The following is a 98,127-nucleotide window of genomic DNA, read 5'->3' as shown; positions in this document are numbered from 1 at the left end:
CCAACCGACGACGACCACCACGACCCAGCCCGCCTCCACGTCCACACCCCGCCCGGCGATCACCATCCCGGGACTGCCCCCGATCCCGATCGGTCCGCGCAACTGAGCACCCCGCGCGATAACGGGCTCTCCGGGACGTTCGATGGAATCGCCTCGGCGATAACGGCTATCACGCAGTCGTTGTCTGCCGGCGGTGCCGTGAAGGTGCTCATCAGCGGTACTGCGGGCAGCGGGAAGACGTCCGTGCTGACGCGCGTTCGCGAGGCGTTGAGCAAGGCCGGCTCGCCAGCCGTCAACCACGTCCCGGAAACGGTGTCCGGTGGGAACATTGGCCCCTTCGTCATCGACGATGCCGACTCCCTGACGGATCGACAGCTCGATACCCTGCGCGCAGTGGTGGAGAACGACCCGGCGGCGGTCGTCGTGGTGGCCGCCACACCCCGGCGCAACTCCGCGCTGCGTGCCCTTTTTCAGGCCTTGGAACGCGAATCACCCTCGATCACTCTGGATCCCGTCAACGCGGGCGATATCGCCCGGCTCGTGCCGCGCTCAGCTGCACTCGCCGATGAGATTGCCGCCGCCTCCGGAGGTGTGCTGGCACTGACGGCGGCAGCCATCGATCATCTGGGCGATCCGTATCCACTTGAGTCGGCGCTGCGCGCGATCGATTCTCGCATTGACGAAACGTTGCGCCGCCTGTCACAGTCGGCCCAATCCGTCGTGCTGCTCATGTCGTTGGATTCCGGCATCGGGGCCTCCGATATTGCTGCGGCACTGGCACTCTCCGATGCAGAGGACCTGGTCGACGAGGCCTTGGCGAGCGGGCTGGTTCCCGGGCCCGGTCATGTCGCGTTCGCAGCAAGGGTGCACGGTTGCGCCGCCCGCCTACTCGGAGCCGCACGACATCTCGACCTTGAACGCTCGCTGCTGCGCACGCAACTCGAGATTGGTTCGGTATCCACCGATTTGGCTTTGGCACTGGTTGCACACGGGCTGCGCGATCGGAACATCGCCGCGCTGCTATCGGATTGGGCAACAACCGAGTCCGACCCCTTGAGCGCAGCCGACCTATACCGCGCCGCCTTGGCCGCGGGTGCCGAACCGGGCCCGCTGCGGGTACCTCTAGCCGAATCCCTAGCTCGCACTGGCGATCTGGCAGCGGCCGCCGCTCAGGCCGATGAAGTGCTCACCAGCACGGACTCCGGGCAGCGGGCCGCGGCCGTGCGCATCGCCGCGGCTATCGCATGCCATAACGGAGACTCCGGTCAGGCCGCCGCGCTGTACAACTGGTTGGGCACGGATATGGATGGCTTGACGGCCCTGACCGCGGCACCGGTGTTCGTCGGTGCGGGGCAGCTGGTGAGCGCACGAAAGTCCTTGGAAGACAATGCGACTGCCCCGCCCACGACGTCGGCCACCGCGATGCGCAATGCGGCTCTGGGCGTCATCGCATCCGTTGAGGGACGCAGCCAGGAGGCGTTGTCCTTGCTGGGGCAGGCCGTCACTCAACAGCCGTCCACGTCAGCCTTTACCCCGGATAGCACCGCCGCCCTGGCGGCGCTGACCATGCTGCACAGCGGCGACACCACGCGGGCTCGCAGCATTCTCACCGATGCCATCCGCACCGATCGACCTCATGACGTATTCGGAGTACGGCATCGGCTGCTCGTGGCCTGGATCGCCATGTTGTCCGGTGATCTGGCCGGCGCCACTCAATGGCTGCCCGGAGCGGAGGCGGAGCTGTCTCGCCGGGACCGCCTATTCGCCGAGTCACTGCGCACCGGTATCGCCCGACGCCATGGCGATACCGGTCCACTGCGCCAGCATTGGCAGGCCTCCATGGACGCGTTGTCGGCGTATTCCATCGACGTGTACACATTGCTCCCGGTCGGTGAGCTCTGGGTGGCCGCGGCCCGACTGCGCACCCTGGATGCCATGGCGCATCACGTGCACCGCGCCTTCGCGGTTCTGGCGCAGCTCGGCGATCCGATCGCCTGGTCTGCGCCCCTGCGGTGGGCAGGGGTACACGCCGCGATTTTGACCAATTCGCCGGAGAACCTCGCCCCGCATGGGCAGGCGCTGGCCGCGGCTGCCGGATCCAGCCCCTACGCACGCGCCCTGGCGACCGCCGGGCGTACGTGGCTGCGGGTGCTCGCCAACCAGGTGGACGGCGCCGAGGTGGACAGCGCCGCGCGGATGCTGACCGATACCGGATTGGGGTGGGACGCCACCCGCCTGGCCAGTCAGGCGGCACTGCACGCCAACGACCCGAAGGTGGCCGCCGCCATGCTCGCGCTGGCTCGCGATCTGCGGACCCCGTCCGCGGCGACTGACGGCCCCGATGGAAATTCCCCGCCGACGTCGGCGGCACATTCCCCGGCCTCCACTCGCCTCTCCGATCGTGAGCGTGAGGTCGCTGAGCTGCTGCTGCGCGGGCTTCCTTATCGCGATATCGGTGCGCAGCTGTTCATTTCGGCTAAGACCGTCGAGCATCACGTCGCGCGCATTCGCCGTCGCCTCGGCGCCGAATCGCGATCGGACATGTTCTCGATGTTGCGGGCAATCTTGGCCCCATAAGTGCGAGAAAGTTCACCCACAGGTCGGGTTAGGTAAGCCTGACTAGGACTTTCGACCCTGTCAATGCGACGATGACCTGGCATCGGACACAAGTTACTCACCAGTAACATTACACTTATTACTGACGGGTAACTTATCGGGACCGGGAGGTCAGTACCGTGAGTACAGCGACAATCACGCTGGGCACCATCGGCGTCATTTTCAGCCTGGTTGCCTGGGGGTCGTTCTTCGGCGGCGTCGTGAAAATGATTCGCGTCGTTCTCTCGGGCCAGCCCGACCGGACTCGTTGGCGTCCGATCGTCCCGCGTGTCAAGACCGTCATCGTCGAGGTGGTCGCGCACACCAGGATGAACAAGTTCCGCACCGTGGGCTGGGCCCACTGGCTGGTCATGGTCGGATTCCTGGGCGGCTTCCCGCTGTACTTCGAGTCCTACGGACAGACCTTCAACCCCGAGTTCCACTGGCCGATCATCGGCGACACATTCCTGTGGCACCTGTGGGACGAGATCCTGGGTATCGGCACCGTCATTGGCATCGTGACCCTGATCATCATTCGGCAGCTCAACCACCCGCGGAAACCGGAACGACTGTCGCGCTTCGGTGGCTCCAATTTCTTCGCCGCATACACGATCGAGATGATCGTGCTGGTCGAGGGCCTGGGCATGGTGCTGGTCAAGTCCGGCAAGATCTCGACCTTCGGCGGCGGGCACCCGTCATCGGACTTCTTCACCATGAACGTCGCGCAGCTGCTGCCCGCGAGCCCGTTGATGGTCTCCATCTTCGCGTTCATCAAGATGGTCTCCGGCGGCCTGTTCCTGCTCCTGGTCGGTCGCAAGCTGGTCTGGGGTGTGGCATGGCACCGCTTCGCGGCCTTCTTCAACATCTACTTCAAGCGCAACGCCGACGGCTCGGTGGCGCTGGGTGCGGCCAAGCCGATGATGTCTGGCGGCAAGGTGCTGGAGATGGAAAGCGCCGACCCCGACGTCGACGCGTTCGGCGCCGGCAAGGTCGAAGACTTCAGCTGGAAGGACCTGCTGGACATCACGACCTGTACCGAGTGCGGTCGCTGCCAGAGCCAGTGCCCCGCCTGGAATACCGGTAAGCCGCTGTCCCCCAAGCTGCTCATCACCTCGCTGCGTGACCACACGTACGCCAAGGCGCCCTACCTGCTGGCCGGTGAGGACAAGTCCAAGCTGAGCGAGGCCGAGATCGCCGAGGGCGAGCGTGCCTTGGTGGGTGCCGACGGAGCTGTTATTGACCACGAGGTGCTGTGGAGCTGCACCACCTGCGGTGCGTGCGTCGAGCAGTGTCCCGTCGATATCGAGCACGTCGACCACATCATCGACATGCGCCGCTACCAGGTGCTCATCGAGTCGGAGTTCCCCGGCGAGCTCGCGGGTCTGTTCAAGAACCTGGAGAACAAGGGCAACCCCTGGGGGCAGAACGCCAAGGACCGCCTCAACTGGATTGAAGAAGTCGACTTCGACGTCCCGGTGTTCGGCCAGGACGTCGACAGCTTCGCCGATTTCGAGTACCTGTTCTGGGTCGGTTGCGCCGGCGCCTACGAAGATCGGGCGAAGAAGACCACGAAGGCCGTCGCCGAGCTGCTGGCCCTGGCTGGGACGAAGTTCCTGGTGCTGGGCGCCGACGAGACGTGCACGGGTGACTCCGCACGCCGCGCGGGCAACGAGTTCCTGTTCCAGCAGTTGGCCATGCAGAACATCGAGCTGCTCAATTCGGTGTTCGAGGGTGTCGAGCAGAAGCAGCGCAAGATCGTGGTGACCTGTGCGCACTGCTTCAACGCGCTCGGCAATGAGTACCCGCAGGTCGGTGGCGACTACCAGGTGGTGCACCACACTCAGCTGCTGAACCGGCTCGTACGCGACAAGAAGCTGGTCCCCGTTGCCCCGGTGTCACAAGACGTCACCTACCACGACCCGTGCTACCTGGGCCGCCACAACAAGGTGTACACCGCGCCGCGTGAGCTGATCGGCGCTTCCGGTGCCGCACTCACCGAAATGCCAAGGCATGGCGAGCGTTCCATGTGCTGTGGCGCCGGTGGCGCCCGCATGTGGATGGAAGAGCAGCTGGGCAAGCGCATCAACATCGACCGCGTCGACGAGGCCCTGGCCACGCCGGCATCCAAGATCGCGACGGGCTGCCCGTTCTGCCGTGTGATGCTCACCGACGGTGTGACCGCACGCGACGATTCCGCCGCCGTGGAGGTCGTCGACGTCGCACAGCTGCTACTCGAGTCCGTCGGCCGCACCGAGGACGTCCGGAAAGCATTGCCCGCCAAGGGAACTGCCGCAGCAGCGGCAGCCGAGCGAGCTGCCACCAAGGTCGCCGAGCCCGAGCCCGCACCAGCCGAGGAAGAAGCGCCGGCCGCAGCCAAGGTCGAGGCGGCCGCAGCCGAAACCAGCGCCGCGGAGGTTAAGCCCGTCTCCGGCCTGGGCATGGCCACCGGAGCCAAGCGACCGGGCGCCAAGAAGGCTTCAGCGACACCCGCCGAGGCCGCACCCGCCGCCGAAGCGACCACCGCAGCGCCGGTGAAGGGCCTGGGCATGGCAACGGGAGCCAAGCGTCCCGGCGCCAAAAAGGCCGCCCCCGAAACCAGCACCGCCGAGGCAACCACCGCAGCTCCTGCGGCCGCACCGCCGGTCAAGGGTCTGGGTATGGCGGCCGGGGCAAAGCGTCCCGGCGCCAAGAGCGCAGCACCTGCGGCCGCTCCCCCGACTCCGGCGTCCGAACCGGCGTCCGAGGCGCCGGCGGCAGCTGCTGCCCCGGTGCCGCCCGTCAAGGGTCTGGGGATGGCGGCCGGGGCAAAGCGTCCCGGCGCCAAGAAGGCCGCCCCCGAAACCAGCACGGCAGCTCCGGCAGCCGAGACTCCTGCGGCACCCGCCACCCCGGCGGTGGAGGCACCCGCGGCTCCTGCCGCTCCGGAACCCCCGGTCAAGGGCCTGGGCATCGCCGCCGGCGCACGACGTCCCGGCGCCAAGAAGGATGCTCCCGCCGCCGCTGCTGCTCCCGTTGCGGAAGCAACTCCGGAACCGGCACAGCCCGCCGCCGCACCGGAGCCCGTGGAACCGGCCGCACTCGCACCGAAGGACGAGACCTCTGCGGTGCCGGAGCCACCGGTAAAGGGCCTGGGTATGGCCCCGGGAGCACGCCGCCCCGGCCGCCGAAATTAGATATTGGCTGGACAGCAATGCCACCATTGAGACCGTGAGTACCGATAACTTGCCGACTGACGTGCCCCCGCGCGTGCCCGGCCTCTCGCCGCGCCAGCATCAACGGGTCTTTGCGCAGTCCACCAAGCTGCAAGACGTCCTGTACGAAATCAGGGGTCCGGTACATGCGCAGGCCGCCCGGCTGGAGGCGGAGGGGCACCGCATCCTCAAGCTCAATATCGGCAACCCGGCGCCCTTCGGTTTCGAGGCGCCCGATGTCATCATGCGCGACATCATCCAGGCGCTGCCCTACGCGCAGGGCTACTCCGACTCCAAGGGCATCCTGCCCGCGCGGCGTGCGGTGGTCACCCGCTACGAGTTGGTCGACGGGTTCCCGTACCTGGATGTGGACGACGTCTTCCTGGGCAACGGGGTATCCGAGCTGATCACCATGACCACCCAGGCGCTGCTCGACAACGGCGACCAGGTGCTCATCCCGGCACCCGACTACCCGCTGTGGACGGCCGCGACCTCGCTGGCCGGCGGCACCGCAGTGCACTACCTGTGCGATGAGACCAACGGCTGGATGCCGGATATCGAGGATCTCGAATCCAAGATCACCGAGCGCACCAAGGCCCTCGTCATCATCAACCCGAACAACCCGACCGGCGCGGTGTACACCCGCGAGATCCTCACGAAGATGGTCGAACTGGCGCGCAAGCATCAGCTGCTGCTGCTGGCCGACGAGATCTACGACAAGATCCTCTACGACGATGCCGAGCACATCAGCGTCGCATCGTTGGCGCCGGATCTGTTGTGTTTCACCTTCAATGGTCTGTCCAAGGCGTATCGGGTAGCCGGCTACCGTTCGGCATGGCTGGCCATCACCGGCCCCAAGGACCACGCGGCCAGCCTGCTGGAAGGCGTCAACCTGCTGGCCAACATGCGACTGTGCCCCAATGTGCCTGCCCAGCACGCGATTCAGGTTGCCCTGGGCGGACATCAGAGCATCGACGACCTGGTACTCCCCGGCGGTCGCCTCCTGGAGCAGCGGGATGTGGCCTGGACGAAGCTCAACGAGATTCCGGGTGTCTCCTGCGTCAAGCCCAGGGGCGCGCTCTATGCGTTCCCACGCCTGGATCCTGAAGTGCACCACATCCACGATGACGACCAGCTTGTCCTGGATCTGCTGCTCAACGAGAAGATCCTGTTGACGCAGGGCACCGGGTTCAATTGGCCTGAGCCGGATCATCTTCGAATCGTCACGTTGCCGTGGGCCCGCGACCTTGCCGTAGCCATCGAGCGGCTGGGTAACTTCCTGGCAAGCTACCGCCAGTAGGCGCCCTCCGCCGACACTCCGGTTTTTGACGCGTTTCGCGAGTGCGTCGCGCAAATCACGGCGTGTCGGCGCAGATCGAGTCAGGTGTGGGTCAGCTCTTCCACGCGCTTGCCCAGGCAGAACACCCGCCATCCGGCGTTGACCCACTTGGCGGCGTCTAGGCAATTACGCCCGTCCACAATGACTTTGGTGCGCACCACCTTGGCCAGCTCGTCGGGGTCGTAGTCGACGAACTCCTGCCACTCGGTGAGCAGCAGCACCGCGTCGGCGCGGTCGGCGGCTTCCAGCACCGAGGTGGCGTAGTTGAGCGTCGGGAACAGCCGGCGCGAGTTATCCAGCGCCTTCGGGTCATACACGTTGACGGCGGCTCCGTTGAGCTGCAGCAGCCCGGCGACGTTCAGCGCCGGTGAGTCACGAACATCATCGGACTCCGGCTTGAACGCCGCGCCCAACACCGCGATGTTGGCGCCAAGCAGCGATCCACCGCACGCCTTGGTGGCAAGCTCCACCATCCGGGTGCGCCGCCGCATGTTGATGCTGTCCACCTCGCGCAGGAAGGTCAGGGCGTGGCTGGCTCCCAGCTCGCCCGCGCGCGCCATGAATGCCCGAATGTCCTTGGGCAGGCATCCCCCGCCGAATCCCAGGCCCGCATTGAGGAATCGCCGACCGATGCGCGGGTCGTAGCCCAGGGCGTCGGCCAGGGTGGTCACGTCGGCACCCACCGCCTCGCATACCTCGGAGATGGCGTTGATGAACGAGATCTTGGTGGCCAGGAAGGCATTGGCCGAAACCTTGACCAACTCAGCGGTTTCCAGGTCGGTCACCAGGAAGGGCACTTCCTCGTCGAGGATCGGCCCATACAGCTCGCGGACCAGCTTCTCGGTGCGGTCGGAGTCGCGCTGCACACCCAGCACGATGCGGTCCGGGTGCAGGGTGTCCTTGACGGCATAGCCCTCGCGCAGGAACTCGGGGTTCCAGGCCACCTCGACATCCACGCCGTCGGCCGCGAATCCTGCTGCCCGCTGGCTCAGTTCGCGTGCGGTTCCGACCGGAACGGTCGACTTACCGATGATCACCGCTGACCGGGACAGCAGCGGAACCAGAGTGTCGATCACCGAGTGGACGTAGCACAGGTCCGCCCCGTACTCACCCTTCTTCTGGGGCGTTCCCACACCCAGGAAGTGCACGTCGGCGAATTCGGCGGCCTCGGCGTAGCTCGTGGTGAAGCGCAACCGCCCGGCGGCGATGTTGCTCTGCAAGATCTTTCGCAGGCCCGGCTCGTAGAACGGGATGTCACCACCGGAAAGCTTGGCGACCTTCCCCGGGTCGATATCGACGCCCAGCACCTCGTGACCAAGCTCGGCCATGCACGCAGCATGGGTGGCTCCGAGGTAACCGGTTCCGAATACAGTGCATCTCATACTGCCTATATAGGCCGCCAGGGTTAGCAACCTGGATACGCCGCCCCATCGGTGTCCTAACGCAGGGTGTACGGCGGGCGGAGCCCCGTTTTTCTTGCCACAAGGAGCTCAATCACGCTGGTGAATAAGGGATTAACGCCCGCCAAACGACCAGGGGAAACCCGAGTTGGAGCCGCCGCCGGATCCACCGCCGTACGAGCCGCCGCCGTGAGAGCCGCTGTTGCCGCCCCAGCCACCGTGGGAGCCGCCGCTGTCGGAGCCACCCCGGGAGCCACCGCTGTCGCCCCAGCCGCCGCGCGAGGATCCGCCGTCGGAGCCACCCCGGGAGCCACCGCTGTCGCCCCAGCCGCCGCGCGAGGATCCGCCGTCGGAACCTCGAGAGCCCCCACTGTCGCCCCAACCGCCGCGGCCGCTGTCCGAATCCCTGTCAGAGCCACCGCGTGATCCGCCACGCGAACCGCCATCGGAATTACCGCCGCCGATGGGTGGCAAGCCAGGAATCGAAATGAGGGGCGGTTGCGTGTACTCCGGGCGACTGCGCGGCCACCACGGATTCTCCTGGCGCCTCGGCTGTTCCCACGACGGCGGGAACAACGGAATCGGGACGGGTACGACGGCCGGCGCGGGTGCCACCTGTGCGGGCTCCTCGGGGGCAGGAGCCGGCGCGGCCGGCGGTGCGGGCGCCTCCGGCGCGGGTGCCGGTGCCTGCGGAGCCGCCTGGACCGGTGCGGGGGCCTGCTTGGGCGGCGCGACGTTGTGCTGCGGCGCCGGGGCCACCACCTGCTGCACGGGGGCCGGGGCCACTATGGGCGCCGGTACCTCTGCCGCGGGTGCGGGCGAAGCTTGTTTGGGCGCCTCAGCGGGCAGCGGGTTCTGTATCGGGTTCTGTACGACGGCGCGATCCGGCGAGGACGTACCTTGGTCCACCGTGGAACGCACCGTCACCGTCAGGGAGACGGCAAGGGCTATTGAGCAGATGCCAAAAACCAGTAGCAGCGGCGCACCAACCAATAAGAACGGCTTGCGTTCCGCGGGTTGGTCGTCGAAGTCCCTGTATTCGCTCAGCTCGGTCTTTGCTTCCTCGGTGCTCTCGGTAACGGCGCCTGGGTGCGCGAAACCTGTTCCCGTGGGCCCTTCCAGCGAGTAGGCCTGCCCCAGCAGCGCGGTGCTGGCCTCGAAATCGGGTTCCTGTGCCGACGCCAGCGCGGCACCACGGGCCAATGCCAGCTCGGGCTGGTCCGGGGAATTCACCGGCAGCGAGATGGCCTCGCCCAGCGGATCGGCCAGGTCCGAGACGTCGGTGCCCAGGCCCAGCAAGAACACGCCGTCAGGGGCGTTCTCTTTGCCTTTGAGCGGGTTGACGAGGTTGGCCAGCACACCCGAGGTCACGCCGTTGATAAGCGCCTCGCTGGCCAGACCGACGATCGATCCGTCTGCGGAATCGACCACCGCGAGCGTCGCGTTTTCCGGTTCGATGACCAGCAGCGCCGACTTTTCGTATCCGGTGACGCTACTGGCGGCCTTGGCGAGCGCACCACCGGCATGTAGGGCCGAGAAGAATTCGACGCCGTCGATCCCCCGGCTGGCCAGCGAGTCGCGCAGCACCGCAGCCTCGGCGTGGTCGCTCCACACCACACCGGTGGACACAAGATTGTGGCCCCCGTCGAGCATGCCGTCGCGGGTACCGACGATGGCGGCAAGCACCTGATCGGAGGCGGTGCCTTCGCCATCGGAGACGATGATGGTGTCGGTGTCGACGATCCTGCCGTCCGCACCTGCGCCCTCGACCAGTACCAGCCGGGCAGTCGTCGGTGTCATCGAGACACCAAGTACGACGTCCACGTCAGATCCTCCGCTACATATCGACACGGTCACACGAACAAACGCGCCAAGGCCGTCAAAAAGTTCGAGTCATTGCCGATTATGTATCGGGCCGGCGCGCTACCGCGTTACCCCGGCTAGGGGTTGATGAAGTTCTGGTAGGAGCGCGACGGGGTTGGACCGCGCTGCCCCTGGTACTTCGACCCTACCCCGGCGCTTCCATATGGGTGCTCGGCCGGAGAAGTCAGTCGGAGCAGACACAGCTGCCCGATCTTCATCCCCGGCCACAACGTGATGGGCAGGTTGGCGACGTTCGAAAGCTCCAGCGTGATGTGCCCGGAGAAACCCGGGTCGATGAATCCCGCGGTGGAGTGGGTCAGCAGGCCCAGGCGACCCAATGAGGACTTTCCTTCCAGCCGTCCGGCCAAGTCGTCGGGCAGGGAGCAGATCTCCAGCGTGGATCCCAGCACGAACTCGCCGGGATGCAGCACAAACGGTTCGCCCTCGCCCGGCTCAACCAGGCTGGTCAGCTCGTCTTGACGCTGTTTGGGGTCGATATGCGTGTAGCGGGTGTTGTTGAACACCCGGAACAGGCTGTCGAGCCGAACGTCGATGCTGGATGGCTGGATGAGGGCGGCGTCGAAGGGTTCGATGCCGAGGCGCCCGGCGTCAAGCTCGGCGCGGATATCGCGATCGGACAACAGCACGCGACGAGCCTACCGAGGGGTTGCTTACGCGACGAGGTTCGGGCGGGGCGCCTACCGCCTGATGGCGATGACGGCTCCCGGCCGCAGCCAGCCGATGAGTCGAACGAGCGCGGCATCGTCGAGTGTCACGCATCCGGCCGAGGGGCCGCCGTCGGTCCCGTGCACGAAGAACGCCGAGCCCGCGCGGGGTGTGTGCGAGCTGTTGACGCCCATCACGATGGCCCGTGAATAGCCGTTGAGCTCCTCGCTCAGGGATGTGTCGAAGGAGCACGCGGATTCCGCGCAGCGCTGGTGGGTGTTGTAGTTCGGGCTGGCGGGATCACCGTCCCACCAATCGTCGCCGTCGACCTGCAAGTAGTCCAGGCCATGCGCGACGGATGGTTCGGTGCCGAATGCCCAGTCGAGGGTGAAGACTCCCGTCGGGGTCGCCGGATTGTCGTCGCTGGCGGTGTCGGTGAATCCGGCCGAGCCGATGTCGGAAGGAAGGTTGCGCTCAACGGGTTCCCAGGAATCACCGGTCCGCTGCCATGTCTCGATGACCGCCTTGGTGCCGCCTGTCCCCTGCACTGCGACGACTTGGGTTGCCGTCCCGACAGAGTCTGCGAACCACGGCGGGGCTGGTCGTGATGCGGCGGCCGGAAACACCGCGGCCGGGGCGCTCTCGGCCCGAACCCCGCAGGCCGCGGCGAGAAGCACAACGCCTAGCGACAGCAGACGGATCGGGGACATGCATCCATGGTGACGGGTGAACCTGGAAATCGCTTGTTAGTAACTAACCCTTAATAGCAATCACGGCGCCCGGACGCAGCCAGCCGATCAGTTTGACCAGTGTGCCGTCGTCGAGGGATACGCAGCCCGCGGTGGGGGTGCCGTCGGTGGTGTGCACGAAGAAGGCAGAGCCGCCACCGGGGACTCTGTCCTTGTTCACACCCATGGCGATGGCGTGTTTGTACTGCGGGATCTGCAGGTTCTCGCTCTCGGCGGTGTTGAAGGGGCACTGAGCCTTGGCGCACTGTTGGTGGGTGTTGTAGGTGGGGCTACTGCTGTCGCCGTCCCACCAGTCGTTGGGCCCGATCTGCAGATAGCGCAACCCGCTCGGCGGGGGCGGCGCCGTGCCGAACGCGAAATCCAGGGAGTACACCCCGTTGGGGGTGGCCGCCGCCCCTTCTCGGGCCTTGTCGATGAATCCCGCGGATCCGACGTGTGCGGGGATTCCGGTGGATGCGGCCTGCCACTCGTTGCCGCTGCGCTGGAACACGTCGATCTTGGCGTTGGAGCCGCCCGCACCGTTGACCGCCAGCACCTGGGTCGCGTTTCCGACGGACTGGGCGAACCAGGGCACGAAGGGGTCTGCGGCGGCGGGTGTGCAGACAAGCACGGTGGCCAGGGCGAGTACGGCCGCGCACGGCAGCGTCAGAAGACGGAACACGGTTCCATGGTGGCCGATGTTGTTCTCGAATCCTTCAAGGTTGGGACACAGTTATGCCACGGACCGATCGGTATATTTCGGCCATGGACGCTGAGCTCGAAGATTGGAAAGCCGCCGGGCATTACTTCGACTATCTGGGATTCGATATTTTCTATCGGATCGAGGGCAGCGGGCCTCCCTTGCTGCTCGTTCACGGGTATCCCTTCAATTCGTGGGATTGGGCCCTCATCTGGCCCACGCTGGTGGAGCGGTTCACCGTCATCGCACCGGACATGATCGGTATGGGGTTTTCCGACAAGCCCGTCCAGTACGGGTACTCGGTGCTCGACCACGCCGATATGCATGAGGCGCTGCTGTCATATCTGGGCATCGAGCGGTTTCACCTGCTCACCCATGATCTGGGGAATTCCGTGGGCCAGGAGATGTTGGCGCGCTTCGAATTCGAGCAACAGTCGCGCGGCCGGGTGCCCATCGATTCGGTGACCTGGCTCAACGGTGGACTGTTCATCGAGGCCTACCGGCCCCGCATCGCGCAGACGTTGATGTCACGAACCCCCTTGGGCGACTTGGTAAGCCGGTTCCAGGGCACGCCGGTTACGCGCCGGATCATGGACGCCGCCGTGAGCGAGATGTTCGGCCCCGACACCAAGCCCTCGGCGCGGCTGCTGTCGCTTTTCCAGCAGGTGCTGGAGTACAACGACGGCGCCCGCGTCACTCATCAGGTGGGCCGTTTCATCAACGACCGCTACGACAACCGGAGCCGGTGGGTGCGGGCCATGCGCGAAACCGCCGTGCCGATGCGCATGATCGACGGGCCGATTGATCCGAACTCCGGATTGCACATGGCCGAGCGCTATCTCGAGGTCATTCACGACCCCGATGTGGTGCTACTCGACGACAACATCGGCCACTGGCCACAGATCGAGGCGCCCGAGGAGGTGCTCACGCACTTCCTCGAGCACATCGACAGGGTTACGACTTAGGCGGTGCCGTGTCCAGGTACGTCGAGAAGGTCGCGTAGTTGCAGTCGGCCTCGCCGGTGCCTGTGACGCTCTGACACACGACCTTGTCGTTCAGGTAGATGCGCACCGTCACCGCGGAGTCGGGGTCGGCGGTAGAAGTCCAGTTGGCCTTGACCTCAGCGTGGTTGGGGGTCTTGGCACCGCGGGACAGATCGCCGACGGTCGCGTCGACCTTCCACGGCAGGGTGACGCCATCGGCGGGCTGCATCTCGGTGCCGTCCCAGTACTGCACGTTCGCCGTGGAGACGGTGGTCGAGACAACCTCGTAGGTCACCGTCTTGTCATCTGCGTGCGCCGCCGCCGGGAAGCCGAGCGCGCAGGCGGAGGCCGTGGCAGACGCGATGAATAGTTGGCGGACGGTCATGAAAACACCTCGGTATGTCAGGGCGGCTTATAGATCGTTAGGCAGGCTACAGGGATTCTCTGGGCGTCTGCTGAGGCCGTGGCCGACACCACTTCTGCCCAAATACTTGAGCAAACCCCGATCCGCCCGGACTATGGGGTGATGAGCAGCGTGGGGGGCGCCGACCTGGAAGACCCGGTCGGCGATGACAGCACAAGGCCGGGTTGGGACACCGCGACACGTGTGGCTTTTCGGTATGGGACCTGCTATTTCGGCACGTTCGGGCTCGTCGTGGTGGTCGGTCTTATCCCCGTCCTCCTGAAGGGCGTCGGCATCGACGGGCCATGGTCGGTTATCCAGGGAATGTTCCACGCGGTCCGCACTCCCATCGCATGGATTGGCGAACATCTGCTGGGCCTGAGCGTCCAGAGCACCCAGGTGGGCAGTGACAGCGCATTCCAGTGGACGGCGCTGTTGTGCATCGCCGTCCTGGCCGCCGCCGGGACGGCCATCTGGACGGTGTTGGACCGGGGTCGCCGAAGCTACGACCGTCTCCAGGCCTGGGTGTGGTTGATTCTGCGGCTGGTGCTCGCCGCGGCCATGTTCTATTTCGGGATGGCGAAGGTGATCCCGACGCAGATGCCCTTCGTGCTGAACCGGCTGGTCGAGCCGTTCGGGAATTTCAGTCCCGCGGGCGTGCTGTGGGCGCAGGTAGGGGTGTCGCCGGCGTATCAGATCCTGCTCGGTGTGGCCGAAGTCTTCGGGGGCCTGCTCCTGCTGCTGCCACGCACCGCGGCGGCCGGGGCGCTGGTGTGTGTCGTGGACCTGACGCAGGTCTTCCTGCTCAACATGACGTACGACATCCGTCTCAAGACTGTCTCTTCCCAGTTGTTGCTGCTGAGCCTGTTCCTGCTGGCGCCCTACGCACGACGGTTGTTGACGGCGTTCTTCACCGATCGTACGGTGCCCGCGGCCAACACGACCCAGCTGTTCACGCGCCCACGAGCCAACCGGATCGCGCTCGTCGCGCAGGTGGGTGTGGGTGTGGCGTTGCTCGTCGCGTTCAGCGCGCAGGGCTGGCAGCAGTTCACCAGGCCGACCCCCAATCTGTACGGCATCTGGCAGGTGGAGACCTTCTCCGCCGAGGGCTATTCGCGAGACCCGTTGTTGACCGACAAAATCCGTTGGCGCAGAGTCATATTCGATAGGCCGTTCCACGTCTCCGCACCGGTGATGGTGACGGTGCAGCGCATGGACGATTCGTTCGAGGTGTACGGGGGCACCATCGACCCACGGAAACACTTCATCGATCTGAGCCATCGGATCGAGCTGGGCACATACAAAGAGACCCCGATACGGATCAGGCTCACGTATTGGTGGCCCGGGCAACCCGATCAGATGATCGTCGACGGCGACGACTATGCGGGACACCAGATCCACCTGCGCGTCACCAGGATGAACCCCGCCTCCTTCCCGCTGGTGGAGCGCGGCTTCAACTGGGTCCAGGAGGACCCCTACAACCGGTGATCTGCTGTGAATCAGCTGGGGATCGTGCACCAACGGCCGACTGCTCATAGCGTATGAACCGTGAGTCGTGGCCGCCGTGCGCTGATCCTGATCGTGCTCGCGGTGATTGGCATCGCGGCGACGGTGCTGTCCGTGCACACGTTCCGCCGGCACGGGGAATCCGGTCCGGCCATCGCCGGGTTGGCCTCGACTCCCCCGCTGGGCTGGAATTCGTGGAATGCGTTCGGCTGCAATATCGATGAGCGGCGCATCGAGCAGACCGCGGACGCCATGGTGTCGTCTGGGATGCGCGATGCGGGGTATCGGTATGTGGTCATCGACGATTGCTGGTTCGACCCGCAGCGTGATGCGTCGGGCGAGCTACGCGCGAACCCCGCCCGTTTCCCGAGTGGCATGAAGGCGGTGGCCGACTTCGTGCACGCTCGCGGTTTGTTGTTCGGCATCTATGCCAGCCCCGGTGAGGCCACCTGCGCGCAGAACGGCGGCTCCTATCCCGGCCACACCGGCAGTCGCGGGCATGAGACGCAGGATGCGCAGACCTTCGCACGCTGGGGTGTGGACTACCTCAAATACGACTGGTGCGGACCACCGGCCGACGTCGATGAGCTGGTCGACAGTTTCACCACCATGCGAGATGCGTTGCGCGCCACCGGACGGCCCATCGTCTACAGCATCAACCCGAATAGCGGCACGGTGGTTCCGCCCGACCAGTACGACAGATTCAACGGTGTCGCCAGCATGACCCGGGTAAGTCAGGATCTGGTGCCGGCGTGGGATGCGATCGACGCCTACGACACCAGCCTCGGCGTTGTCGACGCGTTGACCAATGCCGCGCGGCCAGAGTTCCGTTGCACCGCGCGGACGGGTTTCTTCTGCGATTACGACATGCTCGTTGCCGGTGCGCCGCAGCTGGCCGGCGTCAATCTGCCCCCACTGGATGAGGCCGAGTCGCGATCGCAACTTGCCCTATGGGCGGAGTGGGGGTCGCCCATGATCGCGGGCAACGACCTGGCCCACATGCCCGAGGTGATTCGCGCGCTTCTGATCAATCGGGATCTGCTTGCGATTGACCAGGATTCGCTGCGCGCGCCCGCAACCCCCTTGGCGGGCAGTGACGGAACCATTTGGACCCGACCATTGGCCGACGGATCGACGGCGATCGTGATCGTCAACCGGGACGATGTCGCACAGCCTTTCCGTGCGGCGTTCAGCGCGCTCGGGCTGCCTAAGACACGGCAGTTCGACGTCCTCGACGTGTTCTCCGGGCAACGGTCCGTACAGAAGCTGACGTACCGGATCGGCCTCGCGGCGCATGACGCCGCGCTGCTGCGGGTGCGGGCGATCGACAATCAGCATTAGTTCCACACATCCAACTTTCACCAAACCACAGACGCCCGACGCGCAGACTCAACAAGATGGCACTGTGAGCGAGTCAGTGTCGGTAATCGATGCCCATATCCACCAGTGGAATCCATTCACCACACCACGTAAGGCATCCGGCCCGGCCAAGGCCGCGCGACGAGCACCGTTCCTGCGCCCGGTGCTCCCGCGCGTTCTCCCCAGCGCGACCCGCGAGTTCATCGGCGATCCGCAGTATCTGCTGAGCCCGTATCTGCCCGCCGACTATCTCGCCGACGGGGGCCCGGGACACGTGACGACGATCGTTCACGTCGAGGCCGGCTGGCACGGCAAGGGGCCAATGGGCCCGGTCGGGGAGACACAATGGCTCAGTTCCCTGCCGTTTGGCCAGGGCGGGGCCCCCGCCCTCGGCGCCATCGTGGCCTACGCCGATCCCTCCACGCCGGAGATCGCGAACGTGCTCGACGCCCACCTGCGCGCGAGTCCGCTCGTGCGGGGCATCAGGTGCATGGGCGCGCATAGCGATGACCCCGGCGTGATGAACTGGGCCCCGCAAGCGCATTGGCTCGCCCAGCCTGCGTTTCTGCGTGGTTTCTCCGCCGTCGCCGAACGCGATCTCAGCTTCGAGATCTGGGTCTATGCGCACCAGCTTCCGGACGCATTGACGTTGGCCCGCGAGTATCCCGGCACCACCTTCGTTCTCGACCACTACGCGACGCCCGTCGGGGTGCTCGGCCCACGCGGAAAGCACACGGGCAGCACCGAATCCGAACGCCGCGAGATCCTGCAGCAGTGGCACGACGATATTTCGGCGTTGGCGGAGCTTCCCAACGTCGTCGCAAAACACTCCGGTCTCGGCATGCCGATCCTGGGCGCCGGGCCCATGCCACGGGAGCAACTACGCGACGGCGTCGCACCACTCATCACTCACCTGGATCAGGCATTCGGCCCGGATCGAACCTTCTGGTCGTCGAATTTCCCCATCGACAAACCCAACGTATCGCTGGCGGACAGCATTTGGATTCTTCGCGAGGTTCTCGGTACCCGCTTCGACGAGCAGCGCGTCCTGCGCGAGAACGCACGCCGCGTGTATCGGGTGGCCGACTGACGGGTCGACGGGCACGGTGGAATACTCGCCGCATAACCGGACGCTACGAAAGACGGAGACAGCGGCAGTGGCGTTGACCGAACTGGTGGAGTTGCCAGGTGGGTCATTTCCCATGGGCTGCAATATTTTCTATCCCGAGGAGATGCCGGAGCGTGTCCTTTCGGTGGGGGCCTTCGCTATCGAACGGCACCCGGTCACCAATGCGCAGTTCGCGGAATTTGTCGCACAGACCGGCTATGTGACCGTTGCCGAACGAGCCCCCGACCCGGCCCTGTACCCCGGAGCCGCGCCGGAGGATCTGGTGCCCGGCGCCATGACGTTCCGAGCGACGACCGGGCCGGTGAACCTCCACGACTGGCAGCAGTGGTGGGACTGGGTTCCGGGCGCGTACTGGCGGCGGCCCTTCGGGCCGGAAAGCTCCATCGACGGCTCCGCCGACCATCCGGTGGTGCAGGTCGCGTACACCGATGCCGCGGCCTACGCCCGTTGGGCGGGCAGACGGCTGCCCACCGAGGCCGAATGGGAGTACGCCGCCCGCGGCGGCACCGACACCGTCTACACCTGGGGCGACGAGGTGGCGCCCGACGGACAACTGATGGCCAACACCTGGCAAGGCAGATTTCCCTACCTCAACGATGGCGCTCTCGGATGGCACGGCACGTCCCCGGTCGGCACCTTTCCGCCCAACGGGTTTGGCCTTCAGGACATGATCGGCAATGTGTGGGAATGGACATCCACACGATTCAGATCGAGCGCAGAAACTCCGAAGTCGTGCTGCAGCCCTTCGGATAATCCCGATCCGTCGGTGATCCATACGCTCAAGGGCGGCTCGCATCTGTGCGCACCCGAATACTGCCACCGTTATCGGCCGGCCGCGCGTTCACCGCAGTCACAAGACAGCGCGACCACCCATATCGGATTTCGGTGTGTGGTCGATCGGCCACAGTAGCCCGCGTACGCGCCACCGGTGCCAATCGCCGCTTTAGCCTGTACGGTCGCCCTAACCACCGCATTCGCAGCTCGACACGACAAGCGAGCCGGCGGCTCACGATGTTAGATGTGGCATCAGCGACTGCTGCCGCAACGACTTCATCGATTACATACCCGTCGTATTGACTTGTGGAAGGCAACTGTATGAAACGCGAGGTTCGGGCCCAGCTCGATGTGGACATCATCGCAGCGTCGACGTTGGAGTTTCAGATCGCTGTGGCGCCAGTGTCGGGTGCCCAGGTGACGGAAAGCCTGTCATGGGTGTTGAACGGGGAGCCACTCGAGGCACTGGAGGTCGCCGGCGAACACGGCAACCGCATCCACCGGCTTGAGGTCGGCGAGGGCAATCTCAAGGTCTCTTATGCGGCAACGATTCTCGGGCAAGCCGATGAGGTGCCTGTTGAGGCCGCCGACATGTCCACCTATCTGCGACCCAGCCGCTACGCGGAGGCCGACAAGTTCTATGGTTTCGCGGCAACCGAGTTCGGGGAGCACACCGAACCTCAGGCGCTGCTCGAGAACGTCTCATCGTGGGTCGGCACACGTTTGCGGTACTCGCCGGGTTCCAGTGACCCCATCGACGGTGCCGTCGATACCCTGTTGGCCGGCGCGGGCGTCTGCCGTGACTATGCGCACCTGGTGGTGGCACTACTACGGGCCGTGAAGGTGCCGGCCCGCCTTGTCGCGGTCTACGCGCCGGGGTGTGACCCTATGGATTTCCACGCAGTTGCCGAAGCGATCGTCGACGGCCACTGGCGAGTGGTGGATGCCACGTGCCTGGCACCACGACAAACCATGGTCCGTATTACGACCGGGCGCGATGCCGCAGACACCGCATTCCTCGACAACCACGGCGGACAGATCGTGCTGAACGAATCGACTGTCAACGCTGTGGTCGACGGTGAATTACCCGAGGACCCCGTCGATCAACTTGTCTCCATGCGGTGACACCTCGAGGTCCCGCACCCCGGGGTGTCAGGAGTGCCCGGTCAATTTGTCCTTGACCGCGTCCATGCCTTCCTTGAGCTTGTCCGCTGCATCAGTCAGCTTCTGCTTGACCGACGCGATCCCTGATCGAGCTGGCCCTCGGCCTTCAGGTCCTCGTCACCGGCCGCAGCTCCGACTGCTTCTTTGGCACGGCCCTTGAGATCTTCGGCGGCGTTCTTTGCGTCGTCAGTAATTCCCATGTGCTTCAAAACTTTCTGTATTCCACCCGAGACAGGCGCGAGCCGAAGGTTCATCGCATTGATCGCCGTCCAACCTTGATCTTGGTGAGAAACACTGAAGGACGTGATGAATTGCGTCACGATGATTCGCGAGCTGTCGCCGTCGACATCAGCGAATCCTGTGCGCCTTACGTTGCCGACTGGCCCAGGGTCACCTGGACGGTCCGCGAGGTGCCCGACGGGTCCTCGTAGGTGAGCGCCATGGTGTCCCCGGGGGCCTTGGCGTGCACCGCGGCCACCAGCGCGTCGGGGCCGTCGATGACCTGGTTGTCCACCTTCGTGATGACGGCGCCCTTGGGCAGCCCCGCAGTCGCTGCCGCGCTGCCACTGACGACTCCTGCGACCACCGCACCGGGCGCGTCCTTGCTGGAGGCGAGTTGAACGCCCAGCGACGCATGCCGCACGGTTCCGGTCGAAACCAGTTCGTCCGCAATGCGCTTGGCCTGATCCACCGGAATCGCGAAGCCCAGGCCGATCGATCCGGCCTGTCCGCCGCCGCCCTGGGAGTCCTGGCCGCCGGATAGCGAGGCGATCGCCGAGTTCACGCCGATGAGGTTGCCGTTCATATCCACCAGTGCGCCTCCGGAGTTGCCGGGGTTGATGGCCGCGTCGGTTTGGATGGCGCTCATCACCGAATGCTGGCCACTCTGCTCATCGCCGGTGGCAACCGGTCGATTCAGCGCGCTGACGATGCCGGTGGTCACGGTGCCCTGCAGGCCCAGCGGCGAGCCGATCGCGACGACGTTCTGTCCGACTTTCAGGTCTTTCGACGAGCCGATGCTGATCGGGGTGAGGTCCGAGACGCCCTGGGCGCGAACCACCGCGATGTCATCGTCGGGGTCGGCGCCGACAACGGTGAATGGCACCGTGCGGCCGTCGGCCAGGGTCACGGTTGCCTTGACTCCGTCACCGCCCCGGGCAGAAGGCCTGACGCCGCGACCGTCGGAGTCGTCCGAGTCCCGGCCGTCGCGCCCGTCCCGGTAGCCGCCGGGCTGCTGTTCTCCGGGCAGGACGCCGAACGGCAGGTTGCCAAACTGACCGCCATACGGGCCGTCGGGTGCGGTTACGGGAGGCGAAGGTTGGGCGCTGCGAGCGGCGGAGGCCACCACGTGGTTGTTGGTCAGGATCAAACCGTCGGCGCTCAGGACGATGCCGGACCCCGACTCCTGCTGGCGGCCACTTTGGATCTGCAGTTGCACCACGCTGGGCAGCACCTTGGCCGAGACCTCTTCCACCGAGCCGGCCGGCGCGACGGCGGCTGGTTTTCCCAGAGTTGAACCCGTTGCCGGGGAGGGCTTTCCGATAGGAGCGACGCTCGACGCCTGCCCGGCGGCCGGGTGCGCGGACTGGTTCACCACGGCGAACGCGGTGGTGGCGCTGGCGACAACAGCCACCGCAACGCCACCGAAAGCCAGCCCGGCGACACGTAGGCGTTTCCGGGGCACCGGATTGGGCGCCAATGCGGCGCGGTCCGGGAACGTTTCGCCGTAGGCGTAGCGCGTCCGGGTCGCCGCGGACGGACCATGCACCAGCCGGTAGCCGTGCGGTGTCGTCGGGAAATCTTCTGTGTACGGCGGATGCCCGGACCGATCGTTCATTACTGTTCCTTCTTCCTCAACATGCATCAGGGCACACGCCGCAGTTGATGCGCACTGTTACAGTGCCTGGGCCCGCTGAGGCGACGCTGAGAATTTCCTCTCTGCAGCCCAAGACTTTTCAGGAGGCAGTGGGAGCGGACGGCGGTTGCGGTCCCGCATCCACCACCGGAAGTGGCGCCGTCGCCGGTTCGGACGGGTGCGCGGCACGGTCACGCCGAACGAGCGCAAAGGTGTTGATGGGCCACCAGAACCAGCGGCCCAGTGCCGCGGCGATCGCGGGTGTCATGAATGCCCGCACGATCAGGGTGTCGACGATCAGGCCGATACCGATGGTCATGCCGAGCTGACCGACCACCCGCAGATCGCTCACGATCATCGACATCATGGTGAACGCGAAGACCAAACCGGCTGCGGTGACGACGCGGCCCGTGGCTCCCATGCCGCGGATCATGCCGGTGTTCAGCCCCGCGTGGATTTCCTCCTTGAGCCGCGAGACCACCAGCAGGTTGTAGTCCGACCCCACCGCCAGCAGGATCACCATCGACAGCGGGATCACGATCCACTGCACGCCCAGCCCCAGGATGTCCTGCCACAACAGCACCGACAGACCACACGCGGTGCCCAGGGACGCGGCCACGGTGCCGACGATCACCAGGGCGGCCACCACGCTGCGGGTGATCAGCACCATGATCGCGAAGATCAGGATCATCGACGCGATGATCGCGATGGCCAGGTCGACGGTCACGCCGTCCTGCATATCGGCGTACATCGATGCGGTGCCGGCGATGGAAACCTTCGCATTGGCTAGCGGGGTGCCCTTGACCGCATCGGCGACAACGCCTTTGAGGTCCCGGACGTGCTCGATGCCTTCGACGGATGCCGGGTCGCCCTGGTGGGTGATGATGAATCGGACTGCCTTGCCGTCGGGCGATACGAACATCTTGAGTCCACGTTTGAAGTCCGGGTTGGCGAATACGTCGGGCGGTAGATAGAAGAAGTCATCGTTCTTGGCTTGGTCGAAGTACAGGCCAATCTCGGTGGCGCCCTTCGCAAGTTCCTGTTGCTGCGCCTGGGTACCGGCCATGACGCTGTGGGTGGCGACCATGAAGTCGCGCATCCGGCCCATCGAATCGATGGTTGTCCTGAGCACCGGAAGCATCTGGGGCATCAGCTGATCCATGCGATCCATGTCGGTGGTGAGGCCCTGCATCTGCTCGGTGAGATTGTCGATGCCGTCCAAGGTGTCGAAGATCGACCGCAGCGACTGGCAGATCGGGATGTCGTAGCAATGCGGCTCCCAGTACAGATAGTTGCGCAGCGGCCGGTAGAAATCGTCGAAGTTGGACAGGTTGTCGCGCATGTCCTCGGTGACCTTCACCAAATCGTGGGTCCGGCCGACCATGCTGTGCGTGGTCGCGGTGAGGTCCTGCATGATCGAGTACATCCGTTCCATGCTGGCCACGGTTTTGCTCAATTCGTCGGCCTGCTCCAGCATCTGTGCCGAGTTGTCGTTGTTGAACTTCGCCGTCTGCAGCGTGCCCGCGTTCTGCGCGCCCATGAGGAACGGGATGGAGCTGTGTTCAATCGGCGCTCCCAGCGGACGGGTAATCGTCTGCACCCGTTCGATACCGCGCATGTGGACGATGCCCTTGGCCACCCTGTCGATGACCAGCATATCGGCGGGGGTGCGCAGGTCGTGGTCGGCCTCCAGCATCAACAGTTCCGGGTTCATGCGGGCTTGGGAGAAGTGCCTGTCCGCGACCCCCATCGCCAGGTTGGCCGGCATATCGGCGGGCGTGAACTTCTGGTCGTTGTACTGCGGCACATAGGTCAGCAAGCTGACGAAACCGATGATCGCAATCAAACTGGTCATCACGATGATGGGAATGGGCCAGCGCACCACCGAGGTACCGACCTTGCGCCAACCGGTGGTGGAGAGCTTGCCTTTGGGTTCCAGCAGCCCGAACTTCGACGCCACGGTCAGGATGGCGGGCGCCAGCGTCAGTGCTGCGGCCACGATCACCAGAACCGAGATCGCACACGGCAAGGCCATGCTCTGGAAGTAGGGCAGCGTCGTCATCGTCAGGCACATGCACGCGCCGACGATGGTCAGGCCGGAGCCCAAAATGACGTGCGAGACACCGTGATAGGCCACGTAATACGCGTCTTCCCGGCTCAGGCCCTTCGATCTTTCCTCGTGATAGCGGCCGAACAGGAAGATCACATAATCCGTGCCGGCGGCCAGCGCCAGCATCGTCACCATGCTCACCGCATACGGGGTCAGGCCGATGATGTTCAGATAACCAGCAGTGGCCGTAACACCCTGTGCGGCAAATAATTCCAGGCCAATAATGACCATCGATATGAGCATCGTGACGATGGAGCGATAGATGAACAGGATCATCACGATGATCACGCCCACCGACACCAATTCCATGGTCGCCATGCTTTGGTGACCGGCGACCTGAGTGTCGGCATTGAGCACGGTGGTGCCTGCGACATGTGCCTTGATGCCCGGCGGCGCAGGCACGGAGTCCACCATCTGGCGCACCGCGGCCACCGACTCATGACTGGCACTTGTGCCCTGCGATCCGTTGAGGAAAATCTGCACATAGGCGGCTTTGCCGTCCACACTCTGTGAACCTGCCGCGGTCAGCGGATCGCTCCAGAAGTCCTGGACGTTCTGCACGTGCTCGTGATCGGCCTTGAGTTTGGCGACGATGTCGTCGTAGTACTTGTGCGCGGTATCGCCCAGCTTGTCGTCGCCTTCCAGGACGACCATGGCCGACGAGTCCGAATCGTACTGCTGAAACACCTTGCCGATGTTCAGCATGCCTTGGTAGGACTGCGAATTCTGCGGACTCAGCGGCACCGAACGAGAGGCCGCTACCTCATCAAGCGAAGGCATCATCGCGCCTAGGACGACCGCTAGAGCCACCCAGAACAGGATGATGGGCAACGAGAGAATCCGGATCAGGTGACCCAGGAATGGCCTGTGCGGCTGTGCGTGCAAGTTGCTCATACGGATTTCACCAAGCAGTAGATGAACGGTTTGACTTTGTCTGCGCTGGAACGGTTGTCACGCACTTGCCCGTCCACGGTGACGCGACACCCCAGAGCGGTGACGTTACGGTCGCCCTGGGCGACGATGTTGGCCGACATCGACGGCAGCGTCGTCACAATCGTGAACGACCAAGGGAGCGGGGCATTCTCGATGAGATGGGGTTGACCGTTCTCATCCAGGTAGTTCAGGTTCGCGGTGCCGCCCGAACCGACGACCTCGTAGGTGATGTGCTTGGGGTTGAAGTTCGCGGTGATGCCCGAGCCCTCACCCGGCTTCGGTGGACGAGGGGTCGCGGAACTGCGAATCTGCGCAATCGCGTATCCACCGATCCCGACGACGACCACCAGGAGCAACGGAATCCAGAACCGCTTCAACAGTCGGTACACCGCGCGCATCCCTTCTGCTTCTGCCCGCCCAGGGGCGCAGGTGCTTTCCGATGAGGCGACCGACGACACCGTGTTGCGTACCGCCGGTCTATTACGGCAGAGACCGTACCACGGTAATAGACCGGCGGTTCACTATGTGACGGCTTGCCGAGCACTAAAATCGGGCCATGACCTTCCGGCGCGCACGCAGTGAGGAGCAGCGCGAGATCCGCCGGCAAGCCATCCTGGAGACCGCGTCGTCCATGCTCAGCGACATGCCGGTCAGCCAGATCAGCCTCAATGAACTCAGCCGCCGCACCGGCCTGGCAAAGTCGGCGATGGTGCGCTACTTCGAGTCTCGCGAGGCCGTGCTGCTGGAACTTCTCGACGCGTCACTACGGTGCTGGGTGGCCGAAATTGTGGCGGAGCTCTCTCACGACACGCGCTCGGGCTCAGCTCAGGAACGTGCCGATCAGTTGGCCGCCCTGCTCAGTCGGTCGCTGCGGGAGCACGCCGTGCTGTGCGATCTGATGACCGCTCAGCCAGGGGTGTTGGAGTACAACGTCTCGCCGGAGACGCTGTTGCGTTTCCGGCGCTCCACCCACGACACCATTGCCCAGTACACCGACGCCATTCGGGGCTACATTCCTGAGCTCGGCGAGGACGCCCAAAGCGTGTCCCTTTCCACCGTGGTGACCAGCGCCGCGCTGTGGATGTACGCCCAGCCGTCGGCCAGCGCGATCGCCGCCAGCGAGGCCGAACCCGAACTGTCGGACATCTCTTTGAACTTCGATTCGGATCTGGAAATCATGCTGTCCCGGCTCATCACCGGCGCCCTGGTCAAGCGCCCATCCTGATCTCAGCCCGTATCGCCGGTACCAAACCGGTGACGGCGCGGACCGGGACGCGGTCCCACATGTAAGCTCACACGCCGAGGGGTCCTACTAGCGCTACTGGACGGACCGGCCTCCGCCGATGTAGTTCAATGGCAGAACATCAGCTTCCCAAGCTGAATACGCGGGTTCGATTCCCGTCATCGGCTCCAGTTTGACCAGGGCATATTGGCCCGACAACGTCCCGACGACGGGGCCAATACCCCGCCCGTACCCCGAACTTGTGACGTCACGACCCGTCCGTTGGGCCGACAACGATATCCCCAGGCGTTTCGTCCGCGCCAACCTCTACTTCCTGCGCCTCCGCGTGATGGAAAATGTCGGTATGGCTTGCTCACGCGGTGCAGCGGAGCCCTCTGATCCCACTCGGCGGCGACTGTGGGCGGATTCAGCGGGCTTCTGCGGTAACCCTGATTGTCTTACTCGACTGGTCGTTGAGGATCCAGACGGTCAAGACGTGCATTTCGCGGAGGCAGCTCACATCATCGCGGCGAGCGAGACCGGCCCACGGGGTGAAAGCGCCGCCTCAGCTGAGGAACGCGGGGCTTGGAATAACCTGCTGCTGCTCTGCGCCAATTGCCATACGCTCGTAGATAAGTCGGCGGCGGCCTACCCCGTGGATCTACTGCTTGAGTGGAAGCGCTCCCGTATCGAGAAGACGGAGCAAGCACTCGGTATAGCGTCATTCGCCACTCGTGAGGAAGCGCGGACATCGATACAAGGATTGTTGGTGCAGAACCGCGTAATCCATGAGGACTTTGGGCCCGACAACGATTATTCGATAAACCCAGAGGCCGAAGAAGCCGCCGTTTGGCGGCGATCAGTCATTGAGACGGTGATCCCAAACCACCGACGAATCCTGCGAGTCGCCGACGGCAACCGAGATCTGCTGTTGGAAAATGAGATTCGGACAATCGAGCGATACCGCTCGCATGTCGGCGATCTAGAAGCACGACATGTGCACAACCGACGAGGGCTCGTGAGCCGCCGCTACCCGACGGAAATGGACAACCTCTTTGAATAGTTCAGCACAATGGATCTCCGAACAGTTGAACAAGCGCGACTTCGTCACCTCGATCGAGGTGGACGGCAACCGATTGAGCATTGTTCGGGATTCGCGTCCGACGGCGTCTGTCGGAGTGCTCTCAGTGCGCGATGTCACGGCCGCCGATGTGCTCCCACTTGTCGAGGGGGTTCAGAGTGTCGACTTCGTGCTCAACAAGCCGAAAACGGGACGTTTCATGGGTGACGCGCTCGAACTGTTGGAGCTCAAAAATGTCGGATGGGGCGGCCTTGGTGATGCGATTCGCGCGCTCCGCGACTTCGACCGTTTGGGTGACTACCAAGAGCGCGAACTCACGTTCGTCATGCGCGGCCTGCGTCAACACGGGCGAGTTACTTCGCTGACCCTACTTGACGATCATCGGATCGCCGTTGTCCGCCAGGGCCTGCCTGACCGTGTCGTCTTCGTCGGATCGATGTACCAACCCACCGCCGAAACTGTCCGCGACGCGATCGACCGCTACGGTGATTTCGACCTGTTTGCGGCGACGAACCCTAATAGTGATCCCACCGCCGAAGCGATTGAAGTCGCGGCCGACGCGGGGATACAGATGTTGAAGTGGCGCGAGACTCTGGCCGCACTGTACCGATGATTCTGGAACCTCTTTCACGGATTATTTCGATCCTCGATCAGCACCAAGGGGTTGAGGTGTACGTGTTCGGCTCTGCGTTGACGCGAGAAGATCCTGCAGACCTCGACATTCTTGTTATTTACCAAGACCGAGAAGGGCTTCGCCGATTTCTAGACCACGCCGATCGCCAGTCCGGCGCACTCCCAATCGACGTGACCGCCATGACTTCCGGTGAGCTGGCAGGCTCCGGCTTTCTCGTCCGTTCGAAGGCAGTAAAAATTCGCGAATTAAGGCCGATGTGAGCGCTCTGATTAGCCGTGCAGCGGGATCACGTTGTCGCCGCGGTACTTCGGCGTAGCGGCCAGGGCGCCGAGAGCGGCCATTTCGTCGTCGTGGTCGGCCTTGGCGCCATCTGGCGGTATCAGCAATAGCCTCCTGGACAGGATTCTGAGCGAAGAAGATTCGCGCGGGGTTGGGAATTCCGCCACGCATGACGGTCCGCCGGAAGCTGATTTCGGCCTGAGGTCCGAGCAGCACCGCGCGATTCGCCAGATTCAATGCCTCGTGCAGATCAGTTTTCTGCGTAAACATATGCACACCAGCGATTTCCAGCGAGACATCATGGACTCGTAGGCCCAGTTCCTTACTCACAGAAAGAAGTGCGCCTCGCGGGCTGCTTAAATCTCGCGTTCGATCCGAAGAACCTGCGTGCTGCGTGCCAGCCATGCAATGACCACAAGGCCAGGACTGAGGACCGTTGATCGCCTACCGGTGCTCGTTCGGTGAGTGCTGACGATCGCCAAGGGCCTTGCGCGAGAGCTGATTCGGCTAGGGAGCTGGAGCTGAGCGCGATCTATGTTGCCGGCTGCTTGCTGGTCTTTCTTGAGGTAGGGGCTTAGGTCGTCTGTTTTAGTGACTTATGGCCATCGCATTGGTTGGGGCCTGTCGCTTTCAATCTCATTCAGCAACGCGCGTGTGCGCACGAATTGAGCTGATTCGTGGTTCTTCTCAGGGATGATTTTGGAGGACCGCTGGTGGCTGGCTACTTCACTCGCCCGTACCGGGGACTGTCGGCTGAACAGTGGCGCTCTAAGCGTCGACAGCGTTTCCTGGAAGTTGGGCTCGAGGCGATGGCCAGTTCGGGCGGTAGGGCAACGGTTGCCTCGATCACCGCTACCGCAGGGTGCAGCGCCCGATACTTCTACCAGTGTTTCGAAGGGGTAGAGAGCTTTCTCGTAGAGATCTTCGATTGGATTGTCGAAGAATGCAGCAAGGCGGCTGTTGTCGCGATCGAAATATCGTCAGGCGAACCGTATTCCCACGTCAAGGCCATCGTCATCGGCGTAGTAGATGCACTGACTGTAGACCCTTGTAAGGCGCGTTTTTTGCTCGATCCGGCGATCGGTGGCTCGCGGTTAGCGTCGCTGCGTGGACAGCTGACCGGTGATGTGGCCTTCATGCTGCGTCAGATACTGGAAGAGAACACGAGCCACCACGACACCAGGCTCTTGGCCGTACAAGCTGAGGGCCTAGTTGCAGGCGTGACTGGCCTGATACGGGTGTGGCTTGATGGTCAGTTATCGCTTACGCGTGAGGAACTGGCCCAGCAGTGCGGCCGCTACATCGATGAAGCGCTGTGAATCCTAGCCTCAGGCAAAGCGCAGCAGAGACCAGCGGCTCTGCGTCGCTGAGCGCATACCTGACAGATTGCTGCGCACGGCGGGCAACCAGATGCGAGGACGCGCCGGTGGTTGAGGATGCGTCAGTGACACAAGCACGGATCCTGCTGGCCTCGCTCTATGAGCCCGTCGGCGAGGTCTCAGAGTCAATCACCAAAGCTGAGGATCTGGCACGCTGTAGATTCGGCATCGATGAGATTTGAGGATGTCTGCTTCTCTAATGAGGATCGGTACTCGATTGGCACAGAGACCGATTCGGGGTGGTACTACGTGTCCATACCGGTGAGCAACGGATTTGTTGACTACGAAGAGCACTACGCAATTGACACCGAACAGTACAAGCTGTTCTTGGCCAACACGTCCGCCGCGATCTCGTTCGTCGAAGCGTGTCGAAAGCACGAATACGACGATCTGTTGATCCAGAAACCAGGCACCAATCGTGGTACACCGGTCTGAGCGGGCACAGAACTAGTCATACCCGTGTGGCGTGCGTCAAGACGCCTGCGCGGGTCGCGTGAATACGTTCATAGGTCGGCAATTCGCAAGTCAGATCCGCCGCCGTCAGATCCCGCCAAGCAATGAGCCACGGACGTGATGCGGAACAAATCTGGTTCGTAACCCGCAGTGCCAAGCGCTCACTGGCGCTGCGCCGGCAACCGCATCCCGGCCCAGCCGCGTCCGGTCCCCCAAATATGGTGCAGTCCAATGAGGGCCGCGTCCAGCCCCATGGTGAAGATGAGGTCGTGCGCGCGCGTTTGTCGCTCACGCACGGAACTGGCGAATGCCTCATAGACTCGGCCCATCTGCGGCGCGTTGGCCGGGTCATACGGCGCGTACACGTCGCTCGGGCCTGGGGAGTCCACCGCGGCCCCGAAGATGAAGGTCTCGAGGATGCTCATCGAGGCGATGATGCTCTCCTCCGGCCAGCCCGCGGCGGCGAAGCCCGCGGTAACCCGTTGGTACATCACGGATGTGAGCGGCGCCTGCGCCAGTGGAACCTCCACGATCAGCGGCAACAGTTCCGGCCGCCGGCGCAGCTGATCGAGGTAACTCCACGCCCACCGAGACAACGCCTCACGCAGCGGGACCGTACCGAAGCCGGAGACATCCAGACCTGCGGTAAATCGCTCTTGCACTGCCGCAAGCAATCCGGCCCGTGACGGGACGTGGTTGTACAGCGCGGCGATAGTCACTTCCAGCCGGGCCGCGACAGCCCGCATAGTCAGTTTGCGCAACCCGGAGGCGCGCAGCTCGGCGAGTGCCGCGTCGACAATCCGGTCACGGCTGAGCACCCCGACAGAAGGCCGGCCCCGCCCGCGGCTCGCGGTGTCGCGGTCCCTCTGCATCGTGATTCATCCGTTCGTCAGTGGCCCATGCCTATACACAAAATTAACTATCTGCCCGCTGGCGACAGCCAATTTACCGAGGTAACAGCTTCAGAAAATAAAAATCTTTCTCTTCGGCTAGTCGATCGGTGCGGCAAAGTTCCTAGCATTGTGACTCACGCCACCATCGGGGATTACGTACACCACGGTGTAGTCCTGCCCGTTCCGGCGTCAATTCGAGAGGACGTTCCGTGACCGAATTTGTCGTACCCACCACCGCCCGCAGCGGACCGGCCATCGAGCGCGACGTGGTGGTCATTGGTGCCGGAATCTCCGGCCTGATGGCCGCCCGCCGGCTCGTTCAGGCCGGACACACCGCGGCAGTCCTCGAAGCACGGGACCGGGTTGGCGGGCGTACGTGGTCGCGGACCATCGACGGCGAGTTCTTCGAGATCGGCGGCCAGTGGATCTCGTCAGACCAGGATGCGCTCAAAGACCTGCTCGCGGAGCTCGGCAAATCGACGTTCTCCCGGTACCGCAGGGGCAACTCGGTCTACATCGGCCAAGACGGTGAACGACGTGAGTTCACAGGCGATTTCCCCGTCCCCGACGCGACCCTGCAGCAGGTGAATCAGCTGGTCCACACGCTGGACGCGCTGGCAGCCGAGATCGACCCCGCGGCCCCGTGGGAGCATCCGCACGCCGCCGAGCTCGACAGCATCTCATTTGCAACCTGGCTGGCATCGAACAGCGACGATGAAGAGGCCCGTCGAATCGTCGGGCACTACATCGCGGCCGGCATGTTCACGAAGCAGTCCCACTCATTCTCTGTGTTGCAGGCCATGCTGATGGTCTCCTCCGCGGGGAAATTCGAGCACCTCATCGACGAGGGCATCCTGCTCGACGAGCGCGTGGTCGGCGGCATGCAATCGGTATCCGAGCAGATCGCCGACGAACTCGGCCCCGACGTGGTGCACCTGTCGGCCCCGGTTCGGCAGGTGAGCTGGTCCGACTCCGGTGAAGGGATGCCGTCCGCCGTCACTGCGGTCAGCGACCGGATGACCGTGCGGGCGCGGTTCGCGGTGCTGGCAATACCGCCGAACCTCTACAACACCATCAACTACCAGCCGCCGCTACCTCGCATCCAGCAGGTCAGCCACCAGCACCAGTCCATGGGGCTGGTGATCAAGGCCCAAGCCGTCTACGAGACGCCCTTCTGGCGCGAAAACGGGCTCTCCGGCACCGGTTTCGCTTCCCATGAACGCATCTGCGAGGTCTACGACAACACCGTCGCCGATCACCCGCACGGCACCCTGGTCGGCTTCGTGGCAGGTGCGAAGGCCGAAGAGACCTGGGCACTGCCCGACGACGAGCGCCAGGCCGTCATTCTGGAGTCGTTCGCCGCATACTTCGGGAAAGAGGCCGAACGGCCGCTCGCCGTCTACCTCTCCGATTGGGGCACAGAGGAATTCACCCGCGGCGCATACGGGGCCAGCTGGAGCCTCGGTGGCCTCAGCCGCTGGGGGCACCTACAGAACCGGCCGGTCGGCCCCATCTTCTTCGCAAGCTCCGACATCCAGGGCGTCGGCTACATGCACGTCGACGGTGGCGTGCGGATCGGCACCGATACCGCGGGCCGGATCGATGCTGCGCTGCTCGCTCCCTCGAACAGCTAGACCCAAAGCGCGCGAGTGTGTGCAAGGCTCGAGAAATACCCGAAAATCCCATCCCGGCAAGGAGAATCCCATGACTGAATACGCCGTGACCGATCCCGCCACCGGCGAGGTCGCAGCCATCTACCCCACCGCGACCGACGCCGAGCTGGACGCGGCCCTGACTGCCGCGGCCGCAAGTAGTCGCACCTGGTCCGCGCACACCACCGTCGCCGACCGGGCTGCCCGGATGCGCCGCGTGGCCGAGCTGCACACCGAGAAACGGGAAATGCTCGCCGACATCATCGTGCGGGAGATGGGCAAGCCCCGCGACGAGGCACTGGGCGAGATCGACTTCTGCGCCGCGATCTACGAGTACTACGCCGACAACGCGGAGAAGTTCATTGCCGACGAGAGCATCGAGCTCCTCGCGGGCCAGGGCACAGCGGTGATCAAGCGTCTCCCGATCGGGGTGCTGCTGGGCATCATGCCGTGGAACTTCCCCTACTACCAGGTGGCCCGGTTCGCCGCTCCGAACCTATTGGTGGGCAACACCATTCTGCTCAAGCATGCCCCCCAGTGTCCGGAGTCCGCAGAGGCACTGGCGCTGTTGTTCGCCGAGGCAGGCTTACCGTCCGGCACGTACCTGAACATTCGCGCCACCAACGAGCAGGTCGCCAACCTGATCGCAGACCCCCGTGTCGCCGGGGTTTCCTTCACGGGCTCTGAGCGTGCCGGTGCCGCGGTCGCCGAGATCGCCGGCCGGAACCTGAAGAAGTGCGTACTGGAACTGGGCGGCTCGGATCCATTCTTGGTGCTCTCATCCGACGACCTGGACGCCACCGTCGCGGCCGCAGCCGCGGCCAGGTTGGACAACACCGGGCAGGCCTGCAACGCCGCCAAACGATTCATCGTCGTGGACGGACTGTACGACGCGTTCGTGGAGAAGTTCACCGCCACACTGCTCGCCGCTGCCGACGGGATCGCTCCGCTCAGCTCGGCGCGCGCCGCAGCGACTTTGGAGTCGCAAGTCGCTGCCGCCAAGGCCGGCGGGGCCACCGTCACCGCTGCCGGCGAGCGCCGCGGCGCCTTCCATCCGCCGGCGGTCATCACCGGCCTCACCGCCGATAACCCGGCCTACCACCAGGAGCTGTTCGGCCCGGTCGCGTCGATATACCGCGCGAGCAACGAGGATGAGGCCGTCGCCATCGCCAACGACACCCCTTTTGGTCTCGGCTCCTATGTCTTCACCACGGACCCCGAACAGGCGCAGCGGGTGGCGAACCGTATCGAGGCCGGAATGGTGTTCGTGAACGGAGTGGGTGCCGACGGTGCCGAGCTGCCCTTCGGCGGCATCAAGCGCTCCGGCTTCGGCCGCGAGCTGGGCCGGTTCGGCATGGAGGAATTCGTCAACAAGAAGCTCATCCGCACCCTGTGAGCCAGAGTAGCGACGCCTCGCGTGTCGGCGGCAAAGGCCTGGCAGGCGGGCAGATCGGCACATTCTCGGGTGCGGTGCTGGGGATATCGTCTGTCGCCCCCGGCTACACCCTGACGGCGAGCGTTGGGCTGCTCGTGGCCGCGGTGGGATTGAAGATGCCGGCCATCCTGATCGCCGGTTTTGTGCCGATGTTCCTCACCGCATACGCCTACCGCGAACTCAACTCGAAGAACCCCGATGCCGGGGCATCGTTCACGTGGTCCAGCCGCGCGTTCGGGCCCTACGTCGGGTGGATGACCGGCTGGGGACAGGTGGTCGCCTGCATCATCGTGCTGTCGAATTTGGCGGCGGTGGCGGTGCAGTTCTTCTACTTGTTCATCGCGCAGATCTCACACCAGCCTACGATCGCGGACCTGCCCTCGAACAAACTCGTGAACGTCGCCACGACGTTGGCAATCATGTTGGTAGCGACATACATTGCGTGCCGGGGTATCACCACCGGTGAGCGCGTCCAGTACGCGCTCGTGGGCTTTCAGATGCTGATGCTGTTCGGCTTCGCGGGGGCCGCTCTGTGGAAGGTCGGGACCGGTGCGGCGCCTGGCCACCTCTCCTTCGATATCGATTGGCTCAATCCATTCACCGGGTTGAGCATCGGCGCCTTCGTGGTCGGTGTGACCGGTTCGGTGTTCGCGTTCTGGGGGTGGGATACCTGCCTGACCCTTGGTGAGGAGAGCAAGGACCCGGACCGGGTGCCCGGGCGTGCGGGCCTGCTGTCCGTGATCTCGATCCTGCTGACGTACTTGTTGGTTGCGGTGGCACTGACCATGTACGCCGGAGTGGGCACGACGGGTCTTGGCCTGGGCAACCCGGCGAACGAAGAGAACATCTTTGGCACCCTTGCCAACCCGGTGTTGGGGGCTTTCTTCGGTCCGTTCCTTTCCCTGGCGGTGCTGGCCTCTTCGGTTGCGGGCTTGCAGACCACCTTCCTGCCCCTTGCCCGGGTGATGCTCGCGATGGGCGTCTACGGCGCCGTCCCCCGGAAGTTCGCGGAGATCAGCCCCCGATACCTGGTACCCCGCTTTTCCACCATCATGTCCAGCACGGTGACGGCGGTGTTCTACACCGTGGTGACGGTGTTGTCCGAGCACACTCTTACCGACACCATCGCCGCGCTCGGCATCATGATCTGTTGGTACTACGGCATCACGGCGTTTGCCTGCATCTGGGAGTTCCGGCGCTCGCTCTTCGTCAGCCTCCGCAACGTGGTGTTCCGGTTCCTCTGCCCGCTACTCGGCGGTGTGATGCTCATCGGCATTTTCGTGATCTCGGTACGCGAATCGATGGACCCCGCGAATGGCAGCGGTTCGTCAATCTGCGGCATTGGCCTGGTCTTCTTCCTCGGCTTCGGCATTCTCGTGCTAGGTGCGGTGCTGATGCTCATCCAACGGGTAACGGCCCCAAGGTTCTTCACCGAGAACACCTTGCACCCGCGAGCAAGGAAGGTGCCCGCCCAGACGCTCGAATCCGGACGCCCTAAGCCCGTCAGGGACCTGGTGTAATCACCAAACCGTATGGTGTTCTTGGTATGTCAGAACTGCTTCATCAAACTGACCGAGCGATTGGCCTCCGTGAACCCCAACCCCTCATAAAGGGACACGGCACCCGTAGGGCTGTCCGCGTCCACCTCGAGGATGGCCCGCGCAAACCCTTCGTTTTTGTAGGCGCGCATGGCGTGCGTCAACAACGCCTGCGCAAGTTTGCGCCCGCGCCAGTCACGGCGAACACCTAGCAAGTGGATGAATCCGAACGAACCGTCGTTGGCCTCCCACTCCTCCTCGTTGACATCACTGAGGAGATAGGCGACGACGGTGTCCTGTCCCGCGGCATCGCGCGCAACGGCGACGTACGAGAGATCGGCGCGGAAGGTACCGAGCCTGTGGTCCGATTCCCAGTCTTCACGAGTTTCCGGCTGGCTACCCCAGTGGTCACGGAACGCCTCGTTGTGCGCGTCTCGGGTCGGTTCGGACCACTCAGGTCCATAGGTCTCGATCCGCACGCCGGGGGAAAGGCCGATCTCCGGGATGGGTTGACCGAGATCGCGCACCAGCTCATGCCACCACCTCACCGATTCAAACCCGTTGCGGTGGAACAAATCGGTCGTCCAGACAGCGTGCTCCTCCGCGAAACCGGCGAGCCATCCGGGCAGGCATTCATCCGATTCCGCGAGATGCTGTAGACCCCGCTGCTCCTGCCAGTGGAGCACGCTGGTCCCGATTCCTTCACCACGGCGATCGGGATGCACGGTGCCGTCGAGCGTCACCCATACGACGGTTTCGTTGCTGGACTTCACCGTTGCCGAACCGAATGCCACGGCCCGCCCCGACGGGTCGAGCGCCATCACCGAGTCGAGTTCCGGATCAAAGTCCTCGTCATCGAATTCTTCTTCGAGCTCGTCCATCATGACCAGACTCGTGGGGTGGTCAACGGCGCCTGCTGCTCGCCAGAGCTCGAAGAGGGCGGGTATGTCCTTCTTGGTTGCCCGGCGCCACGTCAAATCGGTGCCAGCCGAGGGTATTTCCACCACTACAGGGGGGTCGACTCGTTCGCTCAGCCGGACCAGGGCAGCTTGCACCTCGGGGGACGCCATAGGTCCAACCTATTTCCCACCCCAAAAAAACCGCAACGGATTAACGGCTACAACTACGCATGACCAGCCTTCGCGGGCTTCGCCAGCGCACTGGGCTTCTTCGCACCGATGTCGCCGAAGGCCTTCTTGACGGCCCCGCCCAACCCACTCATCAGGTTCGGTTGCTTGGTGGTCGTGAACGTACTCGGGTCGGGTTTCGACGCCAGCGCCGGGGGAGACGCCAGTACCGACGTCTGCTGCTTCGGTTTTGCATTCGGCTGAACCGCAGGGGTTTTCACCGGAGACACGGCCGACTTCACGTCAGGTTTTGCGGCCACCGCTGGCGTGATCGGGATCGGCTTGGTCAGCGCGTCACGGATCGGCGCGATCGATTCGGAGACCGTGGTCGAGACCGCTTGTCCCGCCGCCTGCACGGCCTTCCCGACATTCCCTGTGGCGCCCAGTGTCGTCAGGAAGGCGTTGGGCACTCGGGTGACAATCAGTGTGAGCTGTTCTGTGGCATGGAAAGCCACCGCCCAAAAGACCGCCGTCACGCGCACGGCGGCTGCCTCCAATGGCGTATGTACCGCCGGAAACGGCTCCGGGCCCGTGGGGTTGTTCAACGCGGCGAACAGATCGGAACGCGCCTGCCCGAGCACTCCGGGCAGGCTGCCGGGTTGCGTCAGCGCCGCCTCACCGATTTGCACCAGACCCACCGCGATCACCTCGGTGCCGAATTCGGTACGCGGCACCACTTGATCCAGGTCGGTGCGGATAAGCCCGGTCCACACGTCGTTGGCCGCCCCGCTCACCGTCGCGCCGCCCGCACCGAGCGCCTGCACCACGGGCTGCCCCGCCTGCAGCTGGGTCAGGAAGGTACCTGGTGCCTGCAACAGCGCCGCCGGCACCTGCACGGCACCCTGCACGACAAACGGGCAGATCAACGAACAATTCTGCGCCTGGTTGGCCAAGAACTGCGTGATCAGCGCACCAGGGGCAGGCTGCACCGCCGCCGCCAGGCCGACGTCCAGCCGCGCGCCGCGCTCGGGCACGCCGGGCGGAGCGTTCACTCCGACAGAAGTGGCCAGTACCGCTGTCGCACATGCCGCCGCGATGAGCCTCACGCACTAACCACGAACCAACCCTCCCTTGGGTTCGATCGCGGCGAAAACCGGTTAGGCCCCGGCTTCCTCCGGCACATCGTGGCGCACCACGCGAACCTTGCCGCGCGGCAAGCTGGCCACGTATCCGTGGTACTTGCCATAGATCTCCCACGCCGTGTCGAAGTCGTGATGCGGCACGTCGATCACGTGCTCGTCGGAGAACTCCATGTGCAAATCGCCTTTGTCGTTCCACCTGGCCTCGGTACATGTAGAACCCGAGATACTGAAGAGCGGACGCTCCTCATCCAGGATTGCCTTCGGATCGACGCACACGATTTCCCGTGGCCACTTCCCCGCCGGGGGAAGCGTGAGCCACATCGGCACGGCGATAACCACCTCGTTGTAGTCACCCAGGCTGATGACCAATCCGTCACGGAACATGATCCGCTGGACTGGACAGGCCTCAATCCATGCTTCGGACATATCTTCACTCTGAACCCGCCCCCTCAGCTAGCACAAGGGGTTGACGGCACAAGTTTTATTGTCGAAACTAGTCGAAACGTAAACGTTATTTGTGCTGCCCACGGACCCGCGGGCAGCCCTCAGTTCTGCTTGGCTTTCACGCCGTTTCCGGGTTCTCCCGCAGCCTTGTCCGCCTTGGCCGATTTGTGCGGGACGGCTTGCACCACCACCGCTTTCGGGGCCAGCACAGGCGGCGAGATCATCTCGATGGCCTTGTCCGTGTAGACGCGATAGCCGAAGTCCGGTTGGTATCCATGGATTTCCGGGGTGTCCAGCGTCCTGATGAAGCTCAGGATCTCTCGGCTGAACACCTGCCCGGGCACCAGCACGGGGAATCCCGGCGGATACGGCGTCACAAAGGTCGCCGACACCACATCTCCACCGGCGTCGAGCTTTTCCGCAATCTGCGCGTCACTGAGGTACTCGCAATTGGTGTCGGTGTACGAGAGGTAGAAGGCCTTGCGCACGTCGCCCTCGGGGGTCTGCCCGGAACCGCTGTGGTCCAGGAACGCGGGGTGGAATCCGCTGAAGTTGGGCATCGCCGCGCTCTTGGCGGTGAGCCGGTGCACGCGCTGTTCAAAGCGGGCCCGCTCCTCGATTCCCATCTCCCCGATGCGCTCGTCGAGCTCGCGCGCGATCTTGACCAACACCTCCACCAGGAAGGCCACCGAACTGCGGGTGGTACCGATGTTCGTCATGAACAGCACGGTGTTTCGTGAGGTCTTGTTGATCTGCACCCCGTGCCGGTCCATCAGCTGATCGCGCTTGAACTCGTCACCGTCGTAGCCGGTGTGCCCGATCGACAGTGTGATGCGCGACGGGTCCAACACAAATTCATCAGCGGCCCAGGCTGATTCCATGTTCTTCAGGCCGGAGCGCAGCGGTTGGGCGATGTGCGACGGACGGAAGTCGTCGGGGATCAGGTCCGAGGTCCGCAGGCAGGCCATGTACTTGCTGAGCAGCGGGTGGTTGTCGATGGCGTCACGCAGCTGCATGGCATTCTCAATCTGCCTCTGCACCAACTCAACTCCCTCGAGGGCCACCTGCCGCCGGCCCAGGTCCAGCGAGGCCAGGATCTGGTAGTTCGGGGAGGTCGAGGTGTGCGCCATGTACGCCTCGTGGAATGCCTCGGAGACCTTCTGGTCGAAGTCCTGGTCGTACACATGGATCATCGATCCCTGTCGCAGCGAGGTCAGGGTTTTGTGGGTGGACTGCGTGGCGTACACCCGCACCCTGGCCTTGGCCGGGTCCGCCATGAGCCGCCGGTTCAGCAAGTCCTCATCGGTTGGCGGTGTAGCGATCTCGGCCTTGAGGTATTCCTCATATCGCTTGCCGTAGTCCTTGTCCTGCAATCTTTCCCGAAGTTTACGCGCCGACGCCATCGCGGTGCGGTTCCGATACACGGGGTGGAAACGCGCGAATGCGAACCACGCCTCGTCCCACAGGAATACCAGGTCCGGCTTGATGGCCAGGCACTCTTCCATCACCCGTTGTACGTCGTAGACGATGCCGTCGAAGGTGCAGTTCGTCAGGGAGATCATCTTGACCCGGTCGAGCTTGCCGGCCTGTTTGAGCGCCAACAGCTTTGACTTGATCTCACGCAGGGGCACCGCACCGTACATCGAATAGTCGACGAGCGGATAGGCCTCCAGGTAGATGACATTGGCGCCGGCCATCATCATCCCGTAGTGATGCGACTGGTGGCAGTTGCGGTCCAGCAACACGATGTCGCCGGGTGCCACGAGGGATTGCGTGACGATCTTGTTGGCGGTCGAGGTGCCGTTGGTGACGAAGAAACTGTGCCGCGAACCGTACGCCTCGGCCGCCAGCTGCTGCGCCTCGCGCAGCGGTCCGGTCGGTTCCAGCAGCGAGTCCAGCCCGCCGCAGGTCGCCGACGTCTCGGCCATGAACACATCCAGTCCGTAGAAGCTGACCATGTCTTTGATCCAGTGCGAGTTGACAATTGACTTGCCTTGGGAAATCGGTAGCGCGTGGAAGACACCTGTTGGGCGGTGGCTGTACTGCTTGAGCGCACTGAAGAACGGCGTCCGGTAACGCGCGGCCACACCATGCAGAATCGACAGATGCAGTTCGAGCACGCCTTCACGCGCATGGAACACCCGGCGGAAGTACAGGCCCACGCGGCCGGCGATGTCCTCGACCTCGATCTCGGTCATCAGGTAGAGGTCCATCTCGGGCCGCAGGTCGGCCAGCGAGGTCGCCAGAATCTGGGCACGCTCATCGGGTGACTGGTGATCGGCCAGCTCATCGGAGATGTGGGTGTCCACGAACTCCGACAGGGACGACAGGTCGCGGGCTGAGCGATGCGAGAACCGGCGACGCACCACCGCGGCCTGCAGGTTGACGTTGAGCCGGGCGGCGATCAGCGCCTCATCCCCACTGGACACCACCACCAGCTCGTACACGAACTCGTCGTCCGGGCGGCGCCAGCTGCGTACCTCGTTGCGCAGCGCGCGTTCCTGCGCCTCGGTGAGCGAAGCGACCACGAGAACTTCGAAGTACAGCTGGTCCCGCTTGCTGATGGGCTGCTGCTCGAGCGTGCGGGGATCCACCGGAAACATGTCGGTGTCGTCCAGCCCCGCGTGATCGACGTCCCCGGTTCGATATGACTCGGTGGTCAGCGCCCGGTTGATCCGCGACACCGCCTGCGCAAACTTGTCGTGGGAGCCACTACTGAACAGCCGTTGCACCTTCGCGAACTGCAACGATCCCGGGTACGCCCAATACGGCTCCAGCGGTGTCAGCTTGTCCAGCAGGTCTTTGCAGATCGCTGCGTACTGCTCCTTGAGCGCACCGGTGGTGCTGGTCCGGATCAGCCGGTCTGCGGCCTCCTCCAGCCTGCACCACGAGTCTCCGCGGAGCTGCCACACGCTGTTGTATGCACGCGAATTGTCATTCATCGTGGCCCCTTTCGTCGGGGACAAGCCTTGCAGCGCACGACGAACCCTCAGGTGATCTGTGGACGAATGCTGTGCGTCCATCTGGTGACGGCAATCTTGTTGCCTTAGCATTCGCTGTGAGCTAGCAGCGCAGCTAGCACCGTGGCGAAGGGACACTCATGACAGCGGAGCTATCCGAACCCGTGGGACAGCCGCGAATCACCCCGCGACCGGCCCCCACAGCAAGCCCACAGCTGCCCCGCCGCGGCGATCTCACCCTGCGGGAACGCGCGATGATCGAGACCTCAGCTCTCACCGATATCGCACTGCGTACCGTCGGCGCCTTGTCGGTGATGGGCGTCGTGGCGCCGAGCCTCATCGCGGACCGGGAGTTCGTGGCTCGCGAGCGCGACAACCTGGCCTTCTACGGCGAGCTGGCTGCGATGGGCGACGCGGATCTTTCCTTCCCGGAACCGGAGACCACCCCGGTGGTGTTCTCCCGTCCCGCGGGCCCCGTCGCGCAGGCGCTGGCCAAGGGCACCGTGGAGAACTTGGATTTCGAGAGTCCTTACCAGACACGCAATCCCGCCTTTCGGGACTACTGGAAACGCTTCCCGCACAACAGCGTCGCCCGGGCCCAGCATTGGCGTCACAATGACGGCCCACGCCCCACTCTCTGCGTCATCCACGGCTTCTTCGGATCGCAGTATCTGTTGAACGGGGTGTTCTTCGCCCTCCCCTGGTTCTTCCGCAATGGCTACGACATCTTGTTATATACCTTGCCTTTTCATGGACGACGAGCCGAGAAGTACTCGCCGTTCAGCGGGGCCGGGTATTTCAGCCACGGATTCACGGGCTTCTCCGAAGCGATGTGTCAGGCCGTGCATGATTTCCGGATCTTCGTGAATTACCTGCGCGGCACCGGCGTGGAGAGGATCGGCCTGACAGGTCTGTCGTTGGGCGGCTACACCACCGGCCTGATCTCCACCGTGGAGCGCCGCATCGATGTGGCTATCCCCAATGTCCCCGTGGTCGACGTGAAATCGCTTCTGCACAGCTGGGCTCCGGCCGAACCGACCATCAAGCTTGCGGCCAGGCTCGGGCACCTCGATCAGAGCCAGCTGGACGCAGCGCTGTCCTACTCGTCGCCGCTGACCTATCAGCCGGTAGTACCCAAGGAGCGTCGTCTCATCATCACCGGACTCGGCGACCGCCTAGCGCCCCCGGAACAATCCGAAATGCTTTGGGAACACTGGGATCGCTGCGCGTTGCACTGGTTCCCCGGAAATCACATCCTGCACGTGAATCAGGGCGACTACCTGCATCACATGACCGACTTCCTGGACCGGTATCTGCGCGACTAAGCCTTGACGGCCGAAACCAGGCTGATCGAGTTGAACATGTACCACGCCGGCTGACTCGGCTGAGGCAATGCACGACCCGAGAAATTTAGGTAGTCCAACAGCTCGGTACGCTCCGAATCCCAACCATGGCAACGGAACCAGGTGGCAGCCTCACTGCGTTGCTCGTTGTAGATCAGCGAGAAGAAGTCTGAATTTGCCTGGTCGCCGCTTTCGTTGGCCCCGGCCACCAGCATGGCGAACACCACGTCGGCATAGGTCGTCATCTGCTCGATGCCCACGAAACTGCCCGGCGCCGCCAGCTGATCAATCGACTCGAACAGCCGTTCCTGCGCATCTGCCGGCAGGTAGATCAACAGCCCTTCGACAATCCACGCCGACGGCGTCGAAGGATCGAAGCCCTTGTCCTGTAACGCCTTGCCCCAGTCCTCGCGGAGATCGACGGAAATTTCCTGGCGTGCCGCCTTGGGCTCGGCACCATGCTCCTCGAGCACCTCACGCTTGAACTGATGCACCAAGGGCTGGTCCAACTCGAAGATCGTGGTCCCCGGAGCCCAGTCGAGCCGGTAGGCCCGTGAGTCCAGTCCAGAGGCCAGGATCACCACCTGTTTGACTCCGGCCTCGATCGCCCTGCCGAAGTACGCATCGAAGTAGCGGGTGCGAGCACCCTGAAAGCTCACGAAGTACTGACCGAATTCCTCGGACCGCAACGGGTGCCCGGGCACACCACCGGCAACCAGCTCGGCCCATTCCCCGCCTGCCGCGCGACAGAACACCTCCGCATACTGATCTTCTGCCAGCGGTGCGGGTTTCGTAGCCTCGAGAGCCCGGCTGGCCGCCACGAACAAAGCGGTGGAGCCGACGCTTGTGTTGATGTCCCAGTTGTCGCGATCGGTGCGCATGACCGCGACAATACCTCGCGACTGTGACAACTAGATTGACATGCGGCCGCGCCGTGGATGGCGCGCTAATACGCCCCGTCGCTGCGCGCCACCGCACGGAACGTACGCCACAGGATCGACACGTCAGACACCATCGACCAGTTCTCGACGTAAGACAGATCCAGCCGTACGGCCTCATCCCACGGCAGATCAGAGCGTCCGCTGACCTGCCAGAGACCCGTCATTCCGGGCTTGACCAGCAGCCGGCGCTTGATCACCTCGGTGTATTCCTCCACCTCGCGACGTAGCGGTGGCCGCGGGCCCACCAAGCTCATCTCGCCGCGCAGCACATTGAACAGCTGGGGCAGCTCATCAAGGCTGGTGCGGCGCAGGAACCTGCCTACCATGGTGACACGCGGATCTTCACGTATCTTGAAAAGTGGTCCGGCACCGTCATTTTGGGCCATCAGCGCGGCCACCATCTTGTCTGCTCCGACCACCATGGAACGGAACTTGATCATGCGGAAGGGCCTGGATCGCACACCGATGCGCTCGGCCGAGTAGAACACCGGCCCGCGCGTTTCCAGCTTCACCGCCAGGGCGCACGCCAGCAAAAGGGGGCTGAATCCGATGATGAGCAGAAGCGCGCCGATCCGGTCGAACAACACCTTGTGCAGCCGTGACGCACCCTCGTACTGAGGTTCGGCGAGATGGATCAGCGGCATCGATCCGGCGGGGCGCACCCGGACCCGAGGCTGATCGACATCGAACACGCCAGGCGAAACCAGCAGACTGACTCCGATCTCGCTGAGGCGCCACGCCAGTTCACGCATCTTCTCCGGACCGAGCTGTTCGGTAGCGGTCACCGCGACGGTGTCGGCGCCGGCCTCCATCACCCCGGCGACGATGCGCTCCTCCGAACCCAGGATCGGGATCACCCGATCGACGACTTCGATGTTCTGTCCCGGCGCCCCCAGGTAGCCCGGAACGCAGACGCCGACAACGCGATACCCGAGCGCGGTATCGCGGCCGAACGCCTCCGCCAGATTCAGTGCCGCGGTGTCTCCACCGAGCACCACCACCTTGAAGATCTGCTTCCCGCGGGCACGCTGCCGGTTCAGCCACATCCGGCTGAGCTTTCGGTTGAGCAGCAGGAACACGATTCCGACGATGAGGGACATGCCCAACGCGAAACGCGAGACATTGAATTTGAACAGCACGCTCACGATGGCGAACAGACCGAACATGTGGAAGGTCGCGCGCAGCACCCGCTGGTACTCCTCGCCGCCGCTGCCCATCAGATGGGGATCACGGCTGCGATAGACACCCAACAGCAGAGCCCAGTAGCCAAAGAAGACGACTCTGATCCACAACTCAGCGGGCGTCATCGGGTTCGTGGCGTTACGCAGCTCGATCCACGTCCAGCCGGCGGCCGCCACGATCGTTGAGTCCGTGATCAGTAGCCACCGACCGTAGAGATCTCCCCAGTGGGTCGCGCGGTGTCCTGCCGATATCTGCCCCACCGCGGCGTGCGATCTACGCGATCGCCGAATGCTGCCTACGCGGCCCCGCAACCGGGTGGGCGCTGAGGATCCCTCATCCACCGCGACCACAGGCACGTCCTCCATCACCAGCAACATCAGCAAATCAGCAGAACAGCTCGTGTCATGGAGTTCAGGACGCGGAAGACTCTGCGCAGCCTGCTATGACAACCCTCGCGCGAACACTCCGGACGAGCGGCCACTTGAAAGATGTAACGCCCGTTACCCAGTTTGTCCGAAAGGGAATCTATCCAGAGAATCACCAACTGGCAACACGAGAATCCCAATGGTCTGCAATTGTGACAGGGCTCACGGAGTCGGTGGGTAAATGTACAGGTTGTTCTTAACTGGCGACGATCTCACGCCCGTTTCAATGGCTTTGAACTGCAAAAATGGTGCAGATACTGCAAACGCGACAAAACTTCATCATGTATAAATTAGCTACTACAAGCGTCGTGCCGCGATTCGCCAGCAATGAAAATACCTACGGATGGACGTATCTGTGCAACATACCCGACACAATGGGACTGGCCTCGAGTGACGACCGGAACACCAGCAGACGGCCAGCACGTGGCCCGAGCAGGTTTTGCCCAGAAGTGGAAGGTGATTCCAACACGTCTGGTAACACCCGTTAACCGCATGGTCACGGGTGGGATGCGGACTGTGTCACACCGCTAACTGGATACGTTTGTTAGCCCAATATGGTTCAGACCAGCGGGCGCCCGGTGCGAATACGCCAGTCGAGATCGAGCATCAAGGCGTTGAACGGGAACCGGCGCAACCCGTTGGGCAGCAGACGGCTGGCCAACCCGAGCAGAGCGACGAGCCGCCGGAACATTCGCTCGCGGGCAGGGCTCCACGGCAGTCTCATCTCGTCCCGGAATCGTTGCGGCAAGAATCCCGTGGAGATCAACCGCGAAAAGGCGCCCACCGGCCGACGCATGAACTTTGGCACCGCGATGGATGCCGAGATGATCCGATACAGGTACGGGCGTACATGATCGTCAATGTGCACCAGCTCTAATGACTGCTGCCAATATTCATCGAACTCGGCACACGACTTCGGCCACATCGCCAGCGGCATCTGCAAGGTGGTGCCCATGACGGCCCCGTCCTGCAAACACCGTTCGGCCATCTCGCCGGTCAGCGGCCCGACAAATGCCTCATACACATCGACGAATCCCTTGTAGAGGCAGATCGCCACCCACTTTTGCAGTTCCGGGTCAAAGGCGTTGTACTGCACTTTGTCCCCCGGCTCCGAATGCACCCGCGCATGAGAGCGGTTGGTCGCCTTTCGGAACGCGGCCTTCTGCTCCGGACTGCCCAGTGCCGAGACCGCCAAGAAGGTGAAGGTGGTCCTGGCCCGCTTGATGGGATGCAGATCGGCACGGCCACTTTCCACCGTGCTATCGACCACGCCGTATCCCACACCGGGACGTGCCAGCTGCATGACGATGTTGGCCGGCCCCGCCAAGAGGGCCAGGCCCATCAGGTTGTCACCCATGGTGGGCTGCCGTCGCCAGGACCACCACGGCGACAAATCCGCCGCGGGTGGGACCGGCTCATGACGACGGCTCCGCGTGCCGGGGCCCCCGTCGTCCGATAGCTGCCCTTCGACTCCCGACACCTGCTCGATAGTCACCATTGACCCCTTGTATTTGCGAACGCTTGTTCTCAAATATCGTTCAGCGGACCACCACCTGTCAAGATGTTCTGGTGACGTCATCGCGGGTGTACGGGGGCGTCCAGGCCCCTGACCGTCAGGCCGAACGGCGGAATCGACTCCTGGACGCCGGCCTGGATCTGCTCACCTCTGGTCCCGCACCGAATCTGACGGTCCGCGGCCTGTGCAAGCACGCGGGCGTGGTCGCCCGATACTTCTACGAGAGTTTCACCGATCTCGATCAGCTCAGTGCCGAGGTATTCGACAGGGCCATCGGCCACGTCGCGTCAACCACCCAGAAGGCTGTCGACACGGCACCCCTGCGCGACAAGACCGCCGCCGGTATCGGCAATCTGGTGCACATCATCGAAACGGATCCGCGCATCGGCTCGCTGCTGTTCGGCCACAATCCGGCCAATTCGGTGATTGCCGACAGGCGATACGCGGCCTGGGACCTCTTCGCAGGCCTGTCGGGGCAACACATGAACAAGACCTATCAGGCTGCCGCGGATGAATCCCTGCGGGCCGCTTCCTATTTCACAGTCGGCGGTGTCGGGCACACGCTTGCCGCCTGGGTCTCCGGGCAGCTCAGGCTCACCAGCACCGAACTCGTCCGGGTCCTCACGGAGCTGCTGGAGCCGGTCAGGCGGTAGCCACCTCGCGCGGGCTGCGCTCCGCTGCGGTCTTCGGCGCAACACTTACGTCCGCTGCCGTGAACTCCTTTGTCCAGCAAGCAAACTCGAGGGTAATTCCGTCGGGGTCGAGGAAGTAGAACGAGCGCACATACACGCCCGGGTGCAGTTCCCTCGATACCTGGAACTCACTCTCGTCATGATTCAGGATGGGCCCCACCCGCACGCCCTTGGCCTTCAGCTTGACGCGGTACTCGTCGAACTTCTCGGCAGGTACGTGCAGCGAGATGTGGTTCATGGAGCTCACAGCGCTCACAATGTCGCCGATCCCCGGAATCGCCTCCGGGGCCGATATCCCGGGCACACCGTCCGGGGCATCCTTGAACCAGAAGAAGGCCAAACAGTCGCCGCCGCCGGCATCGAAGAAAAAGTGCTGCCCCTGCCCCATCGGCAGGTCGAGCGACTTGATGAGCGGCATGCCCAGCACGTTGGAGTAGAAGTCCACAGTGCGTGCCATATCCGAACACACAAGCGCCACATGGTTAAAACCGCCGAACTCGAATTCAGAGTTGGGGTTGTTCGGCTTGATCATCGTCATGGGGAGCCTCCTTGATCCGACCGCATGACTACCTTGCGTTTTACGCTAATCTGAATCTAACATCAGATTCAGAAACGGGTCAATACCCATCGGCAACGTGAGCACGAGCATGCTCGCCAGAGGGAGGTGAGCGTGGTTCAACCCACCGTGCGGGGCCGTCAAACCCAGGCCGCTATCGACGAGGCCGCACGAACGGTGATCGCCCGCAAAGGAATTCTTGCCACCACCGTCGCCGATATCGCCACCGAAGCAGGCCGGTCCACGGCGTCGTTCTACAACTACTACGACTCCAAAGAGGCGATGGTCGCGCAATGGGCCATCCGATTTCGCACCGAGGCGCAGGAGCGCGTCTCGTCCCTGGTCGCGGAGCCACGGGCACAGACAGATAAGCAGCGCGCACGCGACATCGCCACCGCACACTGGCTCACCTGGCGCCATCAACTGGCCGAGATGATCAGCGTGTCGCAGATGGCCATGATCAGTGCCGAGTTCGCCGATTTCTGGAACCAAATATGTTCCGAACCAATCGATTTCCTCACTACCACCATCAAACGTGCGCAACGTGACGGATACAGCCCCGGCAATGATCCGCACCTCATGGCGACCGCGATCGTCTCGATGATGAACCAATTCGCCTACAACCAGCTCAGCCAGGGCAACGCCGCCACCGTCGACGACGATGCCTGCATCGACACCCTGGCCGGAATCTGTTACCGCGCCATCTATTCCAAGGAGGTCTGCTGAATGCCCACCGAAGTGACAGTCGAGCGAGAGTTCATCGGACTGCCCTCGCCGACCGCCGGGCGCAACGGCGCCGGCGGTCATCCATGCCAGGGCCTGTACCACCGGGCCGCAGGCACCAAACCCAAGATCGCCTTCATCGCCACCCACTACCAAATCGACTTCTCCGAGCACTACATCGCCGAATACCTGGCCCGGCATGGGTATGGATTCCTGGGCTGGAACACCCGATTCCGGGGATTCGAAAGCCAGTTCCTGCTCGATCACGCCCTAGTCGACATCGGCGTGGGCGTGCGCTGGCTGCGCGAACAAGCGGGAGTGGAAACCGTACTCCTGCTGGGTAACTCGGGGGGCGGGTCGCTCATGGCGGCCTATCAGTCTCAGGCAGCCGCACCCAAGGTGACACCGCTGGAGGGCATGCGCCCCGCGGAAGGGCTGGACAGCCTGCCCGCCGCCGCCGGGTACGTCGCCACGGCGGCGCACCTGGGCCGCCCCGACGTACTCACGGACTGGATGGACGCCTCGGTGATCGACGAAAGCGATCCGGCCTCCACCGACCCCGCCCTCGATCTGTTCAACGAGGCGAACGGACCGGCCTACTCCCCCGAATTCGTCGCCAAATACCGTGCGGGACAGGCGGCACGCAATCACCGGATCACCGCGTGGGCCCTCGACGAGCTCACACGCGTACGCGCGGCGGGGTTCAGCGACCGGGCCTTCACCGTGCACCGCACCTGGGCCGACCCACGCATGGTCGACCCCACGCTGGAGCCAACCAAGCGTCCCGCGAACCTGTGCTACGCCGGTGTTCCGGTGAAGGCCAACCGCTCCACGTTCGGGATCGGTTGCGCCACCACGCTGAAGAACTGGCTCGGCATGTGGAGCCTGTCGCACGCACAGACCCGTGCCGAACCACACCTGGCCGACGTCACCGTCCCGGCACTGGTCATCAACGCCGACGGTGACACCGGGGTCTTCCCCTCGGACGCACGGCGGATCTACGACGCACTGGGCTCGGCCGACAAGTCTCAGGCGACCGTCGATGCCGACCACTACTTCCAGAACCCCGGGGCCCGCCAGGATCAGGCCGATACCATCGCGGAATGGGCAAGCACACGGTGGTGAGAGTTCTCGCCCATTTTCCCGGCGGTCCTCGGGTCCGTGAACAGCTTGCACCGCATGCCGATTGGCTCGACGTGCGCTTTTGCGCCGAAGATGACGATGACACCTTCTACGCCGAACTGCCGCAGGCCGAGGTGCTATGGCATGTGCTGCGCCCGCTGTCCGCAGACGACGTGGCGCGGGGCGAACGGCTACGGCTGATCCACAAGTTCGGCGCGGGGGTGAACACCATCGCCCTGGAGGCCGCAAGGGAGCACGGGGTGGCCGTCGCCAACATGCCGGGAGCCAACGCGCCCTCGGTCGCCGAGGGCGCACTACTGCTGATGTTGGCGGCGCTGCGGCAGTTGCCGCGACTGGACCGCGACATTCGCACCGGTCACGGCTGGCCCACCGATCAGTCCCTCGGCGAGACGGTGCGCGATATCGGCTCGTGCACAGTCGGATTGGTGGGATACGGCAACATCGCCAAGACACTCGAGCGCATCCTGTTGGCGATGGGCTCCACCGTGCTGCACACCAGCACCCGCGACGACGGCACCGACGGCTGGCGCGGCCTCGATGACCTGCTGACCAGCAGCGATATCGTCTCGCTGCATCTGCCGCTGACCGAGGCCAGCACCCGCCTGCTCGATGCCACCGCCCTATCTCAGATGAGGCCCGGTTCGGTGTTGGTGAACACCTCACGCGGAGCCGTCGTCGACGAGGCGGCGCTGGTCAATGCGCTCCGGCAGGGCCCACTCGGCGCGGCCGGTCTCGATGTCTTTGCCCAAGAGCCCGTTTCATCGGACAACCCGCTGCTCTCACTGCCGAATGTGGTGCTCACGCCGCACGTCACCTGGTTCACCGCGGACACCATGACGCGCTACCTGGACCACGCGATCGACAACTGTCGGCGTATACAAGAGGGGATGCCGCTAGCTGACCGCGTGCGTTAGGCTAGCGCCCGAAGATTTACACTAGGCGGAATTCGTAAAGATTCGTACAACGGATACCACAATGGCGTGGGAGGACGAATGGGAACAGCCGTACAGCTCGCAGGCAAGGTCGTCGCCATCACCGGCGGAGCCCGGGGAATCGGTCGGGCCATCGCCACGGCGTTCGCCGCCGAAGGTGCCAAGGTCGCGATCGGCGATATCGACAAGAAGCTGTGTGAGAACACCGCAGCCGAGATCGGCAATGGCACCATCGGCCTGCCGCTGGATGTGACCGACCACGGCAGCTTCGAGGCCTTCCTCGACACCATCGCGGCCACCATCGGCCCCGTCGACGTGATCGTGAACAACGCGGGCATCATGCCCATCACCCCGTTCGGGGAAGAATCCCTGGAATCCATCCAGCGCCAGCTCGATATCAACGTGCGCGGCGTCATCTGGGGCAGTCAGCTCGCCGTCGCACGGATGAAGCCGCGTGGCGGTGGCGTGATCGTCAACATCGCGTCGGCGGCGGGCAAGATGGGCGTGCCCGGACTCGCCACCTATTGCGCGACGAAGTGGGCCGTGGTTGGCCTCTGCGAATCACTGACCCTCGAGCTCAAAGATGACAACATCTCCGTTGTCTGTGTGATGCCCGGCGTGGTCAACACCGAACTGGTGGCCGGCCTGGAAAAGCACTGGCTGCTGGGAATCGTTCAGCCCGAAGATATTGCGGCCGGTGTGTTGAAAGCCGTACGCAAGGGAAAGTTCCCCGTCATGGTGCCCAAGAAACTCGGCCCCCTGCTACGGACCACCGCAATGCTGCCCCGATCGCTGTACGGCCCTGCCGCGCGATCACTGGGGATGGACCACTTCATGCTCGATGCTCATGGCACCTCGGCCCGTGCCGCATATGAAGACCGCGCCAGCCACAGCGAGCCCAGCTCCGAATAGTTAGGAAGCAATCCCATGCCGATCGCCATCAACAGTGAGCATGTAGCACTTGCGGATTCGGCGCATGCGTTCGTCGAGCGCGTTGTGCCCTCCGAGCTGCTCCACGAGACGCTCGAGACGCCGTTGCCGTGGCCGCCGCCGTTCTGGAAGGCCGCGGCGGATCAGGGTCTTACCTCCGTTCATCTCGCTGAATCGATTGGTGGCCAAGGGTTTGGCGCGCTCGAACTTGCCATTGTGGTGGCCGAGTTCGGGCGGGGCGCCGCGCCCGGCCCGTTTGTCCCCTCGGTGATCGCGAGCGCGCTCATCAGCGCCCACGACCCTGGCCATCCCCTGCTGAATGATCTGGCCTCTGGCGTGTCCATCGCCACCTTCTCTGCTGGATCATCGTTCACGGCAACGGATTCCGATGGCACTCTGACCGTTGACGGACAGGCGCGTTCAGTGCTGTCGGCCGCGTCGGCGGCCTACGTGGTGGCGCCGGTCTCCGTCGGCACCGACCGAGTGTGGGCGGTGTTCAGCGCCGATGACGTCACTCTCGACCCGCAACAGAGTGTGGACCCGCTGCGGCCGGTGGCGCATGTGTCGGCACGCGGCGTGCAGGTTCGGCCCGATCGCGTGCTGACCAACCTCACCGATGCCCGCGCCACGGCCATCATCTCCACGCTCATATCCGCCGAGGCTGTCGGCGTCGCTCGCTGGGCGACGGACTCCGCATCCGAATATGCCAAGGTGCGTGAGCAATTCGGCCGCCCCATCGGACAATTCCAGGCCATCAAGCACAAGTGCGCCACCATGGCCGCCGTCACCGAACGGGCCACCGCCGCCGTGTGGGACGCCGCGCGCGCCCTGGACGACGCCGACGAGGCCGCGGGCGTCGTCGAGTTCGCGGCCGCGGTGGCCGCGACGCTGGCTCCGGCAGCAGCCCAGCAGTGCGCGCAGGATTGCATTCAGGTGCACGGCGGTATCGGCTACACCTGGGAGCACGACGCCCACATCTACTACCGCAGGGCGCTGGGTCTCAGTGCCGCCCTGGGTCGTTCCGGCGGCGCGCCCGCGACCGTGGTGCGCTCTGCCGTCGAGCACGGACTGCGCAAGGTGGACATCGATCTGGCACCGGAAACCGAGGCCCTCCGTGAGGAGATTCGCGCCGAGGTTGCCGCTCTCAAGGAGATCCCGTCCGGGAAACGCAATGCCGCCATTGCCGAAGGCGGATGGGTGTTGCCCTACCTGCCCACGCCGTGGGGGCGCTCCGCGTCTCCCATCGAGCAGGTGATCATCTCGCAGGAGTTCCTCACCGGAAAGGTGCGCCGGCCACAGCTCGGCATCGCGACCTGGCTGGTGCCTTCCATCGTCGCGTATGGCACCGAGGAACAGAAGGAACGGTTCCTGCCGCCCACATTCCGTGGCGAAATGATGTGGTGCCAGCTGTTTTCCGAGCCCGGCGCCGGGTCGGATCTCGCGGGTCTGTCCACCAAAGCGGTCAAGGTGGACGGCGGCTGGCGGCTCACCGGTCAGAAGATCTGGACCTCGGTGGCCCAATTCGCCGATTGGGGTGCCTGCCTGGCGCGCACAGACCCCAGCGCCCCCAAACACAATGGCATCACCTACTTCCTCATCGACATGAAGAGCGAGGGTGTCACCGTTCGGCCGCTACGCGAAATGACCGGCGGTGCACTGTTCAACGAGGTCTTCATCGATGACGTGTTCGTGCCTGATGAGCTGGTAGTGGGCGAGGTCAACCGCGGCTGGGAGGTCAGCCGCAATACGTTGACGGCGGAACGGGTTTCGATCGGCAGTTCCGACCTGCCGTTCCTGGCCAGCCTGGACGACCTGGTGGCCTTCGTCGGCGGGCACGAGCTCAGCGAGGTCGCGCGTGACCGGGCGGGCCAGCTGATCGCCGAGGGGCACGGGGTCAAACTACTGAATCTGCGCTCCACCCTGCTGACCCTCGCCGGCGGCGACCCGATGCCGTCGGCCGCGGTGTCCAAGCTACTCGGCATGCGCACGGGGCAGGGCTACGCCGAATTCGTGGTGAACCACTTTGGACAAGATGGCGCCATCGGCGATTCCGGGCAGGAGCAGGGTCGGTGGGCGGACTATCTTTTAGCTAGCCGTGCGACCACCATCTACGGCGGCACCTCCGAGGTGCAGCTAAATATCATTGCCGAGCGACTGTTAGGACTGCCGCGTGACCCGTAATTCCGCCACCGAGACCGCGTGGCGTCAGCGCGAGGATTTCTTCATCGCTGCTGACGGCACCCGAATCGGATTCTCCGACACCGGTAACCGCGCGGCCGGCGGCGCAGGTCTGCGTGCGGGCGGCTCATCAGCCGTCACCGTGCTGTTCCTGCACGGATGGACCCAGAATCGCGAGGCGTGGGACGACGTGGCGGGTCCGCTGCACGAGCGCAACTCCGAACTGCGGATCATCGCCCTCGACCACCGCGGCCACGGCAAGTCCGATCCGGCGCCCGGGGGCTCCGTGAATGTTCGGCAGCTCGCCGCGGATGCTGCCGACTTCATCAACGCCGAGATCCCCACGGGGCAGATCGTGATCGTCGGTCACTCGATGGGCGGTATGACCATGATGGGCCTCGGCGAGTACCACCCGGACCTGGTGGCCCAGCGGATTTCTGCCGCGGTCTTCGTCGCCACCTCAGCGGGACGGCTCCTGCACCGGCTCCGGGTGGTCCCGCCGGTGTTCACGGTCGTCAAGGCGGTCATCCTGGGCGTCGTCGCGCAGGGCTGGTTCCTGCAGCAGGGATACCTCATGCGCCCTATCATCTCGACGCTGGTGTTCGGGCGTGACCCGCGGCCGTATGACGTCAGCCGAGTATGGGACCAGATCCGCTCGGGTACCCCGCGCAGCTACAAGGATGCCGCCGAGAGCATGGTGCTCCATGAGGATCTGACCGAAGGGTTGAGCGCCTACCGCGGCAAGCCCGCCGCGGTACTGGCAGGCGCCCGCGACTTCCTCACTCCGGCAGGCGATTCCCGGATCATTGCGTCGGCCCTGCAGACCAACGAACTGCGCACCTACCCGGGCTCGGGCCACATGCTGCCCAATGAGCGCGCGAGCGAGGTCACCAATGAAATCGTGACGGTGCTGGAGGCGATCAGCCAGTCGCCGGCCGCCCGGGCCACCGGGGAATCCGCCGGCTAGCTGTACCGGTTTTGGAGTCGCTGCAAAGTGGCTTCGATCCCGCGGGTGTTCGCCTTGATGAAACCGGGCAGTTTGTAGTTCAACAGGTTTTGGATCGGCCCGGCGTTGCGGAAGTCGAACGTCTCTGTGACGCGGGTGCTGGTCGGCGACAGTGCGACAAACTCCCAGCGCCACCGGTGACCCAGCGGATGGCGCCATTCAACGACCCTGTCAGGATCGAATTCCGTCACCACGCTGGTGATGCGGTAGGGAAGGCCGAACATCCGCATCCCGGTGGAAAAGCGCGACCCAACCACGAGATGGTCAGGCGTGCGGATGTTCTGGCCGACAGTGCCCGACCCGTCGAGCTCATGATGACGTCGCGGGTCCGCGACGATGGCGAACAACTCCGTTGCCGGAGCAGACACGTCGACTGAACGGCTGACCTGCTGAGGCCCCGCCTCTACCACCGATACGGACATATACCCACTCCAATCATTCAGCGGCGAAAACCTAGAGCCGTTCGACTTCGACCGTCACACCTCGGGCCGCACGGAGCCGTTTCAGCAGCGGGTCACCCATGGCAGCCGCAGGTGTCAAAACCCCTAGCCGGTCCGGCAATTCGCTGCGATCCAGCGCCAGGGTCAGGCCGCTCTCGCCGAGCAACACGGCAGTCGCCTTGTAGCCGGGGTCGCCTTCCTGGGCGATGATCGCCCGGTACCGCACACCCTCGGTTGTGGTGGTGTAAGTCTCGACGCGGTAGTGGCCCCGTTCGCGGGTACGTTCACTCGGTCCGGTTCCCGGCTTCGGAAGCAGCCTTTGGGCAATGAATTTGGGCATAGGAACGCGGGTGCCCAGCCCGAAGCCAACCGTCAGCGCTCCGGTCACGGCCGCTGCGGCGACGGGGGCGATCACCGAACCACCCAAACTCATCGTCTCGCGGTACCGCATCCGGGTGCCGTATGCCCAGTCCAACAGCGCATTGCTACGCCGCACGATCCGGGTGTTGACGGGCCCCATGAAGAACGCGCCGAGCCACTTGCCCGCCAACTCGGGTGCGATGGATTCACCTCGGAGTGTTTGGAATTCGCGCTGGTGCCCCACCTCAGGTTCGGCCGGACGATCGGGGCTCAGCGAGTAGGGGTCCTGCGCGTTACGGCGCACCTCAGGATCTTCGGCGCTGGCCTCCATCACCTCGACCATCGACGCGGCCGTGCCGCCGCTGACACCACCGCGGAACTTGCTCAGCACATAGGTGGTGTTGAGCAGCTCGCCGGTACCGTCGTCCTGCGCCTGCCGGTACAGCGCGTACACGCTCAAATCCGATGGGATGGAATCGAATCCGCAGCAGTGAACGATGCGGGCACCGGTATCTGCAGCCTGCTTGCCGTATACGTCGATGCTCTCCCGGACGAAGTTGACCTCGCCGGTCAGGTCCGCGTAGTCGGTGCCTGCCTCGGCGCACGCCGCTACCAGCGGCAGCCCGTACTTGGTGTACGGACCGACGGTGGTCAGGACCACCCGTGTGGACGCCGCCATCGCCGCCAGCGTCGACGGCCGGGTCGTATCGGCTTCGATCAGCGGCCAATCCCGCGCCGCCGGACCGCAGGCATCACGCACCGCGGCAAGCTTGTCGGTGCTGCGCCCGGCCAGCGCGATCCGCGCACCGGTGGCCTCCACCCGTCCGGCCAGGTACAGCGCCGTGAGTTTCCCGACGTATCCCGTCGCCCCGTACAGCACGATGTCGTGGTCCCGGGACGCGGATGAGCCGTTTACGCGAAGACCGTCGGACATGGCCGCCTATACCTCCAGCTCGCGCAGCTGGCGCTTGAGAATCTTTCCGGAAGGATTGCGCGGCAAGATGTCCAGGAACACGACATCGCGCGGCACCTTGTACCGAGCCAGGTTGTCGCGCACGTAGGCACGGATACCATCGGCGTCCACCGTGGACTCGGGGTGACGAACCACGAAGGCCCGCAACCGCGCTCCCCACTCCGGGTCATCGACACCCAGCGCGGTCGCCTCGACCACCTCGGGATGACCGCTGATGAGGTCCTCGACCTCGGCCGGGAACACGTTCTCGCCGCCCGAGACGATCATCTCGTCGTCGCGACCGGACACGTAGAGCAGCCCGTGCTGGTCGAAGTAGCCGACGTCGCCGCTGGACATGAGTCCGTCGATGATCTGCTTGTGTCCACCGCCGGTGTAGCCGTCGAACGGGATCGCGTTGCTGACGAAGATCCTGCCGACGGTGCCCTGCGAAACAGGTTTGCCTTCGTCGTCAAGGATTTTCACGGTCGCGCCCTTGACAACGGGACCCACCGTGGACGGGTTGATGGCCAGATCCTGCGGCCGCGCGATGGTGGCGAAGGCAACCTCGGTGGATCCGTACAGGTTGTAGATGACCGGGCCCAGGGTGTCCAGCGCACGGGATGCGAGCTCACCGCCGAGCTGCGATCCCGACACGAAAACGATACGCAGCGAGGACAAGTCGGGTTTGGCGGGCATCTCGTCGAGAGCGTTGAGGAGGCGGTTCAGCATCACCGGCACCACCACGATCGCGGTCACCTTGAACTTCTCGATATCGGTAAGCACGGTCTCGGGCTTGAACTTCCGGTGCAGAATGAGCGTGCATCCCAACGTCAGCGCCAAGCTCTGGTGTAGGTAGCCCAGCGCGTGGAACATCGGAGCGGGTACCGAGGTCACCTCACCCGAACGGAACGGCACATGCGAGAACATGCCGCCAACCGGCGCCAGGGTCAGTGCCAGTTTGCGCGGGGCACCCTTCGGCGTGCCGGTGGTGCCGCTGGTGAGAATCACCAACGACGAGTACTTCGACGGGCGCGGTGCCGGCGAGGTGCTGTTGCGCTTGATCACCGACGCAATGGTCTCGTCGTCCGAGGCCGGCTGGTCAGGGTTTTCCGGGTTGGTCGGCAAGGCCATGATCTGGCCCAGCTCGGGGCTGTACCCGTCCAGGAACTCGGCGTACTCGGCGTCATAGATGAGGACGCGGGCACCTTCACGCTCGGCGACTTCCTTGGTCTGCGGGCCGGAGAAGTCTGTGTTGAGCAGGATCACCCGGGCACCGGCACGGTGAGCGGCGTAGTTGGCGATGATGAACCAGCGGTGGTTGCGCGCCAGGATCGCAACCCCGTCTCCGCCCGTGATACCGAGACGATTCAGGCCATGGGCCAGGGCGTTGACAGCGTCATTCAGCTCGGCATAAGTGAGCGAGCCCTCGTCGTCGATGATCGCGGTCCGCGACGGGCTGCGGTGGGCGCCGAACGCCGGTACCGCGCCGATTTCGCCGAAGCGATAGAAGTCGCGGACGATGCCCCCGAGCACGTTCGGCGGGTCCAGTTTGAGCATGCCCGCCTCGATGACTTTGCGGAGATAATGCAGCTCAGCGCCACCGCGCTTCGCAAGAGTCTGAAGTTTCGAGAAGAGCGGCCGTTCGGCGGTGATCGACATGATCAACAGCCTATGTGACCTCCCTCTCAGTGGTACACCCAACCGGTCGGTCGGGGGCCTGTCACCAAGTACGCCCAGGAAAGTCGGTCTGCAGCCCTACGATGACGCCATGTCGGATGGTCTTCGCGCGAGCGGCTCATCCAAAGCCGACCTCGTGCTGCAGGTCGCGGGACGCGATGTCACCATCACGCACCCAGGCAAGGTTATTTTTCCCGAAACGGGCATCACCAAGGCCGACCTCGTCGGCTATTACCTGGGTGTCGCCGAAGGGGCGCTGCGCGGGGTGCGGGACCGGCCGATGATCCTGAAGAGGTTCGTCAAGGGCATCTCACAGGAAGCGATTTTCCAGAAGCGTGTGCCCGAGAAGCGTCCGGATTGGATCGCCTCGGCCGAACTGCACTACGCGCGGGGGACCTCAGCCCGGGAAGCCGTCGTCACCGACGCGGCGTCGCTGGCCTGGGTGGTCAACCTGGGGTGCGTGGACCTCAATCCGCATCCCGTGCGTGCCGACGACCTGGACCACCCCGACGAACTGCGCATCGACCTCGATCCGGTGCCCGGGGTGCCGTGGAGCCAGATCCTCGATGTCGCGTTCGTGGTGCGTGAGGTATTGGAGGATCACGGGCTCACGGCCTGGCCGAAGACGAGCGGCTCCCGAGGTTTTCACATCTACGCGCCGGTGGCCCCGCGATGGACGTTCCGGGAGCTGCGGTTGGCCGCCGAGACGGTGGCCCGCGAGGTGGAGCGCCGCGCCCCGGAGCTGGCGACCAGCCGGTGGTGGAAGGAGGAACGCCACGGGGTGTTCGTCGACTTCAACCAGAACGCGAAGGACCGCACCGTCGCCTCGGCCTATTCGGTGCGGGCGACCCCGGATGCCCGGGTCTCGACGCCGCTGCGCTGGGACGAGGTGGCAAGTTGCCGCCCTTCGGAATTCACGCTGCACAGGGTCCGCGAGCGGTTCGCCGATATCGGCGATCCGTGGCAGGGCATGGATGTGGAGAGGGAAGCCGCTACCGGGACGCTGGATCGGCTACTGGAATTGGCCGCCGAGCTGGGACCCGCCGAGAAGGCGCCGAAGGGCGCCGCCCGGGATGGACACCGCCGGTCGACGATGCCGCTCATCGAAATCGCGCGGACCAAGACCAAGCCGGAAGCCCAGGCAGCACTTGATATCTGGCGTGACCGCTACCCTAATGTGGCTGAATTCCTTGAACCACAAGATATTCTGATCGACGGAATGCGCGGACCGAGTTCGGTCTGGTACCGGGTGCGGATCAATCTGGTGCATATTCCCGAGGCGCAGCGGCCGACGCAGGAAGAGCTGATCGCGGACTACTCACCGTGGGGCTAGGCTTCGGGCGCCGATAATGCGGCCAACGAGGCGGCCCCCACCACGACAGCCGAGAGGGCCACCGCGGTACCGAGAGTCGAAGTGGTCTTACTGAGCTCGCCTCGACGGCCGGCCGCAACCAACACTGCCGCATCAACGGCATCGGTCAGCACGTTCAGCTTCAGAAACGTGGTGGGGTCGGTGAATGCGCCAAGGCGCGACAACCCAAGCGCCAAAAGCGCGTTCCGAATGCCGAACATGCGGCCCATGGGTATGGCAGGCGTTCCGGCGGCCTCCATCCGGAAAACGCTCGCGAACACGTTCGGCGTAAGGAGACTGCCCGAGGCGACGAGCGAGCGCCCCACAATCAAAAGCTTCAGGGGAAGTGGGTAGTCCGCAAATCGTGCTGCCATGGAATCCTCCTCGTTGAGTTCTGCCCATAAGACCCTGCAGTGCAAGACAATCAACGCACCAAGCAGATGTATACCGATTGGTATACTGGGTCCAAGTCGCGGGCCGCGCAAGAGCTGTCGGCCATCGCTACCAGCTGTGGTCACGCCCCCGTGCGCGGTACCAGTCGATGAGGTCCGGGTTGTCGATCGACCGGGGATCCAAGGACACGTCGGCACGCCCCGCCAATACCCCGCAGATAGGGACTTCAAGCTTTTTACCGGTCCGGGTGTGCGGAATCCCGGGGGTCTCGATCACCTCATCGGGGACGTGGCGGGGCGACAAACGAGTACGTATCTCCCGCGCGATCCGTGCTCCCAGATCCTCATCGAAGGTGCGGCCTGGTGCCATGGTGACGAACAGCGGCATCCAGTAGGCACCGTCAGGACCGTCGACACCGAGCACGAATCCCTCGGCGATCTCGTCCATTGATTCCACGACCTCGTAGATATCCGCCGAGCCCATCCGAATTCCGTTGCGGTTCAAGGTTGCATCGCTGCGGCCGTGGATCACCAGCGATCCCCGCTCGGTGACGGTCACCCAGTCGCCGTGCCGCCAGACTCCGGGCGCGCGGCCATCGGCCCATTCGTGTTCGAAATAGGCGGCCCGATAACGCGAGCCGTCGGGATCGTCCCAGAATCGAATCGGCATGCACGGCATGGGCTGCAGGATCACCATCTCGCCGACTTCCCCGATGAGGGACCGACGATCGGGTGACCAGCTGCGCAGGTCCACCCCCAGGTAGCGGGCGGGTAGCTCACCCGGGTGCGCGGGCACTCCCGGTGTACCGCCGGCGAACGCGGTGCAGACATCGGTGCCGCCCGATAACGAGGACACCGTGACCCCGACATGCCTGCCTGCCCAGGCGAACATATCGGAAGAGAGCGGAGACCCGCTGCTGCCCAACGTCTTCAGCGCACTCAGGTCATGTCTGGACGACGGCTCCAGTCCCGCCTTCTTGGTCCCCTGCAGGTGTCCGGGGCTGGTACCGAAGTAGCTGACCTTCTCCGTTTCCAGTAGCTCCCACAACCGATCTGCGTTGGGGTACAGCGGATGCCCGCTGTAGCAGACGACGGTGGCCCCCACCAGAAGCCCGGCCAGCCGAAAGTTCCACATCATCCACGACAGCGCGGTCTGCCAGAAGAACACATCGCCCGGGCCCAGATCACAGTGCAGCCCCGCGCCCTTGAGATGTTCCAGCAGCATGCCCCCGTGGCCGTGCACAATCCCCTTGGGCCTGCCCGTGGTGCCAGAGCTGAACAAGACCCAGATCGGATGATCGAACGGCACCATCTCGACCGCCGGGTCGACACTGCCCGTGGGCAATTCGACCATCAGCGCGGGGTCTCCAGGTAGCAGGCGGTGCAATTCGGCGGTGTCGGCTTCCTTGTCCACCCAACGACCGTTGTACTGGTACCCGGCGCCAGCGATGAGCACCTTCGGGTTGAGCTGCCCCAGCCGCGCAGCAGCCCCCGCAGGAGCGTAGTCCTGGCCACATCCCGCCCAGACCGCGCCGACGGCCGCGGCGGCCAGGAAGGCCACCATCGCATCGGGCACATCCGGCAGATAGGCAGCCACACAGTCGCCGTGGCCCACACCGAGACGACGCAGCTCGGCGGCCACCGCACCAATCCGGCCCGGCAACTCCCGCCAACCGATCTCGGTGCGCTCCCCCGCCTCGTCCACACCCACGATCGCGGGTCCGTCTTGGCGCGTATGGCGCAGCACCAGGTCCACATAGTTCAGCTCGGTGCCCGGAAACCATTGCGTCCCAGGCATCACGGGCTTGACCAGCACGCCCTCATCACCGTCACGCAATCCGCGACCCGGCACCTCGAAGAACTCCCACAGTGCGCGCCAGAACTGGGGAACAGATTCGACCGACCAGCGCCACACATCTTCGTAGTCGTTGTGTGGCACCGCATACCGCTGCGCCACATGCTCGACAAATCGTTCGTAGGTGCTACTGCCCATGTGTCCGGCCCCGCTCTCGCAATCCCAGAAGTTCCATGGCCTGCTCTCGTATGTCGATCTTGCGCACCTTTCCGGTCACGGTCGTCGGGAAGCTGTCAACGACATGCACGTAACGCGGAATCTTGTAGTGGGCGAGGCGCCCCGACGCGAAGGCGCGGATGGCGACGGCGTCGAGCACCACGCGGTCCGTACGCGTCCGGACCCACGCGCACAGCTCCTCGCCGTACTTCTCGTCGGGTACCCCGACAACCTGGACATCCTCGATGTCCGGGTGGGTGAGCAGGAACTCTTCGATCTCGCGCGGGTAGATGTTCTCGCCGCCGCGTATCACCATGTCCTTGATTCGCCCAATGATGGCGCAGTAGCCGTCTTCTCGCATCACCGCCAGGTCGCCGGTGTGCATCCAGCCGTCGGCGTCGAGCACCTCACGGGTGTGCTCCTCGTCGTTCCAGTACCCGAGCATCACCGAGTAACCGCGGGTGCACAGCTCACCGGAATGCCCGCGCTCCACCGTTTCCCCGGTGCCGGGATCGACGATCTTGACCTCGACATGCGGATGCACACGTCCGACGGTCGCGGTACGGCGATCCAGATCGTCATCGAAGAGCGTCTGACAGGAGACCGGCGAAGTTTCCGTCATGCCGTACGCGATGGCGACCCCCGCCATATGCATTTCGTCGATGCACCGCTTCATCACTTCCACGGGACATACCGAACCGGCCATGATGCCCGTCTGCAGCGAGGACAGGTCCCGCCGCGCGAATTCGGGGTCCGCGAACATCGCGATGAACATGGTCGGTACTCCGTACACCCCGATGCAACGTTCGCGCTCAATGGCGTCGAGAGTGCGCGCGGGATCGAATCCCGGTGCCGGCATCACGATGGTGGCACCGTGGGTCGTACAGCCGAGGTTGCCCATCACCATCCCGAAACAGTGGTAGAAGGGCACCGGGATGCACAGTCGGTCACCGGCTTTGAGATGGATCGACTCGGTCACGAAGTAGCCGTTATTGAGCACGTTGCGGTGTGACAGGGTCGCACCCTTGGGATATCCCGTCGTCCCCGAGGTGTATTGAATGTTGATGGGATCGGTGTTGGACAGCTGCGACATCCTGCTACGCAGCGCGTCCCCGGAGACCCGGTCGGCTCCCGTCACCAGGTCCGTCCAATCGGAGGTGCCGATGAACACGACGTCCCGCAGGGCCAGGACATCCGGGCGTACCTGGCGCACCATGGCGACGTAGTCGGAGGACTTGAACGCGGTGGCGCAGACAAGCGTGCGGACGCCCGACTGATTGAGCGCATAGGCCAGCTCGTGGGTCCGGTAGGCCGGATTGATGGTGACCAGAATCGCACCGATCTTGGCCGTGGCGTACTGCACCAGCACCCATTCGGTGCAATTCGGAGCCCAGATTCCGACCCGGTCACCCGCGGCGACATCCAGCGCCATGAGTCCGCGTGCCACGCGGTTGATCTCGGCGTCGAGCTCGCGATAGGTCCATCTGCGGTCGCCCGAGACATCGACGAGGGCATCCACATCGGAGTGGGTACGGGCTATCCGCTCGAAGTTTTCCCCGATCGTCTCCTCGAGGATCTGGCACGCGGACGACCCGGCGTCATAGGACTTCATCGTCTCGTTTCACCACCTGCACTGCTGCATCCCGGGCACCGATAGACGGGACGGATCACCGAAAACTCTAGTGAGCGCGCCGAGCCGACACCCTGGATTCCGGTGCGCGGTAACCGAATGTTTCTCACCCGGGCTGTCCACCGGTCAGGGCATTCAACTGAACGATCCGCTCCGCGCGGCGCAGCACGGGCGCATCGACCATCGCGCCCTCGAACTGGAATACTCCACGTTCCCGCACCGCCAGCTCGAGCACCGCACGCGCCCACCGCACCTGTTTATCGGTCGGCTTGTACGCCTCACGAATGACGCTCACCTGGGTGGGATGGATGGCCACCTTGGCGTCGAACCCGACGGCGACGGCATCATCGGCCTCCACGCGCAGCCCGTCGAGCCCCTTGATGTCCAGGTACACCGCGTCCAGCGCCATACGCCCGAATGCCTTTGCTGCCAACAAAGTCTGAGAACGTACGTGCTGGGCCACATCGCGGTAGCTGCCATCGGGCCACCTGTTGTTGGTGCCCCACGTCGCGGCGAACAGATCCTCCGCACCCCACATCGCCGCGACGACGTTCGCGGGCCGCATCAGTTCGGCGACGTTGAGCGCACCGAGCGGAGTTTCGACGAGCACCACCACGTTCATCGGGGCCAGTGCCGCGACGTGATCGGCGTGCTCACTCTTGGCCAGCATCACCGTCGTATACGCGGTCTGTGCGACGGCCTCCAGGTCCAGCGGGTGGTCCGCGGTGGAGGCGGGGTTGAGCCGAACCACCGTCCGAGCGGGATCGAGCGGGGCACTGATCAGCGCATCGCGCGCGGCCGGCCTATCTGCCAGGGCCACCCCGTCTTCAAGATCGAGAATCACCACATCGGCTGCCGCGGCTGCCTTTTCAAAGCGCTCCGGGCGGTCTGCGGGGCAGAAAAGCCAGCCGGGCCCGGCCTGGGGCAGGGTCATGACTGCTGCCCTGCGGAGCGCTTGCGCACCATCGTTTTGCGCGAGGCTGCGGCCACCACATCACCGTGCTGGTTTCTGCCGGTATGCGCGAACGTGACGATGCCTTCACCGGGCCGGCTCTTGGATTCGCGCTTGTCGATCACCTCGGACTCCGCGTACAGGGTGTCGCCGTGGAACAGCGGTTTGGGGAACGCGATCTCAGAGAATCCCAGGTTGCCGACGATGGTGCCCTGGGTCAGCTGCGCGACCGACAACCCGACCAACGTCGACAGGGTGAACATCGAGTTCACCAGACGCTGGTTGAACGGTGGTAACGCCTCCGAGAACGCGGCGTCGAGATGCAGTGCCTGGGTGTTCATGGTCAACGTGGTGAACAGAACGTTGTCGGCCTCGGTGATCGTCCGGCCCGGTCGGTGCAGATACAGCACGCCGGTCTCGAACTCCTCGAACCACAGGCCACGCTGCTCGACGGTCCGTTTCTCGCCCACAACCACCTCCATGCCCAGTCGGGCGTCCACTTAACGGTGACCCCACCATGGAGGAAAGCTGCACTGCAGGGCAAGGAAGGCGATGATAATTCCCGCCCGATGAACACCAAAGAACTCAAACGTCCATTCAGCGGACGCGTACCGTGAGGTGTGTGACCGAGGCCCCCAGCGTGGTACATCGCACCGCGGCGCTGCTGCGTGCGGTCTCGGCAGATACCGGAACCGGCGTGAGCACCACGGAACTCGCCCGCCGCACCCGCATCCCGCGAGCCACCGCGCATCGCCTGCTGGAGTCGCTCGCCGCGGAAGGCCTCGTGGAGCGCGACGCACGCTCGGGCCAGTGGTTCCTGGGGCCGGAGATCTACGTGTTAGGTGCGGCATCGGCACCCCGCTACAACATCACCGAGAAGGCAGCGGCCGACGTGGCGGCACTGGCACGCGAAACCGGCGAGAGCGCTTTCTTCTCCCTGCGTCGCGGTGATCACACCGTCGTGCTGCTGGGAGAGGATGGGGACTTTCCGATCCGGTCGCATGTGCTGTACGAGGGTGCACGCTTTCCGCTCGGTGTCGTCTCGTCAGGCATGGCCGTCTTGGCCTACCTGCCCGACGAGGCGATCCACGCCTACCTGGAACGAGCGGATCTACAGTCCGAATGGGGCAACGGTTTTCGTACCGATGTCGTCTGGGAGCGCATCGCGGTCACCCGAAAGACCGGCTGGGCCATCAATCCCGGTCAGGTGGTCGAAGGTTCCTGGGGTATGGCCGCAGCAGTGTTCGATACCAGCCAAAACCCCATCGGCGCACTGACTTTGACCGGAATCGAGACCCGGTTCAACCGCGAGCGGCAGCCGGTACTGGGACAACTGCTACTCCGGCGCGCACACCGACTCAGCCGCACCGCGCGGCGCTAGGGGCCCGCCCTCGAGGCGCCCTCCGTCAACCCAACGCCGAGGGCGACTTGTTCAGGTAGCCAACCGCGTCGGTTTTCATGGCCCGCAACTGATTACCCCGGTACGTTTGGTTATGAATGTCACCCGCGGGGAAGTCGAAGTATGCATTCGTGCCGCCCGCCGACCCGTAGGCCTCAGCGAACTTCTTGTCCGAGACGATCGCACGGCCTTCAATAACACCAGCGGAGATCACTTTCAGACCGCAGCGCCCCTGATCCAGATCAGTGGCATCACCACTGCCGCAATAGATCCACAGACGGGTGTTGTTCGCGATGAGTTGGTCGATATTCAGGTACGGGTCCTTGCGGGTCCGCGCCGGATCGCTGTCAGGCCCCACATGTCGTCAGCGTTGACGCCGCCAGCATCACTCATGGCGACCCTGATCTGCCATTTCTGATCAGAAAGGTGCTTGCGGCGCCGATCCCTCACGCCGTGTCATCTGGGTTTATTCTCAAGTTCGTATCATTTCTCCAGCATTAAATAGGTCCACGCAACAACGCACGGCATTAGTTTCAGTTCTGTCGCTGTGATGGTTCAACTGTTCTCATTATCCAGACACGGCTGTTAGTTGCCTGAGCAATCAGATACGAGCCCTGAAATTCATTTCAATTTTTGAAATGGAGCACGTGTTGAAAACTGTGTCGGCACGGGCCCACGCATAACCAAATTTTGAGGCGCAGGAACGCGGACGTATCAATTCCGGAACGCCCAACAAGCGTACAACGCCATCGCTTAAGCAATAGATCTAGCCGTAGAGAGTGCCGTGCCACATAGTTACTAACGGGCCCACGGCCGCCCCTTCGTCCGGCCAGGAGGGTTCTATGCCCTGACCAGCAACATGCAGCACACGTTCGGTGCCCCAGAAGAGAAGAGATGCGAGTGTTCGCCCGGACTCCGGTGATGTGATCTTGCCCGCGGCACGCTCGCGCTCGATTTCTTTCGCTCCGGCAGCAACGAATCGCTCCACAATACCGAGCCATAAATCACGCAGTTCCGCGTCACTCTGCCAATGGTGATTGACCGCGTTGAGTACCGCACGGTGGCGGTGCCAAGCCTCGGTGACAGCGCGGATACTTCTCTCAAGAGCAGCTTCGGGTGAGTCCTCTGCCGAGCGAGCGAGAAACGGTTGCACAGTCTCGAAAATGTCGTCCATAGCCTGCGTAAGCAGGCCCGCGAGCACTGAAAACTTCGATGAGAAGTAGAAGTAGAACGTTGCCCGCGAGACCTTCGCCTCATCGAGGATCTGGGCGACGCTGATGTCACTGAAGGCCACCCGCTCCAGCAACCGTGCCAGGGCGGCAAAGATGCCCGATGCAGCGGCACCATCGGTGTCCACTGATCGAAATCTGCCCGCCGGTCGTCGCGTCGCTTTAGCCATCGCCACACACACTATTCGATGATCGACACGCCGAGCCCCAGCACTGGTCCGCTGGTGAGTGACGAACAACGGCCTGGATCATCCGAGCAACGCTACAAATCTCCAATCGAGTACCGGTCTCGCTGCGTCCACATCGTCCCCGTCCGCGACCACCCTCGATCTCAGGTGGACCACGCTGCCCCCGGACTCGTTGATCTCGACGCGCTCCAATTCGACAACGCTGCGCAGTGTGTCCCCTTCTCGAACCGGGCCGAGATGGTCGCAGCTGTGCCAACCAAGCACAAAGACCATGCCGGGGAATGCCCGCGTCGCCTGCGACAGAGCGAGCCCAATTGTGTGCCCGCCATATACCAATCGCCGACCAGCTGCACAGTGGTCATGATGGACGCTCGCGATGTTCAGAGTCAGACGCGCCAACTCCGGAGCGCTGCTGACAACATCACCGCCAACTATTTCTATCGATTCACCGACCTGCATTGCCATGGGCTTCGACCGCACTGCGCTGAGGTCGTAATCAGACACGCTCATTCCCAATCCGTCGGGCAGGGCCGATCCAATCGCGCTCAGGTCATCGGATCTACCTGTCGGCTCACTGCTTCGAAGTGGAAGCATTGCGCACCGGTAGAAGTCGAGCACGACACGCCCGTCTTGATCCTCGGTTGTCATGCGCAGCGCCACGAGCCCGGTCGGTCTGCGGCCCTCTCTGCGCCCGTTCTCCCTTAGGCCGACGACGCGCGTAACCGTGCGCAGGGTGTCGCCCAGCAACGGGATTCTGTGAAACATCAGGTTGCGGTAGAACAGGTTCGCCTTGACATGATGCGTAGCGACAGTTGACTGCCCTATAGCGACGTCCCAGACAAAGGCAGGATGCGCAACTGGGCCACCCGCAACAACCGTGGCCAACTGGTCGTCAAGGGGAAGCTGTAGCCGATCCCCGACGATCGCCTGGTGAACCGCCTGACGACCGGCCGTGAGCGTGCAGCCTGGCGCATCATCGAACACCTGGTCAATCTCCAACTCCTCGAAGTACGGCCCCTCCGCCCGATGCTTCACCTCATACCTCCAGCAAACTTCTTGTTGTTCTACCCAGCCCGCTGTGCGAGCTGGGTCATGGCCGACAGTTTTTTATTCTATGTTAAATACCGCAGAGGACTGCGTCAGCTTGCCCGCCAGTCCGCCGACAGACTGATCACCAGGATCTAATTGATGTTACAGAGCCGCCCCGTGTGCCGGATCTTCGTCCAACCCCATATAATTCTTGGAATGACCAGGCGAAATGTTCAGGATGCGACATCGGGTGACAATCTCGATGAGGACACCGCAGCGCTTGATTCGAAATCAGCGTTGACGCGATCCCGCATCCTGGACGCGGCAGCGCAAGTCCTCTCCACTCGCGGCTATGCGGGTCTGCGACTGGTCGACGTCGCATCGGTGGCCGAACTGCAAGCTCCGGCGATCTACTACTACTTTCCATCGCGCGACGACCTGATCGAAGAGGTCATGTGGGCCGGAATCGCCGACATGCGAACATATGTCGGAAAAGTCTTGGACGAGCTTCCCGATGGCACGCCCGCGCTCGAACGGCTACTCGCGGCGGCCGAAGCACATCTGATCCACGAGCTGGAGCTCTCGGACTATACGACCGCCTCGATCCGCAATGCAGGTCAGATACCTGTCAAGATCCGCAAGCGTCAGATCCGTGAAGAGGAACAGTATGGCGATGTGTGGCGCAAGATAATCAATGATGTTGCACGCGAAGGGATTCTGCGGCCTGAGTTAGACCTTTACATTGCACAGATGCTGGTCCTCGGCGCCCTGAACTGGGCTGTCGAATGGTGGAATCCGCGCCGAGGCTCCGTTGAGGCAGTGGTGAGCACCGCCCAGTCAATGATCCGCCATGGGCTGGCCACCGAGACGAGGACCCGATGACCGAGCTTTGGACGCGGAGTGTATTTTAATTCATGATAGATTGTCTGTAGTGTGTTGCGGCACATCACTACTGCTAAGAGGTGCTGGCTTCTGCCGGATCTCCGCTCAGACCCGGATTCCGCGCCGGATCCATTGGCCCGTCGCCGGGACCGCTAAGGGAAGAGGCACTCTCGTGCAATCACTCGCCACATCGACTGAGGCCGGAGCCCATGCTGCGGCGTGCATAGAAGCCCATCCACGATGGCGGTAGCGCGGAGCGACTACTTCGCAGTGGGCTACGAAGTTCTGGCGGACGCTGGATATCTGGGCCTCAAGCTCGCTGAGGTATGCCGTCGACTCGGTGTCACGACGGGCTCGTTTTATCACTTTTTCCCGAGTTGGACTCACTATCGACGCGAACTCGTAGAGCATTGGAAGACGGAGGCCACGACTTCCCAGCTAGCTCTGGCCAGAACCGAACCCGACCCGAGCCGTCGCATCGCACAGCTCGCCCGTGTCGCCGTGGGTTTGAACCACCGCGCAGAGGCCGGCTTTCGCGCATGGAGCAGCACAGATACCGAAGTCCGAGCGACTCAAGTTGAAGTTGACGCTCTTCGGCATCAAATCGTCCTTGACTCCGCCCTCGAAATAACCGCCGATCCGCAGAAGGCCAAACAGTTCGCCGATACCGCTGTATACCTGTTGGTGGGCTATGAGCAGGCAACCCTCGCGCCCGACGTGGCCGGTTTGGAGTCGATTCTGGCCGAGTTGATCAGCACCCTCGATGCCCCCAGACCACCCGGCCCCGCCGTCGCCAAGAGGACCCGGGCTAACCCTCAGAAGTAACCGCGAGCAACGGGCGCTGAGACGTTCAGCCCCTCATGCACAGTTCAGAAGCACTCACCCAGCCTAGAATTTTAATATGGAATAGAAACAGGTATCGTTACCAGCATGACGACTCTCCTCAACGATGAAGAGACCATGCTGGTCGATACCGTCCGCGCGTTCGTTGACCGCGACGTTCGACCGTCGGTCCGTGAAGTTGAGCACGCCAATGAATATCCCGAAGCGTGGATAGAGCAGATGAAACGCATCGGCATCTACGGGCTGGCCGTCCCCGAGGAGTATGGCGGCACGCCCGTATCGACTCGCTGCTACGTCCTTGTCACTCAGGAGCTTGCCCGCGGGTGGATGAGTCTGGCTGGCGCCATGGGCGGCCACACCGTCGTGGCCAAACTTTTGTCTCTGTTCGGCACCGCCGAACAGAGACAAAAGTACCTGCCTGCAATGGCTTCGGGAGAGTTGCGCGCAACGATGGCACTCACCGAGCCCGGCGGTGGTTCGGACTTGCAGAACATGAGCACAGTAGCCCGGCGAGAGGGCGATCAGCTCATAATCAACGGCTCCAAGACCTGGATATCCAACGCACGACGCTCCGGACTGATCGCGTTGCTCTGCAAGACGGATCCCATGGCGAACCCCAGGCACGCAGGCATCTCGGTGGTGCTGGTGGAGCCCGGTACGGGCCTGAACATATCTCGTGATCTGCCCAAATTGGGATACAAGGGTGTCGAGTCTTGCGAGTTGTCTTTCAACGACTACCGCGCCCCGATTTCCGCCATTCTTGGGGGCGAACCGGGTCGCGGTTTCGCTCACATGATGAAGGGCCTTGAGACCGGTCGTATACAGGTGGCATCCCGCGCGCTGGGCGTTGCGACCGCAGCACTCAATGATGCGCTGGTCTACGCACAGGAGCGCGAGAGCTTCGGCAAGCCCATTTGGCGACACCAGGCTATCGGGCACTATCTAGCAGACATGGCGACCAAGCTGACGGCCGCTCGCCAACTCACGCTGCATGCCGCCGACCGATACGACAGCGGTGAGCGCGCCGACATGGAGGCGGGCATGGCGAAACTGTTCGCCTCCGAGGCCGCTATGGACATCGCACTCAACGCGGTTCGCATCCATGGCGGCTACGGCTATTCAACAGAATTCGATGTCGAGCGCTACTTCCGCGACGCGCCCCTCATGATCGTCGGCGAGGGCACCAATGAGATACAGCGCAATGTCATCGCCGACCAACTGGTCGCCCGAGGCGGCATCTAAACCCGCGAAGTGCAACGGATACTGGCGCCTGCACCTCCGTATCTGGTGTCATTGCCCACCACGCCCCCAGGCCCTCCTATCATCAATCAATGCCGAGGAAGCGCACACCCCCCGAACTCAGCGACACCAAAGCACAGCGCACCAGGTCACGCATCCTTGATGCGGCAGCGCACGTCCTGAGCGTCAAGGGATATGCGGGCACACGGCTGACCGACGTCGCCGAATACGCCGAGCTGCAGGCACCGGCGATCTACTACTACTTTCCCTCACGCGAAGACCTCATCGAAGAAGTCATGTTCTGCGGTATCAGCGATCTACGCCGATTCCTGCAAGACGAGTTGAAAGAACTCCCGCGAAGCACGTCACCCATGGACCGGATCATGGCTGCGGTGCAGTCACATCTGCGCCATGAGCTGGAACTGTCCGATTACGCCAGAGCTTCAATCCGGAACTCCGGCCAGATACCCGAACACCTGCGAGCACGGCAGCGGAAAGAAGAAGCCGCATACACTCGCATCTGGCGCCAACTAATGAATGACGCTGTAGCAGAAGGACAGATCCGCAGCGACCTCAACGCGCCCCTGGCCCAAGCCCTCGTCATGGGTGCGCTCAACTGGGCCGCCGAGTGGTGGGACCCCCGACGCAGTTCGATCGACACAATCGTCTCCAACGCACAAATTTTCGTCCGACATGGCCTGAGCTCGCCTCAACCGAAGTCTCGCCGCAAGTCAACGTAGAGCAGGAAATAAGCCCCGCACGGTGCGTCATCAATAATCGAGTACATTTTTGATTCTATGTTAGATTAATCGCATGACTGAGGCTTACATTGTCGACGCCACCCGCACCCCGGTCGGAAAACGGGGCGGAGGCCTCGCCGGCATACACCCGGCAGATATGGCAGCACACGTGATCAAGACTGTGGTCGGTCGCCACGACATCGACCCGGCCGCCATCGATGACGTCATTCTTGGCTGCCTCGACAACATCGGGGCTCAGGCCGGCGATATCGCGCGTACTGCGGCCCTGGCAGCTGGCCTGCCCGAGTCAGTCCCCGGCGTAACCATTGACCGTCAATGCGGCTCCGCCCAGCAGGCAGTGCACTTCGCCGCGCAGGCCGTGATGAGCGGTACCGCCGATCTCATCGTCGCGGGCGGCGTGCAAAAGATGAGCCAATTCCCCATTCTGTGCGCTTTCGGCGCTGGGGAAGCATACGGTTCGACAGACCCATGGACCGGGTGCGAAGGTTGGCACGAACGCTACGGCGATCAGGAGATCTCTCAGTTCCGTGGCGCGGAATTGATTGCCAGCCAGTGGAATCTGACCCGCGAGGAAAACGAACGTTTCGCATTCGCCAGCCATCAGCGGGCTCTTGCAGCCATGGCCGACGGGCGGTTCACGAAGGAGATCACCCCCTATGCGGGAATCAGCATTGACGAAGGACCTCGAGCAGACACGTCCCTGGAGAAGATGGCTGGCCTGCGCACGCTCGTCGAGGGTGGCGTACTCACCGCCGCTGTCGCGAGTCAGATCTCTGACGGGGCGGCGGCACTCCTGATCGCCTCTGAAGACGCCGTCAACAGGTTCGGGCTGACTCCGCGTGCGCGGATTCATCACTTGTCTGCGCTCGGGGCAGATCCCGTCATGCTGCTGACAGCCCCCATTCCCGCCACACAGCACGCACTCAAGCGCACCGGTATGTCGATCGACGACATCGATGTTGTCGAGATCAACGAGGCGTTCGCTCCTGTCGTGCTTGCCTGGCTTGCCGAGTTGAAGGCCGATCCGGCGAAGGTCAACCCGAACGGCGGAGCTATCGCACTCGGCCACCCCATTGGATGCACGGGTGCCCGACTGATGACTTCCCTGCTGCACGAATTGGAGCGCACCGGAGGCCGATACGGCTTGCAGACCATGTGTGAAGGTGGCGGGCAGGCCAACGTCACCATCATCGAAAGGCTTTGAGCGATGCAACGCTCCCTGTATACGCCGGACCATGAGGCGTACCGCGAGACGGTGAGAGAATTCCTGACGCGTGAGGTCGTCCCGAATCAACACAGTTGGGATCAGGAACGCTGGATCGATCGAACAGTCTTCTCGCGCGCCGCCAAGGCGGGGCTCTACGCCCTGCAGATTGGCGAGCAATACGGCGGCGCAGGAGAACCTGACTATCGATACCGCATGGTGGTATGCGAGGAGGTCTCACGCGTCAATGCGCTGTCGTTCGGCCTGACGTTGAGCCTGCAAGACGACCTCGTCCTGCATTACTTACTCGATCTGACCAACGACGAGCAGAAGAACCGCTGGTTGCCGGGGTTCGCCTCAGGCGAGTTCATCGGAGCTCTCGCGATGACTGAGCCAGAGGCCGGAAGTGACCTACGCGGTATCCGCACAACGGCGCGCCGCTCGGGAGATACGTGGATCCTCAATGGGCAGAAGACCTTCATCTCCAGCGGGATCATGGCCGACGTGGTCGTGGTCGCAGCGCGGACCAAGCCGGAGGGCGGTTCGCACGCCTTCAGCTTGTTTGTCGTTGAACGTGACACCCCTGGTTTCGAGCGTGGCCGCAAGCTGGACAAGATCGGGCTGCCTGCACAAGACACCGCGGAACTGTACTTCCGTGACGCCACCGTGCCCGATGCGAATCTACTGGGCGAGGAAGGGTGCGGACTGCAGTATCTAATGAGCCATCTCCCCCGCGAACGCCTGGGGGTGACAGCCAAATCGATTGCCACGACGCGTGCGATATTCGATACAACTGTGGAATACTGCAAGCAGCGCAAAGCATTCGGTGGTCCGCTGACAGATAAACAACACATCAGATTCGAGCTCGCCGAGATGTCCACGGAAATCGATATCGCGCAGACCTACGTCGATCGATCGGTATTGGCTTATAACGCAGGTGAACTCACCCCTGTGGACGCAGCTAAGGGCAAGTGGTACATGAGTGAGCTCCAGAAACGCGTGCTGGACCGATGCCTACAACTACACGGCGGCTATGGCTATATGACCGAATATCCTGTTGCCCGTGCGTATCTCGATACTCGGGTTCAAACCATATACGGCGGAACCACCGAGATTATGAAAGAGATCATTGGGCGCAGTATCGCAGCCGGTTCCTGAGTTATGTTGAAACTTTGTGAGATACGGCCCAGCAGCCTATAGATCCCTGCAATTTTGACACTCCTTCGGGCCTGCACAGCACCACCTGATCCGCTCCGAGGTCACGCAAAGCGCTCGCTTGTGCAATCGACCCCCAAGAAATCGGTATAGCCACCGTTCCCGATAGCCGCCATCGTGGCAGGCGCACAGTTCATCGGTGCTCTTGGGGCGCCGTCGATATGGGTGCTGGCGCCCATATCGAGAGAATGGTGTTCACCGTCGTATTGTTCGTTGTTGCCTAACTGCCGCTCGTTACGAACCCGGCCCACCTGTTCACAATCCGCCCACAAACTACCAAGGCACCGTGAGTGCAGCCATGATCTACGCCCGCCAACCTGTCGTCAACCACTTACGAACCCGTCATCCTCTGCACGGCCGGAGTCGGCGGAGCCACCGAAACCGCATACTGCACCGGGCGTAAGCTCGTGCAACCGGACAGTTCAGGTCGCCAGGTTGAACAATTCGGCGATCAGCCGACGCCGCTGCGCCCAATCCGCCCCTCGTAAGTCGGCCGAACCATGCTCAGTCACAACAATTTCCACATCATGCGCAGGCGTAGATGCTGGCCTGCTGAGCGTGTCGACCAACGGCGAGCGGCCACCAAATCGCGACGGCACCGCAATGATGGACAGACCGTTTCGGCTCAGCCGCCCTGCCGTGCAGTAGTCGGGGTGCCCACCAATACCACCCACCACCTTGTCGCCAACGCCCTCAACATTGACCTGTCCCACCGCATCGATCTCGATAGCGGTGTTGACCGCAACGAACGGCATACCCCGAGACAGCCGGGTCATATCATGGCTGTGCTCTATGCCGCGGAGAATTGGCCGTCCGTCAGCCCAGTCGTAGAGCTCATCACTGCCCAGCAGATACGTTGCAGACGGCTGCCCTAGCAGAAATCCCCTACGCTCCAGGGAAATCACGGCATCGGTGAGCAGCCCCGTGTCGATGCCGATGGGTCGATCCACACGTTCGAGCAGAGCAGTTCCCAGTTGGCCCGGACCGTACTGCAGCCTCGCCCCCTCCGGAACAAGACTCAGCACTCTGTCTGCCAGCTCCTCATGGATCGGATCCGGAGGGCGCGGCGGCACCTCCGCCGGCCGATCCCCCGCATACCCAATCACCGTCACCGCATCTGAACTGATCGGGTTCTCGGCGCTAGCCGTATTCGCGGATCTGTCCAGCACCGCCCATATCTCGACACCTGCGTCGAATAACGCTTGCTGCCAGGATACTTCGGTGCAGAAATGCAGACCGTCGTGGCGTTCAGTCATCCTGGCAATAAGGACATCGGGTCGCAGATGCCCCGATAAGAGTGCGGGAATTGCCGCCATGCTGGTCGGCAGCGAGCGTGTTGCCGGGCGAGTCAGCAGGCTTCGCACTCCCCATCCCGGCATCAGGGTGAATATCCGGGCGAAAGCATCCGGCCGCAGGCCCGACAGCGATGTGGGGGTCCACCCAAGGATCAACGACACCGAGCCAACGTCATCGGCGAAGTGACTCAATCTTTCACACAACGATGTTCCATCTGCCAGGGCTCCTACCGCCCCGACCCCATCGCCTAAGGCGATGGTCGTCGACGATCCGGCGAAACGACGCTGCAGCGTCGACAGATCCATATCCGACATAGCGCTCTTCTATTGCGCCCGTGCGGCAGCCAACAACGCAGGAACCTCCACTACCTTGACCCGCGGACGGGCCGCAGCCGCTCCCTGCTCACGCTCGAAAGTGTCGATGGCGCGCCAGCCGCCCAAATCGACAACGTCGACACCGCGTGAATCCAGAAGACTTTCCAGAGACTTATTGTCTGCCACCTCCCGGACCAACACGCCCTTGTGGAAGTCATCGAAAAGACCGCCAACCGTCTCATGCGCACAGATCCGGTTCGTGCCGATGACACCGCGGGGGCCACGCTTGATCCAGCCTGTCACGTACACCCCGGACACCATTTCGCCGTCGTCGCCGACCACCCGGCCGGCCTCGTTGGGTACAGTTCCCGATTCTTGATCGAAAGGCAGCCCATCGACGAGTGCACCCCGATAGCCAATCGACCGCAGCACCAAAGACGTCTCGATGCTGGACTGCCCACTGTCATCGGCCACCAACAGCCCGCGAACCGCGTGCTCTCCGATGCATTCTTCCGGCTTTGTGTTGAACCTCAATACAATTCGACGATTTCCGGCGGTGGTCGACCGATCAGCATATCGACGGACGGTGTCGTGCTTCAGCGTTCGGTCAAATCCGTCATCGGGCCGCTCTCCGATATCGCCCTCAATAATCACGTCGACGTCACGAAGGTTCCCGAGCGCGAGCAACTCCCCTATCGAGAATGCGGCATCGGCTGCACCCCTGCGACCCAGAACCACCACTTCTTCAATCGAGCTCGTGTTCAACGCAGTCAAGGCGTATTCTGCTATATCAGTGGTGGCCAGATCGTCACGATTCATCACAAACATTCGCGCTACATCCAGCGCCACATTGCCGTTGCCTACGATCACCGCCCGCTGACCGGACAGGTCTATGTCGAGATCAGCGTAATCAGGGTGCCCGTTGTACCAACCCACCACATCGGCGGCCGCATGATTGCCGGACAACTGCTCACCGGGAATTCCCAAGTCTCGGCTCTTCGAAGCCCCCACCGCGTAGATCACCGCGTGGTGGTGATCGAGAAGGTCACTGTGACTGAGGTCGAGGCCCACCTCGACGTTGAAGAAGCAACTCACGTCATGATTGTTCAGAGCTGTTTCATAGCTTGCGATCACTCCCTTGGTGCGTTGATGGTCAGGTGCGACACCAAAGCGGACCAAACCGTATGGGGTAGGCAGTTTCTCGAAGAGATTCACCACAGCGCCCTTGACCCGCACCAGTTCAGATACGGCATAGCACGCGGCCGGGCCCGCACCGACCACGGCGACACGCAACGCGCCGCGTTCAATGGGGTCCGGCCGGCCAACCGGAGTTATCGGCCTGATCGCCAGCGGTTGCCCCACAAAGTAGTCTGCGTTGATCTCCCGGTAGGGCGTTTGGTCATCGGGCAACTCGTCCTCGTGGTAGATCGCATCGACAGGGCATGCTTCGACGCATGCACCGCAATCGACACAGGTGTCCGGGTCGATGTAGAGCATCTGTGCGGGCTGACTGTCCTCGCTCGGAATGGGACGAATGCAGTCGACTGGACAGACTGGAACGCAGCTGGCGTCCGTGCAGCAGTTCTGGGTAATGACGAAAGCCATCGTTGACTCCTAGGTGAAACAAACAGGGGGCTCGGGGCGATGAAGCGCCGTACAGCTCATTCCTCGATGGAAATAGCTCGAGCTGGGCAATTCGACTCGGCTTCAACGGCGGCCGCGTACTCACCATCTGCAGGGTCCTCGACGAGCACGTGAGATTGGCCGTCATCACCGATCTCGAACACCGCGGGTGCGGTCATCTCGCACAGGCCGATCCCCGAGCATTTAGTCCGGTCTACACGCACGCTCATCAGAGCAACCGCCTCATGATCGCTATCGCTCGGTTCGAATAGGGTGGGTACATAACTGCGGGATCCGGCTTGGTGTGTTTGGCCAGCACAGCACGGCGATGGCTCAGGGTCTCAAATCCCCAGCGGCCGTGGTAGGACCCCATCCCACTGGCTCCGACACCGCCAAACGGTAGCTGCGGGACCAAACAGTGCATAGCGACGTGATTGATGACTGCACCGCCCGACGGAATAGTGTCGATAAGTGCGCGGCCGGCGCGCTGACTTCCGGCGAATACATAGAGCGCCAGTGGCTTCGGTCTCGAATTAACGAATTGTGCTGCAGTCGTTGATGATTGAACACGGACGATGGGCAGTACCGGGCCGAATATCTCCTGCGTCATCACATCGTCGGTAGGCGCAGGGTCCGCGATTATGGTGGGCTCGATACTCAATCGCTCCTGATCCACACCACCGCCGTAAACCACGCTGCCGGAGGTCGTGCCGATTAGCTTCTGTAACCGCTCGAACTGTCTCCAGTTCACGATTCGCTGGGCCAAAATAGTTTCCCCCGAGCGGAAATCGGCGATCGTCGATACGACCTTCTCGATGAAGCTGTCGGCGACCTTGCTGTCGACCAGTACATAGTCCGGTGCAATGCAGGTCTGGCCTGAGTTGAGCAGCTTGACCCAGACAACTCGCCGGGCCGCGACATCGAGGTCCGCATCGGCAGTGATGATGACTGGACTCTTGCCGCCGAGCTCAAGGGTCACGGGTGTCAGCGTCGGCGCGGCGGCAGCCATGATCTTGCTTCCGACCTCAGTTCCGCCGGTGAACAAGATATGGTCGAACCCTTCAGAGATCAGGCTCTGAGTCACCCGCACATCACCCTCTACCACACGGATCGCCTCAGGATCCAGGTACTGCGGGATGAGCCTGGCCAGCAGGGCGGATGTCGCGGGGGCATATTCCGACGGCTTGATCACAGCGCAGTTCCCCGCGGAAACTGCCGCTACCAACGGGCCCAGGCTCAAGTAGACGGGATAGTTCCACGGCCCGATCACCAACACTGCACCCAACGGGTCGTACTGTACCCAGCCGCGCCCCGGGAGCTGAGTAAGCGGGAGGGGTTGACGCCGACGACGCATCCACCGCTTGAGATGCTTTCGCGCGAAGGTCGCCTCACCCATGGTTGAGGCGATATCGCCCATCCACGCCTCGAATGAATTGCGCCCAAGATCGTGTTCCAAGGCCTGCGCGATTGCCGATTCCTCTTTCCGGCATAGGTTTTCAATGCCTTCGAGCTGGCGAATCCGCCATTCGAACGACCGGGTGCGCCCGGTGGCGAAGATGCGCCGCAGATCGCCCAACACTCCGCCGCCAGCCACCACATCATCGGACTTAATCGGGAAATGGGTAGTCACTGATTCTCCTCAGAAGTCCGGGGTAGGCACAACGCCTGTCGCCACAGCGCCGGTGATGCCGCCATCCACCGCGATCGCTTGGCCGTTGATCCAGCGTGCGGCATCGGAGGCCAGGAACAGGACAGCTTCAGCGATGTCATCCGGATTGGCATGACGGCCAAGCAGTTCCTTGAGCCCGTCCAGCGTTTCTTTGCCCATTGACTCTTCGAAGTCCGCCAAGATCGGTGTCTCCACCGGGCCCGGAAGCACTGCATTGATGCGCAGACCCATTTGCGACATGGCCAAGCCCATCGACATGGTGTAGACGGTCGTGACCTCCTTAGAGAAGTTGTAGGCATTGCCATCCTGAGGATGGGTTTTGAACCACTGCGCGCCTTCTTCAAAGGTGTCGGTGGCAAGCAGGTCACGGATGCTCTCAAGCCTTTCGGCCCAACCGAATCCAGCGGTCGAGGACACGATGGTCACCGAGCCACCGGCGATGAGGCGTTCGAAGAATGCCTCGGTGAGGTGGCGTACCGCCAGGCTGTTCACGGCGAACACCAGGTCGGCGGGCGCGGTCCCCGGAATACCTGCCACGTTGATCAGGCCGTCGTACAGACCGACCAAGGATTCAAGGGCAGCGTCAATGCTGTGCGGGCTGGCCAGGTCAACCTCAATATGCTTGTTAACCAATGCTTTCGGGGTATTCCGGTCCAGGCTGGTTACATCGGCCCCAGCTACCAGCAGTTGCTTTGCGACTGCTTGTCCGATGCCTGAGGCCGCGCCGGTGACCACATAGCGTTTCCCGGTGAATTCGAACATGAACGCTCCGATCAGGTGAGGGTGTAGGGCAGCGATTTCACGGCCCTAACGAAGTTGCTTGTCATGTAGGTTGGTTCGCCGACGCGCAGCGTCGGTGCCCGGAAGATCAACTGCCGGTACAGCGCCTCGAGTTGCATTCTGGCCAAGAAGGCGCCCATGCAGTAGTGCGGGCCGCCGCCGCCGAATGCGACATGCGGGTTGGGAGTGCGCGTGATGTCGAAAACGTTGGGGTTATCGAAGACGCGCTCGTCGCGATTGCCTGAGCCGTACATCATCACGACCCAGTCACCCTTTTTGATCTCCACGCCCTTGATCTCTGTGTCCTGAGTGGCGGTGCGCCGGAAGGTTGAGATGGGACTCGACCAGCGGACGAACTCGTCCATGGCGACCTTGATCCGCCCGTCGAAGTCTTGCTCGAGCAGGGCGCGCTGTTGGGGAAACTGCTGAAATGCCATGGTAGTGAAGGACACAGTGTTGCGCGTCGTGTCGTTGCCGGCCACCGACAACAGCACGAAGAAGGCCGCGATCTCCTCGTCGGTGAGCCTGCGACCGTCGATCTCGGCTTCAACCAGCAGACTGGCGATATCGCCTTGGGGACGCGCCCGGCGCTCCTCCGTCAGCTCAAGGCTCAGCTCGAGCAGGCCGACCAGAGTGTCGATCAGTACTTCGCCGGGCTCGCGGCCGGCGGCCACGTCGGCGTCGTTCCACCCCATGATGGCATCGGCCAGGTGCGCACCATTCTCGCGCTTTTCTGGTGCCAGTCCGATCATCTCGTAGATCGTCCACATGGGCAGTCGTTTGGAAACCTGCTCGACGAAGTCGCCTTCTTTGGTTTTGAGCAGGTCGTCCACGATCGCGACCGCTTGATTCTCGATCTGATCTTTGATCTTGGCGATCTGCCGTGGAGTGAAGACCGAGCTGATCAGCCGACGCGTGCTGGAGTGCTCTGCACCATCCATCGCCAGGAAGGACATGACTGCCTCCAAGACATCTTCAGGTAGCGCCTCGATCATGACACCTTGCCCCGAGCAGAACAGCTCTGGGTTCTTACTCACGTAGGCGATGTCCTCATGGCGAGTGACCGCCCACACACCGTCCACCTCGGGGGCGATCAATGCGCCCTCGATCGGCGGATGCCAGCTGACGGGCCGCTCATCACGCAGAATTTTGAACGAGACCTCCCGCTCCTCGTTGGTCATCTCCCAAAAGCTCAGTGGTGAGATGCTCACGGGATCGAATGTTCTTCCAAGAGCTTGTGCTTGAACCGTCATGTTCCTGCCTCCGCGTAGCGTTGCAATAGTTTTCCCTTGGCCAGCTTGCCGGTAGCAAGCCGGGGAAGTTCATCAACGAAATCGACCGACCGCGGCGCCTTGTAGCGCGCAATGCGTTCGCGCACATAGTCGATCACCTCAGATGTGAGCTCATCCGATCCGACGAAACCGTCTCTGAGCTGAACAACGGCCTTGACTTGCTCGCCCATCTCAGGGTCGGGCACGCCGATTACGGCAACGTCGGCGATCTTTGGATGCAACGCAAGAACATTTTCGATCTCCTGCGGGTATATGTTCACTCCGCCAGAGATGATCATGAAGGCCTTGCGATCAGTGAGGAATAAGTATCCGTCGCCGTCGACATAGCCGATATCTCCAACGGTCGACCAGTTTCTATACCTCGGATGCCTTGCCTCGTTGGTCTTTTCAGGATCATTGTGGTATTCGAACGGCAGGATATCGCGTTCAAAGTAGACAGTGCCGACCTCGCCGTGGGGAAGCTCCGCGCCGTCGTCTCCACAGATATGGAGCACGCCGAGCACAGCCCTGCCAACCGAACCCCGCTTCGCCATCCATTGTTCGCTGCTGATCATGGTGACGCCGTGCTGTTCGGTGGCTCCGTAGTACTCCACCACGATCGGCCCCCACCAGGTGATCATGGCTTCCTTGACGTCCTGGGGACATGGAGCAGCAGCGTGCACCGCAAGACGCAAAGACGAAGTGTCGAATGCCTGCCGCAGCCCCTCGGCCTGCTGCAGCATCCGGATAAACATCGTGGGCACCATTTGGGTGACGGTGATTCGGTAGTTCTCGATCGCGGCCAAAGCTTTGACCGGATCGAACTTCTCCATGAGCACCACGGTGCCACCTAGCGAGTGGACACCGCCGCACCACTTGAGCGGCGCCGTGTGATAGAGCGGAGCCGCAGACAAGTATCTATCGGCAGCGCAAATCCCAAATGCGTGTTGCAGCATGTTCACCAACGGATCGCCCGGCTGATCGACCTGCCAGTCGGGCAGCGGCGGCTTGATCCCCTTGGGGCGCCCCGTAGTTCCCGATGAGTAGAGCATCTCGGCGCCCCGGGGCTGGTCGGAAAGTGCGGCACCGGCGCCCTCTATCAACACTTCATACGGCTCGTGGCCAGCGATGTGACCGCCGAACGAATAACGGCTGCCGACAGCGGACGTAAGCGATCCAATCTTCTGTGCAAGCTCGCCAACTCCCGCGGAGGCAAACAGCACACGTGCACCGCTGTCGTTGACAATGTAGGCAGCCTCCTCCGCTGCCAGGTGCCAATTCACCGCAGTTATATACAAGCCTGACCGGATTGCCGCCCAATAGATCTCGAAGGCTTCAAGAGTGTTGTCCGAAAGCAATGCCACCACATCGCCCCTACGCAGCCCCATGTCGTGCAGTGCGGTCGCGATGGAGGTCGAACGGGACTCGAGCTCGCCATAGGTGAGGGTCCGCCCCGTGTCTGCCATGATCACGGCCGGCCGATCCGGCGCCGAGATCGCATAAAAACCAGGGAACATGAACTACACCAAGAGGTCGTCGCGACCGTCGGCCTTGAGACGCTCGATATAAGAGGGATAAAGCTTCTTGCCGAGCGGCGCCAGTTTGAGAAGGCTGGCGACATTACCCTCGACCTTGATCTTCTTCTTAGCCATCGCCAGCGGGAGATTGACCTTGCCTTGCCAGTAGGCACTACCGAGATCAGCGGTCATAGACATCGTCGCGCTGGGCGCCGATCCGCCGTCAAGCCCTTCTCGTACAGATTTGTTAGCCATATCAATCACCACCACCGCATCGGGCTCCGTGAAATCGAACGCCACAACCAGCCCCGTTCCGACCAGCTTGGGCCCAATCTCGGGATCGTCAAAAGCGGTCTCGAAGATCCCACCGATGTATCGGGCAACCTCGGCCGAGTCACTGAACCCCATCATGCTCCTTAATTTATTTTCTGTTCAAAACTACAACGAGTCCGCGGCCTGAACATTCATCACAGCCCCGTCCCGCTATGAGCATCGTCACACCCCGCTATCCATAAGTCAACTTATGGATAGCGGGGTGTGACGACCGACTTCCTGCATCTTGTCGGAACTAACCGTGGGCACTGGGCGCCACAACAGGTGACCGTTTGCTCATCCGCTCTTCACCCAGGCGCGTTCGGCGCTGCCCCGGAGAATCTAACTTTGACTTAAATATCATCTGTTACCTGCCGCAGGCCGAATGTTTTTCCAGTACTCGCACTGCGCGTTCGATGACGGGTTTGTCAACCATATGGCCATCAACGACAGACGCACCGTCGGCTGATGCCTCCATCACGCGACAAGCCCAAGTCAGGTCCTCCGAAGACGGGCTGAACTGTCGGTTCACAGCGGAAACCTGGCGTGGATGGATGCACAGCTTTCCGCCGAACCCCCACCGAGCCGCTCGGGCCGCATCGGAAACCAGCAGTGCCTCATCGTTCAGGGCGGTGGTGACGCCATCGAGAGGGGGCGCCTGTCTAGCAGCTGCCGCCGACATCACGAGCGCGCTTCGCGCGTACGCCAATGATTCATGCGCTTCGGGACTGATCCCGAGCTCGGCCGCGAGATCGATGCTGCCGAATGCCACCCTCGCCACACCGGCTGTCGCGCATATCTCTGGAGCGGCCAACACTCCCGCCGCCGTCTCGATGAGTGCGATCAACTCGGTCCCGGGCGGAAGCTGGGCTGACACTGTGGAGATATGTGACGAGCCTCGCGCCTTGGGCAGCATCACCGGACATCCGTAGGCAGCAACCAAGGAAATATCCTCCGTATGCCACCGGGTATCGCTGCCATTGACGCGCACAATCGCGTATTCGCCGGCGGCAAGCCAGCCTTTAGCCGCCTCGCGTGCAACATCTTTCGCGTGTGGAGCCACCGCGTCCTCAAGATCGATCACTATCGCGTCGGCACCACTGCCGGACGCCTTTGCATAGCGCTCAGGCCGATCTCCAGGCACGAACAGCAGACTGCGGGCCCAGTCCAGTCGACGCCTGACGCCCTTCATCACGACGCGGTTCTCGAGACGATCTTGTCCACCACAAGCTTAGCCGTCTCAGCACACGCGGTCGTGCCTCCGTTGGCGTACTCCTTGACACCGTCTCCCACATTCCACAGCCCCCGGAATGGGGTCTCGTGTGAGAGGTCGAACCCTGCGACAGCACGCTGCGGAGGCCAGTCATCGCGTGTGATCGCAATGTTGAGAATACGTGCGCGCGTGTCGAAGTCTCTGATGTTGTCGCGCAGATCGTCTAACAGGTAGCCCGTCTCCGTCGCCTCATCGAAACCTCCAATCGAAGGTTTGGGGACTGCCGTGCCGACGTACAGATGCCACCCCTGGGGAGCCATCTCCGGACAGAGATCGGTGAAATTGGCGATGTAGGCCAACCGGCGTGACTGCGCGAAGCTGAGCATCCCGGGCACATCGACGAGACGGTCACGACTTGCGAAATTCACCGAGATCATCGAGGTCGGCCGGTCGGCGTTCTTGACCAGAGCCTGATACTCGGCAGGCACGGTCTCCTCGCCAAGCAGGGACACCGTCGCGGCCGGCCCGACATCACTGATCACCAACGGACTGTTGATGCGAACGGTGCCACCGTCACGCGTGGCTTCGACACCGGTCACGGCATCGCCCTCCACGAGGATCTTGTCCACCGCTGCAGAAAGCCATATTTGGCCACCGCCCTCCTCCACGACCTCGGCGAGGGATCGCCACAGTCCGATCGTGCCCTCGGGGTGGAACCCAAACCGTTTGAAAGCACTCTTGCGAGTGAAGTAGGTGAGGAAGACACGCGCGGGCAGGTCCTCAGATCCCACGGCGAAGACCGACGCGCACATGTTGCGGAATACTCCGTGCACACCCTCGTTCTTCGTGTACTTCGACACCCATTCGGCCGTGGAAATCTCGTCCTCCGGCAACCCTGAATCGTTGCGTGCCGCACCAATTCCCTTGACCAACTTGGCTCCTTGCCGGGTGAGCCTGCTCAGCAGAAAGCCCCACCCGCCTCCCGTGACGTCGACATCCTTACCACCGATCCGGTAAAGAATTGGGGGCTTAGGCTCACGGATGTCGAACCGCGCACCAACCTCACGACAGGTCTGTTCGGTGATCCCGCCGACCTCGACGACGATTGCACCGTTGTTGACTTTGAAGCCGTCAACCTCGTCCGTGGATGCGCGGCCACCCACTTTGTCGAGTCGCTCGATGACAAGTGTGCGATACCCCTGCCGCGTCAAGCGCGCCGCGGTGAACAAGCCGCCCGCTCCCGCGCCAATCACGACTGCATCGAAATCCTGTTCAGTCACCATATCGATCCTCTTCCTGATGTCTTGTGGGGTACTCAGTAAGAACGAGGCAAGCCCAGCGACGTCTGGGCCACGTAATTCAGGACCATCTCCCGGCTCACCGGTGCGGTGCGCATAAGCCTTGTGACGAACCACAATTCCGATAGGCCGTACTCGTGGGACAGCCCGTTGCCGCCGTGCGTCTGGATGGCTTGGTCGAGTGCCACGAGCGCCGCCTCCGACGCGGCGAACTTGGCAATGTTGGCCGCCTCTCCGGCTGACAGACCCGTGTCGAACAGCTCGGCACTGTGTGCAGTGGCCAGACGGCCAAGCTCGACGGCGATGTGTGACTCGGCCAGGGGATGTGCGACGCCCTGGTGCGCGCCGATGGGTGTGGACCACACCACGCGCTGGCGCGCGTAATCGGATGCTCTGTCTATCGCGTAACGGCCTATCCCACCGCAGATTGCGCCCACCAGGATACGTTCGGGGTTCAGCCCATCGAACACCTGCCGCAATCCGTTGCCAGCCTGTCCAATCAAGGCGTCGTCGCCCAGCTCGACCTCGTCCAAGAAGACCGTGAACTGCTTGTCGGGTGAGACGATGGACGTTTCGATCTTCTGGTATGTCAGCCCACGAGAGTCTGTGGGCACCACAAACAGCGACAGTCGAGGTGCATCTGGTGTGGAGAGGTCGCCATCGCGCGCAACAACCAAGATCGCGTCGCACTGATCGACCGCGGATATGTAGTACTTCGAGCCGGTCAGTGCCCAGCCACTGCTGGTCTTGCGCGCCACTGTCTTGACATTGTGGCTGTTAGACCCGGCATCGGGTTCGGTCAGCCCGAAGGCCATCTTGCGGCTGCCTGCCGCTATATCCGGGAGCCACCGTTGTTTCATTTCTTCAGATGCATGGTGCAGCAGGATGTTTCCGCAAATCGCCGGCGATATGACCCAGATGAGGAGCGGGAACCCATGAGCTGCCAGCTCCTCAACAACAACGACGGCCTCCCTCATGCCGCCGCCCCCGCCGCCATATTCTTCAGGCAGATGGACGCCCAGCAGCCCCGCAGCACCGAGATCCTTCCACAGCTCCTCGATGCCTTCACCACTGTGGCTACGCTGTATGAAGTACTGCGCGCCATAACGATTGACGATTCCAGCGACGCTCTCCCGTATGGCGCGGTGCTCGTCGCCGTCTTGGATGAGGCTAGTCATGGGTCTACTGCCCTCCAAATGTAGGGATGGTCTTGTTGACAAAAGCCTGCATGGCACTCACCGCGTCCCTGCTGTCTCCGGTGAGTCTGACCCCGCGCGTCTCTGCCGCCAGCTGAGTGGGCAGGTCATTACGCCAGCTGTCTCTCAACAAAGACCGCATGACCCCATAGGCCACCGTGGGGCCGTTGGCTAGCTCGATTGCCAATTCTGTTGCACGGGACCGAAGGTCGTCTCCCGGGACAACCTCGTTGACCAGCCCCCACTCGTAGGCCTGCGTCGCGCTGATGGGTGTGTTACGCATATACGCCGCTGCGGCACGTCGAGGCCCGATCAGCCGCGGAAGATGCCAGGTCCCACCGCCATCGCCGGAGAGCCCGATTCCAGAGAACGCCGTCACAAATCTGGCGTCATCGGACGCCACCACGATGTCGGCCGCGTACACGTACCCCAATCCCCCACCGGCAACCGCCCCCTGCGCTGCGGTGACAATCGGCGCGTTGATGCGGCTCAAGATGTCAAACGCCTGATGGAATGGCGCCGTCATCTTCGCGGAGAGATTTCCAAGACCTTGCGCACTGTTGTCGAGAAAATATGCGATATCCCCGCCCACGGTGAGAGCCGGTCCGTTGCCACAGATGAGGACGGCACGAATGCTGTTGTCCGCGGCAACTCGACGCGCCACCTCCAGCGTCTCTTCCGCCATTCGCAGATCAATGGCGTTCCGCGCATCGGGCCGATTCAGGCACATCGTCGCCAGGCCAGAGTCAACCTGAAAATCAATGGTCTGCAGCCGATCTGGCCCATCCAACGCCGCACGCCAAGCCGCGGTGTCCGTCAGCTGATGAAGAGCGATGATTCGTTCGTCAGAAGCGAACTTCAGCACGTGGATGAACGCCGCGTCCAGGGGGTTTCCGCTGCCTCGGGCCGAACCACGGTAGGTGCCCGCAACCATGAGTCGGCCGTCGTCCATCAGCTGAAAATCCCCCGGCACCGCCCGTGCACTGAAGTGCCTGCCGATGCGCCACCACAGATTTTCGCACATGGCGTCGATACCGACATGGTCCCCGCCCATGTTCAACGGAAGACCTTCCGCAGCATGACCGGTGAAGCCGGGATGCAGCAGCCCCTGCAGTCCTTCACGGTCGCCGGCCGCCAACGTCCGGTAAAGGTCCCGAGCCACCGCGACCTTCGTCTCGCGCGACAGCTCAGCCGACATAGCGCACGATCGATTCGATCACAGCGGCGGGCTTTGGCGCACCTTCGATCTCGATGGTGGTGGCCAGGGTTGCCTGCACCGCAGAATCCAGACGGGCCACGTGCTCGATACGTGAGCGGGCGCGGAGTCGACCACCCACCGGAACCGGAGTGATGAAACGAACCTTGTTCAGCCCGTAATTGATTGCCATGGATGCCCCTTCCACGCGGTACAGCTCGTGCATGAATGTGGGCAGCAGCGACAGGGTCAGCAATCCGTGCGCGATGGTTCCCCCAAATGGCCCCTGCGCCGCGCGATCCGGGTCGACGTGTATCCATTGCTGGTCATCGGTCGCATCGGCAAAGCCATTGACCCTGTCCTGTGTGATCTGCTTCCAGCCCGTCGGCCCGAGCTCACGACCAGCGGCCTCCTCGAACTCACTGATACTGGGAAAGACCTCCATGCAAACGACTCCTCAGCTCGACGTAAGGACCTCGCCGCCAACCAGCAGCGATGAGGGGAAACTCCGTTTTGAACATATTTTCAATACTTCAGACAGGCCTTGAAGCACCACCAGTTAGGCATGCTAACCTAATTTTCTATTTTAAGTTTAATTTCGCATAGGGCTACGGGAGGCTGCCGATGGGAGCCCGGCCACTCTCAGGAGACACCGACGCTGCCCACCAGGTCTCCGAGCACGTGCGCAGAGTTCCGCTGCCGTTGCCGCTGCCCGGCCTCAGGGCCGTCAACGCCTATGTCATCACCGCACCGGACGGAATCACCCTCATCGACCCAGGGTGGGCGTATGAACCTTCGGAGACGGTGCTGCTGGCAGCGCTGCGCATGCTGGGCGCCACGCCTTCGGACGTGCGCAGGATCCTGGTCACCCATCAACACTGGGACCACTATTCCCTGGCCATCCAATGGCGCAACACGTTTGGCATAGAGCTGATGCTGGGCCAAGAGGAGCGCCACAGCATCGAGGCGTTCACTGCTCTGGAGGGCGTTCACCCGAACCAAGTCGCGCTGCTCGTTCGCGCCGGCGCGAGCCGACTGGCCGCGGACATCGAGGCACTACGTTGGGAACCCTACGAAGAGGGCGTTCCCTTTGAGCCGCCGGATCGATGGATCGACGACGGTGATCTGATCGATTGTGGAAGCACCACCATCCTTGCGCGGTCGACGCCCGGGCATACGCGCGGACACACCGTGTTTCAGGATTGTGCAGGAGCAGCCGTCTTCACCGGCGACCACCTACTGCCGCGCATCACACCTTCGATCGCCTTTGAACGTGCCCCCGAAGCCATGCCGCTGCAGTCATACATGTCGTCGCTGAGGCTGTTTCTTGACCTTCCGGATGCACAGATGCTTCCGGCACACGGGCCCACCACCGGCAGGACACGAAGTCGGGCGCAGGAATTGCTGGATCATCATCGTGAGCGGCTCGAATCCATAGCCACGATTGTCAGCGCCGAGCCATCATCCGCGTACGGAGTAGCCAAGCGAATGCGCTGGACCCGCCGGCGGAGACCGCTCGACGAGCTGGACGTGGTCCACCGCATGACGGCAGTCTTGGAAGTGCTCGCGCATCTGGATCTGCTTGCAGCTCAACGCAGCCTCACCGCTCACGAGACCGATGAGGGACAGGTGTTCACGCCTGCGTGACTTGTTTCGGGCTGGCTGCACTGAGAACTTCCACGAGACGGTACTTTTGGACCTTCCCGGTCGGCGTTGTCGGCAGATCCTCAGCGCGACAGAAGACCACTCGTTTAGGCACCTTGAAACGCGCCAGCCTGGCACGACATATCGCAAACACGTCCTCTTCGGTGATCACCGACCCGGGCGTGGGCACGACCACCACACAACCGATCTCACCCCAACGGTCATCACGCAGACCAACGGCGAACACCTGGCTGATGCCCTCGTGACCGGCCAGCATGTCCTCGATCTCCTTGGGCATGACCAACTCGCCACCACTTTTGTAGAGCTCCTTACTGCGGCCTGCCAGCTGCAGATAGCCGTCGGTGCGGATTCGCCCCAAGTCGCCCGAATGCAGCCACCCCTCCCGGATCGCGCGCTCAGTTTCTCCCACCTGATTCCAGTAACCCAGCATCGTGGTGGGCCCGGTGGACACCAATTCGCCTTCGGCTCCGGAGGGAACAGCACCGCCATCGTCCCGACTCACGACGCGGTAGGTGGTCAAAGCATCCGTGCCGGCAATACCGGCGGCACCGGCCAGTTTTGGACGTCCCACCGTCTCGGAGGTCAACTCAAGCGGATCCTCCGGCAGCGTCAGTGTCATCGCGCCCCCGCACTCGGTCATTCCGTATCCGGTGACGATCTCACTCACGCCAAGTTCTCGCTCTATCTGTTGCCACAGCCATACCGGCGCCGGAGCCGAGCCGCACAGGATTGCAGTCAAGGTGCTGAGGTCGTAGTTGGCCCGATTCGGGCTCTCCAGCAGCGCCACCGCCATCGTGGGAACGCAGAGAATATCTGTGGCGCAATGCTTCTCGATCCCTCGAAAGTATCCTTCGGCACTGAATGTCGGCTGCAGCACCACCGCACCCCCCACGTACATCACCGACAGCAGGCCTTCGACATACCCGAACATGTGGTAGCACGGCAACGAATAGAGAATCCGGCGGCCGTCCTCGTAGGCTCTGGTCAGTGCGGACGCGTACGCGGTGCGAAGCACGCCGTCATGGGAAACCAGCACACCTTTCGGGGAACCGGTGGTGCCTGACGTGTACAGCATGTCCCCCGGCCCATGCGGATTGAGCCTCGACGGCCGCACATCGTCATCGGTGCACTCGAGGTACGTCAGATCCGAGACCGACATCGTGCCCGGCCGCAACGGACGTCCGGTCCGCAACAGCACCACGTGACGCAAGGCCGGTGCTGCGCCGTCACCGTGCGCCCGATCAGCGAATCCCGGCTCATCCCAGCCCGGCGCAATGCTGTCGAGCATCGACTGGTAGTCGAGCCCGCCGTGCTCCGTCATCGCCACTAGGACGCTGCACCCTGAATCAGCAAGGACATGGGCCAGTTCCTCAGTGCGATACAGGTAATTGAACGGCACCGCTACGGCGCCCGTTCGGGCTATCGCGAACTTGACCGTGACAAACTCGGGATAGTTGGCCATGAGTATGCCCACACGGTCGCCCGGGCATACTCCCAGGGTTCTCAGCCCTGCCGCGAGCCAACAAGACTGATCCGCGACGTCACGGTAGGTCATGGTCACGTCATCAGTGATCACGAATGGATTCTGCCCAAAAGCGGTCACACACGAATCAAGCCAGTCCGACAGTGTGTAAGGACGCCATATCGGGAAGCGATCGCGCAGAGCCTGCCGTCGAACATCAATATCGTTGCCGATAGTCATAATTCGGGCAGGTCCCCGTTCACGATGGCATCACGTATTGCGAACCGTTGCACTTTCCCCGTCTGGGTGACCGGAAAACTCTCTGCCACAAACCACCGTTGGGGGACCTTGAACGGAGACAAGCTTGCACGGGCATGCTCCACAAGGCTGTCCTTCAGACCATTCAACGGGCCGTCGGTCACTCGACAGGCCACCACGGCAATTTCACCGAGGCGCTTGTCCGGCAATCCCACCGCAATCACGTCAGCAACGCGATCATGTTGGCTAACAACACTTTCAATATCAGCCGGAGCGATATTCTCGCCACCGCGAATGATCAGCTCTTTGAGTCTGCCCACAACGGTGAGGAATCCACGAGCGTCCATGGCCCCCAGGTCGCCGGTCCGGACAAACCCGTCAGGGTCGCGTGCTCGCGCGCTGGCCGCGGGGTCGTGCAGATACTCGACAAGCTGTTGATACCCACGCACGCAAATCTCCCCCACCTGATCCACCGCGAGCACCTCACCAGTGGCCGGGTCGACTATCTTGCAATCCACATGGGGCAGTGGACGACCGACGGAGAACAGCTGATCGTGGCGAGCATCGGTCGGTCGCGTTGCGGTCACCACCGAGGCCAGCTCCGTCTGCCCATAGACGTTGACCACATTGGCGTTGAACGTCGACGCTGCGCCGTCTATGAGATCTGGGGACACTGTCGAGGCGCCGCCTAACATGATGCGCGGGCTGGGTGGCTCATGCCCACTGGCGCGCTGATGCATCAGCAGCGCATCAAGCACTGCGGGCACATAGAACAGCACCTCGGCACTCTCAACGCGAAGTGTCATCAGCAACGCCGCGGGCTCGAAACGCTCGCAGATCACCGCAGTTCCACCCAGCCACAGCGGGCCGAGCGTAGCAATCACACACCCCGCGGTATGAAACAGCGGCAACGGATTCACACATACCGCACCCTCTTGCACGCCAACGGCTTCCATCGTGAACTTCGCGACGTTGACCAACGCCCGATGGGTGAGCAGGACAGCCTTCGGACGCCCCGATGTGCCGGAGGTGTATTGGAGCATGGCCGGAAGCTGCGAGTTCTTTGGTGCGCGCCGCACCACCTCAGGGTCTGCAGTCATCGATCGCCACTTGTCGTTGTCTGAGAGCGAAACACGGAGCACTCCGGGAATACCCGCGCAGACACGCGTGGCAACCTCGGCCATGTTGTAGTCGCGACGGGTGTCGGCGTGCAGCAGCAGCGCGGCCTTGCAGTGTCGCAAGGCGTAGTCGAGCTCGGATTCGCGCAGGACGGGGTTCAACGCGACAAGGACGACGCCCGCCAAAGCCGCTCCGTACTGAATGATCGTCCACTCGACTACATTGGGCGCCCACAGTGCCACGAAGTCCCCGGGTTCGACCAGCCATGTCAAAGCAGTTGCGACTCTCAATGCCTCGTCAAGCAGCTCACCATAGGTGAGACGTGTAAGAGCACCATCGTCATGGCGAATGCCGACAACCGCCTCCCGGTTGGGGCCCTCGACTGCCCTGAGGGTGAGCAGATCTCCCACCGTGCAGGCGATGAGGGGCACGCTGCGGTCAGCCGACCAATATGACTCGGTGAGCCGACACTCATGGGCTGACGGAAGGAGACTCATTTACCGCGCTCCCTCATCACACTGGATTGGTACCGAGCTTCGCGTCGGACATATCGCTGATTGTCGACCACTGCGCGGCGATCTCCGCGAGATCCGGCGGCGATGAAAACGTCACTCCTGGGCTCTGGAACTGCGCAACTCGTTGAACCAGTCCACCACCTACGACGAAAACGGATGCTGTGTCCTGATTTTCATCTGATAACAGATAGCCCACCGCTGGCGCCACGAGCGCAGGATCAAGCTTGTCCAAGAGCTCTTGAGGCGCTATGTCCTCGGTCATGCGGGTCGCCGCCAGTGGCGCCACCGCATTAGCGGTGATGCCGTACTTAGCGCCTTCGATGGCCAAGGTGTTGATAAGACCCACCAAGCCTGCTTTGGCTGCGCCGTAGTTCGCCTGGCCAAAGTTCCCATACAAACCGCTCGTTGAGGTCGCCACAACAATGCGGCCGAATCCCTGTTCCCGCATGTGCGGCCAAGCGGCTCTGATGACGTGGTAGCCGCCGTAGAGATGCACCTTGAGAACTGCCTCCCAGTTCTCGTCGGTCATCTTGTGGAATGCACCGTCACGCAAGATTCCGGCATTACTGACCACCGCGTGCACGGCACCGAATTCCGACAGCGCCGTGTCGATAATCGCTTGAGCACCTTCGGCTTCAGCCACCGACGAATAGTTGGCCACAGCCTGTCCGCCCTGGCTGCGAATCTCCTCGACCACGGCATCGGCCATGGTGGTGCCCGCCCCGACCCCGTTACGGGCACCACCAAGGTCATTCACCACTACAAGCGCGCCATGAGCGGCCAGAAACCGTGCATAGGCCCGGCCCAGGCCACCCCCGGCCCCGGTGACAATGACGACTCTATCCTGCACTCCGGACACCTAAACTCCTCTGAATAGTAAAACTGGGCAACATATTTGGCCGAAATTACCGGCGCCACAACAACAGCCAGCTGTTCTAGGACCGATTGCGTCCCGGTGTACGGGAGAGCACCGAAACAAAGGACACGCAGCCGCCCGGACGGCCACCGAGGTTGTGGGTGAGCGCCGTGTGCGGGTCAGACAACTGCCGAGCTCCAGCTTCACCACGGAACTGCAACCAGACTTCGTACAACATCCTCAGACCGCTAGCCCCTACTGGGTGGCCGAACGACTTGAGCCCGCCATCAGGGTTCACGGGCAATCTGCCGTTCGCATCGAACTCGCCACCCAAAACGTCTTTCCACGCATGGCCGGCATCAGAAAAGCCCAAGTCCTCCATCAAGACAATTTCTGTGGGCGTGAAGCAGTCGTGTACCTCGGCCAACGAGAGCTGTTCCGCGGGACGGTCAATGCCGGCCTGCGCGTAGGCATCCTTGGCCGCTTTTACCACCTCGGGAAATGTTGTGAAGTCGTAGTGCGGGTCCATCGATCCGCGCGCGGAACCGGATACCAGAGAAAGCGCTTCGACATACACGGGAGTATCCGTGTATTCGTGGGCTCGATCCGCGGGCACGATCAACGCACACGCGGCACCGTCGGAGACCCCCGAGCAGTCAAAGACCCCCAGGCGTCCGGCGACTTTCGCGGCCTTATCGATGGTTTCCCGCGCCACTGGCGAGCGAAACTGGGCCTTGGGATTTCTCGTGCCATTGTCATGGTTCTTCCACGCGACATGCGTCATGGCGGCCCGCATCTCATCGGGATGCACTCCGTGCCGCGCGCAATAGGCGGGATCGAGAAGCGAGAAGGCAGCCGGAGCGGTCATCGAGATCTCCGGCGCCGTCCCGTCGCCGGGCGGGTCTTGCCTGAGCAGCCCCGAATAGCCGGAATCTTTGAGCTTCTCCACGCCAACAGCCATTACGAGGTCGTACGCACCCGCTGCCACCGCGTAGCACGCGTTGCGGAAAGCCTCGGACCCCGTTGCGCAGAAATTTTCGACTCGGGTGACGGGTTTATCATCACTCCCGATGGCACGGCTCAGCGGCAGCCCTCCCAGCCCGGAACTCAGGGTTCCCAGCCAATACGCATCCACGTCATCCTTGGCGATCCCTTGCACAGAGCCAAGGCACTCGCGATATGCCTCCAAGATCAGATCTTCGGTAGAGGCATCCCACCTCTCGCCAAAGTGGCTGCATCCCATAGCAACAACAGCCACCTTGCCGCTGATTCCCTTACTGGCCACGATGTTGTACTGCCTTCCAGAAGTAGTCATGAATACCGCCAACTGTGAAAAGGCGCCGGAAAGCAAAGTTCACGCGGGTGCCCACTTCAAGCTCGGAGGTCTGCGCATCGGCCAACTCAAGGGTGCACCGTCCGCCGCCGTCGACATCGATCACCACCTGCACCATGGGCGGTGATGGAGAGAAGGCCAGCCGGTCCACGGTATAGGTCACCACCGTGCCACTCAGATACGCGGCGGGTGCTGCGCTCATCTCATCCGAAGAACCACACGCGCGGCACACCTGAACTGGTGGCAAATGTGCGAAACCACATACTCGACAACGTGATCCAGAAAGGCCAAACTTCCACCCCCGGCTGCGCGCGGCAGGCGGTGCCGCCGCGCGGTCGGGCTCAGGACGTCTTGGCGGCTCCGTCGCCACTAGGTTCCGTGAGGACAGGTACGTCAAATATGGCAACACCAGTCCATCGGCACGCTGATCGGACAACGGCACCGGTTGGCGGGTCGCGGGCAAGCGATCGGTCGCCCGCAGCACGACCGCGTCGCATCCGTCGGTTGCCGACAGCACCAAAATCGTGTCCCCCGGTTGTGCGACGTCGAGCGCGCCACACAACCCGATAAGCGCATCGGACGAACCGCTGAAGCCGATCTGCGAGGTGACGACGGACTTCTGCCCCTTCACCAGGGTTGCCGCACGCTTCATCACCGCGGTGTTGGGGCAGGCGATCACCACGTGATCGGCATCGCCGACACCGGCGGCAGCCAATGCACCTTCTGCAGCTGCTCGGATCAGGGGGGCGTATCGCTCGAAACCAAAACGTTCCTCCCATTGCGCTCCGACAGATGCGTACGGATCACGCCACCGATCCAGGAACTCTTCGGTAACCGAATGCGAAGCAAGGTACTCCGCAATCGGGTCGCCTACGCCGAACAGCAATGCCGCAGCGCCATCACCGCCCAGCTTCTCGTCGGCCGAACCCGGCCTGCCGACCCGCACATCGGCCGCGACAGCCAATCCGCCATCCCTTGCGGCCGCTGCCAACGCGGCAAAAGCGCTGCGTCCGGTGCCACACAGATCGGCGACAAAAGCGGTGGCCGGCAGACCTAACGCCGCATGAACGGCTGTGGCATTTGTCTTGTCGGCGTATGCCGGTGTGCTGGTCGCGAAATAGACCGCCGCGGGTGTTACCCCTTGCGGCAGTGCCGCCATCGCAGCCGCGACCGCCATCGTGGTGGAATCCTCATCATAGGCGGCAATTACGCGATCGCCCCGACGCAATCCAATGTCGACACCACTCAACCGATAACGAGGCAGGTAACTCGCATAGGAAAGCAAGCCCACGCTCATGACACTCCTCGGAATACTGCAGCCAAGCCCTGACCGCCTCCGATGCACATCGTCTCCAATGCGAGACCTCCTCGGCGGCGACCTAACTCGTGCAGCATCGTCGTAAGAATCCGCACTCCGGTAGCCCCTATCGGATGGCCGAGCGAGATACCGGATCCATTCACATTCAAGCGGTCTTCGACGTCGTCGAGCTTGAGCCCCCACCCGGACAGCACAGCCAGTACTTGAACGGCGAATGCTTCGTTGATCTCGATCAGATCGAAGTCATCGAAGGTGAGTTTGGTTCTTCGGAGCAGTTTTTCGGCAGCTCCCACCGGGCCGATACCCATGCGCGAAGGTTCGCAGCCGACCGCCGCCCATCCTTCGAGATACCCCATGGGCTCCAGCCCAAGCGCCTCAAGACGATCCTCCGCGACAACTAGGCAGGCGGCCGCCGCATCATTCTGCTGACTCGAATTGCCCGCGGTGACAGTGCCTTCCGGTGAAATCGTACGAAGTTTCGCCAGGCTTTCGGCGGTGGTATCCGGCCGAATGCCTTCATCGGCATCGACAAGGATGGGATCACCGCGGTGCTGCGGCACTTCGATGGGCACAATTTCTCGATTGAACACACCAGCGGCCTGGGCGGTAGCGGCACACCGGTGACTGCGGGCCGCGAAGTCATCGGCGGCGTCCCTCTCGATACCGTAATCGGCGGCCAGATTCTCGGCGGTCTCTATCATTCCGCTGATCGCACCGAAACGCCAAATCGGTTGAGAAAGCTCACGACCACGCTCCAGACGGTCGAAGAGAGTCTGGTTGCCCGCACGCGAACCCCATCGCGCAGACGTCGTGTAATACTCGATATTGCTCATGGATTCGACACCGCCGGCGAGCACAACGTCGGCAGCACCGGTCTGGACGGTCATTGCCGCCGTGATCAGCGCCTGCAGTCCCCCACCGCAGCGACGGTCGGTTTGCAATCCTGGCACGCTGATAGGTAGCCCGGCATGCAGTGCGGCCCACCTGCCGATGCACGGCGCTTCGGAGTTTGCGTAAGACTGGGCGAAGACGACATCCTCAATCAACTCAGGATCGATACCGCTCGATGTGACAACTGCTTTGATGATGTGCGCGGCAAGGTCCTCGGCCCTCAGCGGCCGCAGGCTGCCTCCGAAGGCACCCACCGGGGTGCGCAGAGGTGAGACGATTGCGGCGCGTCTCATGCTTCTCCTCGCCATCTGTGCGCCGACGGGTCGAGTAAGCTGTCCAAGCCCGAGTCGGGAAGCCAGATGATCGTCTCCAATTCAAGCGCATCGAGAAACCGCACACGCCCGGTCCTGAGGTCCTCTAGCCGTAGGCGCGGTGAGTTTCCGCAGCCATCGACACTCACCGCCACTTCGGCGAACTCACTGCCTACGACGGGACCGATACCGGGAATGGATACCGGCCCCTTGCTGTCGAATTCGATTCCCATTGATTACTCCGTCAGATCAGGAAGCCAAGAGTCGGGACCGGCTGATCGTTGTCGATCAGCACCACTTTCTTGTAGGACAAGCGCAAGTCTTCGTCGACCCGTCGGACTCGATAGGTCGTGCGCCCGGCCCACAGATGCGTACCGCGTGGGCGCGCCTCCATCACAAGGAAATTGGCTTCGATTTCCAAATCTGACCCACCCATAGAGTTCGAGCGCATGCCCAGCAGTTCGATGTTCGATATCAGCCGCCGCAGACGCGAGGGTGGCGCCTGCGCGTATCGCCG

General features: G+C 63.0%; 84 protein-coding genes, 1 tRNA gene and 2 pseudogenes (1 of these 87 running past the window's edge). 36 read left to right on the top strand and 51 right to left on the bottom strand.

Features of this window, described 5'->3' with window-relative positions:
* Positions 1 to 198 precede the first annotated feature (198 nt).
* The 3 genes from iniR (at position 199) to B4393_RS09825 (ending at position 7,086) form a co-directional block, all read left to right on the top strand.
* Positions 199 to 2,577: an isoniazid response ATPase/transcriptional regulator IniR gene (gene iniR / locus B4393_RS09835; RefSeq protein ID WP_078334016.1), complete on the top strand. Its 2,379-nt coding sequence runs from the start codon at positions 199 to 201 to the stop codon at positions 2,575 to 2,577.
* A gap of 158 nt (positions 2,578 to 2,735) precedes the next feature.
* Positions 2,736 to 5,768 carry a (Fe-S)-binding protein gene (locus B4393_RS09830; RefSeq protein ID WP_078333939.1) on the top strand — a complete coding sequence of 1,011 codons (3,033 nt, stop codon included), beginning with the start codon at positions 2,736 to 2,738 and terminating at the stop codon, positions 5,766 to 5,768.
* A gap of 7 nt (positions 5,769 to 5,775) precedes the next feature.
* Entirely contained in the window at positions 5,776 to 7,086 is a 1,311-nt protein-coding gene (locus tag B4393_RS09825) for a pyridoxal phosphate-dependent aminotransferase (protein ID WP_078333938.1), read from the top strand.
* A gap of 80 nt (positions 7,087 to 7,166) precedes the next feature.
* Here B4393_RS09825 and B4393_RS09820 read toward each other — a convergent pair whose 3' ends face one another.
* From B4393_RS09820 to B4393_RS09800, 5 genes are all read right to left on the bottom strand, one after another.
* Positions 7,167 to 8,507, bottom strand: coding sequence for a UDP-glucose dehydrogenase family protein (locus B4393_RS09820; RefSeq protein ID WP_070938142.1), 1,341 nt, complete (start codon positions 8,505 to 8,507; stop codon positions 7,167 to 7,169).
* Between the two features lie 132 nt (positions 8,508 to 8,639).
* Complete coding sequence (locus B4393_RS09815) at positions 8,640 to 10,349, bottom strand: DUF7159 family protein (protein WP_078333937.1); 1,710 nt, start codon at positions 10,347 to 10,349, stop codon at positions 8,640 to 8,642.
* Between the two features lie 116 nt (positions 10,350 to 10,465).
* Entirely contained in the window at positions 10,466 to 11,035 is a 570-nt protein-coding gene (gene dcd / locus B4393_RS09810) for a dCTP deaminase (RefSeq protein ID WP_070938140.1), read from the bottom strand.
* A 51-nt stretch (positions 11,036 to 11,086) separates the two neighbouring features.
* On the bottom strand, positions 11,087 to 11,764 hold the full coding sequence (locus B4393_RS09805; RefSeq protein WP_078333936.1) for a L,D-transpeptidase family protein: 678 nt from the start codon (positions 11,762 to 11,764) through the stop codon (positions 11,087 to 11,089).
* Between the two features lie 43 nt (positions 11,765 to 11,807).
* Complete coding sequence (locus tag B4393_RS09800; protein ID WP_165611536.1) at positions 11,808 to 12,515, bottom strand: L,D-transpeptidase family protein; 708 nt, start codon at positions 12,513 to 12,515, stop codon at positions 11,808 to 11,810.
* Positions 12,516 to 12,547: 32 nt separating this feature from the next.
* On the opposite strand from B4393_RS09800, the gene B4393_RS09795 reads away from it, so the two are divergent.
* Positions 12,548 to 13,447 (top strand): alpha/beta fold hydrolase, encoded by a 900-nt coding sequence (locus B4393_RS09795; RefSeq protein ID WP_070939222.1) that lies wholly within the window; start codon positions 12,548 to 12,550, stop codon positions 13,445 to 13,447.
* Here B4393_RS09795 and B4393_RS09790 read toward each other — a convergent pair.
* Positions 13,437 to 13,850 (bottom strand): MmpS family transport accessory protein, encoded by a 414-nt coding sequence (locus B4393_RS09790; protein ID WP_078333935.1) that lies wholly within the window; start codon positions 13,848 to 13,850, stop codon positions 13,437 to 13,439. The genes B4393_RS09795 and B4393_RS09790 overlap by 11 nt on opposite strands.
* Before the next feature lie 78 nt (positions 13,851 to 13,928).
* Between B4393_RS09790 and B4393_RS09785 the strand changes: the two genes are divergently transcribed.
* The 5 genes from B4393_RS09785 to B4393_RS09765 all read left to right on the top strand — a co-directional run bounded on the left by B4393_RS09785 (position 13,929) and on the right by B4393_RS09765 (position 19,761).
* On the top strand, positions 13,929 to 15,356 hold the full coding sequence (locus tag B4393_RS09785) for a DoxX family protein (RefSeq protein WP_078333934.1): 1,428 nt from the start codon (positions 13,929 to 13,931) through the stop codon (positions 15,354 to 15,356).
* Positions 15,357 to 15,416: 60 nt separating this feature from the next.
* The gene (locus B4393_RS09780; RefSeq protein WP_078333933.1) at positions 15,417 to 16,715 is read left to right on the top strand and encodes a glycoside hydrolase family 27 protein; all 1,299 of its coding nucleotides are present in this window, start codon (positions 15,417 to 15,419) and stop codon (positions 16,713 to 16,715) included.
* Between the two features lie 64 nt (positions 16,716 to 16,779).
* Positions 16,780 to 17,823: an amidohydrolase family protein gene (locus tag B4393_RS09775; protein WP_236743141.1), complete on the top strand. Its 1,044-nt coding sequence runs from the start codon at positions 16,780 to 16,782 to the stop codon at positions 17,821 to 17,823.
* Positions 17,824 to 17,839: 16 nt separating this feature from the next.
* Positions 17,840 to 18,772 carry a formylglycine-generating enzyme family protein gene (locus tag B4393_RS09770; protein ID WP_078333931.1) on the top strand — a complete coding sequence of 311 codons (933 nt, stop codon included), beginning with the start codon at positions 17,840 to 17,842 and terminating at the stop codon, positions 18,770 to 18,772.
* 185 nt (positions 18,773 to 18,957) lie between these two features.
* Positions 18,958 to 19,761 carry a transglutaminase-like domain-containing protein gene (locus tag B4393_RS09765; RefSeq protein ID WP_078333930.1) on the top strand — a complete coding sequence of 268 codons (804 nt, stop codon included), beginning with the start codon at positions 18,958 to 18,960 and terminating at the stop codon, positions 19,759 to 19,761.
* 27 nt (positions 19,762 to 19,788) lie between these two features.
* Here B4393_RS09765 and B4393_RS09760 read toward each other — a convergent pair.
* From B4393_RS09760 to B4393_RS09745, 4 genes and pseudogenes are all read right to left on the bottom strand, one after another.
* A pseudogene (locus B4393_RS09760) lies at positions 19,789 to 20,000 on the bottom strand (CsbD family protein).
* A 167-nt stretch (positions 20,001 to 20,167) separates the two neighbouring features.
* Complete coding sequence (locus B4393_RS09755) at positions 20,168 to 21,637, bottom strand: S1C family serine protease (protein WP_109558261.1); 1,470 nt, start codon at positions 21,635 to 21,637, stop codon at positions 20,168 to 20,170.
* Positions 21,638 to 21,755: 118 nt separating this feature from the next.
* A complete protein-coding gene (locus B4393_RS09750) occupies positions 21,756 to 24,659 on the bottom strand; it encodes an MMPL/RND family transporter (RefSeq protein ID WP_078333929.1) in 2,904 nt (967 codons plus the stop codon).
* Positions 24,656 to 25,087 carry an MmpS family transport accessory protein gene (locus tag B4393_RS09745; RefSeq protein ID WP_078334014.1) on the bottom strand — a complete coding sequence of 144 codons (432 nt, stop codon included), beginning with the start codon at positions 25,085 to 25,087 and terminating at the stop codon, positions 24,656 to 24,658. Before B4393_RS09745 ends, B4393_RS09750 begins: the two co-directional genes overlap by 4 nt.
* A gap of 167 nt (positions 25,088 to 25,254) precedes the next feature.
* Here B4393_RS09745 and B4393_RS09740 point away from each other — a divergent pair, with 167 nt between their 5' ends.
* The 7 genes from B4393_RS09740 (at position 25,255) to B4393_RS09710 (ending at position 29,728) form a co-directional block, all read left to right on the top strand.
* Positions 25,255 to 25,923: a TetR family transcriptional regulator gene (locus B4393_RS09740; RefSeq protein WP_078333928.1), complete on the top strand. Its 669-nt coding sequence runs from the start codon at positions 25,255 to 25,257 to the stop codon at positions 25,921 to 25,923.
* Positions 25,924 to 26,037: 114 nt separating this feature from the next.
* A tRNA-Gly gene (locus B4393_RS09735) sits at positions 26,038 to 26,111 on the top strand.
* Positions 26,112 to 26,269: 158 nt separating this feature from the next.
* On the top strand, positions 26,270 to 26,983 hold the full coding sequence (locus B4393_RS09730; RefSeq protein ID WP_330359274.1) for an HNH endonuclease: 714 nt from the start codon (positions 26,270 to 26,272) through the stop codon (positions 26,981 to 26,983).
* Positions 26,976 to 27,614 carry a hypothetical protein gene (locus tag B4393_RS09725; RefSeq protein ID WP_133052525.1) on the top strand — a complete coding sequence of 213 codons (639 nt, stop codon included), beginning with the start codon at positions 26,976 to 26,978 and terminating at the stop codon, positions 27,612 to 27,614. The genes B4393_RS09730 and B4393_RS09725 overlap by 8 nt, the downstream gene beginning before the upstream one ends.
* Positions 27,611 to 27,895, top strand: a complete 285-nt coding sequence (locus B4393_RS09720) for a nucleotidyltransferase domain-containing protein (RefSeq protein WP_078333925.1) — start codon at positions 27,611 to 27,613, stop codon at positions 27,893 to 27,895. Before B4393_RS09725 ends, B4393_RS09720 begins: the two co-directional genes overlap by 4 nt.
* 696 nt (positions 27,896 to 28,591) lie before the next feature.
* Entirely contained in the window at positions 28,592 to 29,233 is a 642-nt protein-coding gene (locus B4393_RS09715) for a TetR/AcrR family transcriptional regulator (protein ID WP_078333924.1), read from the top strand.
* Between the two features lie 231 nt (positions 29,234 to 29,464).
* Positions 29,465 to 29,728 (top strand): hypothetical protein, encoded by a 264-nt coding sequence (locus B4393_RS09710; protein WP_078333923.1) that lies wholly within the window; start codon positions 29,465 to 29,467, stop codon positions 29,726 to 29,728.
* Between the two features lie 179 nt (positions 29,729 to 29,907).
* Here B4393_RS09710 and B4393_RS09705 read toward each other — a convergent pair whose 3' ends face one another.
* Positions 29,908 to 30,618 carry a TetR/AcrR family transcriptional regulator gene (locus tag B4393_RS09705; RefSeq protein WP_078333922.1) on the bottom strand — a complete coding sequence of 237 codons (711 nt, stop codon included), beginning with the start codon at positions 30,616 to 30,618 and terminating at the stop codon, positions 29,908 to 29,910.
* Between the two features lie 230 nt (positions 30,619 to 30,848).
* On the opposite strand from B4393_RS09705, the gene B4393_RS09700 reads away from it, so the two are divergent.
* From B4393_RS09700 to B4393_RS09690, 3 genes are all read left to right on the top strand, one after another.
* Positions 30,849 to 32,273, top strand: coding sequence for a flavin monoamine oxidase family protein (locus B4393_RS09700; protein ID WP_078333921.1), 1,425 nt, complete (start codon positions 30,849 to 30,851; stop codon positions 32,271 to 32,273).
* Between the two features lie 70 nt (positions 32,274 to 32,343).
* On the top strand, positions 32,344 to 33,687 hold the full coding sequence (locus B4393_RS09695; protein WP_078333920.1) for an NAD-dependent succinate-semialdehyde dehydrogenase: 1,344 nt from the start codon (positions 32,344 to 32,346) through the stop codon (positions 33,685 to 33,687).
* Positions 33,684 to 35,246, top strand: a complete 1,563-nt coding sequence (locus tag B4393_RS09690) for an APC family permease (RefSeq protein ID WP_078333919.1) — start codon at positions 33,684 to 33,686, stop codon at positions 35,244 to 35,246. The genes B4393_RS09695 and B4393_RS09690 overlap by 4 nt, the downstream gene beginning before the upstream one ends.
* Before the next feature lie 29 nt (positions 35,247 to 35,275).
* Here B4393_RS09690 and B4393_RS09685 read toward each other — a convergent pair whose 3' ends face one another.
* The 4 genes from B4393_RS09685 to B4393_RS09670 all read right to left on the bottom strand — a co-directional run bounded on the left by B4393_RS09685 (position 35,276) and on the right by B4393_RS09670 (position 40,859).
* A complete protein-coding gene (locus tag B4393_RS09685) occupies positions 35,276 to 36,268 on the bottom strand; it encodes a GNAT family N-acetyltransferase (protein WP_236743149.1) in 993 nt (330 codons plus the stop codon).
* Positions 36,269 to 36,387: 119 nt separating this feature from the next.
* A complete protein-coding gene (locus B4393_RS09680; RefSeq protein WP_413816143.1) occupies positions 36,388 to 37,383 on the bottom strand; it encodes a hypothetical protein in 996 nt (331 codons plus the stop codon).
* A gap of 105 nt (positions 37,384 to 37,488) precedes the next feature.
* Complete coding sequence (locus B4393_RS09675) at positions 37,489 to 37,899, bottom strand: DUF6188 family protein (protein WP_078333917.1); 411 nt, start codon at positions 37,897 to 37,899, stop codon at positions 37,489 to 37,491.
* Between the two features lie 119 nt (positions 37,900 to 38,018).
* Positions 38,019 to 40,859, bottom strand: coding sequence for an aminotransferase class I/II-fold pyridoxal phosphate-dependent enzyme (locus tag B4393_RS09670; RefSeq protein ID WP_078333916.1), 2,841 nt, complete (start codon positions 40,857 to 40,859; stop codon positions 38,019 to 38,021).
* A 158-nt stretch (positions 40,860 to 41,017) separates the two neighbouring features.
* Between B4393_RS09670 and B4393_RS09665 the strand changes: the two genes are divergently transcribed.
* Positions 41,018 to 42,202: an alpha/beta hydrolase family protein gene (locus tag B4393_RS09665; protein WP_078333915.1), complete on the top strand. Its 1,185-nt coding sequence runs from the start codon at positions 41,018 to 41,020 to the stop codon at positions 42,200 to 42,202.
* Here the strand turns inward: B4393_RS09665 and B4393_RS09660 are convergent.
* The 3 genes from B4393_RS09660 to B4393_RS09650 all read right to left on the bottom strand — a co-directional run bounded on the left by B4393_RS09660 (position 42,199) and on the right by B4393_RS09650 (position 46,266).
* A complete protein-coding gene (locus tag B4393_RS09660; protein ID WP_078333914.1) occupies positions 42,199 to 43,101 on the bottom strand; it encodes a class I SAM-dependent methyltransferase in 903 nt (300 codons plus the stop codon). The two genes, B4393_RS09665 and B4393_RS09660, sit on opposite strands and share 4 nt — an antisense overlap.
* A gap of 65 nt (positions 43,102 to 43,166) precedes the next feature.
* Positions 43,167 to 44,708 (bottom strand): sugar transferase, encoded by a 1,542-nt coding sequence (locus B4393_RS09655; protein ID WP_236743140.1) that lies wholly within the window; start codon positions 44,706 to 44,708, stop codon positions 43,167 to 43,169.
* Between the two features lie 619 nt (positions 44,709 to 45,327).
* Positions 45,328 to 46,266 carry an oxygenase MpaB family protein gene (locus tag B4393_RS09650; protein WP_078333913.1) on the bottom strand — a complete coding sequence of 313 codons (939 nt, stop codon included), beginning with the start codon at positions 46,264 to 46,266 and terminating at the stop codon, positions 45,328 to 45,330.
* A 68-nt stretch (positions 46,267 to 46,334) separates the two neighbouring features.
* On the opposite strand from B4393_RS09650, the gene B4393_RS09645 reads away from it, so the two are divergent.
* Positions 46,335 to 46,937 (top strand): TetR/AcrR family transcriptional regulator, encoded by a 603-nt coding sequence (locus tag B4393_RS09645; RefSeq protein ID WP_078334011.1) that lies wholly within the window; start codon positions 46,335 to 46,337, stop codon positions 46,935 to 46,937.
* On the opposite strand, the gene B4393_RS09640 is transcribed toward B4393_RS09645, so the two are convergent.
* Entirely contained in the window at positions 46,927 to 47,508 is a 582-nt protein-coding gene (locus B4393_RS09640) for a VOC family protein (protein WP_070939216.1), read from the bottom strand. The genes B4393_RS09645 and B4393_RS09640 overlap by 11 nt on opposite strands.
* Before the next feature lie 138 nt (positions 47,509 to 47,646).
* Here B4393_RS09640 and B4393_RS09635 point away from each other — a divergent pair, with 138 nt between their 5' ends.
* The 6 genes from B4393_RS09635 (at position 47,647) to B4393_RS09610 (ending at position 54,405) form a co-directional block, all read left to right on the top strand.
* Complete coding sequence (locus B4393_RS09635) at positions 47,647 to 48,258, top strand: TetR/AcrR family transcriptional regulator (RefSeq protein ID WP_078334010.1); 612 nt, start codon at positions 47,647 to 47,649, stop codon at positions 48,256 to 48,258.
* Complete coding sequence (locus B4393_RS09630) at positions 48,259 to 49,380, top strand: alpha/beta hydrolase (RefSeq protein WP_078333912.1); 1,122 nt, start codon at positions 48,259 to 48,261, stop codon at positions 49,378 to 49,380.
* The gene (locus B4393_RS09625; protein ID WP_078333911.1) at positions 49,359 to 50,312 is read left to right on the top strand and encodes a 2-hydroxyacid dehydrogenase; all 954 of its coding nucleotides are present in this window, start codon (positions 49,359 to 49,361) and stop codon (positions 50,310 to 50,312) included. Before B4393_RS09630 ends, B4393_RS09625 begins: the two co-directional genes overlap by 22 nt.
* Positions 50,313 to 50,390: 78 nt before the next feature.
* The gene (locus B4393_RS09620; RefSeq protein ID WP_070938111.1) at positions 50,391 to 51,242 is read left to right on the top strand and encodes an SDR family oxidoreductase; all 852 of its coding nucleotides are present in this window, start codon (positions 50,391 to 50,393) and stop codon (positions 51,240 to 51,242) included.
* A gap of 15 nt (positions 51,243 to 51,257) precedes the next feature.
* The gene (locus B4393_RS09615) at positions 51,258 to 53,441 is read left to right on the top strand and encodes an acyl-CoA dehydrogenase (RefSeq protein ID WP_078333910.1); all 2,184 of its coding nucleotides are present in this window, start codon (positions 51,258 to 51,260) and stop codon (positions 53,439 to 53,441) included.
* On the top strand, positions 53,431 to 54,405 hold the full coding sequence (locus tag B4393_RS09610) for an alpha/beta fold hydrolase (protein ID WP_078333909.1): 975 nt from the start codon (positions 53,431 to 53,433) through the stop codon (positions 54,403 to 54,405). The genes B4393_RS09615 and B4393_RS09610 overlap by 11 nt, the downstream gene beginning before the upstream one ends.
* Here B4393_RS09610 and B4393_RS09605 read toward each other — a convergent pair.
* The 3 genes from B4393_RS09605 to fadD2 are packed head-to-tail and all read right to left on the bottom strand — an operon-like array spanning position 54,402 to position 57,855.
* On the bottom strand, positions 54,402 to 54,866 hold the full coding sequence (locus B4393_RS09605) for an SRPBCC family protein (RefSeq protein ID WP_078333908.1): 465 nt from the start codon (positions 54,864 to 54,866) through the stop codon (positions 54,402 to 54,404). The genes B4393_RS09610 and B4393_RS09605 overlap by 4 nt on opposite strands.
* Before the next feature lie 31 nt (positions 54,867 to 54,897).
* Positions 54,898 to 56,178: a saccharopine dehydrogenase family protein gene (locus B4393_RS09600; RefSeq protein WP_078333907.1), complete on the bottom strand. Its 1,281-nt coding sequence runs from the start codon at positions 56,176 to 56,178 to the stop codon at positions 54,898 to 54,900.
* A gap of 6 nt (positions 56,179 to 56,184) precedes the next feature.
* Positions 56,185 to 57,855 (bottom strand): long-chain-fatty-acid--CoA ligase FadD2, encoded by a 1,671-nt coding sequence (gene fadD2, locus B4393_RS09595; protein WP_078333906.1) that lies wholly within the window; start codon positions 57,853 to 57,855, stop codon positions 56,185 to 56,187.
* A gap of 154 nt (positions 57,856 to 58,009) precedes the next feature.
* On the opposite strand from fadD2, the gene ligD reads away from it, so the two are divergent.
* On the top strand, positions 58,010 to 59,206 hold the full coding sequence (gene ligD / locus B4393_RS09590) for a non-homologous end-joining DNA ligase (protein ID WP_078334008.1): 1,197 nt from the start codon (positions 58,010 to 58,012) through the stop codon (positions 59,204 to 59,206).
* On the opposite strand, the gene B4393_RS09585 is transcribed toward ligD, so the two are convergent.
* The 5 genes from B4393_RS09585 to B4393_RS09565 form a co-directional block, all read right to left on the bottom strand.
* Entirely contained in the window at positions 59,203 to 59,598 is a 396-nt protein-coding gene (locus B4393_RS09585; RefSeq protein WP_078334009.1) for a hypothetical protein, read from the bottom strand. The two genes, ligD and B4393_RS09585, sit on opposite strands and share 4 nt — an antisense overlap.
* Positions 59,599 to 59,725: 127 nt before the next feature.
* Positions 59,726 to 61,609, bottom strand: a complete 1,884-nt coding sequence (locus B4393_RS09580) for an acetoacetate--CoA ligase (RefSeq protein WP_078333905.1) — start codon at positions 61,607 to 61,609, stop codon at positions 59,726 to 59,728.
* The gene (locus B4393_RS09575; RefSeq protein WP_078333904.1) at positions 61,599 to 63,239 is read right to left on the bottom strand and encodes an AMP-binding protein; all 1,641 of its coding nucleotides are present in this window, start codon (positions 63,237 to 63,239) and stop codon (positions 61,599 to 61,601) included. The genes B4393_RS09580 and B4393_RS09575 overlap by 11 nt, the downstream gene beginning before the upstream one ends.
* Positions 63,240 to 63,363: 124 nt before the next feature.
* Positions 63,364 to 64,191, bottom strand: a complete 828-nt coding sequence (locus tag B4393_RS09570; RefSeq protein WP_078333903.1) for an HpcH/HpaI aldolase/citrate lyase family protein — start codon at positions 64,189 to 64,191, stop codon at positions 63,364 to 63,366.
* On the bottom strand, positions 64,188 to 64,679 hold the full coding sequence (locus B4393_RS09565) for a MaoC family dehydratase (RefSeq protein WP_078334007.1): 492 nt from the start codon (positions 64,677 to 64,679) through the stop codon (positions 64,188 to 64,190). Before B4393_RS09565 ends, B4393_RS09570 begins: the two co-directional genes overlap by 4 nt.
* A 152-nt stretch (positions 64,680 to 64,831) precedes the next feature.
* Here B4393_RS09565 and B4393_RS09560 point away from each other — a divergent pair, with 152 nt between their 5' ends.
* Entirely contained in the window at positions 64,832 to 65,590 is a 759-nt protein-coding gene (locus B4393_RS09560) for an IclR family transcriptional regulator (protein ID WP_078333902.1), read from the top strand.
* Between the two features lie 25 nt (positions 65,591 to 65,615).
* On the opposite strand, the pseudogene B4393_RS09555 reads toward B4393_RS09560, so the two are convergent.
* The 3 genes and pseudogenes from B4393_RS09555 to B4393_RS09545 all read right to left on the bottom strand — a co-directional run.
* A pseudogene (locus B4393_RS09555) lies at positions 65,616 to 66,037 on the bottom strand (alpha/beta hydrolase-fold protein); the annotation flags it as partial.
* 337 nt (positions 66,038 to 66,374) lie between these two features.
* Complete coding sequence (locus tag B4393_RS09550) at positions 66,375 to 67,007, bottom strand: TetR/AcrR family transcriptional regulator (protein WP_078333901.1); 633 nt, start codon at positions 67,005 to 67,007, stop codon at positions 66,375 to 66,377.
* Positions 67,008 to 67,085: 78 nt separating this feature from the next.
* Positions 67,086 to 68,060, bottom strand: coding sequence for a hotdog family protein (locus B4393_RS09545; RefSeq protein ID WP_078333900.1), 975 nt, complete (start codon positions 68,058 to 68,060; stop codon positions 67,086 to 67,088).
* 210 nt (positions 68,061 to 68,270) lie between these two features.
* On the opposite strand from B4393_RS09545, the gene B4393_RS09540 reads away from it, so the two are divergent.
* The 6 genes from B4393_RS09540 (at position 68,271) to B4393_RS09515 (ending at position 74,141) form a co-directional block, all read left to right on the top strand.
* On the top strand, positions 68,271 to 68,936 hold the full coding sequence (locus B4393_RS09540) for a TetR/AcrR family transcriptional regulator (protein WP_078333899.1): 666 nt from the start codon (positions 68,271 to 68,273) through the stop codon (positions 68,934 to 68,936).
* Between the two features lie 240 nt (positions 68,937 to 69,176).
* The gene (locus tag B4393_RS09535) at positions 69,177 to 69,761 is read left to right on the top strand and encodes a TetR/AcrR family transcriptional regulator (protein WP_078334006.1); all 585 of its coding nucleotides are present in this window, start codon (positions 69,177 to 69,179) and stop codon (positions 69,759 to 69,761) included.
* A 105-nt stretch (positions 69,762 to 69,866) separates the two neighbouring features.
* Positions 69,867 to 71,021, top strand: a complete 1,155-nt coding sequence (locus B4393_RS09530) for an acyl-CoA dehydrogenase family protein (RefSeq protein WP_078333898.1) — start codon at positions 69,867 to 69,869, stop codon at positions 71,019 to 71,021.
* 89 nt (positions 71,022 to 71,110) lie between these two features.
* Positions 71,111 to 71,758: a TetR/AcrR family transcriptional regulator gene (locus tag B4393_RS09525; RefSeq protein ID WP_078333897.1), complete on the top strand. Its 648-nt coding sequence runs from the start codon at positions 71,111 to 71,113 to the stop codon at positions 71,756 to 71,758.
* Positions 71,759 to 71,831: 73 nt separating this feature from the next.
* Positions 71,832 to 72,983, top strand: a complete 1,152-nt coding sequence (locus tag B4393_RS09520; protein WP_078333896.1) for an acetyl-CoA C-acetyltransferase — start codon at positions 71,832 to 71,834, stop codon at positions 72,981 to 72,983.
* Positions 72,984 to 72,986: 3 nt separating this feature from the next.
* Complete coding sequence (locus tag B4393_RS09515) at positions 72,987 to 74,141, top strand: acyl-CoA dehydrogenase family protein (protein ID WP_078293284.1); 1,155 nt, start codon at positions 72,987 to 72,989, stop codon at positions 74,139 to 74,141.
* 479 nt (positions 74,142 to 74,620) lie between these two features.
* Here the strand turns inward: B4393_RS09515 and B4393_RS09510 are convergent, their stop codons facing one another.
* From B4393_RS09510 to B4393_RS09450, 13 genes are all read right to left on the bottom strand, one after another.
* Positions 74,621 to 75,808, bottom strand: coding sequence for an acetyl-CoA hydrolase/transferase C-terminal domain-containing protein (locus B4393_RS09510; protein ID WP_078333895.1), 1,188 nt, complete (start codon positions 75,806 to 75,808; stop codon positions 74,621 to 74,623).
* A 9-nt stretch (positions 75,809 to 75,817) separates the two neighbouring features.
* On the bottom strand, positions 75,818 to 77,413 hold the full coding sequence (locus tag B4393_RS09505; protein WP_078333894.1) for an FAD-dependent oxidoreductase: 1,596 nt from the start codon (positions 77,411 to 77,413) through the stop codon (positions 75,818 to 75,820).
* A 56-nt stretch (positions 77,414 to 77,469) separates the two neighbouring features.
* The gene (locus tag B4393_RS09500) at positions 77,470 to 77,661 is read right to left on the bottom strand and encodes a ferredoxin (protein WP_078333893.1); all 192 of its coding nucleotides are present in this window, start codon (positions 77,659 to 77,661) and stop codon (positions 77,470 to 77,472) included.
* Positions 77,661 to 79,061, bottom strand: a complete 1,401-nt coding sequence (locus tag B4393_RS09495; protein ID WP_078333892.1) for an aldehyde dehydrogenase family protein — start codon at positions 79,059 to 79,061, stop codon at positions 77,661 to 77,663. The genes B4393_RS09500 and B4393_RS09495 overlap by 1 nt, the downstream gene beginning before the upstream one ends.
* A 9-nt stretch (positions 79,062 to 79,070) precedes the next feature.
* A complete protein-coding gene (locus B4393_RS09490; RefSeq protein WP_078333891.1) occupies positions 79,071 to 79,862 on the bottom strand; it encodes a coniferyl-alcohol dehydrogenase in 792 nt (263 codons plus the stop codon).
* Between the two features lie 11 nt (positions 79,863 to 79,873).
* The gene (locus B4393_RS09485; RefSeq protein WP_078333890.1) at positions 79,874 to 81,133 is read right to left on the bottom strand and encodes a cytochrome P450; all 1,260 of its coding nucleotides are present in this window, start codon (positions 81,131 to 81,133) and stop codon (positions 79,874 to 79,876) included.
* The gene (locus tag B4393_RS09480; RefSeq protein ID WP_078333889.1) at positions 81,130 to 82,668 is read right to left on the bottom strand and encodes an acyl-CoA synthetase; all 1,539 of its coding nucleotides are present in this window, start codon (positions 82,666 to 82,668) and stop codon (positions 81,130 to 81,132) included. The genes B4393_RS09485 and B4393_RS09480 overlap by 4 nt, the downstream gene beginning before the upstream one ends.
* A gap of 3 nt (positions 82,669 to 82,671) precedes the next feature.
* Positions 82,672 to 83,076 carry an SCP2 sterol-binding domain-containing protein gene (locus B4393_RS09475; RefSeq protein ID WP_078334005.1) on the bottom strand — a complete coding sequence of 135 codons (405 nt, stop codon included), beginning with the start codon at positions 83,074 to 83,076 and terminating at the stop codon, positions 82,672 to 82,674.
* Positions 83,077 to 83,347: 271 nt separating this feature from the next.
* Positions 83,348 to 84,172: an HpcH/HpaI aldolase/citrate lyase family protein gene (locus B4393_RS09470; RefSeq protein ID WP_078333888.1), complete on the bottom strand. Its 825-nt coding sequence runs from the start codon at positions 84,170 to 84,172 to the stop codon at positions 83,348 to 83,350.
* Complete coding sequence (locus tag B4393_RS09465; RefSeq protein ID WP_078334004.1) at positions 84,172 to 85,473, bottom strand: phytoene desaturase family protein; 1,302 nt, start codon at positions 85,471 to 85,473, stop codon at positions 84,172 to 84,174. The genes B4393_RS09470 and B4393_RS09465 overlap by 1 nt, the downstream gene beginning before the upstream one ends.
* Before the next feature lie 35 nt (positions 85,474 to 85,508).
* Positions 85,509 to 86,669, bottom strand: coding sequence for an acyl-CoA dehydrogenase family protein (locus B4393_RS09460; protein ID WP_078333887.1), 1,161 nt, complete (start codon positions 86,667 to 86,669; stop codon positions 85,509 to 85,511).
* 4 nt (positions 86,670 to 86,673) lie between these two features.
* Complete coding sequence (locus tag B4393_RS09455; RefSeq protein WP_078333886.1) at positions 86,674 to 87,885, bottom strand: enoyl-CoA hydratase-related protein; 1,212 nt, start codon at positions 87,883 to 87,885, stop codon at positions 86,674 to 86,676.
* Entirely contained in the window at positions 87,875 to 88,327 is a 453-nt protein-coding gene (locus tag B4393_RS09450; RefSeq protein WP_078333885.1) for a MaoC family dehydratase, read from the bottom strand. The genes B4393_RS09455 and B4393_RS09450 overlap by 11 nt, the downstream gene beginning before the upstream one ends.
* A 179-nt stretch (positions 88,328 to 88,506) precedes the next feature.
* On the opposite strand from B4393_RS09450, the gene B4393_RS09445 reads away from it, so the two are divergent.
* Entirely contained in the window at positions 88,507 to 89,529 is a 1,023-nt protein-coding gene (locus tag B4393_RS09445) for an MBL fold metallo-hydrolase (protein ID WP_078333884.1), read from the top strand.
* On the opposite strand, the gene B4393_RS09440 is transcribed toward B4393_RS09445, so the two are convergent.
* From B4393_RS09440 to B4393_RS09405, 8 genes are all read right to left on the bottom strand, one after another.
* Positions 89,516 to 91,249 carry a class I adenylate-forming enzyme family protein gene (locus B4393_RS09440; protein ID WP_109558266.1) on the bottom strand — a complete coding sequence of 578 codons (1,734 nt, stop codon included), beginning with the start codon at positions 91,247 to 91,249 and terminating at the stop codon, positions 89,516 to 89,518. The two genes, B4393_RS09445 and B4393_RS09440, sit on opposite strands and share 14 nt — an antisense overlap.
* The gene (locus tag B4393_RS09435) at positions 91,246 to 92,883 is read right to left on the bottom strand and encodes a class I adenylate-forming enzyme family protein (RefSeq protein WP_078333883.1); all 1,638 of its coding nucleotides are present in this window, start codon (positions 92,881 to 92,883) and stop codon (positions 91,246 to 91,248) included. Before B4393_RS09435 ends, B4393_RS09440 begins: the two co-directional genes overlap by 4 nt.
* Positions 92,884 to 92,899: 16 nt before the next feature.
* Positions 92,900 to 93,760 carry an SDR family oxidoreductase gene (locus tag B4393_RS09430; protein WP_078333882.1) on the bottom strand — a complete coding sequence of 287 codons (861 nt, stop codon included), beginning with the start codon at positions 93,758 to 93,760 and terminating at the stop codon, positions 92,900 to 92,902.
* Positions 93,761 to 93,836: 76 nt separating this feature from the next.
* Positions 93,837 to 95,042: an acetyl-CoA acetyltransferase gene (locus tag B4393_RS09425; RefSeq protein ID WP_078333881.1), complete on the bottom strand. Its 1,206-nt coding sequence runs from the start codon at positions 95,040 to 95,042 to the stop codon at positions 93,837 to 93,839.
* Positions 95,032 to 96,387 carry an OB-fold domain-containing protein gene (locus B4393_RS09420; RefSeq protein WP_078333880.1) on the bottom strand — a complete coding sequence of 452 codons (1,356 nt, stop codon included), beginning with the start codon at positions 96,385 to 96,387 and terminating at the stop codon, positions 95,032 to 95,034. Before B4393_RS09420 ends, B4393_RS09425 begins: the two co-directional genes overlap by 11 nt.
* Positions 96,384 to 97,592 (bottom strand): acetyl-CoA C-acetyltransferase, encoded by a 1,209-nt coding sequence (locus B4393_RS09415; RefSeq protein ID WP_078333879.1) that lies wholly within the window; start codon positions 97,590 to 97,592, stop codon positions 96,384 to 96,386. The genes B4393_RS09420 and B4393_RS09415 overlap by 4 nt, the downstream gene beginning before the upstream one ends.
* Positions 97,589 to 97,843, bottom strand: coding sequence for a hypothetical protein (locus B4393_RS09410; protein ID WP_078333878.1), 255 nt, complete (start codon positions 97,841 to 97,843; stop codon positions 97,589 to 97,591). Before B4393_RS09410 ends, B4393_RS09415 begins: the two co-directional genes overlap by 4 nt.
* An 11-nt stretch (positions 97,844 to 97,854) precedes the next feature.
* On the bottom strand, positions 97,855 to 98,127 hold the 3' portion of the coding sequence (locus tag B4393_RS09405; protein WP_078333877.1) for an aromatic-ring-hydroxylating dioxygenase subunit beta. It continues 255 nt past the right edge of the window; the window shows 273 of its 528 coding nt (coding positions 256-528); its start codon lies beyond the right edge, outside the window — the gene reads right to left on this strand; it ends in the stop codon at positions 97,855 to 97,857.

The organism is Mycobacteroides franklinii, assembly GCF_002013895.1.
Classification (GTDB): Bacteria; Actinomycetota; Actinomycetes; order Mycobacteriales; family Mycobacteriaceae; genus Mycobacterium; species Mycobacterium franklinii.
The sequence above is the reverse complement of the archived record's forward strand: the minus strand, read 5'-3'. Positions and strand labels throughout refer to the sequence as shown.

What these genes read in the sequence shown, in the direction of transcription:
- B4393_RS09820 (WP_070938142.1), bottom strand. Translation starts at nt 8,507, where the DNA reads ATGAGATGCACTGTATTCGGAACCGGTTACCTCGGAGCCACCCATGCT.
- B4393_RS09805 (WP_078333936.1), bottom strand. Translation starts at nt 11,764, where the DNA reads ATGTCCCCGATCCGTCTGCTGTCGCTAGGCGTTGTGCTTCTCGCCGCG.
- B4393_RS09795 (WP_070939222.1), top strand. Translation starts at nt 12,548, where the DNA reads ATGGACGCTGAGCTCGAAGATTGGAAAGCCGCCGGGCATTACTTCGAC.
- B4393_RS09790 (WP_078333935.1), bottom strand. Translation starts at nt 13,850, where the DNA reads ATGACCGTCCGCCAACTATTCATCGCGTCTGCCACGGCCTCCGCCTGC.
- B4393_RS09765 (WP_078333930.1), top strand. Translation starts at nt 18,958, where the DNA reads ATGAAACGCGAGGTTCGGGCCCAGCTCGATGTGGACATCATCGCAGCG.
- B4393_RS09755 (WP_109558261.1), bottom strand. Translation starts at nt 21,637, where the DNA reads ATGAACGATCGGTCCGGGCATCCGCCGTACACAGAAGATTTCCCGACG.
- B4393_RS09750 (WP_078333929.1), bottom strand. Translation starts at nt 24,659, where the DNA reads ATGAGCAACTTGCACGCACAGCCGCACAGGCCATTCCTGGGTCACCTG.
- B4393_RS09740 (WP_078333928.1), top strand. Translation starts at nt 25,255, where the DNA reads ATGACCTTCCGGCGCGCACGCAGTGAGGAGCAGCGCGAGATCCGCCGG.
- B4393_RS09730 (WP_330359274.1), top strand. Translation starts at nt 26,270, where the DNA reads ATGGAAAATGTCGGTATGGCTTGCTCACGCGGTGCAGCGGAGCCCTCT.
- B4393_RS09720 (WP_078333925.1), top strand. Translation starts at nt 27,611, where the DNA reads ATGATTCTGGAACCTCTTTCACGGATTATTTCGATCCTCGATCAGCAC.
- B4393_RS09710 (WP_078333923.1), top strand. Translation starts at nt 29,465, where the DNA reads ATGAGATTTGAGGATGTCTGCTTCTCTAATGAGGATCGGTACTCGATT.
- B4393_RS09705 (WP_078333922.1), bottom strand. Translation starts at nt 30,618, where the DNA reads ATGCAGAGGGACCGCGACACCGCGAGCCGCGGGCGGGGCCGGCCTTCT.
- B4393_RS09695 (WP_078333920.1), top strand. Translation starts at nt 32,344, where the DNA reads ATGACTGAATACGCCGTGACCGATCCCGCCACCGGCGAGGTCGCAGCC.
- B4393_RS09675 (WP_078333917.1), bottom strand. Translation starts at nt 37,899, where the DNA reads ATGTCCGAAGCATGGATTGAGGCCTGTCCAGTCCAGCGGATCATGTTC.
- B4393_RS09670 (WP_078333916.1), bottom strand. Translation starts at nt 40,859, where the DNA reads ATGAATGACAATTCGCGTGCATACAACAGCGTGTGGCAGCTCCGCGGA.
- B4393_RS09665 (WP_078333915.1), top strand. Translation starts at nt 41,018, where the DNA reads ATGACAGCGGAGCTATCCGAACCCGTGGGACAGCCGCGAATCACCCCG.
- B4393_RS09660 (WP_078333914.1), bottom strand. Translation starts at nt 43,101, where the DNA reads ATGCGCACCGATCGCGACAACTGGGACATCAACACAAGCGTCGGCTCC.
- B4393_RS09655 (WP_236743140.1), bottom strand. Translation starts at nt 44,708, where the DNA reads ATGGAGGACGTGCCTGTGGTCGCGGTGGATGAGGGATCCTCAGCGCCC.
- B4393_RS09650 (WP_078333913.1), bottom strand. Translation starts at nt 46,266, where the DNA reads ATGGTGACTATCGAGCAGGTGTCGGGAGTCGAAGGGCAGCTATCGGAC.
- B4393_RS09640 (WP_070939216.1), bottom strand. Translation starts at nt 47,508, where the DNA reads ATGATCAAGCCGAACAACCCCAACTCTGAATTCGAGTTCGGCGGTTTT.
- B4393_RS09630 (WP_078333912.1), top strand. Translation starts at nt 48,259, where the DNA reads ATGCCCACCGAAGTGACAGTCGAGCGAGAGTTCATCGGACTGCCCTCG.
- B4393_RS09625 (WP_078333911.1), top strand. Translation starts at nt 49,359, where the DNA reads ATGGGCAAGCACACGGTGGTGAGAGTTCTCGCCCATTTTCCCGGCGGT.
- B4393_RS09620 (WP_070938111.1), top strand. Translation starts at nt 50,391, where the DNA reads ATGGGAACAGCCGTACAGCTCGCAGGCAAGGTCGTCGCCATCACCGGC.
- B4393_RS09615 (WP_078333910.1), top strand. Translation starts at nt 51,258, where the DNA reads ATGCCGATCGCCATCAACAGTGAGCATGTAGCACTTGCGGATTCGGCG.
- B4393_RS09605 (WP_078333908.1), bottom strand. Translation starts at nt 54,866, where the DNA reads ATGTCCGTATCGGTGGTAGAGGCGGGGCCTCAGCAGGTCAGCCGTTCA.
- B4393_RS09600 (WP_078333907.1), bottom strand. Translation starts at nt 56,178, where the DNA reads ATGTCCGACGGTCTTCGCGTAAACGGCTCATCCGCGTCCCGGGACCAC.
- fadD2 (WP_078333906.1), bottom strand. Translation starts at nt 57,855, where the DNA reads ATGTCGATCACCGCCGAACGGCCGCTCTTCTCGAAACTTCAGACTCTT.
- B4393_RS09585 (WP_078334009.1), bottom strand. Translation starts at nt 59,598, where the DNA reads ATGGCAGCACGATTTGCGGACTACCCACTTCCCCTGAAGCTTTTGATT.
- B4393_RS09580 (WP_078333905.1), bottom strand. Translation starts at nt 61,609, where the DNA reads ATGGGCAGTAGCACCTACGAACGATTTGTCGAGCATGTGGCGCAGCGG.
- B4393_RS09575 (WP_078333904.1), bottom strand. Translation starts at nt 63,239, where the DNA reads ATGAAGTCCTATGACGCCGGGTCGTCCGCGTGCCAGATCCTCGAGGAG.
- B4393_RS09570 (WP_078333903.1), bottom strand. Translation starts at nt 64,191, where the DNA reads ATGACCCTGCCCCAGGCCGGGCCCGGCTGGCTTTTCTGCCCCGCAGAC.
- B4393_RS09550 (WP_078333901.1), bottom strand. Translation starts at nt 67,007, where the DNA reads ATGGCTAAAGCGACGCGACGACCGGCGGGCAGATTTCGATCAGTGGAC.
- B4393_RS09540 (WP_078333899.1), top strand. Translation starts at nt 68,271, where the DNA reads ATGACCAGGCGAAATGTTCAGGATGCGACATCGGGTGACAATCTCGAT.
- B4393_RS09535 (WP_078334006.1), top strand. Translation starts at nt 69,177, where the DNA reads ATGGCGGTAGCGCGGAGCGACTACTTCGCAGTGGGCTACGAAGTTCTG.
- B4393_RS09530 (WP_078333898.1), top strand. Translation starts at nt 69,867, where the DNA reads ATGACGACTCTCCTCAACGATGAAGAGACCATGCTGGTCGATACCGTC.
- B4393_RS09525 (WP_078333897.1), top strand. Translation starts at nt 71,111, where the DNA reads ATGCCGAGGAAGCGCACACCCCCCGAACTCAGCGACACCAAAGCACAG.
- B4393_RS09520 (WP_078333896.1), top strand. Translation starts at nt 71,832, where the DNA reads ATGACTGAGGCTTACATTGTCGACGCCACCCGCACCCCGGTCGGAAAA.
- B4393_RS09515 (WP_078293284.1), top strand. Translation starts at nt 72,987, where the DNA reads ATGCAACGCTCCCTGTATACGCCGGACCATGAGGCGTACCGCGAGACG.
- B4393_RS09510 (WP_078333895.1), bottom strand. Translation starts at nt 75,808, where the DNA reads ATGTCGGATATGGATCTGTCGACGCTGCAGCGTCGTTTCGCCGGATCG.
- B4393_RS09505 (WP_078333894.1), bottom strand. Translation starts at nt 77,413, where the DNA reads ATGGCTTTCGTCATTACCCAGAACTGCTGCACGGACGCCAGCTGCGTT.
- B4393_RS09500 (WP_078333893.1), bottom strand. Translation starts at nt 77,661, where the DNA reads ATGAGCGTGCGTGTAGACCGGACTAAATGCTCGGGGATCGGCCTGTGC.
- B4393_RS09490 (WP_078333891.1), bottom strand. Translation starts at nt 79,862, where the DNA reads ATGTTCGAATTCACCGGGAAACGCTATGTGGTCACCGGCGCGGCCTCA.
- B4393_RS09485 (WP_078333890.1), bottom strand. Translation starts at nt 81,133, where the DNA reads ATGACGGTTCAAGCACAAGCTCTTGGAAGAACATTCGATCCCGTGAGC.
- B4393_RS09480 (WP_078333889.1), bottom strand. Translation starts at nt 82,668, where the DNA reads ATGTTCCCTGGTTTTTATGCGATCTCGGCGCCGGATCGGCCGGCCGTG.
- B4393_RS09475 (WP_078334005.1), bottom strand. Translation starts at nt 83,076, where the DNA reads ATGGGGTTCAGTGACTCGGCCGAGGTTGCCCGATACATCGGTGGGATC.
- B4393_RS09470 (WP_078333888.1), bottom strand. Translation starts at nt 84,172, where the DNA reads ATGAAGGGCGTCAGGCGTCGACTGGACTGGGCCCGCAGTCTGCTGTTC.
- B4393_RS09460 (WP_078333887.1), bottom strand. Translation starts at nt 86,669, where the DNA reads ATGACTAGCCTCATCCAAGACGGCGACGAGCACCGCGCCATACGGGAG.
- B4393_RS09455 (WP_078333886.1), bottom strand. Translation starts at nt 87,885, where the DNA reads ATGTCGGCTGAGCTGTCGCGCGAGACGAAGGTCGCGGTGGCTCGGGAC.
- B4393_RS09450 (WP_078333885.1), bottom strand. Translation starts at nt 88,327, where the DNA reads ATGGAGGTCTTTCCCAGTATCAGTGAGTTCGAGGAGGCCGCTGGTCGT.
- B4393_RS09445 (WP_078333884.1), top strand. Translation starts at nt 88,507, where the DNA reads ATGGGAGCCCGGCCACTCTCAGGAGACACCGACGCTGCCCACCAGGTC.
- B4393_RS09440 (WP_109558266.1), bottom strand. Translation starts at nt 91,249, where the DNA reads ATGACTATCGGCAACGATATTGATGTTCGACGGCAGGCTCTGCGCGAT.
- B4393_RS09435 (WP_078333883.1), bottom strand. Translation starts at nt 92,883, where the DNA reads ATGAGTCTCCTTCCGTCAGCCCATGAGTGTCGGCTCACCGAGTCATAT.
- B4393_RS09420 (WP_078333880.1), bottom strand. Translation starts at nt 96,387, where the DNA reads ATGAGCGTGGGCTTGCTTTCCTATGCGAGTTACCTGCCTCGTTATCGG.
- B4393_RS09415 (WP_078333879.1), bottom strand. Translation starts at nt 97,592, where the DNA reads ATGAGACGCGCCGCAATCGTCTCACCTCTGCGCACCCCGGTGGGTGCC.
- B4393_RS09410 (WP_078333878.1), bottom strand. Translation starts at nt 97,843, where the DNA reads ATGGGAATCGAATTCGACAGCAAGGGGCCGGTATCCATTCCCGGTATC.